Origin of the sequence: Desulfobulbus oralis (assembly GCF_002952055.1) — a bacterium.
Taxonomy (GTDB): Bacteria; Desulfobacterota; Desulfobulbia; order Desulfobulbales; family Desulfobulbaceae; genus Desulfobulbus; species Desulfobulbus oralis.
The window spans coordinates 518,389-630,006 of the sequence record NZ_CP021255.1; the positions used below are offsets into that span (position 1 = coordinate 518,389).

Consider the following 111,618-nt stretch of genomic DNA (forward strand, 5'->3'; position numbering starts at 1 on the left):
TCACTATCTACATCATTATTACACTCTATTTCACCAAGGATATTATAAGGCTTGCTTAAATCACCAGTCGTCACAATAATATTTTTTGTCGGTTCCGGCAGATTACTATATGGAGATCGATATTGTCCTTGTTCAACACAGCCACAAAAGACAAGAGAAATGGAAAAAAATATAAGTATAATGAATATTTTTACTTGTATGCAATCAAGTGAAGGCTTATAAATACACATGATGATTTCCCAACTTTTGAATAATTCCAATATCCCTACTTTCTACCTTTCAAGTTCCTGCTCTTCCTGCTGGGCAGACTCTAAACCCAAGGCATTTGCACATTCCCGTTCATGGGATTTAAGAGCGGCTTTTAACGCTGCCGAACGGGCACGGAAATACCACTCTTCCGGTGGAGTGGCAAACTGGCCGACTGCCCTTGACAATCTTTGGCTCTGGCTTCTGACGAATATATGGAATTCATCTTCAGGAACGGCAGGAACCTTGTCCATATTGTGCGCCCCGACACTCAATGCAAGGTTTTGTTTGTAGCGTTCCGGATCAAGCGGCAAAGTCAGCGTATCTCCGAGGCGAGAAATGGTCTGCAATGCGCGTATGCTGCTTTGTCGTCTATCGGCAGTATTGGCAAAAAAAGCCAAATAAGATTGCTCGCAGTGACGTTCAAGCGCCAGAATTTGGCGTGCATCGCCAACTTCAGCGACCTTCTCAACAATCCTGGAGATACGGTTTAAGGTGTTTCCACGAGAGATGCGAAGTCTGTTGTTTTCACCGGCTTCGTGTTGCCATTGAAAGCCAACAAGTTCCTTGACTATATTAGCTTGTATTCTATTAAATTCTTTACTGCTTAAGGAAGTCTTCGCCATATTCTTGTACCGCATCATACAGGTTGAGATCGGAATCAAGCAATGCTTCCAATCCCATCGTTTCTTTGAGAGATTTCACCAAGCAAGCGGGAATGGGCCTTCTGGCTCTGATCCGATCAAGTTCCTCATCCGAAGCTCCACGGTACAACGCCTCGGTTTCGCGTTCGGTGATCTGTTGAAGTTCTTCCGGGCTTACATACTCACAAATTGCCATAACATGACCTCCAAAAAGGAAAAATTAGTTTCACCACAGTTTTCCGAACCTGGCCGGGTTGGCGGCGGTGTAGAGCACGGTATGCTGGATGCTGCGGTGGCCCAGGTAATCCTGGATCAGTCTGGTGTCCGCGCCCTGGTCGGCCAGGGCGAACCCGCAGGCGTGGCGCAGCATGTGCGGATGGACTTCAAGCTCCAGCCCGGCCATCTTACCATAATTCCGCAGCAATGCCCAAACAGTTCTGCGGTCGAGCGGCTTCCGGCGCTCGCTCAAAAAAAGGGCGTCGCTGTCGGCAGCCATTTCCTTCCGCTTCTGCAACCAGGTCTTGATGATCCGCAGTTCGTCGGGACGAAGCGGATGCGTGGTGGACAGGCCGCGTTTCAGCCGGGCCACATGCAACACCCGACCATCCAGACCAATCTGGGAAAGGCGCATGCCGCAGGCTTCCGAGACCCGCAGGCCATGCCGGAACATAAGCAGCAGGAGGCATCGATCGCGCACGTCGTTGCGGGAGCCTTTTGTCGCCTCGATGAGCCTGGTCACTTCCGCCTGGGTCAGATGTTTTCGTGTCTGTAACATTTTGTCTAATGTTTACGCCAAAGGGAAAAATAACTGGCTGATTTCACGTGCCTGATTTTGGAGCCTGGAAAGAAGATTGGACAAAATGTACCATTTTGTCCAATCTTCCCCGCTTCCGTTGTACGGTTTATTCCAGTGGATAGTAATGTCCTTCAACGGCCCACCACCATTCCGGCGGCAACGCAGGCACAAAACCTTCCCGCTCGGCAACGCGCAGGCATTGAAGCACCGTGACCAGGTCCAGCGAAAACTGGTGTTGCCTGTCCTGCATGGCAAAGATTAAGGGATCGCCGCAGCGTTCACAATCGTTTTCGGAAGCCGCCCTGCCGGCCTGGGTAGCCGCCAGCTGCCGCTTTGGGCTTGTTGTCCTGGCGTGCTCCCGGCTTGCCGTTGTCATCGGCAAAGGTGGCCTTGCAGCCGTCTTTCCAGCCCGAGCAGCCCCAGAAGTCGAAGGCGCGTCCGTTTTTTTCGCCCTGGTGGTGGATGAGCGGCTTGCCGCAGACCTCACATATGAATTCGCTCAATTGCACCTTGGGCCTGTTGTCCTGCCGTTCTCCAGGCGCGCCGTTCTTATCGGCAAAAGTTACCGGGCAGCCGTCGTTGTGGCCGGAACAGCCCCAGAAGTTGTAACCCTTCTGCTCTTTGGAGGCTTTCCTGAAGTGGTGGACAAGCGGCTTGCCGCACTCCGGACATTTGGGCGAAGTCGCCTCGATGTAGGCGCCGGTGTCGCTTTGCAGGGCATTATAGGTGACAGCCACCACAGGTTGGTATTGCTCCCTGCCCTCGGCAATCGCATCCAGTTGTTCCTCCATCCGCTTTGTGAATTCGTAATCAAGGAAACCAAAACTTCCCAGGGCATTCACCACCTTCTCGCCCTGCTCCGTGGGGACAAGGAAGCGCTTCCTGTCCACCTGCAAATACCTGTGTGTCTGGATAATATTCTGGAGAATGGCCGCATAGGTGGACGGACGCCCGATGCCCCGTTTCTCCAGTTCCCTGACCAGGGCGGCTTCGGTGAAGCGCGCCGGTGGTCGGGTCTTTCTGGGAACTACCTTACCCTCCTGGGGTTTGATTTTTGTGCCGGCGGACAGTTTCGGAATCTGGTTCTCCGGTTCCTCCTCGTTTTCATCCGTCTGGTCTCTGGCGACCAGGGCCTTCCAGCCCGGTTTGACCAGGGTGCGGCCTTTGGCCTCGAAGACTGCCTTTTTGCCGTCCACCTCGCCTTCCAGACGCAGGACACGCACGGCATAAACAGCTTCTTCCAGTTGGCTGGCCAGGGCACGCAGCCGGATAAGCCGGTACAGAGCCTGTTCCTCTTCGTTTTCACCCGCGTCTTCCACTTCAAAATGCGTGGGCCGGATGGCCTCGTGGGCCTCCTGCGCCCCTTCCTTGCTTTTCCAGGCACGTGGCCCGGCCGGTACGGGATGATCATGCTCCGCAGCCCAGCTGCGGATGGCCGCTATGGCCTCTTCCGACAGGTTCGGGCTGTCGGTGCGCATATAGGTGATGTGGCCACTCTCATACAGCTTCTGCGCCAGGGCCATGCACCGGGTCGGATTGATTTTCAGAGCCGCCGAGGCGGCCTGCTGCAGGGTGCTGGTCGTAAAGGGCGCAGGCGGCGCTGCCCTGCATTCCGTTTCCGTGCAGGCCTGCACCGTGACCGTCCCGATCCCGGCCACCTGTTCCGCAACCGCCCTGTCCAGCACGTATTCCTGAGTTTCTTCCAGCCAGCTACCTTCTTTCGGCAGCCAGGCGGCTTTCCAGCCATCGCTGACGTGCTCCATCGCCTCAAACACCAGGTCAACACCAAAATGGGCCGTAACCCTGAAGTCCCGGATCGCCCGTTCCCGCTCCACCACCAGGCGCACCGCAGGCGACTGCACCCGGCCGGCGGACAGGGCACAGCCGTTTTGCCGGGACAGGACCGGAGAGACCAGATAGCCTACCAGACGATCCAGCACCCGGCGGGCCTCCTGTGCCGATACCAGACGCCGGTCAATGTCCCTGGTCTGGCGCAGCGCCGCCCTGACTGCCGTTTCCGTGATTTCCGTATAGGTCACGCGCCGGGCGTCCCCAAGATGCAGCGCATCCGCCAGATGCCAGGCAATGGCTTCACCTTCCCGGTCGGGATCAGTGGCCAGATACACAGCTTCAGCATTTTTGACCTTGTACGCCAGGTCCTTCAGCACCTTTGCGCCCCGCTCCGTGGCCTCGTAGCGCGGCACAAAGTCCGGAGGCTCAACGCCGATTGTCCGTTCCGGCAGATCCCGCACATGGCCCACGCTGGCCACCACCTTCCAGGATGGCCCCAGAAAGCCCTGAATCTTTTTCACCTTCCCTGGTGATTCCACGATGAACAGTTTCATCTTTGCCCCCTGTCACTCTTGTAGTCTGAAAAAAATCCTGTGTACTCCTGTCAACAAAAGCATATTATGCAATAGTTGTAAGAGAAAACTGTCCGGATGAAGAATGAGAAAGTGATTTTTCTTCCAGAGATGAACGACTCCAGGAAAAAATGCTTACCACACCGTCTGCGACCATGCCCTGAAAGAAAGCATTTGCCCTTTTTCCGACAGCAAATCCTGAGTGGTCAAATCATTAAGGGCATCAGATGGTGTCGTCATAAAAAAAGTCCGGCAAAAACAGCCGCAAAAAACCAGTTCTTTCAGAAAGGAACGTGCATCTGCCGGAGAAAGAAAGAGTTCGTGATAGCGGAAAAATGGCGTCCAGGCGTCGCTGCCCATGTCATCCATAACCATGGAGGAAAAATCTGTTTCCTTCCTGATTTCTATTTCAAAGAACAGATTACCCTCGGCGCGGTTGTACTCCTCAACCAGTATTCTGCCCCACATCTCATTAAGCGGCGGCGAATAGACACGCAACCTGGCCGACATCATGCCATGTTCACATGAAATTTCGCGAGTAACAAACCTGGCCAGAACCAACCCCCTGTCATGCCCGCCAGCACCGTATTTTTCAAATGCCAGCGTAAGCCGCCCCTGCGGCGTACCGAGTAATTCGCTTTGCCGACGTTCGGCCATGGCCGCTTCCGAGTCGTCCTGCAGGAAATTCTCCACCATCTCTTCCAGTTCCACGTCCATGATCTCCTTCTCCATTACCTGTCAGCTGAACATCCTGCGAAACCAGCCCTTTTGGGCCTGCTTCATGGAGATGTATTCCAGTTCAGGCAGATGTTCCGCCAATTGCATACGATCCCAGGACCACTGTGTCTGCCGCGCACAGTCGCTTATGTGTATCCGCGTTTCATAGAAGTCCCGATTCCAGCCCGGCCCATCTTCGCGCCGGACACCTTCCCTGTGAGCCGCAATCCGCCAGCTTGCCCCTTTCACCACACTGAGACGCAGGAAAAGGTCATAAAACAGCCAGTCCACCACGTTCTCTGCCAGACAAACCCGATGGATATAGGCATGGCCCGTGCTGTAGAGATGGCATTTGCCGATACAGGTGCGGTGATTGCCATCCTCGCCAACAAAGGTTTTGCCATCCCGCCGCAGAAAGTGCATGGACGGCAGACGGCTTGCTTCTGCATCCGTGTAATAGCCCGGATTACGCCGGAAGGCGCCAAGATTGCCTGCCATCCGTCGGCCTTTTGACAAAAAACCTCTCCAGGTCATTCCCCCGTAATCAGGATGCATGGTGCCGCAGACATCCCCCAGATTGACGCTGGCCTGATCAGACCAGTATGACGTGGCAACAAACTGTTGGGCAATGCCGTCAAGGGGCACATATTTTTCTATTTTCTGGTCAACAAAATACGGCACCTGGCCGAACAGCTCCCTGATCGCGTCGTCAGTCATGGCAGTCTCCGCACAAAGACAGGACGCTCTGGCTCCGGATTGTCCGGTATGGTGCGGGTGAAGACGGGCTGCTGGTATGACTGCCGGTACACCACCAGAGTGCCTGCTGCCGGCATTGTGCCGGCAGACCGGTCAAACGCCTGGCTGGTTTCCCCCTCTCCCTCCAGTCCGGGCACGGGCCGGACTGTCGTGCTGCCCTGGGCGGCTTCCGGACTCACTGTCCTGGCGTTTTTTTCTCTTTTGGCGTGGGCCAGTCCCCTGCTGCGCCGGCCTGGCGCGGCAGCAGACAGCTGCTCAGGCCCTCTTTCCAGCGTCCGGCGTACCAGGGCCGCATACTTCCTGCCCCTGACTGCGTCCGGAGAATGGTAGCGGGCAACGGCCGTCCAGGCATCCCCTGCCCGATCCAGTTCCTGCCTGAGTATCCAGGAGCCCAGCAGGATATTGGCTGCCGGATCAAACATGGCCTCCAGCGGGATCCCATAGCGCTTCAACCACCAGTTGTTGATCTGCATGAGACCGCAATCAAAACTCAGCCCTGCCGCATCGGCCCGCCTGGCCGCGGCCAGGGCCTCGTCCCGGCTGGCATGGATGTGGCCCCTGCCGGCGACGTTGAGCGCCCAGGGCGATCCGCCGCTTTCCACGCCGGCAATCGCCTGCGTCAATGCCACCGGAACGCCTGTCTCACGGGCAGCCGCCTGAAAATCCTGCTCGTGATCCGGTGACGCTGATGCCGGGACGGCGGGGTCTGCAAACAGGAGCAGGACACAGAGCAGAAACAGTTTCATCGTTCCTTCTCCGCCTCGACCTCATTGACTTTTGCCATAATGCTGTCCCGGACAGCGCCCAGGCCACGCGCCTGGTGCAGGTCGTTGAAGTCCGTCAGACGCCGCTCTTGCTCGCTTTTGGAGAAGTCGGCCACCACGACCTTCGCGCCCACTGCTGCAGCCGCTTCTTTGGCCTTGAGCACTCCAACATTTCTGTCATCACTGATTCTTGCGTCGTTGTCCGCACAGATGGTGAGCTTGACATGGGGCATCTGGCGCCTGATGGCCAAGGCAGCGTCCTTGATGTTGCCGGCATCAAAGGCCACGGCCACGGGCAGGCCCGTGGCCTGGTGCACGCTGGCCCCGGTGGCGTAGCCCTCCACCATCAAGATCACCTCGCCCTTCAGGGCGTCCTGATCCGGCAGAATTGCCATGGCCCCCTTTTTTGGACAGTCCTTCTCGTACCATTTGGCCCCGTCCTTGTTGATATACTCCAGGGTCTGGAGACGGCCCTGTCCGTCATAGCCAGGCACGAGCAGATTGCCGTGTTTGTCCTGACGCAGGTTGTAGGCTGCTACTCCTTTTCTGGTCAGATACGGATGATCCGGACTGGCCGGCTCCGCGTGCATCCATTTGGCATAGGCCCGCTTCATGGCCCGGGCCTGATCTTCTTTGCGGAGCTCTTCCCGGTCTGCCAGCTTTTCGGCCGACTCCTGGCGGAGTATTGCTTTTGCCTCGCTGGTCAGCAGATGGGCAGTCGCCAGCCATTTTCCCCTCTCACCGCTCCTGTAATTCTGCCACCACCCATTGGGCCGGCCATCCTCGTGACCACTGTATGCCCCGTCTTTCGCTCCAGGCCTGCCTCCTGCAACAGGTACCCGGTGGATTTGGCCGTCCATGACCGGATCGCCCTCGATGACCAGGCCCGCCGCACGCAGAACCTCGCCAAATTCACGGCAGGGATCGAGCACCGCAGGAGACTGGGTTCTGGATTTTTCCGGCACAGACAGCCATGGCTGCAATGGCTGCAAATCCGTTCCCGCCGGCGCATACCAGCGCTTTTCCTTCCCGTCCCACTTCGCCCCTGCTTCCCGCGCCTGGTCTTTTTCCACATACGGCACGTTCAGCCAGGTTTTCTCCCGTGCTGTCATTCGTTCTCCCCGGTGCTGCATGACGCCCTCGGTCGTCGCCATCGATACCGTTCTGTCGCTGGACAGGTGTGGAGCCAGTTTTTCAAAGATCATCCGCGCCTCTTCCGGCGTTGCATCCCCGGCAACCTGGATGTTTTCGCCGGCAGCGCTGTAATGCTCCGCACTCGGCCGCTGCGCACCCCGCTCTGTTGTCTTTTCCTTTTCCAGGCCCATGATGTATCCCCTGATCTGATCTGCATCCCGCGCAGCACGGATGATCTCCAGGGGATCATCCTCCAGAATCCTGATCCACGACTCGATATAGGCGTGATGCTGGCCGGGATCGTGGCCAATGCCCAGTTCCATGCCCAGCATGTAGCTGGCGATTTCGGCCCTGAGCTCCTCCCTGGCATATTCCGCGCTGCCAAAGGGATTGCCCAGGAGTTGCCGGTTCAGCCTGCTCTCATGCCCCGTCCAGTGCCCAAGCTCGTGCAGCGCCGTGGCGTAGTAGCCGTCCGGGCTGCGAAACTGTCCTTTTTCCGGCAGGTGGATCTCATCTGTAACTGGCCTGTAAAAGGCTTGATTCGCCTGATCATGAAAAATGGACGCGCCCGAATTTTCCAGCAGCCGCTCCGCTGCCTGGTGGCGCTCAAAGGCTGCATTCTCTCCGGCCTCCTGTTCCGGCAAGGCCGGCAGCCCATCGATCTGGCTGGCGTGGAATACTACCGCGTGGAAAACTCGAGGCCGTTCAAGGGAAATGATCTCGTAGCGTTTCCCGCCCTGCTCATCCAGAACAGGCCGGCCCTGCTCATCCCTGATCAGTCGGCGCTCTTCCTGTTTCCAGTACTGCACCAGAGTGCCGCGAGCGCCTTTCTTCACCTGAGCGCCCAATTGTTGGGCCTGCTTATACGTGCACCAACGCGGGTCTTTTTTGTCATATCCGTACTGCTGCATGCTGAGCCAGAGCTGATTGACGCCCCGGTACGGTTTGCCGGTCAGCGCATTGACAGGCGGGGAGGGCATCAATCCTGGCTCCCACGGATGCACCCAGGGCGCTGTCCCCCGCTCCAGCGCCTCGATTATTGTGGCCGCCACCTGCTCATGCCAGGGCCTGTGTTCCCTGTCTGCCATTGTTCACTCCTCGCCTGTGGCCACGCCGTTTTCCACGCCCATTTGGCTTTCCAGTGCGTCTTCCTCACTCATGGCGTTATCCGCAAATGCCCCCATATGCTCCGCCACATCCGGATCAACCGGGATCGGCATCCCAGGGTTCTCCATTGCCTCCCGCGCCACTGCTGTTGCCGCTGCATCCAGATAGGTCCATCTGCTCTCGTCCATGCTTTACCTCCTTCTTGTTCATTCAAATATCCAGACCGGCCGCACAACCTGCATGCCGGCCAAGGATGTCAGGCCGAAATAACGGCCGTCAAAACTGCCAGGATTACGCAGGGCCAGGGCCAAGGCCCTGCCCGGCGGTACGATTCCAGCCTGCAGCAGCGGAGCCGGTATGGGCCTGCCCCGGCTGTCCCGCCTCCGGGCCGCGCTGCCGGCAATGACCCGGCCGTTGATGCTGATGCTGCCATCCGCCTCGATGCCGATGTTATCCCCGGGCAGAGCATAGAGCTGTTTGCCTAGGGGCAGGAGTCCACCAGGACAGGGGCTGCCCCACCGGCTGCCTCCCAGATAGCCCCGTTCTTGGGACACACTGACAAAGGGCGCTGACTCCAAGCAGAAAAGAACCGTGTCGCCCAGCTTTGGCTCCACACCTATAAGCTGATACACACCCCGAGGCAGGCTTGGGGTGATATTGAGGCGATAGCCGCCGGCATACATGCCCACGCCCAGCAAGACCACCGTCACCACCAGAGACGGCAACATCAGCCGTGCCAGATCCCTGCCTGTCTTTTTCATGCCGCCTCCGCTATGTTTTCCGGCAGGTCTGACAGGTAGCGCAGATAGGCGCCAGCCGCAGTCTCTGCCGCTTCCGGGCCTGGAGCAGGCGCGACAGTCCCGCCCCTGTCATCATCCAGAACAAAGGGCTTGCCGTCCACAACCGGCAGGTTCCGGGCGCGTTCCAGAAAAACCGGATCAATGAAGTGCAGTATCTGCAGGCCATAGATGGGGCTGTTGCCCGCCGTGAAGATCAGCATCTCCCCTGGCTCGACAGGGCTGAAGCGCTGCCAGTACGAACTCTGCGCCCGGTGAATGCCTGACAGGCGCATACATTCGTCCGGAGTCAGCAGCGGCCGGGCCGTCTCCTGCACGCTGACGGACGAGCCGCTGCCGCCTCTGCCGCTGGACAGACTCTTCTTTCGCTGGACCACAGTGGTCGTGCCGGTGAGTTTGGACAGGTAGTCGGCAGTTTCAACCTGGGTTGGGGCATGAGCTATCCTGATGTGGCAGTTGGCCATCAGAGCGTTGTCCTGTCCATAGGCGGCGGAGAGCTGCCGCAAATCCTGCACGATGAAATAGCCCTTGATGCCGTAGCCCGCCATGTAGGAAATGGCCCGTTCCACGATGGCGAGCCGGCCCAAACTGGTAAACTCGTCCAGCATCAGCAACAGACGATGCCGCCAGGTCTTTTTCGTGCCGCCCTGACTGAACTCCAGCCGCTCAGTCAGCCGGCCCAGCAGCTGACTGACAAAGATCCGCAACAGCGGCCGCAACCGGTCAATGTCTGCCGGCGAAATCACCAGATACAGATTGATGGCCTGCTCACTGTCCATCAGATCGGCAATATGAAAATCACTGGCTCCGATGTTATGGGCCACCACCGGGTCGGTGTAGAGCGACAGATTGACTATGGCGGTGGAGATAGTACTGCCCAGCTCCCTGTCCGGAGTCTTGATCATGCCGCTGGCCGCTGAGGCGCAGTAGTTGTGCATGGATTCAGCCAGGGCTCTGTCCATATGAAACATCTCCAGCAGCATGGCCGTATGATCCGTGCCCGCAATCTGTTTGAACAGCGTCTTCTGGTTCCCCTCCAGGTCCCTGGGATCGCGCATGGTCATTATCACGTCGTACATGGTGGCATGACGCTTTTCCTCGTACAGTTTGACGATCATGCAGTGCAAAATGACCGCGCCGAAGAACGAAAAGGCTGCCTTGTTCCAGTGATCCTTCAAACCCTCGCCATTCGGGTCCAGCACCATGGATGCAATATTCTGAATGTCTGATATGCAACGGCCCGAGTTGATCCTGACCTCCTCCAGCGGATTGTAGCGGGTTGACTGGAAGCTGTCGTCCGCCGGGTCAAAGCGCAGCACCCGGTTGCCCTGACTGGCCAGCCAGCCGCTGGTATGGGCATGATTCTCACCCTTGATGTCCAGAACAACCGTGGAATCCGGCCAGGACAGGAGTGTCGGCAAAATGAGACCTACGCCCTTACCCGAGCGCGTCGGTGCAAAACACAAGATATGCTCCGGCCCGTTGTGCCGCAGGTAAAGCTGTTTTCTGGCTTTCCTGTCCCACCAGCCGCCCACGTACACGCCTTCACCCCCGAAATAGCCCATCTCTTTGATCTCCTGCTTCGTGGCAAACGACGCCGAGCCGTGCAGATCCCTGATCGCGCCCTGATTCCGGCTGGCCGCCATGCAGACAATAAAGAGCAGCAGGGGCACAGCTGCAAAAAAGGTCAGACTGTTTTCCAGCGTCCTGCTCACTGTCTCGTTTTTCCAGACCTCCGGAGGCCAGTTCCAGGCGGCAAACGGTGTGTACACGGCGTATCCATTCAGCGACAGCGGACTGCCCAGAGCCGCGTGCCAGCCGTATGCCTCGCCCACCTGGTGGCTGAACCAGAAGAACACGGCCATCGCCCACAGGCTTCCCAGGACCAGCGCCAGGCTGGGCCAGACCCTGCTGTACTTCTTTTCCCTTTGGTGTCCGTATTGCGGCTGCTTCACCGACCTGTCCTGTAAGGTGTGTAGGGTTCAGCAAAGGCCAGATCCTTTGTCGTGACCACGTTGAACTGATAGCCAGGCCGTATTTCCAGTGTGGGCGCGATCCCCAGGTTGCGCTGCAGAATCGCCATGGCGGCAGAGCCCATCTGGTTCGCCAGGGCGGTGCCCAGCTCATCCTGGAAGGTGGCGTCATCGCTGGAATCCTTGTCCAGTTTGTCCACCGCATAGGCTGTAGTGCCGATGACAGCGCTCATGAGAAAGGCTGTGCCGAAAATACGCACATAGTGGTTGTTCACCTGGTCGTGGAATCCGGAATAGCCGCTCATATCCGCCCCTGGCATGGCCCCCAGAGTCACGCTTGATCCGTCCGGAAAAATGATCCGGTTCCACGCAACCAGGGTGCGTTCCTGGCCGTACACCACGCGACTGTCGTACACTCCGTACAGCTTCGCCCCCTGCGGGATCAGCAGGTGCCTGCCATTGGCCGTGTTGTAGACGTTCTGACTGACCTGGGCGATCAGCACGCCTGGCAGGTCCGAATTGATGCCCGAGATCAGCACCGCCGGAATCACCGTGCCGGTCTTGATCTCCAGAAGACGCCCCTCTTCCCGCGTATAGCGCGACAGCCAGCCCGCATCGCCTGTGTCCGCGCGGGTGAAAAAGCCTTCCTTGTCGATGTTCGCGGCAGGGTCGTAGTTCTCGGAACCCGGAGGCTGCGCCGCCGCCCCGTCCTGTTCCCGGGGCATGCGGACGGCCGCTGCCGCCTGTCTGCCTTCAGCCCTGGCGGCGCCGCCACTCTGTTGCTTCAGCATGGGCGAAGACAGCGCGTTCAACAGCATTTGACGCCGCCTTTTGCGCAGCTCCTCCGCCTCCTTGTCCTCTCCCTCGCCCTGCACCACGACAACCACCGGCTTCTTCTCCACCACTTCCGCAGGCGGCGGCGGAGTCGGCGGCGGCAGAATCACTCCTGCGCCCTGACCCGCCACCAGAGCCCGCTCGTCAACCGTCACCTCAGGCGGCTTCTCCCTCCTCTTCCTTTCACTGTCATCCAGCGCATACATCAGTGCAGCCACGATCAGCAGAACCACGCCAATGCCTATATACATCGGCCGCCTGCTCATCGGGTTCTTCGGCGGCTGCGGCTGCAGGCTGTTCGGGGATTCCTGCATACGGGCACCTCCTATTCCATCCGCCCTTCGGCAAAGCCAGCCCGCGCCACCCCACGGCCGTCATAGACGCGGCTCACAATCCGCCGGACCTGCCGGTCAGCAACCTGCAGCCGCAAATACCAGGATTCCGGCTCATGCGGCTCTGTCGCCAAACGGTCGATCGTCCACGAAACCCGAGGGCTCTCGCCATCAGCCGCCGACACAATCCGGAATCCTGCCTGACGCAGTTCACTCTCAAAAGCATCGATGAATAGACGCGGTTCCGGCACGGCCAGCTGCGCAATCGGGGACTCCGCAGGCTGACCAGACTGACTCTTGCTGCCTTTGCCCTTCCTGCCCTTTGCCGGCGCAGAAACCGGTGTTTGGGCCTGGACCAGGCGCGCCGCCTTTTCCCCGGCCAGCCGCTCCCGGGCTCGCTTCACCTGCTCCGGGCTCAGCACAGGCTTCTGCAGATACAGCGCAGTCCGGCCTGGCGGGTACAGTACAGCCAGTCGCGCCATCGCATCCTTTGCCATAGCCTCCGATACTGCAAAAGGCAGCTGCTCATGAACATAGGATTGCCTTTGTTCCGGCACGCCCTGGCGGTGTGCGGCACAGCCCGAAAGGCCAAAACACAACCCAAAAACAATCAGTGCATATTTCATCGATCCCCCCTGTCGCCGGCGCCTGTGAAATGCCCCGGACTGCGGCGCGCCCCCTTCCGGTAGATGTCAACCCGTTCCTGTTCTTTCCCCACCCCAACCACCAGGGCAACCTGATCAAACACGCCGTCAACCTCCATCGTGTGCCCGCTCCTCACCCGGTAATTAACCAACACTTCCCGTTTCCCCTTCATCACCATCAGGGCCGGCATTTCTCCGCTGCCCGCACCTTCCGGCAACTGCACGTACATCTTCCGGCCGTCGTCATACACCCGCTCCGGCTTCCATCCCGATGCGCCCTCCACGTCGTAGGCGAAATTCAGCTTCGACAGGTCAACGTCATGCTCATCCGTCCGCCAGGTCTGCTGCTTCTTCGCCCGCGCCTTCGCCGCAGCCACCTGCGCCTGCAAATCCGTCTGATACGTAAAACCCACATAGGGCGTAATGTCGCTCGTCCTCGACAGCAGCCGCAGATGGTAGGCCCGCCGGTCTGTTGTGATGACCGCACTGGTCTCAAGCCCTGTGTCCACCGGCTTGATAAAGAGATGCGTGCTCTTCCCGGCTGTGCCAGGCTCGATCTGCCACCGCGCCGTGTCGCCCAGCACGATCTCATTGACCATCTCCCCAGGCTCCAGCTCGACATCCACTACCTGCAGCGGAGCCGCTATGATCGTTGGTATTCCACCCTCCGCTCCATGCACAAATACCAACTTCCCCCCAACCAGCGTGCCGCTGCTGCCCGTGCCCTGGCGTGCCAGCTGCCGTACCTGCTCCACTATCCACCGCTCCCGCTCCCCCAACGTGCCCTCAGGTGACAGCACATCAGCAGGTACGGCCGCCAGCGCCCGTTCCGACAGGAAAAAGGCCAGCAGAACCAGAAGTACAAACGCTTTTTTTTCCATTGATCGCTTCCTTTCAGTTCAGTCTTTTCGCTGTAGACAGATTGGTGATGTACACGCCGCCGGGGTTGGCCAACAGTACCTCCTCAGTCTGTGGAGGTATGAGTTCTATCGTGGCAATCGCTTCGTAATCCTGGCGGGACAGTTCATTGCCCTGCAGATTCCGCACCGTCTCCGTCCACTCCACACGGTAACTGCCCTGGCTCACCGGCAGCGGGATGCCGCGCACTTCTACGTTGACCAGGCGTCCCTGACGCGCCACCTCATAGGGGCTGTACTGCCCATACCATTCCTTCAGCATCCCCCGAGTAGCCCCTGCCACATGCAGGTTCAGACGGTTGATCATCTGCTTCTGTAACTCTTTGTCCACCGTCACCGTCCGCCAGTCCACTATCGTCTGCGCCACCGTCGCCTGCACCACCTTCTCCGGCGTATTCCCCCCCTGGTTCCGGATCTTCTCCGCAACCGCCTTGCCCAGGTCATCCACCGCCACAAAGTAGCGGTCTATCCGGTTGCGCGTCAGCTGGTACACATTGCCGGACAGAGACAGTACCGCCAGCACCAGCGCCAGGATCGCCGCTATCCGCCACTGGGCAGCCTGGGCAATGTAGGTCCCGTGCCGCTCCAGCCATTCCTCTTTCGCGTTCAGAAAGGGGTTGTCGCCCCGGCCGGTTGCCGCCTGCGCCTGTTGAACCTGTTTGATTTTGTTCATCCTGCCTGCCTGGTTTCTTTTTTTGCTGTGCTTTCCAATGAAATCTGGTATAAATTTATCAGAATTTCGGTCGGTTATAGGCTACAGCTCTTTGACATACCCTAGCTCTGCTTCAGCCTGTTTCGCTGGGGCGGCACGCCTGTTCTCCCCCTTGTTCCACCTGATCCGGCCGGCCCGTCCTGTTTCCGCTGTTTCGCAACTTCAGCCTCCGGATTCGTACGCCCTGATCCGGCCTGATTCGACGACTCAGACCTCTCAGCCCCCGCATTGCCGGTTCCGCTGCCTCCCGCCGCGCCCGTCATCACCGGCCCCCGGCCGGCAGCATTGCCCGAAGGACCTTGCGGCGCGTCCGCCGCATACTGGTTGCCCGTGTACCGGTTCGTGCTGTACGGATTGACCGCGCCGGTCTGCGCCTCGTGCATGTCGCGGGCACCCGCATCCATGCGCCGCATCTCGCCAACCGCGCTCGGCCCCATGCCCGCACGCCTTTCATCCTGCCGGGCTTCCTGATAGTTTTTATGCAACTGCCTGACCGTGCCGCCAAACCCGCCATGCCCTTCCAGGGCCGCTATCTTCTGCGCCCGGCTCACGGTGCCAATGCCGGCAGCAAGCGCGCCCGCCGCTCGCACCGGCGCGCCAACCACTGCAGCCGTGTTGGTCACCGTAGCCCTTGCTCCTCCGACCGCAGAGGCCATGCCAACACCGCTGCCTATATGCGCGCCGTTGACCAGGCCTGAGATGGCTTCGGCAAGGGAGTTCATAACAATATAGATGACAAGAGCTGTTATAAAAACAAGCGCCATTGTATGTACCCAGCCTTCTGGATGGGTAATATTGGTCAGACCTTTAATAAAATTCATGCCAACTGCTATAACCAGGTGCATGGCCAATAATTTCAACACCAGTGAGACTACATATTTCATCACTGCCAAAGCATAGTCATGCGCAAAAGATGCCGAACCAAAACCTAGAAGAATAACCCCTATGGACATGGTGAGATGTGTCTCGCAGATAACAACCAGTATTCGTGCAGTCATTATGGCAAGAACACAAAGAATCATCAAGCCGAGAAAGAATATTGCAAATGCTTTTCCACTTAAAAAATCAAAACCCTTGCACTGGTCTAAAGCTTTCCCCCACAAAATAAATGCTGTATCTATAGGCTCAAGGCTCAAACTTTTAATACCCATTGATTTTAATGTAATATTTCGTTCCATATTAATTAAAAATTCGGTCCATACCTCATACTTGATGATAGCTACATAGCAAAAGGTGGCGAAAATGATGGTCAGCAAAAAATCCTTTATCGCCTCACTCATATCTACCCGTCCAAGCGCCACACGCACCCCATGCAGGGCAACACTGATAAGTAAAAACAGTTTGAATATGTCTAATGAAAGTTTTCTGAATGAATCGAGATAGGTAGTGGCGTTATTTTTGAACGTTTGATATACTTCATACAAAATTCCAGTATTCGCTTCATCAGCAAAACAGGAATCAACCTGAACAAAAAATATGCAAATTAGTGCAATAAAGTATATATTTATTTTGCATATTGCGTTATACTTGCAGATGGTACGTTTCATTTATCAATCCTCATATGGAGTGCTGTTATGAAAAATGCGGTTTATTCTTTTATTATCATTTCCTGTTTTTTTCTTGTCTCCTGTCGAGATGCGCAAAAAGACCAAATTTCAAAACTATATGGATATTGGAAATGTGAACAGGAATTTTCTAATATGCTTACTGGCAGTAAATTTGGTTATGATACAATCGCCTTTACAGAAAAAGAAATGGATTATTCTAAAGATAGAAACATTTTAGTTATATATGAATTCAAAGACGGCGTTGTTGTTATCAAGGAGGCTGGAACAGATCGCATCATTGCCACTGCAAATTTTCTTGATAATAACACTGTTTCCATACCAAATAAGGATATCATGTGTGTCAATGGAAAATTTATACGTTCCAATGAGGCTGAATTTGCTCAATTACGCTCAGAATTCGGTAAAGTTAAATCCAGTTCTCCAACATTGGAAGCAGGGTATCCCCAAACAAAATGAAATATCCTTACTGATGGCTGGCAATGATGCTGTACCATTGCCAGCCATCTCTCCTCACCTCTGATACCCTGCCTTAAGTTCCAACTTGTTATTTGAATTGGATGTGATCCCTTCACTGTCAAACAGCACCTCAGCACGCTTACGGGCGTATTCGCTCTGTTCCGCATCCTTCAGCGCTTTCTGCAGAGTGATATTGCTGTTTTGTGCAACTATGCTTTCCAGTGAGCCGCTGATATTGGCCAGACGCATGATGCCCGTCAATGTGGCTAACTTGATATCCTTTTCACTGATTTCATCCTGCGCCAGCATGGTGTTGACATTGTCAGCCCAGTCTATATTGTCTTGCATCAGTGCCCTGGAATTGTCCAACAGTCCGATGCCTTTGTTGATTTCCTCGTAAAAGGTGCTGTGGGCATCATCGTACAGCTTGGATATCTCCTTGTTGATTTTGTTGACCTGGTCAATTGGGGTGCCAGCAGCTTCCTTGAACCATTCTGGTTTATGAAATATAGCAAAAAACATCTGCAGCTTGTTGGCAATGTCTGCAAATTGTGAGAACACACTGTCAACATCTTCCTTGATTGTTCGGATATCAGTAAATTCTTTGTTGGCCCATAATTCTGGATTTATAGCATCATTGAACTCAGTTATTTGTTTGATAATATCAGTATGTTCTTCGATATTCTTGGTATAATGTTTTATTCTCCCCAAATCCATCTTCATGAATACACGAACAGTATTGCCTGATTCTAATTGAGCATGAGTAATTTTATCATCAACAGGTAATCCTGTTGCATATGAAATCTGAAAATATCCCAGCGCTGCTGCCAATAGTGCAATAGAAAGTACATTCCCTGTCTTCATGGGTTTTCTCCCTGATTAATGGTTGGTATCTGCCATTATCGCCTGCATTTACATGGCGTTTCATTGGCCACCTTTCTGAGAGCATCAGTATTATTGCGGTTAAGACCCTGAAATCAGCTTTCAGCCGTTGCTCCATCAGATTCAGCCGGAACCAGTGTCTGGTGCTTTGGGCGAGGTCCGGAGAATGGAGATAAAAGCGCAGGGTATAAGTGCCATCGAACATGCCTTTGACTTCCCAGAACACGCGAAGCCGGGGCAAGTTGGCCATTGAGTCCTCGCGCAGGGCCTTTTCCAGAGCAGCGGCGAACGCAAGAGGCGACTCGAACATGACGTAAGGCGGGCTGCAGGGGCAGACATGTCCCTGGCATGAGGCAATAGTCCGGACGCCGGCCACCGCATTCAGTGCCTCACACAATGGCCTGATATTCGGCTCGATGCAGCCCTTCATATCCCTGATTCTCGCCATTGCTTTCATTTTGCTTTGGAGTTTTTTTCAATTATTTTAATTATTATGCAGCCCCACGTTCTTTAAGCCATTCTTCGCGCCAGGTGTCCGGATATGCAGTCATCAGGGTCTGCAACCGGGCGATGCTGTCCCGGTCAGAGGCCCCCACAAAGGCCAGGGTTTTCGGGCCCAGAGCCAGCTGCACCCGACGCCTGCCGCTGGGCTGGACAAGGTAGTAATCCAGCTTGGGCGTCATCTGTCTGATGATGCCAATCTGCCGGTCGTTCAGCCCCATCTGGCGGTACAGACGCAGCGGCTGCTCATCTTCGGCCGCATGATTGGCCAGATAGTATTTGGTCAGGCAGGACTCCACCAGCATATCCATGATGCCGCTCTTCTCCGCATCTGAAATGCTTTGTGTCGCCATCACCACTGCACAGTTTTTGCGCCTGAAGGTTTTGAGCCACTCCCGAATCCGGTCTCTGAACACCGGATGGCCCAGCATGACCCAGGCTTCGTCCAGAAGCAACAGGGCCGGCTGGCCCTGCAGCATCTTCTCGATCCGGTGGAAGAGATAGAGCAGCACCGGAATCAGGTTGGCCTCGCCCATTTCCATCAGGCTCTCGATCTCGAACACCACAAATCGGGACAGCTCCAGGCTGTCCGTCTGGGCATCGAGGAGGTGGCCCATATCCCCGGCCTGGGTGTAATGCCTGAGCGCCTGGCGCAAATCCTGATTCTGCAGCACATGGCAGAAGTCGGTCAGAGAGCGCATCGTTGGCGGATTGTGCCTGAGCGTATCGAGTGTCTGGTGGATGGCGTTCCGGTGCGCCGGCAGAACCGGCATCTTCTGCAACTCCGCAAGACCTGCGATCCAGTTCGCTGTCCAGGAGAACTCCTCCTCCGACTCGTCAATCCGCTGCAGCGGCGCAAAGGACAAAGCCCCCCGGCCAATGTCGTAGTGATCTCCGCCGGTCCCGTGGGCCAGGGCAAACATGGAAAGTCCCTTATCGAACACAAACACCGACGAATTTTCGTAGGCCCTGAACTGTGCGGCGATGAGCGCCAGCAGGGTGCTCTTGCCGCTGCCTGTGGGGCCCAGAATCAAAGTATGGCCCAGATCGCCCTCATGCAGGTTCATTCTGAACGGCGTGTTGCCGTCCGTGGTCAGCACTGCCAGACATCGGGACTGCGGCGGATAGTAGGGACAGGGATTATGCGGCAATCCCGTCCAGACGCTGGAGAGCGGCAACATATCAGCCAGATTGAGCGTATTGATGATCGGCCGTCTGATGTTGGCATGGCCGTTCCCCGGATGACTGCCCAGCCAGGCTTCCATGGTGTTGATCGTCTCTATCCAGCCTGAAAAGCCCAGGGACATAAACAGACGCCGTACCTCGCGCGACATCTCTTCCAGCGTCTTTTTGTCCTCGTGCATCAGCACCACGCCGGCAGAGAGAAACCCGGCGCGCACCGCCCCCGAACGCACCTCGGTCTCCGCCTGCTCCGCGTCCTCGTGCATGTTCTGCGCATCCCGGTTGATACGCGGATTCTTCCGGCTCAGAAGCTGGTCGATCACTCTGGTCATGCTCTGCTTCCAGCCCTTCCGGTAGCGCTCTATCTCCCTGATGGCGCTCCACTGGTCGAGAAACTGATACCTGATCGAAAAACGGAAGGGCATGGGCAGACTGTCAAACTTGGACAGCATGGCCGGCCATGATTCCGGCGGAAAATTGCCTATGGACACAAAGCTGATGTATCGCTCGCCCAGCCTGGGCGTGGTGCCGTTCAGGGAGAGATCGCCCGCGCCCAATACAGCATCGAGATACATGGGCACAGCCGACACCCGGATGGGCTGCCCCTCGCCGCTCAGACAGAGCTGCAGGTGGCTCAGCAGGTCGGAAGACTGAAAGGTGTCGCCGCCGCTTGTCATCTCGTGCTCCCGCAACCGCTCCATGCGCAGCACGCTGGCCAGCACATCCTCCACCTGCTGCAGGGTGAGCCGGAAGTACTTCAGCGTCTCGTCAGCCAGCGAGGCCTCCGCCTCCGCGCTCCTGGCCTGGCGGGCCAGATGCGCTGCGGCAATGTCCGGCTTGTAGGTCAGGCACATGACCGTATCCGTCGAGTAGCACCAGTCCGCGCCAAAATAGGCCCGGCGCTCGTCATCGATCATCTGCGTGACTGGGTCCGGATACCGGCTGGACTCCTCCGGCGGATAGGCCCGGCTGAATTCCCGGCTGGCAGACATGTGCAGCATCCAGCCATTCCCCAGTACGCGCAGGGCTTCGTTGGCCTTGCCGCTGATCCAGTCCATCTCGCTGTACGTCGAGCTGGCCGTGTCCAGACCCCGTACCCGCCAGCCGGCTACCAGGCTGCCGTCCTTGCACTCCACCACGCCAGGCGCGGCCAGCCGCTGCCAGGGCAGCAGATCCGGCAGGCCCTGCGCGCGCGTTCTGTAGCCCCTCAGACGAATCATTTCCCGTATCCCCTGCGTTGCCAGTACGAGCTGCGGGCCGGGTAGTAACTCTGGTATCTGATAAACCTGAGCCACACCTTGGTCATGCTGGGATCAAACCTGGCCATCTGGCGAAAAATATAAACCACAGCCACATAAAACGAGATGGCCAGCAGCACCGTAGGCCAGGCCGCATCAACCGCGCCAACCAGTCCGGTGATGATGGACAAAAGCGCCGCACACATGACCGGCTCACGTTCACCGCCCATCACCTGCTCCGGACGATGCAGACTGGGGTGAATCGGTATCGATCTCGGTTCATCCGCCATTGCCTCACCTCAATAACCGCACTCTCAGATGACCGCGCTGCTGAAGCTGAACAGGGCGTCAACAATCGTCACCGCAAAAACAATGAAGCAGATGCCGAAAACCACCTGCAGCATGAGCTTGAAGCCATCTGCCATGTCCTGCCGGGCAAAGATGAAAACAATGCCGCAGCAGGCCATGCCGGCAATGCTGATCATTTTGCCCCATTTGCCGGTTATGACCTTGGTGACTGTTTCAAAGACCCCGCCCATGCCAAAGTCGTCGGAGGCCATAGCCAGCTCCGGCATCAACATCGCGATAACACCAAAGAGCACTAAAAAAAGAATCTGAATCCTGTTCGTCTTCATGCCGCTTCCCTCTTGTTGTAGAGATACACTTGTTTTGTGGCATAGCGCTGGTCACGCGCGTTATAACCGGTCACCTGCATGACTTCCGTTATACGCCGGCCGGCGTTGCCGGAAGCCCTTTCGATATGCACAACCAGATCTATAGCCTGACTGATAAGTCGGTTTTTAGGCGCCGATGTCGCCTCGGCCACCAGTTCCTCCAGACGGTACAGCCCGTCTTCCGCTCCATTGGCATGAATCGTGGCCACGCCGCCAGGGTGGCCGGTGTTCCACGATTTCAACAATGCCAACGCCGCGCCGTCCCGCACCTCGCCGATCAGTATACGGTCCGGCCGCACCCGCATGGTCATACGCAACAGTCTGGTCATGTCCACTGTGTCCGACGTCCTGAAAAACTGCGTGTTCGCCGACAGGCTTTGCAGCTCTCTGGTATCCTCCAGAATCACCAGGCGGTCGTCAGGGCACAGCCCGGAAAGTTCCCGGATAAGCGCATTGACAAAGGTGGTTTTGCCCGTGCCCGTGCCCCCAACCACCAGCAGGTTTTTCCGCGCTGCAAGTGCCTCCCTGAAAACAGGAATAAGCGAAGCCGGCATGATCCCGCTCCGCACGTATGCGCCCAGGTCAAAAACCTGACTGGCCCGCTTCCGGATCGCAAACACCGGTGATGTGCATACAGGCGGCAGCACCCCCTCGAAACGGGAACCGTCCAGCGGCAGCTCCCCTTCAACGATTGGATTCTCCGACGTGACCGTGGTTTCCAGGGCGCTGGCTACCAGCGAGACGATCAGCCGGCCCTGTTCGGAGGCCATCGCGCCCGCCTCCGACAGCTTTTCCCCCAGCCGCTCGATCCACAGCCGGCCATCGCTGTTCAGGATGATCTCGATCACCAGGGGATCATGCAGCGCCGCCATCACCACCGGGCCCAGGTTGTACTCGAGATTGGCCAGCAACCGCGTATCTACCATTCCGGACATTTCGCGGTCCTGTTGGTTATGAGGCGTTCCAGCATTCCTCACCTCCCATGTAAAAGAAAGAACACGATCAGAACGATGTTGAGCAGCGCACTGACCGTGGCCACCAGCCCCCACCAGCGGATATTGGCCTGATGCTGCTGCAGCGCGGCATTCTGCCGCTCCATGCCCTGCCTGTGCGCCGCCAGGCCGGCACTCAGCGAATCGACTGCCGATGCGGTCAGGGTTTTGCCCAGATCATCTGTGATCTGTTTGACCGAGTCCACAAAACCGCCGGTCTTCTCGGCCATTACCTGTGCCAGCGCCCTTTTATGCCGTTCCATCAGCCGCCTTTCTTCCTCCAGAAAGGCGTTGCACAGCGGCACCATCATCAGAATCGGATCGTCAGGGCTGACAATGACCCGGCTCTTTTCCGCCAGTCTGCTCGCCAGTTCCTCATAGGACAGCCCCACTCCGTCAGGCAGCGCCGGCATGGCCGGAGGCGTGGCGGAGGAGGATGCCGCAGCGTTTGCGTGTTTGTCGTTCATGACTGCCCGTCGCCACCATCCAGCCGGCGCGCTCCGGCAGCCGGTCCGGACATTCTGCCGTCCGCCTCCTGGGCGCGGCGTTTGATCTCGTTGATGGTCATGGTCTGCGCCAGGTGCTGGTGCAGCATGTTGTAGGCAAGACCCGCAATGCGTTTCGCTTCCCCGCTGGTCGCGCCGATGATGCTCTCCATGCTGACCCCGTATTCCTCCTGCAGGAGTTCGTAGATGTCCCTGTCCCGCGAGTATCTGAACTGGGCGCAGGCCTCCACCAGGCGCCTGATCGCCTCGATCTGCTCCTCCGTGGCCGGCTGCGTGTCCTTGTCGGAATGGATGATTGCCCGCTCCAGAAAGTCGGACAGCTCGCTAAACTGGTGCTGGCCCAGTTCGAGGTCTTCGAGACGGCGCAGCCGGCCCACAGCGCAGACCGCAGATTCAGCCGCCGCAAACGGCATCTCCTCCAGCATCGCCCAGTAGGCGGCCAAAGCCCGCAGCGTTTTCGCGGCCCGCTGATTGCGGATGGCCTCCGCTTCGGTTGGCGGCGTCGGGCAGATATGCTCCAGAGCCTGCGTCAGACCCCCTATCCAGATCTTTTCCTGGAGCAGTGTCTCCTCCATCCGGTTGAAGGCATCGATGTAGGCTTCTTTCCAGATGGCCGCCTTCCTGCCGGTAAATCCCATGCAAAGAAGGCTGAACCCGTCACGGGTCATCTCGTAGTAGGTGAACTCCTGCCCACGATAGGTGAATTTTAGTTGCGCAAAATTGCGCACCTTAAATTCCTGAGAACAGTCAAGCAGATCAATTGCCCGAATTACGTCCCGATGCTGTTTGCCAAATTTCCTGGCAATATCTCTGGATGACGCCGTGACCTTGCCGTCCTGGACGGTCAGAACCGGATCAGAATGCATTGGCTTTTGATTACTCATGGCACGCCTCATTCTGTTTTTTCAGTATTTTCAGCGTATTCCGCATCAGTCAGCCCAGCCAGATCGAGCTCCTGGCACATCTCATGCCACCAGATTTTCAACCGCTGCCGGGTCATGACGGGCAGAACGGGCAGGGTCTCGCCGGCAAGTACTGCGGCAAAGGTCTGGTGCCGCGAAAACAGTTCCTCCAGATCCCTGCCAAAGGTCTGCGCCGATTTCAGCGGCACGTGGATCAGGGCCGCAATCTGGTCCCGGTGCTGCTTATAGGCCTTGAATTCCTCGAATGTTTTATTGTCTGTCGCAATTTCACCGAAATAGCGGTTCAGCCACACCACCAGCCGCACTGTAAAATGACTGGCCAGCGAGACCAGACCATCGGCCGTGTCCTTCATGCCCTGACCCCCGGTGATCACTGTGTGGATCAGTACCCGCATCCCGGAAGATTCCAGAAAATCAACGGTTTGATTCTCCTTGAGATACGAACTCAGTGGGACAAAGGTGGCGGCCCCGTTGTCCACAACTACATCGCCTGATGCGGTCAGAATTTCCTCAATGAGCTGATCGAATCTGCGACGGTCAATATCATCGCCCTGCAGCAGTTGCAGCTCTTTCACCGGCAGGTCTTTGTAGCCAGCCAGAGTGTGATTGATCGGATCGGTATCAAAGGCCGTTATTTCACGGCCACGCTCAATCAGGTACTGGCAGAGCACAGAGGCAGCCAACGACTTGCCAACCCCGCCTTTGCCCTGTAATATCAGATGAATGGTTCGCATCAGATGTTCCTGTCATAAATCAGTGTGCCATGACCCGACACCAAGGGGATTAAGACTAAGACCTAAAACACCTCATCTTCCGGTTTTTTGATGATGCCAAAGCTATCGTCCTGCCCTGTTGATGCAGGCGGTTCTTCTCTTTTTTTACTCGGGAAAAGAGGTTTATTGGTTAATTTCAGAGAAGTTTTTTTAATCTTTGTCTGACATAATTTTTGAAATGTACGCTTTGCCATGGTTATCTTATTGGATTTCTTTAATATCATATACACTCCTGCTGCACTGTATCCTTTATTCAGCATCATTGTTATTTCATCTTTTATGGCAATAAATTCAATTCTCGCTGCTGAATGCGCCAGTCTTACCGGATTTATTTCACCTTTCTTTACCACAACTCCACCACGGCTTGTTTCTCAGCCATTTATGCAGGCATGGTATCCAGCGTCCTGCATCCCTCTGCCAATCTTCTGAAGATTTTTCTTCCTGCACTAACTGCAGCAATTGCTGGATATCCGGCAATTCCCCTCGTCGATGCAACCGTCTGAACGCTCTCCAGGCAAACCAGTTTCCACTCGTCTTACGAGGATAGGTCGACACCAGGACAGCAAACTGCTCTTTCATCGGCAATGACTGTAATACTTTCGCCTGACACTCCGCATTTTTGGCTGCTTCTGCTCGCAGCTCCTTATTTTTCTTCTCCTGGAGTTCCTTAGCCTGTTCTCCAAAAGTGAAAAAGAAGTCTGTTATTCCAGCATGTTTTAATGCATCACTTATTGCATTATTAAAGTGTTCCTGCACCCATGCCATAGCGTATCTGTCAGGACAGTCAAGTTGCAGGCCTTTTTCTGTCTCCATGGCATTAATCGGCCTGATCCATAAATCAAAGTCTTTTTCCGATATCTGTTGCATCAGTAGGACCAGCGCCGCTTGCCAGGGCGCAGGTGTCAGTGCTGCGCAGTTCAGTTCGTTGGCAGAGAAAATTCCGTCCAGGGTTCGGTGTCCCAGTCGTTGAAGACAAGTTGTTCCGCAAGTTCTGCCGTGGGTAGAAGCTGGTACACATACGTCTTGCCGTTTTCCGTCTTTGCCTTTTGAACATGAAGCAGGCCTCTTTTCTTGAGCACTCCCAGTTGACGCTTCACTTCCTCTCTGGTTGCAGCACTTGGCTGTTCTGGCTCTTGAGAGTGGTGGTAAACAAGCATATCCAGCATCTCCTGTTCTTCTGGTTCCAGCTGTTCGCTCTGACTTTTCCGGCGAAGAAAGTTCAACATCTCCCAATCCTTCTGTAACTCCTTGAAGAACATTTGTTCCTGTTGATATTCTTGAAAAATGTATGCCATCACATTGTCCAGCGTTACTGTCGCCTCTCCCTTTTCGACACAAATTTCGACCAATTTCAGATACATACCATCCTGAGCGGCGTTTAGCCTGGCGATAGGAAAGCGCATCCGGCGTTCGCTCAGGCAGAGAAAACCCGCCGCCTCCAACGTTCCCAGATAGTGCAGGATTTCCTGTCGGCTGTAGTCGCAGCAGTACTCGCCCGACGCCATCTGTTCCATGTCCGGCCAACGACCGGTTCGACGGAGATAATCGGTCAGGTCCCAGAAAACTTCCTTGTTCTCCCCCGGCATCTCCCGGTACAGCATCCGGTAGAGCCGCATTGTCTCGCGGTAGCTTTCCAGTCGTGCGGAACTGTCCGTCTTCGGCTGCCGAACCTTTTTGCGTTTGAGTCTGCTCATGTTCTCTCTCCTTCGCCGCGCCAGCGGCGCTCCCCTTTGGGGGGTAGGGGGGAATGCAGATACTTCACTACCTTCCTTATAGTTAGACAGGGGTGACATTTTTGTCGTTTTTTCCGCCATTTTTGACGGCAAAAAACTCCCTGCCACGTCCTTGATAACAACCTGCACAGATCTCTTGAATCTGGCTGTTGTTTCTCTTATCCACTCCAGCAGCGCCGGGTGTGGCAGGATGGCAATACCCCACCGGGCCGTTTTTTTTGTGATGATCGTACCAATCGCGATCACTCCCGCCTCCACCAGCTCATTCTGGTAGCGCTGAACGGTGCGCTCGCTTCTGCCTATCTCTTCCATCAGCCAGCTCTTTTTGGGCCAGGCAAAGCATTTGCCCTGACTTTCGGAAGCGATCAAATCGAACAAAATTCTGGCGCCGTTTGAAATATTCAGCTTCTGCGTCCATGCCTGTTTCCGGTAGGCAAGTGAACTCATTGATATTACTTGCATTTATTTCCTTTCCTCCCCGGCCGGAGAAAACAAAAAAACTCCCTATTTTCTTGACACCCCGTCTTTTTCCGGGTATCCTGTGTAGGCATTTATTTCCTACACAGAAGTCTCAAGACTTCACGGAGGGCCAAGCGGGTGCTACCGCTTGGCCTTTCTGTTTTCTGCAGCTCGAATCTCAGCTACATGGTGTTTGTTCAACCCGGCTGAAATGAATCGTTTGCGGGCTTCAGGGAAGGCGTCCCGATCCGGGACAGATGCTCCTGCAGCCAGCGCCAGAACTGAAAAAGCCCTCCGGAATCAGGTTCCAAGAGGGCTTTTTGTCCGCGCCGGGCAGGGCTGCGCAATCAAGCGGCCTGACAGAGGGGCATAACGGAAAAGCCCCCTCGGAACTTCCGTTCCAAGGAGGCTTTAAACTGGTAGCTGGCGGGGCCGACGAGGCTCGAACTCGCGACCTCTGGCGTGACAGGCCAGCGTTCTAACCAACTGAACTACGACCCCGCATATATCTTCCGTGGTGGGCGAAACAGGGTTCGAACCTGTGACCCTCGGCTTGTAAGGCCGATGCTCTCCCAGCTGAGCTATTCGCCCTTACTGGCAATCTTGTGGTGGTGGGCGAAACAGGGTTCGAACCTGTGACCTTCGGCATGTGAGGCCGACACTCTAACCAGCTGAGCTATTCGCCCCACCGCTGTGTACGAACAGGCGTTTTTCTATCAGGAACACCTGCAGCCGTCAAGTAAAAAGCACATACAGAACACGTACTACACCAAATATTTACCGAGGTCTACAGTGCGACTCCGGTATTGCGGCCACCTCCTGCCAGGCCGTCGTACAGGGGATCCACAGGTGCCTGGGCAAAAAGGCTTTCACCTTCCTGCAGAAGCAAGGCCTTTTCCAGCACTTCATCCACACATTGAACCAGCTCGATCTGCAGATTCTCGACGATGTTTGCCGGCACCTCGCGCAAATTGCGCTCGTTTTCCCGGGGAACGAGCACCCGGGTGATATTGCCTCTCCGGGCGGCCAAAAGCTTTTCCGTAAGGCCGCCAATGGGCAGGACCCGGCCGCGCAGCGTAATTTCTCCGGTCATGGCCAGATTGCAGCGCACCGGTATCTTCAGCAGTGCCGAAGTGATGGCCGTGGCTATGGTGACGCCGGCCGAAGGCCCGTCCTTGGGCACCGCTCCTTCGGGTACATGCACGTGGATATCGAGTTTCTGGTAGCCTGCTGGATCGAGGCCGAGCTGAACCGAATGGGAGCGCACCCAGGACAGGGCTGCCTGGGCCGATTCCTGCATCACATCTCCCAGCTTGCCGGTGATGGTCAGTTTGCCGGTGCCGGGCATGACAGTCGCCTCGATCTGCAGGAGTTCGCCGCCCACTTCCGTCCATGCCATGCCTGTTACCAAACCGATCCGGTCCTGCTCTTCGGCCAGAGCAAAACGGTATTTGGCCACCCCCAGATAGCTTTCCAGATCGGCTGGAGCAATGGTGAAGCGCTCCTTGGCCTGTCCGGATTTCAGGCGCCTGTGGGCCACCTTGCGGCATACCTTGGCAATGGCGCGCTCCAGACCGCGCACGCCGGCCTCCCGGGTGTAGGAGCGGATGATGCCCAACAGGGTCTCCCTGGACAGGCTTATGTCTCCTGCAGCAAAGCCGTTCGCCTTGAGCTGGGCGGGCACGAGAAAGTCGGTGGCGATGTGGAGCTTTTCTTCCTCGGTGTAGCCGCGCAGTTCGATAATCTCCATGCGATCCTGCAGCGGGGCGGGAATGCCGTGCAGGTGATTGGCCGTGGTGATGAACATCACCTGCGAGAGGTCGTAGTCCAGATCCAGATAATGGTCGTTAAAGGTGCTGTTCTGCTCCGGATCCAGCACTTCCAACAGGGCCGAAGCCGGATCGCCCCGGTAGTCTCCTGCCAGCTTGTCCACCTCATCCAGACAAAAGACGGGATTGATCGCATCGGCCCGCTGCATGGCCTGGATGATCTTGCCCGGCATGGCGCCGATATAGGTGCGGCGGTGACCACGAATTTCGGCCTCGTCGTGCACACCGCCCAGAGAAATGCGGACAAAGGCCCGCCTGGTGGCGCGTGCGATGGACCTGCTCACCGATGTTTTGCCCACGCCCGGGGGCCCGACCAGGCACAAAATCGGCCCTTTCATTTTTTTGACCTGCGCCTGCACCGCCAGATATTCGAGAATGCGCTCCTTGGGCTTCTCCAGGCCAAAGTGGTCTTCGTTCAGGATAGCTTCCGCGCGCCCGATATCGATGCGGTCGCGGGTCTTTCTGCGCCAGGGCAGTCCCAGAATGACATCCAGGTAGTTGCGCACCACCGTGGCTTCCGCAGACATGGGCGACATTTGTTTGAGTTTTTTGAGCTCCTTTTCCGCCTTTTTCCGGGCACTCTCGGGCAGATGTTTTTTTGCGATGGCCGCCTCCAGCTCGGCCATTTCCTCGGCGTCGCCCTGGCCCATTTCTTCCTGAATGGCACGCATCTTCTCGGTCAGATAGAAGTTACGCTGCGCATCGTTCATCTTCTTTTTGACCTTGGCATTGATATCCTGCTCAAGGTTCAACAGCTCGATTTCGCGGTGCAAAAGCTCCAGGGTAGCGCCCATCCGGCGGGGCAGGGAGAGGTGTTCCAGGAGGGCCTGCTTTTCATGGGTGGCAAGGGGCAGATGGGCACAGATGCTGTCCACCATAACGGATGGATTGTCCTGCTCCAGGATGGCCTGCAACACCTCTCGTGGAATCTTGCGGCTGATCTGGCAGAAACTCTCAAAGGCCTTGCGCAGCTCCCGCACAAAGGCGGGAATCTGGGCTGCATCCGTGTCCGTCTCCTGGGCGGCGGCCAGCCGGGCATAGACAAAACCCGCGCCGCCGACTGTGGGAGCGATCACATCCGCCAATCGCGCCCGACCCTGGCCTTTGACCAGCGTCCTGACTGTGCCTTCCGGCAGACGCAGGAGCTGGACGACCTTGCCCAGGATCCCGACACTGTATAAATCGTTCAGGCCCGGATCCTCTACGGCTGCATTGCGCTGGGTCACCAGAAAGATGAGGGAGGCTTCCTGCATGGCGCGTTCCAGGGCCTGCACGGACTTTTCCCGGCCCACTGCCAGGGGTGCGACCATGCCCGGAAAGAGCACCACGTCGCGAAGGGGCAAAAGCGGATACAAAGCGGCGTCGTTTTCCTGCATGGCAGTTTACCCGTGGGTTCCGTTTTCTGCCGCTTCGGCCTTTTCGTACAGCAGTACGGGTTTTTCGTCGTTCGCTATGACCTGCTCGTTGATGACGCATTCGCTGACACCTTCGATCGAGGGCAGATCAAACATCACATCCAGCATCCGTTCCTCCATGACCGAGCGCAGACCGCGAGCACCGGATTTGCGCGCAATGGCCTTGCGCGCAATGGCCTTGTAGGCGCTTTCGGTAAAGTGCAGTTGGACGTCTTCCAGGGCAAAGAGGTACTGGTACTGTTTGCTGAGCGCATTCTTCGGCTCCTTCAGAATGCGGACCAGTTCGTCTTCAGAGAGTTCCTGCAGGGGAGCGATAACCGGGAGCCGCCCCACCAGCTCGGGAATCAGGCCAAATTTAAGCAGATCCTCTGGCTGGATGGCGTCCAGGAGTTCGCTGTAGCTGCGCGCTTTCTGGCTGACTACATTGGCGCCAAAGCCCATGGCCTTTTCGCCGGTGCGCTGGCGGATGATATCCTCAAGCCCCACGAAGGCGCCGCCCACAATGAAGAGGATATTGCTGGTGTCGATACGCACCAGCTCTTCCTTGGGGTGCTTGCGCCCACCCTGCTTGGAAACCGAGGCTACAGTGCCCTCGATCATCTTCAGCAGGGCCTGCTGCACACCCTCGCCGGAGACGTCACGGGTGATGGAGGGCGAGTCGGACTTCCTGGCTATCTTGTCGATCTCGTCAATGTAGATGATGCCGTGCTCCGCCTTTTTCACATCATAGTCTACGCTCAACAGGAGGCTGGACAGGATGCTGTCCACATCCTCGCCCACATAGCCGGCTTCGGTGAGCATGGTGGCGTCGGCAATGGCAAAGGGCACGTTCAGCAGTCGCGCCAGGGTCTGGGCCAGAAGCGTCTTGCCGCTGCCCGTGGGGCCAATCAGCACGACGTTGGACTTCTGCAGCTCCACACTGCCACTGGCATCCTTTTTGGCGTTGATGCGTTTGTAGTGATTGTAGACCGCGACCGAGAGCACCCGTTTCGCACGCTCCTGGCCGATGACGTAGGAGTCCAGATACTCCTTGATCTGCTGGGGCTTCAATCGGCTTTCTTCCTGGGCCTCCGACGCGGATGCCGCGGCATCCCGGTCTTCCAGCACAATGGCATTGCAGGCTTGCACGCATTCGTCGCAGATGTACACCGGAGTGCCGGCATAGGCATCCGGCCCTGCAATGAGATGCTTCACCTGACCCTGACCCTTGCCGCAAAAAGAACAAACCTGCTGCCGGCCACGCTTCTGGGTGCTTTTGTCCATTATGCTTTCCGCGCTCCTTCGGCCTGTTCCCGATTGCTGAGCACCTTGTCGATCAAGCCGTATTCACAGGCCTGGGCAGCACTCATGAAGTTGTCCCGTTCCGTGTCGGCCTGGATTTTTTTCAGGGTTTTGCCGCTATGCGCCGAGAGAATCCTGTTCAGGTCTTCCCGGATGCGCAGGATCTCCCTGGCATGGATGTCGATGTCTGTGGCCTGTCCCTGAAAACCGCCCAGGGGCTGGTGGATCATGATGCGGGCATGGGGCAGGGCATAGCGTTTGCCCTTGGCACCGCTGGCCAGCAACAGCGCACCCATGGATGCGGCCTGCCCCATGCAGAGCGTGGCCACGTCGCAACGGATGTACTGCATGGTGTCATAGATGGCGAGTCCGGCGCTGACCACGCCCCCGGGCGAGTTGATGTAGAAGGTGATGTCCTTGTCAGGGTCCTCGGCTTCCAGAAAGAGAAGCTGGGCCACGATGAGGCTGGCCACATCGTCGTTCACCGGCGTACCCAGAAACACGATACGCTCCTTCAAAAGCCTCGAGTAAATATCATAGGCGCGCTCGCCTCTGGGGCTTTGCTCCACCACCATGGGAACCAGATTCATATTCGCCTCCATTGAAAGGCCATCCTTATTCGGCCCCGGATGCTTCAGGGGCCGCTTCGGGTGCCTTGTCGATGACCTTCGTCTGCTCGCGCAGGAAGTTCAGCACCTTCTCGTTGTGCAGCTCGTGCATCATGGGCAGCAGCTCTTCCCGACGCTTGAAGTAACTCTTCACCTCCTCGATGCCCATGTTGTACTGGTCAGCAATGCGCTGGTAGCCGCGCTCCAGATCTTCGTTTCCCAACTTGATGCCTTCCACTTCGGCAATCCGTTTCAGGATGAAATCGCCCTTGACCCGCTGTTCGGCAAAACCCCGGTTACGTTCAACCAGCTCATTCAAATCGAGGCCTGCGGTTTCGATACTGAGGCCGCTGAGTTTCAGATCAGCCTCCATCTGTTTGAGGATCTCCTGGAGCTCATAGTTCACCAGGCGTTTGGGAACGCTGAAACTGCTCTGCTCAACCAGCCGGCTCATGATTTTATCGTCCAGATCGCCCTGCCTGGCCACCTCGCGGGCCTTGGTCAGATCCGCTCTGATGGCGTTTTTCAGGTCGTCCAGGCTCTTGTAGTTCTCGTCCACATCCTTGGCCAGCTCGTCGTCCAGATCGGGCATGACGCGCACCTTGACTTCCTTCACATCCACCTTGAACTCGACCTTCCTGCCCGCCAGAAGCGGATTCGGATATTTGGCCGGGAAATCAACCTCGTAAAGCGTCTTCTCACCCTGGTGGAGACCCAACAGTTTCTTTTCAAAGTCTTCACCAAGGCGATTGGTGCCCATATCGACCAAATAATTTTCACTGTGCACGGCCTTCATGGCCTTGCCGTCGTGGAAACCCTGAAAGTCCACAGTGACCAGATCATCCATGGCAATGGCATGCCCCTCCGGCGCAGACTGCACCGCAGCCTGCCTGCGGCGGATGCGCTGCAGTTCCAGATCAATCTCCAGGTCGCTGACGGAGAGTGGCGGCAGTTCGATCTCCAAACCCTTGTACTGCCCCAGCTCGAAGACGGGTTTGACATCCACCATGGCCACATAGGTGAAGCTGCCGTCCTCATTGAAGCGCTGCTCGTGGATTTCGGGATGCACCACGGTGTCCAACTTTTCCTGCTCTGTCGCGTTGAAATAGCTTTCCTGTACCAGTTGTTCGCCGACTTCATTTTCGATCTGCGGGCCGAAATGCTGCTGCAGCACCTGGCGGGGAATCCTGCCCCGGCGGAAGCCCTTCAGGCTCAACTCCCTGTTGGCCTTGGCATAGGCCTTGTCCAGGTTGGGTTTGACCACCTCGGGCGGCAGGGTGATAGTCAGTTTACGGGTGAGATCGGCGACCTGTTCAACGGCAATATCCATGGATAATCCTTACATTGCTTTCGGGCCGCAAAGCGCGGCTGGTTGACGGAAAGGCAGCGCCCTTGGGTGCACTTACTTGGGTGCATGCCGGCTCTGGTGCGAGAGGGGGGACTTGAACCCCCAAGGTGTGTACCGCCAGATCCTAAGTCTGGTGCGTCTGCCAATTCCGCCACTCTCGCGCAGGTCTTCAGTTAATAACCAGTCAGGGCTGTGGCGTCAAGCCAGGACAGTGCAAGGCCGGGCAGTTACGGATTTTCTCCCCATGCCCCGACCAGGCCTTGCCTGCGGATTTCTTGGCGCGCCAATTCGGGGTGTGTAGAGCTGGTTTTGCACCTCAACAGGTTGTTCACCTCTCGAAAAATGAATGATTCCATGCAGCCATACGATTGAGACCATGTTTGGCAGGATCAAGGACTGGCGGAGAAGAGCCGTGCGTTATGACCGCTGCGCGCGCACCTTCTTTTCAGCTCCATGGCTCGCGGCTTCCGCCATATGCCATCTCGATTAATAAGGCCTGGGCCCAAATCAAGCGCGGGGCGACAATGCCTCATATGGCATGCACCATAAGGCAAAAGGGGTTACGACTGCTCGCCGTAACCCCTTGCATGTATTGGTGCCCGGAGCGGGAATCGAACCCGCATGGCCTTGCGGCCGAGGGATTTTAAGTCCCTTGTGTCTACCTGTTTCACCATCCAGGCCAATGGGCGTGATGATAACCGCCCGAATTTTTCCTGTCAAAGACTTGATGCCGAAGACCAGAGGCAAGTCACAAAAGCCCTCAATCCTTCTGGAGGACAGTTGGGGCCGCAGCCTGCCGCATAAGCTCCAGCATCTCGCGTACAGCCCGTTCCAAACCTACCAGCACGGCGCGGGCCATGATGGCATGCCCGATGCTCAGGTCTTCGATGCCGGCGATGCCGGCAATGCGGCCGGTGTTACGGTAATCCAGCCCGTGGCCGGCCTTGGCGCGCAGGCCCAGCTCAGCGGCCATGGCCACGGCACGGCGGATGTGCACATATTCGCGCTCCTGCCCGGATTCGCTGTCGGCATTGCTGTAGTGGCCGGTGTGCAGCTCCACATGGGTCGCCCCCACTGCCGTGGCGGCCTGCAACTGCTCCGGCTCGGGATCCACAAAGAGCGACACCCGAATGCCGGCCTCCTTCAGCGCGGCGATCCGGCCCGAGAGCTTTTTCTTCTGCCCGGCCACATCCAGACCGCCCTCGGTGGTCAGCTCCTGCCGTTTTTCCGGCACAAGCGTTACCATGTCGGGCTTCAGGTCCGCGGCAAAGGCCACCAGTTCCCTGGTGGCCGCCATCTCGAGATTCAGATGGGTCTTCACCGTCTGCCTGAGTACACGCACATCCCGCTCCTGAATGTGGCGCCGATCTTCCCTGAGGTGGACGACAATGCCGCTGGCGCCAGCCAGCTCACAGATCCCGGCGGCCAGTACCGGATCCGGCTCGAGTCCGCCCCGGGCCTGACGCAGAGTGGCAATGTGATCGACGTTGACGCTCAGTTGTGGCATGGCAGTTCTCCTCGCTTCAGCTTGAGTCAAAAGTTCCCGTTCCCGATCCCACATGACCAGCGCCTCGGTTTCGGAGCGTTCGTGGTCATAGCCGGCCAGATGCAGGATGCCGTGCAGCAGCAGTTCCTGCAGACGCTGCATGAGTGGCGCCTGTTTTTCGTGTGCCTCGCGCGCGGCCGTTGCAACGGCAATCAGCACGTCACCCAGATCGGCGCGCAGCTCTGCGGGCGTTGCCGGCGGGAAAAGGGCCGGAAAGGACAGCACATTGGTGGGGCCCGCCTTATTGCGGTAACGCTGGTTGTATTCGGCCATGCGGTCATCGTCCAGCAAAACGACGCTGACTGCGTTGTGTGCCAGCCCGGCAGCAGTCAGCAGCCGCAGGCAGATCCGGCGCAGCGAGCCGGTATCCACCTCCGGCGTCTTCTGTGCACGCTCATCCAGCACCTGTACCGGCATTACGCCTGCCTCCCCGCCGCTTCCGGGCTGCTGCCCGGCTGCTCATGGCCATGCTGCTCGTAGGCCTGAATGATTTCCTGCACCAGCCGGTGCCGCACCACGTCGCCCTTGTCAAAGCTGCAGAAGGCAATGCCCCGGATATGGGACAGGAGGTCCCGGGCCTGAATCAGGCCGGATTTTTGCGTGCCAGGCAGGTCAATCTGGGTGACGTCGCCGGTGATGACCGCATGGGACTCGAAGCCAATGCGGGTCAGAAACATCTTCATCTGCTCGCGGGTGGTGTTCTGGGCCTCGTCCAGGATGATGAAGGCATTGTTCAGGGTGCGGCCACGCATGAAGGCCAGGGGTGCGATCTCGATCACGCCCCTGGCCACCAGCTCCGTGGCCCGTTCCTGGCCCATCATTTCATTCAGGGCATCGGTCAGGGGGCGCAGATACGGATCTATTTTCTGAGCCATGTCACCGGGCAGAAAGCCCAGCTTTTCACCGGCCTCCACCGCGGGTCTGGTCAGGATAATCCTGCTCACCTGTTCATGGGCCAGGGCCGAAACCGCCATGGCCACGGCCAGCCAGGTTTTGCCTGTCCCGGCCGGGCCGATGCCGAAGACGATGTCGCTGCTGCGGATGGCCTCGATGTAGCGTTTCTGGTTGATGGTCTTGGGCGTGATCACCTTTTTTCGGGCCGTGATGCACACCTTGTCCAGAAAAAAATCCTCCAGTCTGGCTGCCGGCGCGGCGGCCAGAATATTGACCGCAAAGGCCACGTCCTGGCTGAAAACCGGATAGCCCTTGGCAATGAGCCCGGCCAGTTGGGTCAGCGTGCTGGCGGCCAGATCCACCGCATGGGCCCTGCCGCTGATGTGCAGCGTACTGCCGCGCACGGCAATCTCCGTGCCCGTGGCCCCGGCCACCTGCTGCAGGTTGCGGTTCAGCTCGCCGTATAAAAGCGGCGCGACGCCGGCCTCGCAGTCCAGATCGCGGCTGATCTGGCGGTTCAGTTCACCGGATGCCATGCGTTGCCGTTACTGCTGCTCCGCTGAAGCCGTTTCCTTGGCCTTCCTGAGAGCCTCCTCGATCATGGCGTTCATGAGTTCCGGCGTGCGCTCGGATACCGGTGTCCCATTGATGAACAGGGATGGCGTGCCGTTGACATCGGCGTTTTGCGCATCCATGATATCCTTGGCGAGCGCCATTCGGGTCTCCTCGCTGTTCCAGTCGGCGGTGAAGCGGCGCATGTCGAGGCCTATTTTTTTGGCGGTCGTCTGGATGATGTCATCCGCACCCCAGCCGTCTTCGCCCAGGGCAAAGAGCGCGTCGTGCATCTCCCAGAACTTGCCCTGTTTCTGGGCGGCAATGGCGGCCCGGGCCGCCGCTTCGGCCTGCGGGTGCAGGCGGGTCAGCGGGAAGTGCTTGAAGACCAGGCGCACGGTGTCCGGATGTGCGGCCAGAACCTTTTCCACCACCGGTGCAGTCGGGATGCAGAAGGGGCATTGGAAGTCGGAGAACTCGACAATGGTCACCGGTGCATCAAGCTTGCCCCGCACGGGCGCACCCGTCACATCAATCGTCTGGTTGATGCTGATGTTCATGGCGGTGTAGCGGTTGTCGCGTGTGTTGAGCAGGTAGAGCATCTCACCCCGGGGCGCGATGTCGATGGCCGTAACCCCGGCGGCAACCGGCACGGCGCCCAGCTCTTTGCCCTCGGCCGTAAAAATCCGCACCTTGCTGTCCTCGGTCAGCACATAGACCCGTTTTTCGTCAAGGGTCTGGGCAAAAGCCAGGGCTCCGGCCGGGATGTTCCAGGTCTTTTTCACCTTCCAGTTGACTGAGCCGCTGCTGCCCTGTGGATCCTGCTCGGAGGCGGTGGACAGGGGCGTGGCGGTGGCGCCGGATTTTTGCCCTTCCTGGGGCGGCACGGCAGCGAGCAGCGGGGCAGCGGGTGCAAGCAGCAAGGCACAGCAGAGCAGTTTCTTCAGCATGAAATATATCCTTTTGAGCGATTTTTCGGGTTCAGAGCCGCGGCAGTCTGGTGCCGCGGCGCAAGTGTTCGCAAGTATAACGAGGCTGTGTCCATAAGGCAAGATGGGGACGTGCCCGCCCGGCATACCATGTGCCGGAAAAGGCCACCCTGGTGCTTGCCGCGCCGCCCGGACCAGGCCGGCAAGGCCTTTTACGGCTGGGGCTGCCGGGGATCCTCCTCCGGTGGAGCCGTCTGTTCTTTGGACAGACGGGCTGTTTTAGGGAGGATCGTGTGAATGTTGATGCTCGCGCGACCGGGCAGGGACACTGCCTCCACCCGAATGGGCACCTGGCCGTGTTGGTCCGCCTCGGCCGCGTTGACCGAGGCGTGAAAGAGTGTGTCCAAGTCCGGCGTGTCCTTTATGACGCTGACCGGAATGTCGGCGTCCACGCTGACGGTTTGGGGCAGGACTGCCCTGCCTTTGCCCGCCGGCCTCAGAGTGATGGGAATATGCTGCACCGTGCGGCGTTTCACCGGCTCCCGGATGAGGATTCTGGCCTCGACCATGGGTTCGCCTATCAGCTTGCGCAGGGGCCCGTTCAAAACCAGGGGCACCTGCACTGTGCCGCTCTGTGTCAAACCTTCCACGTCAATGGTGGCCGTATCGATGGACTGTACCTTGCCAATCAGACTGAAGGGGCCACTCACTGTGATGACATCTGGCTTCAGTTGCAGCTCCTCCAGGGTAAAGCCTCTGGCCGGCTGACCGGTAGTCCGGGCCTGCAGGCGGATATGGCGTTCCACCAACTGATCCACTACCAGAAGGACATTGGCGGGTTGCACCCGCTGTACCGTGACCCCACGTGGAAAACTGAAGGAATCCGGTGTGTTTTCTACCAGGCGAGGGCCTGGCCTGGCAGAGGCCAGATTGACCGGCCGGGAGAGCTGCTGTTGCCGGAGCTCCTGTAAAAGCCGCTTGGGCCCGCGTACCGAGACATCCACTTCCTTCTGGTACTGGTTGGCAATGATCATGCTGGCCGGCAGGTTGCGCAGTTCGAGCGGTACGGTCAGCACGGTGTCCACCTGATCTTCCACGGCAATGCCGTACCAGAGCGCCACGCCAATGAAAAGGGCCAGCACCTTGAGGGGCCAGTGGCGAAAGGGCAGGCTGAGGATCTCTTTTGTCATGACTGGGCATCCGGGGCATCTGCCTTGGGCCGTTCCGCCGCGCCGCGGGCCGCCGGTTTTTTGAGGTTGAAGATGTCCCGCAGGATGGCGAACAGTTGGGTTTCGTCCGGAACCGGGTTGATGCGGCCGTTGCGGGCTATGGAAATGGTCTGGGTTTCTTCGGAAACCACCACCACGATGGCATCGGTTTCTTCCGACAGGCCCAGCGCCGCACGGTGGCGGGTGCCGTAGCGCTTGTCGATGTTCAGATTCTGGGAGAGCGGCAGGAGGCAGCCGGAGGAATGGATGCGGTGCTTGTGGATGATGACGCCGCCGTCGTGCATGGGTGAGGAGGTATGAAAAATGGCCAGCAGCAGCTCGGCCTGAATGCGGGCGTCCAGCCGGAAGCCGCCTTCCAGAAAGTCACGCAGCCCGTTGTCCCGCTCCAGCACGATGAGGGCTCCCAGATGTCGCCTGGCCAGGAGCGAGGCTGCCCGGGCCACCTCTGCCAGATCGCTGGCTTCCGTCTGCCGGCCGTGGAAAAAACGGGGCAGAACCATATGGGCGAGCCCGCGCCGGATCTCGCTCTGAAACAGGATGACAATCACCACCAGGAGCGAGCCCAGGAAGGTTTTGAGCAGGACGCGCAGGGCCTGGAGCTCGAAGAAGGCGGAGAGGAAGTACAGCATCAGAATCGAGGCGATGCCCAGCACCATCTGCACGGCGCGCGTTCCCCGGATCAGCAGCAGAATGCGGTAGATCAGATAGGAGACGATCAGGATATCGACAATATCCCGCAGTCGTATGGAGGGAATGGTATCCAGCATGGCCCCGGTCGATGAAAAAGGTTGCAGTCGTATGGAGGGAATGGTATCCAGCATGGCCCCGGTCGATGAAAAAGGTTGACTTCACTCCTGTATGTATCATTTCATACAGGGGAATGCCAAAACAATAACGACCAGCAGCGCGAAATTGCGGCGCCGTTACGGAGAAGAGGCTGCAAGCGGATGCAGACCAGGCCGGCGTCTGGCCTTTGGCCGGGACATGCTCCGCTTTCTGTGGTCTGCCAGGCTCTGTCTGGGAGGCGGGGCGCCCGGGGCAGATAATTTTCAGGAGAACAGGAAATGGCAACGGAACAGCACAAAACAGACAGGCTCAGAAGGATTCGCGCCCTGCACCGGGACATCGGTTTTTTTGTCGTGGGACTCACCGTGGTGTATGCGCTGAGCGGCCTTGTATTGACCTATCGGGACACGGGCCTGCTGAAGCGTGAGCAGCAGGTGGAAAAGACCCTGGCCCGCGGTCTCGGTTCATGCGAGCTGGCAAGGGCCCTGCATCTTCGGGATCTGGAGGTCATCGACGAAGACGCAGGCATGATCCGTTTCCGAAAGGGCACGTACAACCGGGAAAACGGGCAGGTTCGCTATCGCGCCATGGAACTGCCAGTACCGCTCAAGGCCATGGTCCGCCTGCATAAAACGCCCAGCCGCTCGGGCAAGCACTACTTTGCCCTGCTCTACAGCGCTTGCCTGCTCTTCCTGGCCCTCTCCTCCTTCTGGATGTTCCCCAGGGCAAGCGGCAAGCGCGGGCGTGGTTTCAAAATGGCCGGGGCCGGGCTGGTGCTGGCCCTCTTGCTGCTGATTTTCTGAGGCCCCGAACTGGGGCACGGGGCCCTATCGCTGCAGCCATGCGGCAGGCTGTTCTTGCTCGAGCCGCCGCAGAATCTCCAGGCCATCCGGCGTGACCTTTTCTGCCGGCCCCAGAGCGAAAATTTCCTCAAGGCCCATGAAACGGCCGCAGTCGATTTCTTCTTTTTGCAGGGAAAAGGGCCCTTCGTGGCGACAGCCGTATATCCGGCCCCAGACTCTGGTCTCGGGGCCGTCGTAAAAGTGGTCGAACAGCAGGCTCAGGCCGGCCGCGATGCCCAGCTCTTCCATGAGTTCCCTCTGGGCGGATTCCTCATAGTTTTCACCGGCCTGAACCACGCCGCCCGCGGCCGGATCCCAGTAGCCGGGGAAGACATCCTTGCTGCCTGAGCGTTTCTGGACAAAAAGCTCGCCCGCCTGGTTGCGGACAAGGATATAGGAGGCGCGGTGGATCAGCCTCTGGCTTCGCATGGTGCTGCGGGCCACCACGCCCAGTGCCCGATTGTCCCGATCCACAATGGTGACCAGTTCGGGATGAGGTGCAGGAGCTGGTATGCTTTCCCGCTTCATGGCGACCCCTGGCCGGCGCCTGTTGCCTGACCGTTGGCCGGGCCGCTGTGCCGCTCCTGCCAAAGCTGCCAGAGGCGTCCCAGCGCTTCGCGGCTGCTTTGGTCGGCAATGGCCTGAAAGCTTGACGGCAAAGGCCGGGCGGGCGCCGCTTGCTGCCCAGGGGCCGGCCCGGTGGCCGCAAACCACGAAGGCTCGACCACACAGCGGAAGCCGGCAATGCTGCGGTCTGCCGCCAGCGGCCGGATCCGTCGGAGCAGCTCCCGCTGCCGGAACAGGAGTTCCTGCGCCCAGATGGCGTGGCTGACATAGAGCCAGAGCGTTTGGCCACGCAGGGCTACGGGCCGGCTGTGACGCGCCGCTTCCTCGCCGGCGATGTGCGGCCATTTGCTGTACAGGCCCTGCACCTGCCACGCATCCTGCCACTGCCGCTCCCGAAAAAGGGTCGGCAGAATATGGCGCAATGTGGTGAATTTCTTCATCCTATCGTACAGATCCGGCCTCAGGGCCTCTGTTCCGGGCGCTTATCCTCTGCCGGCTGGCGACGGCGAGCCTTTTGGGTATCCGGCTCCGGCCAGCGATAGCCGGTGAGCATGGCCGTCCCGTCTTTGCCGAGCGCCACCTCCATTTCCAGGCGGCCCTTGCCTTCCGGCGCCTGCTCCAGCGCACGCCCCCGGCCCTGTTCCACGAAAAAGGCGTCGATCCCGTAGGCCACTCCGGTCAGGGGCTCGGAGCACATGGCCCGTTTTCGGATCCGGCCCTTGATGAAGGGGCCGCTCGCGGGCGGGGCCAGATCAGCCTGAGCGACCGTCATCACGCCGCCATCGCCTGGCCGGAGCGCCGTGAAGATAACCAGTTCCTGCCCCGATTCGCCGCTCCCTTTCTCTTCCGCCCTGATGGCGGCTATCCTGTCCCGCAGCGCCGGACCGAATTTTTCCGCCTCTATGGCGGCGATGTCATAGCGGAGGGTCACATAGTCCCCCGGAACAGATCCCTGGGATCCAGAGGCGCGGTGCGCAGCCAGATTCTGGGCGCGGTGCGCAGAATCCATTCGCGTTGACCGGCCATCCAGGCCAGAACCAGTACCTGAACGAGGATGGCGGTGATGATTGCAGCTTTTCTCATGGCATCCTCTCCGCTCTGGGTGGCTTTTGCCCTTTGCGCTGGTACTCGAAGGCAACGTAAAAGAGGAACGCCGCCATGAGGAGAAAGACCATGCCCCGTGCCAGCAGGCTCTCGAACAGATCGGTGAAGCGCGCGAAGGCCAGGGCTGCCAGCAGGAGCGAGCCGAATGCGACCAGTCCTGCCCGTGTTTCGCTGCAGCCACGCCACAGTTCACTTAAAGCATGATGTAAAAAAAACAGATTGGCTGCAATCGATATGATGGCGATCGAGCCTTCCGTATAGTCCGGCAGATAGTGCTTCGGCCGGCAGCAGGCCAGGAAAACTGCCAGCATTGCAGCCGGTGCGAGCAGGGAGAGGCGCTCGCCGGCCCCGCATGCCTCCTGCTCCCGCATGCTCTGGATTATGGCCCATGCGTTCAGAATAAAAGCCGCGGACAGGAGCGGCATCGCAATCAGCCAGCGGCTCAGGTCCCCGTTAAAGCAGCTTGTTCGGGAAAAGGCGTTGACCGCGTCTGGAAAGCTCAAGACGAAGAGCAGGGGCAGATAGAGCAGCAGGCCCGAACGGCGGAAGACGGTCGGGGCCTGGGGCAGGGCAGCATGCCGCGCGGTCAGCCGGGAAAGGGCCAAGTAGAGGGCGCTGACACCCAGCAGGCTCAGGAAAAAGCTCTTCTGGTTCGTCGTCAGAACTGCGGTGACGACAAGGGCAAAGGCAAGCGTCGAGGCGCCAAGCAGTACCGGAGAACGAAGGCGCCAAGCCGGCAGGCCCAGGCCCAAGAGGACAAGGAGCGGCGCGATGGCCGGCCCTGTGTTGTAGTCGATGGCCTCGGTGCAGGCCCAGATGCCCAGCAGCACGGCAGCCAGCAGCCCCTGCGGGATGGAGGGCAGCGCCCAGGTCAGCAGCAGGGCGCCGCCGGCCCAGATCAGAAAGGCGTCCGGATAGTGGGCGGAGATATGGTAGATCTGCGCTATCAGAAAGATGCCTGCGCCAAAGAGCATGCTGCCCAGCAGGTGGGCGGCTTCGACCACCCCGTCCGGACAGCGCCGTTGCCGCAGCCACAGGCCCCCGCCGTGGGCCAGCAACAGGGCGCCGAAGATGACCCCCAGTTTGGCAAACTTGTGCATGTCCTGCCAGTTGTAGGCAAAGAGCAGGATCACCCCCAGGCCCAGGGCCACTGCCCCGAAGCCGGCAAAAATCAGGAGGCCCCAGCCAGGGCCCTTTTTTCGCCCTTCTTCATAGGCTGCGATGGCCGTGGCCTGTTCGCGGGCGATCAGGCCGGATGCCACCCAGCCTTCCAGTTTGGCGCAAAGTTTCTTGCTGTTCATGGCGGGATAAACTGAAGCGTATTGGCAGGGCCGCACCGCAGCCACTCGTGCTGAGAGTCGGTGCACCGTTTTTGGGCCCCGGCTCGTGGCGATGGGCTATTGTCTGATATGCACCCGGCCCCCGAAATCGTAGCCATTGGTGGAGAGATCATAGGTCATGCTGCCCGCATTCAGGTGAAAATCCTGGGTGATGATCTCCACGTCGCCCGGGCAGACCGCCATCTTGGTGGCGTCGTAGTAGTGCAGCAGATCGGTGCGCAGCTCTTCTTTTTGCGTGGGTTTACTGATGCGCACATTGTCCATGAGCACCAGTTCCCGGGCTGCCACCAGATAGCGGCCGCGTTTGCTTTCGATGTTGGTGGGGGGCCGCTGTTTGCCAATGTACATGGCATTGACCCCAATCAGCTCGATCTCGTTGTCCTGCGCGCCGGTATAGGCCTGCCGGGCGTCGATCTGCCATTCTTCCTGGCCCTTGCTGGTCAGGGTGATGGACACTTCATCCATGATGAAGTTCTGGATGGGCGAGGACTTGACCGGTTCGGCAAAGCGTGGGTCATAGCCGCCGCGCGGGGCCAGAAAACGGTTGACCGAGGGCAGCCACAGGGGCGTGCCGAGGAGGAGGAGCAGCGGCAGCAGCCACAGGGCGTTGCGGGGCGAGCGCAGCATGTTTAGCGGTCGAATTGAGCCAGACATTGTTCGCGCAGACCTTGGGCTTCCAGCAGCAGGTCGCAGACCTCCCGGACCGCACCCTGACCACCCGCCCGGGTGCTGACGAAATGGGCCCGGGACCGCACCTCCGGCACCGCGTTGGCCGGCGCCAGCGCCAGGCCCACCCGGTTGAGCAGCGGCAGGTCTATCCAGTCGTCGCCCATGTAGGCGCACTCGGTGGCGGCCAGTTTGTCATGCTCCAGAATTGCCTCGAAAGAGGCCAGTTTATCCCTGCAGTTTTCCACAACATGCCGCATATGCAGTTCGGCAGCCCGGCAGCGTACCGCTTTCGAAGTTCGGGCCGTGATGATGCCGGTGGCAATGCCATGGTCCGCCAGCAGCCTGAGACCCAGCCCGTCCTGACAGTGGAAGGCCTTGTGCTCCAGACCCTCGCTGTCGTAGATGATGCGGCCATCGCTCATCACGCCGTCTACATCCAGAAGGAGCAGCCGGATCTGCCGGCCGCGCGCAAGCGCGTTTTCCCGTGTGGCCGGGGGGCTCATGGCCTCAGCGCCTCGCGAATGCGCAAAAGGCGCTGCAAAAGCGGCTCCAGATCTTTCAGGGGCAGGGAATTGGGACCGTCACAGAGCGCACGGTCAGGGTCGGGATGCACCTCGAGAAAGAGACCGTCGATGCCGGCCGCCATGGCCGCCCGGGCGAGAGGGGCAATGAACTCCCGCTGCCCGCCCGAGCAGGAACCCGCGCCGCCGGGCAACTGCACCGAGTGGGTGCCGTCGAAGATCACCGGGCAGCCGAAGCCTTGCATGATCTGAAAGGAGCGCATGTCCACCACCAGATTGTTGTAGCCAAAGCTGGCGCCGCGCTCGGTGAGGAGAATGCTCCTGCAGCCGCCGTCCCGAAGCTTGCCCACCGCATGCTGCATGTCCTGGGGCGAGACAAACTGCCCCTTTTTCACGTTGACCACCTTGCCGGTCTTGGCTGCGGCCAGCAGCAGGTCGGTCTGGCGGCAGAGAAAGGCCGGAATCTGGATGAGGTCGAGCACCTCGCCGGCCGGCCGGGCCTGGGCGGCTTCGTGGATGTCCGACACCACGGGCACCTGCACATCGTTCCTGATCCGGGCAAGCATCCCCAGGCCCTTGTGCAGGCCCGGGCCGCGGAAGGAGCGGATGGAGGTGCGGTTGGCCTTGTCGAAGGACGCCTTGAACACGTACTGGATGCCCAGCCGGCTGCAGATGGCCCTGACCTCGGTGGCGATTTCCCGGGCCAGCGCCTCACTTTCCAAAACGCAGGGGCCGGCCAGGAGCAGGAGCGGCTGCTCAGGACCAATACGCAGACTTTTGCCCTCAAAGGGCGTGAAAACAACGGGTTCGATGGCTGCAGAGCTCATGGGCGCCAGTGTGTTGACCTCTTGTGATCATGGATTTTCCTGCATTTTTTTCCAGGTACTGACCGGAGAACCGCCGCACTCAGTACCGTCCAGGTCGTTGTGGCCGGCAGTAACCGGAGCGGGCGTGGCCAGAATGTTGCTATGGTCGACCCAGTCTTCGTTTTCGCAGACCCAGGATGCCATGGCATCCGCATCCAGGGCGAAAACAAGGCTGCTTTTTTTGTGCCGGGCATAGACGATATAACTGTCCGCCTCGGCCGATGTATCGGCCCGTACAGAAAGGTCAGCGCCCACTCCTGCAAGACCCAGGCCGGTTTTCTCGCCGTTGCTGTCCACCGAGGTGAGCAGCGCAGGCCGGACATGCCCTCATCCCTTTTGCCGGAGTGCGGCCCGGATGAAATCCCGAAAGAGAGGATGGGGCTGCATGGGCTTGGAGCGGAACTCCGGGTGGAACTGGCAGCCCAGAAACCAGGGATGTCCGGCCAGTTCGATGATTTCCACCAGCTTGCCATCCGGAGAGGCCCCGGAGACGATCAATCCCGCCTGCTCCAGACGTGCGCGGTAGGCGTTGTTGAATTCGTAGCGGTGGCGGTGGCGTTCACTGATTTCAGTTTTTCCATAGGCCGCAGCAGCCAGGCTGCCTGCCTTCAGGACGCAGGGACAGGCGCCCAGCCGCATGGTGCCGCCCAGGTCGGAATGCTGATCCCGGTGCTCGGTTTTTCCGGTACGGCTGTCGATCCATTCGGTCATCAGGTAGATGACCGGATCAACGGTATTGGCGTTGAATTCCACCGAATGTGCGCCTGTGATGCCGGCCAGATTGCGGGCGATTTCCACCACCGCGAGCTGCATGCCCAGGCAGATGCCGAAAAAGGGCAGACCCTGTTCACGGGCATAGGTCACGGCATGAATCTTGCCCTCCATGCCGCGGCTGCCGAAACCGCCGGGTGCGAGAATCCCGTGGCAGCCTTCGAGCCGGGCCAGCCCCTCGTCGCTGTCCAGGTCTTCGGCGCTGATATAGCGCAGGTCCACCCTGGCGTCGTTGGCGATGCCGCCGTGGATCAGGGCTTCGTGCAGGCTCTTGTAGGATTCCCTGAGATCCACATACTTGCCGGTGACGGCGATGCTCACCTCTGCTTTCGGATGCCTGATGGTGTGCACCAGTCGCTGCCAGGGCTGGAGATTGGGCGCACCGGTCCAGATGCCCAGCTTTTCCAGAATGCGGTCATCCACCCCTTCCTCGCGGAAGGAAAGCGGCAGTTCGTAGATGCTCTCCACGTCCCGGGCCGCAATGACGTCCTGGGCGGCCACGTTGCAGAACAGGGCGATTTTCTGCTTGAGTTCACCGGCAAGCGGCACCTCGGTGCGGCACACGAGAATGTCGGGCTGGATGCCTGAGGCCAGGAGTTCCTTGACCGAATGCTGGGTCGGCTTGGTCTTGACCTCGCCAGCGCTGCGGATGTAGGGCACAAGCGTCAGGTGGATGAAGAGCGAGTATTCGCGGCCCAGCTCGATGCGCAACTGGCGGATGGCCTCGATAAAGGGCAGGCCCTCGATGTCGCCGACCGTGCCGCCGATTTCCACCAGCGCGATGTCGGCCGAACCGTCGAGCTGCAGGACCGCCTCCTTTATGGCGTCGGTGATATGCGGGATCACCTGCACCGTGCCGCCCAGATATTCGCCCCGGCGCTCCTTCATGATGACGCTGTAGTAGATGCGGCCCGAGGTGTAGTTGTTCCTTTTTCCCATGACCGCGTTGGTGAAGCGCTCGTAGTGCCCCATGTCCAGGTCGGTCTCGGCGCCGTCATCCGTGACATACACCTCGCCATGCTGGAAAGGGTTCATGGTGCCGGGGTCGACGTTGATATAGGGATCGAGCTTCTGGAAGGTGACGGTCAGGCCGCGCGCCTCCAGGAGAGCGCCGATGGAAGCGGCGGACAGCCCCTTGCCCAGAGAGGAGAGCACGCCGCCGGTGATAAAAATGAATTTGGTTTTCCTGCTGCACGATACCTTCATGGCATGCCTCTCAGCGTCATGGCGAAGAAAGAACTGGCGGAACTATACACGATGCACCCCCTGGGCACAAGCGGAGGGGCCCTCACTGGCGCCAGATCCGGCGGCAGAGGCGCGCCAGCTCCGCCTGTTGGGCGGCGCTCAGATCGGTGAAGGGCGAATTGTCGTAGGTGGTGTCGCGGTTTTCGACCACCAGCACCCTGGCATCAGGGCTCAGGACATGGTTGTGCCACACGCCCCGGCGCACGTTGTACACCAGGCCTGCCTGCAGATCTTCGGCGTGGATCCGGGTCGCGCACTCCTCGCCTTCCGCAGTCAGGAGCAGGCAGCGGCCGGCGAGCAGCACGAAGACTTCGTCGGTTTCGTTGTGGCGCTGCAGCCTTTTGATGTTTTCGACCCGCAGATCCTGGGAGAAGTTCAGGATGGCGACCCGCCAGGAGGCAAAATCCACCAGCGGCCGGTAGCCTGGTTCCTGATGGCGGTACACGCCCAGCAGATGGGCGGGGGTGAGCGGAGCGGGATTCGGAGCGTCCATGACAGGCGGCCGTGGCAGAGGGGGGACGGAGGCGGTGCCACGTCTCTACCATTGCGATTATGGCCGCGCAAGAAAAACCTGCCTTCCCGCTTCGGGCGTCGCGCTGCGCCGGCTGTCCGCGTTTTCCCGGCGAAAACCGCCCTTTCGCTTGACCTTTTTCCGCATAAAACGCTATATAGCCTTGTCAGCTTCCCTGTTTATGAGGTCAACTATGACGTATGCCAGAATGCTTCCCCGTCTCGTGCTCCCTGTTCTTGTCGCCTGCACGCTGATCCTGCCGGCCTGCAAGTCCAAACAGGTCAGCCCCTATACGCCCAGCGGCAAGGCCCGCCCCGACGGCGGCCTGTCGGGGGGCTTTCCCGAAGGCCATATTACCGAAGAATTCCAGCCCGGTACGGGGGGCAATGCCATGTCCGGCAACCCCTATGGCCCGGCCAATGAGGGTCTGGATGCCACTGGCGGCGGCCGGGGCACAGGCAGTCTGTACAGCAACGCCGATTCCCAGAGCGACGCCTGGAAGCGGCAGCACGGCCGCTCCTCGCCCGAAATGCAGCCGGTGTTTTTCGATTTCGACTCCGCGCTCATCCGCTCCGATCAGGTGCCGGCTATCGAGCACAACGGCGCCTGGCTGAACGCCAATCCGTCCCGTCAGGTGGTGGTCGAGGGCAATACCGATTACCACGGCACCCAGGAATACAATATGGCTTTGGGCGAGCGCCGCGCGGCCAGCGCCAAGAATTATCTGATCGAGCTGGGTGTGGCGGCGCAGCGCATCCGCACCATCAGTTACGGCGAAGAGCGGCCGCTCTTTCTGGGCGGCACGGAGAGTGATGAGGCGGGCAATCGCCGGGCCGATTTTGTGCTGGAATAGCTGAAAACCCAACAGTCCGCATCATCGGGCGCTTTGCCGTTCCACCCCGGCGAGGCGCCTTTTTCGTGAGTCGAAGCCATGGAAAAAGAACGCTGCCCCTGGTGTCTCCAGGGGACGGAGCAGATGCTCCGCTATCACGACGAGGAATGGGGCAGGCCCTGTTACGAGGATCGGGGGCAGTTTGAATTCCTGGTGCTGGAGTCGGCCCAGGCCGGCCTGTCCTGGCGCACGATTCTGAGCCGGCGGGCAGGCTACCGCCGGGCCTTTGCCGGTTTTGACCCGGAAAAGGTGGCGCTCTTTACCGAAAAGGACGTGGCACGGCTGATGACCGACACGGGCATCATCAGAAACCGGAAGAAGATCGAGAGCGCGGTGCAGAATGCCCGGGTCTTTCTGGAACTGGCCGCCAAACACGGCAGTTTTTGCCGCTGGTTCTGGAATTTCACCGACGGCTGGAGCATCCAGAATGCATGGCAGCGCGTGGATGAGGTGCCGGCCACCACGCCGCTCTCCGACCGCATTGCCAGGGAGATGAAGGGGCTTGGCTTCAGGTTTCTGGGCAGTACGGTCATCTATGCCCACATGCAGGCCACTGGCATGGTGAACGACCACCTCATCAACTGCTTTCGCTATGAGGAGCTCCGCAACTGGCCGCGATTCGAGGCAGGGCTGGGCAAGGGGTGACACTCCCGGGTGCGGGGCTGGAGTCTCTTACCAGTTTGCATCCGGCTCCCCCTCTACCTCTTCCGTTCCGGCGACCATCTCTCCGCCGAAAAGTCTGTGCAGGCCCTCTTGCTCCAGATGCTCGCCGATAATGACCATTTGCCCTTCGTCCATCGCCGGCGCCGAGCTGATCTCGTAGATGCCGTCCACCACGTCGAATCTGACCCAATCGCCAAAGGCGGTCTGAAAGAAGCCCTTGGCGCGTACAACCCGTCCGAACACTGTGGAAACAAGCAAATCGAGGCGCGGAATCAGCGAGGCGGGCGAGGCAAAGGCCACGCCGCGCAGCGCCATGTGGCTGAGCGCCCTTGCCGGCGCTCTGGCCGGGTGCGGGATCGGCGCCTGTCCCGTATCGGGCAGGCGTCTTGCAAGCAGCTCAAGCCATCGCCTTTTGGGCCACTTGCCGTAGTGCTCGTGGGGAAAGGCCACGCCAGGGCCCAAGGCGAGTTCCCGCTCGAGCTGTGCGAACTCGTCCTCGGTCATCCTCTCGGACTTTGAAAGCACGACCCAGCCGGCAGCGGCGAGCTGGTCGCTGAAGTAGTCCGGATAGTCGCGGCGGGCGGCCCTGAAGTGCCCCGCATCGACAATGGTCACCGGGGCGAGCAGGCCGATATGCTCGTAGCTGATCTTCTTCAGCCCCCTGATGATGCGTCCCGGCAGGGCGACGCCGCTGGGCTCCACCAGGAGATAGTCGGGTCGGAGCGTGTTGGCGATGGTCACCACGGAGAGGGAGAAGTCCTGGTTCATGGAACAGCAGATACAGCCCTCTGTCAGCTCCCAGATCTGCATCTGGGGCTTTTCCTCCCCGGCAAGCCCGGCCCCCTTCTGCAGGAGGGTACCGTCCAGGTTCAGCTCGCCAAACTCGTTCTCCAGCACCACGAACTGCCGTCCCGTGGCCCGCGTCATGGCCTTGATGAAGCTTGTCTTGCCAGCGCCCAGGAAGCCGCTGACGAGCAAAATGTCCACGCGTACCTCCCCCTTTTGCATGCAGTTGGTCTACTGAAAAGGGGCGCTCTTAAAGAGATGAGCGCCCCAAGACGGGTCAGGCCGTGCCAGGCGGGTCTTGCCGGCACGGCGGCATAGAGAGCGGTGAACTTACAGAACGACAACCGGTTTGATGAGATCAGCCGGTTTGTCCTTCATCAGCATCAGGGCTTCCTCGACGTGTTCAAAGCCCTGGAAGCGATGCGTGATGAGCTTTTTGACGTCCAGCTTGCCGAGGGCGATGAGGCTGCCCAGTTTTTCCAGACGCAGGCGTCCCCCGGGCATCAGACCGCCGGAGATGACCTTGTTGGCCATGCCGCAGCCCCACTCGACCCGGGGAATCGTGATGTAGTCGCCGCTGCCCAGGTAATTGACGTTGCCGATGCGGCCGCCGGCTTTCAGACATTTGACGGCCGGCTCGAAGGTCTGTACGCCGCCGCCGGCAATGATCACCTTGTCCACGCCTTTGCCATCCGTCAGCCTGAGCACCTGCTCGTCAATGCTGCCTTCCTTGTAGCCGATAAAATCCGTGGCGCCGTAGGCAGCGGCAGCCTCGCGGCAGACCTTGCGGGTGCCAACGCAGATGATGCGGCCTGCGCCGTGCAGATTCGCGCCGGCAACGGCCATCAGGCCGACCGGGCCAATGCCGATGACCAGCACCGTATCGCCGAACTGGACGTCTGCCTGTTCCACGCCGTGAAAGCCTGTGGGCACCATGTCGGAGAGCATGCAGGCCTCTTCCGGCGAAATTTTGTCCGGCATGTGGGCCAGATTGCCGTCGGCGTCGTTGACGTGGAAGTATTCGCCGAAGACGCCATCCTTGAAGTTGGAGAATTTCCAGCCCGCCAGCATGCCGCCGGAGTGGGCGCAAAAACCGGCCTGGGCCTCCAGGGAACTCCAGTCCGGCGTGATGGCGGCCACCATGACGCGGTCGCCCTTTTTGAAGTCTTTCACCAGAGAACCGACTTCATCCACGACCCCACAGCCCTCGTGCCCCAGGATCATGTTGTGCCTGTCGCCCAGAGCCCCTTCCCATACCGTGTGCACATCGCTGGTGCACGGGGACAGCGCCAGGGGCCTGACGATGGCGTCCAGGGGCCCGCAGACGGGACGCTCCTTTTCGATCCAGCCGGTAGCGCCGATTCTGAGCATTGCATAACCTTTCATAGCGGTACCTCCTTGTGGAATTTTGGTGTATGACCCGTCATTGGGGAATTTTATAATATACGGCAGGCCCTTGCCCGTAAACAACAATATTGGCCAATGGCATGGCTCCCCGGAAGCGGGGGGATCTGCCGAGGGCGCGAGGCCGCTCCTTGCCCCGCCTGGAGGACTGAGCTGAGCCGGAGCCGTGCCGGCCTCCTTTCCGGCTCCTCTTATGATGTCCTGGCCCGCGTCACCACGCCATAAACACCTGCCGTCGGGCAGCGGCGGAGCGACGTAAAAGCGGCACGGCAGCGTCCACGTAATCCACGATCACGGCCTTTTTGCCCGCAGCCGGTCGTACCACACGGCCTGCCACCTGCAGGAGCCGGCCCTCGAATTTAATGGGCGTGGCCAGCACCAGGGTGCTCAGTCCGGGGCAGTCGAAACCCTCGCCAATGAGCTGCACGGTGGCCACCAGAACCTGTACCCTGCCGGCCCGCACGCTGCTCACCACCCGTTCGCGCTCCTCTTTCGGCGTCTGACCGGTGAGGAGGGCCGCGGCAATGCCCAATCCGGCCAGTCTGTCGGCGAAGAATTCACAGTGACTCCTCCGGTCGGACACCAAAAGTACGGTGCCCCGGCTTTGGCGGGCCAGACGCACCGTATCGTCCAGAATCTGCGCGTTGCGCTCCACGTTTTCAGTCAGCGCTTTCAGGAGCTTCGCGTAATCCCCCATGAAGCCATAGCGGAACCTCGTATTTTTCTGAATCAGCTCGGGATGCAGCACCGCCCCGCTGGCCTCGAGCACACTGCTGTTCACCCGGTGGGCGCGCTCCCCCATGTAGATGTAGATGAGCCGAGTCATGCCGTCGTCGCGACGGAAGGCCGTGGCCGAGAGCCCCAGCATGTAGCGGCAGTCGAAGGCTGCCACGGTTTCGGTGAAGAGGCTGGCCGGCACCCGGTGGCACTCGTCCACCACCAGATGCCCGAAGCGGGGCACGAGTTCATCCAGATGTTTGCGCGCCGTGTTGACAATGGCCACGGTCAGCGGGCGGATATTCCTCCTGCCGTCGCCCAGCTGCCCGGCCTCTGTTCCCAGAAACTGGCCGATGCGCGCCTGCCACTGATTCAGGAGTTCCTTGGTATGCACCAGAATCAGGGCCGGCTGGCTGCGGCGGGCGATCACGGCGAGCGCCATGACCGTTTTGCCGCTGCCCGTGGCCGCCTCCAGAACCCCAAGGGAATGGGCCAGCGTGGCGGCAACCGCCTCTTCCTGATAGGGCCGGAGCGTGCCGGAAAACTGCAGCCGCAACGGCTCCAGCGTGCGGCGCTCGTCCACCAGCTCCGGGGTTTCACCGGCAAGCTGGCGGCAGAGGCGTACCGCATCGTTGCCAAAACCGCGCGGGAAATAGAGCTCACTGCCTTCCTTGCGGAAAAAGAAGAGCCTGGGCTGCAGTTTTTTGCCAATCCAGCGGCCATAGCGCAGGGCGTCTTCGTAGCGCGGGTTTTCCAGAGTGAGCGCTCGCTCCACGGCTTTTACAAGCAACGGCGGCGCGCCGCTCAGACAACATTCGGCACGGACAGTGAGTTTCATCATGCAAAAAAAAGAAAATTCTGTTGCCCCGCATCGGGCGGAAAAGGTACATTCCGGCATTTCCTATTTCCTCTACCTTGCCGGTCTTCCATGAACAAGAGACTTTTTACCGTGCTGGCGCTGCTCATGCTGTGCCTTTTTGGGAACCCGCTGCCGGGCAGTGCTGCAGCCGGAGGTCGCGATGTGGTCCTGAGCGTACCGGCCGAGACCGTGCTGGCAGCCGTGCAGAAGGCCCTGCCCCTCCGCATTCCCACCCAGAGCGGCAACGTGAGCGGCGACCTGATCCTGGAATCCCTGGACCGGCTCAGCATCAATGGCAATGTCATTGCCGTGCATGGCGTGCTGAGCGGCAAAAACATGGCCTTGAACGCCCATGTGGCGGGCAATCCCCTGCACGTGCAGCTGGGCGAGGTGCAGTTACCCGTGAGTTGCGATCTGGTGACCCGCTTCGACCGTCAGACGGGCCGGCTGTTTGTGAGCCCGCGTTTCAGCGGCCAGGGCAATGCCCAGGATGGCGACCTGGCCGGCCTGATGGCCGGCCTGAGCGGCCGGGAATACCCGCTGGATCTGGGCGCCCTGAAAACACTGGATCTGGATGTGGGCGGGCGCACCATTCACCTGGCCATGCGGCCCACCAATATCGTGGGCCGCGACAACGCCCTCGTTTTTTTCCTGCAACCGCAGGTCAGACGCTGAATCAGGGAGGAATCATGGCAAACGACTGCCTCTTCTGCAAAATCATTGCCGGGACCATTCCCTGCAACAAGGTCTATGAGGATGACGAGGTTCTGGCCTTTCGGGACATTGCGCCCCAGGCCCCGACCCATGTGCTCGTGATACCGAAAAAACACCTCACAGGGCCAGCCGCTGTAACCGAGGAAGACGACAGCCTGATGGGCAGGCTGCTGCGGGCGGCCAGACAGGTTGCGGACAGGGAGGGGCTGAGCGACTACCGGCTGGTCTGCAACAACGGGGCCGGCGTGGGCCAGAGCGTTTTTCACCTGCACCTGCACATCCTGGGCGGCAGGCCCATGGGCTGGCCGCCAGGCTGATCCTTGCCGGCTGGCTCCGCTTCCCGGCCGGATAGTTCGCACAACCCAGGTTTGCACAGGCCATATTCGATCGCCTGTCGCTGGATGTGCCTCGAGCAAGGCGATCGCCTCCGGACAAGTGCAGAATCGCGGAAGAAAACCCAGGCCTGCTAGTGTGGGTGAGCGGATTGATGCGGCACAAAGCGGCCCGGCGCGTATTGCGCCGGGTCTTTTTTTGCGCTCCGGCGGGACGCTCAGGCTGTCACAGCGCCACCCTTTCTGCCGGCGTGAACTTCGGCTGCCCGAATTTTTCGTCGCGGCTCAGGCGCATCTGGAGCACGTTGTCCAAGGGCGAATTCGGGTCGATGCCGCAGCCGGGGCAGAGGAAATCCGTGCCCGCTGCCAGCGCGGCCATGGCCTCTGCTCTGCACTCCTCAGGCGTGCCCGAGAACAGCGTGGCAGCCGTGGCCACGTTGCCAAAAACCTTAACACCCATGGCGTGCGCGATACGGACGGCGCTCTGCATATCCATCTTTTCCTCGATGCTGATGCCCGCGACCCCCGTGCCGCACATGGATCTGATGATGGGCGCTGTCTGGCCACAGATGTGCAGCACCACCGGGCAGGGCACGGACTCGGCGATTTTCCGGATATACGGCCCCACGAAGCGATCCCAGTATTTGGGGCTGAGCAGTGCTGGGGTGGAACTCGGTTCGGCCAGGCAGTAATAGTCCGCGCCTTCGCCGGCCGCGAATCGGATCATGCGGATGAGGGTTTCCGTTGTGACCGCCATGACCTTTTCCACCTTCCCGGGAGCCTCGATGGCGGCTTTCATGAGCGGGGCGGCGTCCATCAGGTTGGCCGCACAGGTAAAGGGGCCTTCGGAGGCGCCGTAGATGGCGAGATCCTTGCCGAACTTGGCCTTCAGAATCCTGAACTGCTCCCTGTAGGCAGGCATGCGGCCGCGCGAGAGCAGGTCGTCCGGGCAGTCCAGCCTGTCCACATCCCCGTGCTCACAAGGATGGGAGGCGATGGCGTACGGCGCATCCGGGGCGGGTGAGTGCACCTTGCAGCCCAGAAGCTCGCTGGCCGCCGTGATGTCCGAACCCATGGCCCTGATCCAGTCAAAGCCGCCCACTGTGTGCCCGGCAATGGCCATGAGGGCCAGCGCCTGCGGGTCGCTGTCCACTTCCGGGCGGGTGACGCCGCAGCGTTTCATAAAGGCGACACAGCCATAGGTGGTGGTGGAACCCACGGGCGTCATGTCCACTTCCTGGCCGTTCAGACGGCGCAAAACACGTTCTTTCAGCTTCATGTCTGTCTCCCTGAAAACCGGTGCCGGTTTCCGCTTGTGGTGGCATCCCGAGAGCAAACCTGCGGCGCTCCCGGCCTCTGCTTTGTCTGATATGGCAACCTTGTTCACAGCTTCCGGCCGTGCCTGGTCTCTTTCCCGCCGCCCCAGAGGCTCTCCGTGGCGCAGGGATGCCTGCCTGTCTTTGCTCACGTAGCGTATGCCTGCTCTTGGCTCCGCTTCCTCAGGAGGGCTGGGCTTTTTCCCGGACAGAGGCCAGACCCGGGCCGGTGTACAGCACTTCCTGGGCTGCATCCGTGCCCAGGAGTTCCGGAATGCGCTGGATGAGTTCGCCTGCCTGGGTTTCCGGCGTGGGCCCGCACAGCGCGGCCAGAAGCCGGGCCAGCCGGGCAGCGGCGATACAGGCAGGGGCGCTTGGCTGGCCGGCAGCGAGGAGCGCTGTCGCCAGGCCTGTTACAATGTCGCCCGTGCCGCCGATGCATTCCATGGCCGGGACACTCGGACTGGCCACCGTGGCCAGAATCTCCGCGCCGCGCGCGATAACATCCTTCGCGCCTTTGACGATGAGATGCCGCGCGCAGTTGCCCCCATCCGCCGCGCGCCGCAGCAGTTCCGGAACCTGCCGCGCTTCGGCCAGCAGAAAACCGCGGGTGTAGAAGGGATGCGGCGCTTTTTCGTCGGCCAGAAAGGCCATTTCGCCTGCATCCGGCGTGAACAGTTCGTACTCGCCCGCATAGCCGCTCATTTTGGCCACGTACTGAAGCCCGCGTCGGCCACGAGCAGGGGCCGCCGTGGCAGCGCCAGCGCGGCCTGAGCACGCGGTTGTGCCAGTCCACATCCGGAAAGAGGTAGTGAAAGGTCAGACCCTGCGGGGCCAGCCGCTCCAGATGGGCGCACAACCAGACGTAGAGCCTGCGGCTGCCGTCGCCGCGGCCGGTGTCGCCGACCAGCAGCAGCTCGGGTGCTTCGAGGCCCAGGGCCGTGCAGAATGTCCAGACGGTGGCGGCCAGCGCGGGCGTGCCGCGCGCCACGGGAACGCGGCGCTCGTCCGGCAAAACAAGGTTGCTCTCAGTCACGCGAATTGCGCCTTGCACGGGCGCCGCATCGCTGGGCACGGTCCCGACTATCAGCCACATAGCACGCGTTTCGCCTCCTCAAAGGCCTTCTGCAGACTGTAGCAGCACAGTGTCTGGCCGAGTCTGCGGGGTTCGGGCGCGCTGTCGAGCGCCTGACCCTTCAGCTCCGCCGCCAGATAGGGCACGTCCGGGCAGCCGCCGCCGGAGATATTGACGATGCGGCGGTCGGCCTTGCGGATGGTGATTTTCAGATTGGCCGCGCGAACCATGAGCCAGTCGCCCAGATCCACGGTGCTGAAGAGCGCCACCGGTTCAAGCAGCGCCTCGTCCGCTGTGGCGATGCGCTCCGGCCGCAGTCCGGCCCCGGCCAGGATCTCCAGCGCCGCCGGCTCCAGCATGAGCGGAAAAACCACAACCATGTCGCAGCCGGTGCGCAGTGCCGGCGGCGGCCCCTGGACGCTCACCGGGAGCCCCGCTGCGCGCAGCAGGGCTTCGGCGCGGATGACCTCGCCGGTGTGGGCGAAGACCAGCAGGCCCTGGCCTTGCCGGCCGGGCGAAGCCCTGTGCTTCGCGCCTCTGTACAGGCGCTGGATGAGGCCAGGCAGGAACATGAACAGGCTCTCGGCTCTTTGCGGGCTGCTGGGCAGGCCCTTGCCCAGGACGTTATTTTTTGGTTGCGAGAATGCGCGCCTCGCTGCCCGTTGTATTTTCGACCTGGACCGCAAAGCCTTTGGCCGTGGCGGCGCGGCTGACGTTTTCCAGACTGACTTCATTATCGACCAGGATTTCAAAGGGCCCCTCTTCCCCGGCCTTGACCCGGTTCAGGAAGAGCAGGACAGGTTGCGGGCAGGACAGGCCGCGCGCATCGATGGCGGTGGGCATTTCAGTTCCCTCGTCTGCAGTTGAAGAAGCCAATGAGCAGGCAGATAAGCAGTCCGACCAGCGCTGCGGCGCCGCCGTGGGGGCCGATGCCGCCGGGGCTGCTGGCCATGCCGAAATTGTGGGCCAGCGCCGCGCCGACAATCAGACCAAAGACAAAGATGGCAGCGTCGTTGTCGCCTTCGCCCGCCATGAAGAGCTGGCGACCGGGACAGCCGCCTGCCAGTGCGAAGGCCAGTCCGGCTGTGACCATGCCCATGAAGTTCCACAGATGATCGCTGTGGGCGATGGGTTGCTCTGTCCAGCCGAACCTGGCGAAACCAAAGACCTGACACATGAGCGCCGCTGCCGCGAACATGGCGAGCAGGCCCAGGGCCAGATGCCACTGTCTGAACAGCAGGAGGTCACGGATGGCGCCCATGGTGCAGAAGCGGCTGCGCTGGGCCACGAAACCGATGACCAGACTCGCGCCCAGGGAAATGAGCAGCGGTGCGTGGGCCGCTCCCGGGCCTTTCAGCGAGTAGAACAGCACGCCGCTCTGGTTCTGGCCGGGTATCTGCGGATTGGCCAGATACAGCGCCAGCAGGCCCAGCATGACAAGCGGCATGATCCAGCCCGAGGCGGGCGGCTGCGCAACGCTGCGGCCCAGGGAGTAGCCGCCCCGAAAGAAGAGCGTGCCCAGGCCCACGCCTGCGATGAGCCCGGCCAGACCGACGATGGCGTTCAGGTCGCCCCCTGCCAGCCGCAGCACGGCGCGCCAGGGACAGCCCAGAAAAACCAGCGCGCCCATGGCCGCAAGCACTCCCAGCACAAAGCGGGTGATGGGCGAGGAGCCGCCACGCGCACGGAAATCGCCGAAAGCCACGGCCGCGAGCAGCGAGCCCAGAACCATGCCCATGATTTCCGGGCGCAGGTACTGCACGACCGCCGCTCGGTGCAGGCCGACGGCGCCGGCCAGATCGCGGTTGAAGCAAACCACGCAGATGCCCATGTTGCCGGGATTGCCTGCCTTTTGCAACAGGATGGCCAGCACGCCGATCAGCGCGCCCACGCCGACAATGCCTGCCGTGCTGGCCAGGGGATTGAAATGGCTTTTCATAGCGTTCTCCCAGGAAAGTTTATGCCGCCTGGCGGCGTGTCAGGCATGGCCAAAAGGGGCACAGTCCATGCAGCCCCGGGCATAGGGCACCACAGATACCGGTGCACAGGGGCCTGTCTCTGGGGGTGGAGCGAGCGCTAGAACAAGCGGAGAAAACAAAGAAATCGGGCTGCGCTCATGTCGCGCGGGATCTCCAGCCCCACAGCGGCAGTGCCTCAGGTGAAGCCGGTCTTGCGGACTGAAAGGATGTGACGGGTCAAAGAAAACATGGGGGCCTCTTCCTCGATGCCTGCCACTCTACCTGCTGCGGGCAGCGGCGTCAATCGTTCGCGCTGCTCGCATGGGGCATCCGCGGCGTTTCCGGAAAAGGCCTGCGGAGCGCTGCGGCTATGCGTTCAGGACAAGCTCCCGGAACAGGCCGTTTTTGATACGGTAGTCGATGTTCTTGATGCACATCTGAGCGGCGAGCCCGACTTTGCCGATCATGGCGATGCAGGCCTCGCCGTAGCGCATCCCGGGTTCAGGGAGCGGCACTTCCCTGATGGTCGCCCGCCCCGTGCCCTGAAGCGCCAGGGCACTTTTCGGGCAGAGCAGGATCATCGTCCCGCTATCGGCCAATCCTGCCATCCTGCTGGCAAAGCCTGCGGTAAAGTCTTCGACGCCGTGGAGCGCGAGTCTGGGACCCAGAATATTCACCCCGCCTGTGGGGTCGGCATAGGCCAGCAGATCAACGCCGTATGCCTTGGCCTTTTCCATGTAGCAAAAGATATTGTCGCCCATCCTGGCGTACACCTTTTGCATCAGGGCCCGATTTTTAAGTGCGGTCCTGACCACAACCGTGATGTCCACCAGCGTGGCGAGGATGGTGATGGGGCCCGATACATTCAGGACCACGTGTTCGCCCGCCTCGTGCAGTCGCCGGCAGGCCAGCAGGGTCTCGTGGATGCGGCCCCTGCTGAAGTCGATGTCCGGCAGCGCGAGCACCTCTTCCAGGGACCGGTACGCAAATTCCCGCACACGGGGGCCGGTTGCGGCGTCACCGTAGACAACCTTTGCGCCCATGGCGTCGCCTTCGGTGGTGTGGCAGTACGGCAGACAGCAGAAGGCCGCGTTCAGGTGCCTTTTCACGGCCTGGGCGAGCCGGGCCATGGGCTCGCTCTGCACATAGGCGTCCGGAAACTGCAGGTCAAGCCCGCGCACGATATCTGCGCTGATGCCGGTGAAATTGTCGTAGCCGCAGTGAAAGTCCTTGATCATACCCACCGTCATGTCAGTCCTCCCTGTTTGGCCCCTGCCTTTACCCGCCTCTATGGCCGGCCTTGTCCAGGGGCATGCCGTCCGGCGTACATGAGGCTGCCTGGATCACGCCATCCGCATCCATGGCAAGCGTTTGGCCCGGCGCCAGATGCAGAAATTTTTCCGGGTCTTTCCCGCCGGCCAAAAGCTCTGCCAGATAGCCGGTGGCGCCCTCGGTCTCCGAGTAATGCAGGGCGAGATAGTCGGCAATTTTCTTCGCGTCCGCTGCGCGGGAAGGCAGCAAATCTGTCCAGCGGATATAGCACAGCTCCGTGTAGTTCTCGAACAGGCGCCTTTCCGCCTGCAAAAGCCGGGCGGCCTTGAGCGGACCGAATTTTGTTTCATATTCGGCGCGGCGCTCGTCAATGTTGAGCAGGGAGCGGGTCAGCCTGTCCTGCATCCCGGCGGAGATCCAGAGCCTTGGCCCGGGCACGCGCACAAGCGCCTCCCTGGGCGTGATGCCCAGAAAGAGCGGCACGCAGTCGTGCAGGCGGGGAATGACGAGTGTGGCCCGGCCGGCATGCACGCCGCACAGGCCGCGTCCGCACAGGGTGTAGCCGCAGAGAATGGTGAGTTCGCCCTTGTTTTCGCGCTCCACGGTGTCCACCGCATTCTGCAGGGCGGCCCGCAGCCTGTCCGGCACGTCGTGCAAACCGACTTCCAGATAGCTTATAGCCGGAGGCGCTGCCATCCGGGCGCAGAGCATTTCCAGCTCGGGGCGCAGCATCCCGCAGGCCAGCATGAGCGTGGTCATGGCGCTGCTCTCCTGCTCTTTTCTGGCAGAGGCACCACGGAGCGCCTGGGACAGGCCACTGCAATCACCAGGCCGTCCGCGTCCATGTCGGCGCTTTCGCCCGGGGCCAGATGCAGAAATTTTTCCGGGTCTTTCCCGCCGGCCAGAAATTCCGCCATGTAGCGGGATCGGCCGGGGCGTTCCGCATAGGGCAGATTGGCGAGCCCGGCTATCCTTTGCGCTTCCTCAACCCAGTCCTCCCCCATTTCCGGCCAGCGGATATGACAAAAGGTCTTGTATGCGGAGAGCAGTGCGTTTTCCGCCCTGACCATCCTGGCTGCCTTGATCGGCCCGGCCTTTTGGGCATAGAGTTCAAAGCGCCTGTGCGATTCCGCATAAAAGGGAATCAGCAGGTACTTCAGCCAGCCGGGGCTTATCCAGAAGGTCGCTCCCTCCCGTGATGAAGCGTTGGTTGCCGCCTGACTCTCGCCCAGCAGAAGCGGAATGCAGTCGTGCAGGCGGGGAAGAATCAGGACTGCCCGGCCCGTGCTCACCCCGCACAGACCGCGGCCGCACAGGCCATAACCACAGAGGATGGCCAGGTCGCCTGTGTGCGCCTGTTCCAGGGCATCGATGGCAGCCTGCACACGAAGGCGCAGTTGCTCGGGATAGTCGTGCAGGCGCTGCTCCAGAAAATGCATTTCAGGCGGATCGGCCATCTTGGCCGCCAGCATTTCCAGTTCGGGCCGCAGCACTTCGCAGGCAAGAAGCACGGTATGCATAGACGCTCCGCACGCTCGGGATGTTCAGGGGATGCCGCCCAGCTCAAACAGCATTGTTTGCACAGGGCCATTCCAGCTCGCAAAGACCAGGTGCGGGCGGCGGACGCTTCAACAACAGGGCAAGGCCCTCTGAATATGGGGACAGGTGCTGCAAAGCGGCCAGCTCCTCCTCTTGTGGCCAGAGCTTTCGTTTTCAGGCTGCCGGCTTCGGAAAGGCCATGGCTTGTATCCAGAGTGCGTTGAAATCCGCACGGGCCGAAAGCTCGACAGGCGTCACAAACATGGAGATGCGGTCAGCCATCTTCCTTTGCCCAAGGGAAAGCAGGCAGAGGCCCGCACCTTCTGCAGCCGCATTGCCGATGGGGATGATTTTGTCCGCCGCAATACCGGGGAAAAGCCCCAGGGCTACGGCCTTTTCCCGGTCCAGATAGTTGCCGAAAGCGCCTGCCAGATACAAACGGTCAATGACGGGTTCCCCGGCAAGAATGTTTTTGACTTCGCTCTGCAACACCTGGATACCCGCCGCAATGGCAGCCTTGGCCAGTTGCAGCTCGCGGATGTCTTTCTGGGTGAGCACCAGATCGTTTTCGTTGCCCAGCTCGCCTGCATAGGCCAGCACAAATTCGCCGATGCCCCTGGCGCCTACGCGCACCCGTTTGGCCAGGGGGGAGTCCGGTGCATTTTGTACCAGCTTGCCCCTCTCGTCGAGCAGGCCCACGCGCAGCAGCTCGGCAACCGCGTCGATGAGGCCCGAGCCGCAGATGCCCTGCGGAGGAGCGCTGCCGATGACGCCCAGTTCGACCTTGTCGTCATCGAGGCGCACCTTTTCGATCGCGCCTTCGCCCGCCCGCATGCCCTGCTGGATATGTGCGCCCTCAAAGGCGGGGCCTGCGGCCGTCGAGCAGGCCAGAACCCGGCCCTTGAAGCCCAGAATGATCTCGCCGTTCGTGCCAATGTCCACGGCAATGGAAACGCCTTTCTGCTCCCAGAATTTCGTGGCCATGGCCACGCCAACCGTATCCGAACCTACGTATCCGGAGATGTTGGGCAGCACGTGCACCGCAGCTTCGGGATGCATGGGCAGGCCGATTGCTTTGGCCTTGAGCTGCACGCGCGAGCGGTGGCAGGGGATAAAAGGGGCGACCGCCAGATTGGCCGGATCCACGCCCAAAAACAGGTGGCTCATGGTGGTGTTGCCCACGACCGTGGCGATGTAGGCGTGTTCTGCCCTGAGGTCGCGCTTCCGCATGAGCCGCTGCATGGCCTCGGCAATGCCGTCAACGGTGAGCTTCTGAATTTTTCTGCGGCTCTCGGGCGTGGCGGCCGCCGTGATCCGGGTGAGCACGTCGGAGCCGAAAATTCGCTGGGGATTGGCCAGACCCTCAGCCTCCAGTACCGCGCCCGAATTCAAATCGACCAGATAAACGGCAATGGTTGTCGTCCCGATGTCAACAATAAAGCCGTAGCACTGGTCTCGGGTGTCGCCAGGCTCTACGGCGATCAGCTCGTCTTCCATGAGCACTGCCGTCACCGCGAATCGGGCCTGGCGCAGCACGCCCGGCAGTTCCGGCAGCAGGGAGTGGGAAAATTTTCTGTTCTTGCCCACCTTGGCCAGGATGCGTTCCAGGTCGGAAAGCTGATCGCGCAGCGTTGGCTCCGCCAATGTCACAAACTGCTTCTGCACCGGGCCATCTTCGGGCCTGCCCTTTTTGCACAGCTCAAACAGGCCGACTTTCCGTTTGACATCATCCTGCCCCGAGGCGATCTCGACCACGGCGTCACCCGCCACCCGGACCCTGCAGGAAAGCACTTTGCCGTCGGGTAAGACCGCCTGGGTTTCGTCGATCGGCTCCAGCTCGCCGGAAAGCACCTTGACGGCGCATTTGCCGCATACTCCCTGACCGCCGCACTCCGTGCCTTCCATGAGACCGGCGTCGAGCAGACAGCCGGAGAGCATGGCGCCCGCCTGAGCCTGAAGACAGTGGCGTTTGCCGCCTGCTATGACTTCAATATGCATGGCCTTCAATCCTCCTTAAGGGTGCGCCTTTTCAGGTCTTCACAGGATAAAACGGGCAGCCCTCTTTCCGACACGCCTTGTTGCTTTCGTTGCGCCGGCATGCCGGCTTGGAAAATACACCGACACCGACTCCCAGCCGCTCCGGTGCGAGACGTGCGGCCTTGTCCAGCGCGAGATAGGAAGTCCGCTTGCAACAGCGCGGGCCGCCCACCGAGGCGACATGCGCCAGACAGGCTGCAGTAAAGAGATTGACAGTGCCCCAGTGTTGTTCCTGGTGCGGATTGGCCTCAAGCCAGACCGAGGCGAAAATGCCGCAGCCCAGCGCCGCACCGCAGCAAGCCCACAAACCACAAAAGCCAGGTAATACTTTTTCCGCCCGCTGCGAGGCAGTATGCAGTTTTTGCTCCAGGATTTCAGCCGCAAGCCCGCTCTGTTTTGCGGCAGCGGTGAGCAGCGCGGCTGGCACAATAAAATGATGCACCGGTCCATGCATGGGCACGCCTTCCAGGTCCATGAGACATTCCAGCGTGTCCAGAAGTGCGGTCTTGCCCTCCGCGCAGCGCTGCATGCAGGTCTGGATGATGGTCCTGTGGAGGGGGGTTACAGTGGGTAGAGCTTGCAGTAATGCCGCCATGGAACTCACTCCTCTTGGCCGTTACAGATGGTGCCCTTTCAAGGCAGGAGGTTTGATACGCTCCGGGCTGTCATGCCGGACCTCCTCGCCTCTTGCCCTGATGAGTGGCGCCGTGATATGGCGCCGTTTTTTTAACTGACAAAAGCCTGCGTTCGGCACTGCGCCTTCCAAGCCTCAGCCACATCCGTTTCGGAAAGTGCTGCTTCCGCCCTGGGAATGACCACGATCTTGGATTCCGTGCCCAAGGCGCGTATGGGCCGTGTCGCCACCCGCTCGTTGACGCCATCCACATAAAAGGCACCCTCCTGGCACAGGACAATACCCTTGACGCGCAGCGCACGGGGTAAAATGGCCCGCATGAAGGCCTGGACCTCGTCCAGATCCACAGGGTCCCGGGCCACGATGACATACTGGCCCGGCCTTGGATACTGACCTTTGGCCTGGCGATGGACCATGGGCGCAAGGCCGAAACCCGTTGTCTGGGGCGGTGGCGGAGCGTTGTCAAAAAAGCTGTCAATCCGCGCCTGTGTGGTCTCAACAATTTGGGCTTTGGGATTCAGCTTTTTGATCCGGTCCCTGATGGGAGGCAGAGATTCGGGCGGGGCCAGATCGATCTTGTTGATGATGACCCGTTCGCTGGCGATAATCTGCTCTTCCACTGCGTTGATGACACCGGCCAGCTCCAGAAAATTCTCCGGATCGATCAGGGCGGTCATGCCCTGGTAGACATACTGGCTACCGGTGACCTGCTGCAAATCGGCCAGGAGATGCTTCAGAGGGAAGGGGTTGGCCATGCCGGAGGTTTCCACGACCACGGCGTCCAAGGGCCGTTCGGCGAGCAGGGCCAGCGCCTTGACAAAGTCGCTGGCCAGACAGCTGCAGAAAACCTGCCCGTCGTTTAGTTCCCTGATTTCGATGTCCCTGGCGGGAATGAGGCCGGCATCAATATTGACTCGGCCCCATTCGTTGATGATAACGCCAAGCTTTTTCCCCCTTGCCGCCGCCTCGTCCAGAACATGGTTCAAAAGCGTCGTCTTCCCAGACCCGAGAAAGCCGGTTATGAAGTACAGGGCGATAGGCTGGCTTGCGTTCATTACATCACTTCCTCGATCTGTTTGATCAGATCGTCCAGATTGGGAATTATGGAGGAGTACTTCAGCTCACCGTTCAGATACAGACTGGGCAGCTGTTTCACGCCCACCTTTTTCATACGCGCGATGTTTTCCGGTGTGTTGTAGCGGTATTCCACTACGTCGATCCTGTCGCCGAAGTGCTTCTTGGCGTCGCCGGCAACCGCCCACATATAGGTGCAGGCAGCACAGGCGGTCGGATCGAGCAGCATGGCTTCCAGCAGTGGTTTTTTCAGATTTTTGTAGTCCGGCAGTTCGATGTCGATATCGAAGGAACTCATTTCATAGTTGGCCACCATGTTGCGCGCCTTGTCGATGTTGTGTACAGCGTAAGACACGGCAATGGTATTTTCCACCGGAGTCGAGTAGGGCATGTCGCATCCGGGGGCCAGAATGAAATTCTTGGGCGACTTGATGCTGTCGAGGATATCGACACCCATCTTCATGTTATCCTGTTGATTGCCCAGGAGCATACAGGTGGTCAGCGGCACGTTGCCCTGTAAAACGACGTTGTGGTCGTCGCACACCTTTTGTCCGGCAACGATATCAACATTTTCGTCAACCGCGATGCAGTCGGGATCGGTCAGGCACATATGGGGCAGCAAATGCGTGACGTTGCCGCACACGAAGAAGGCGGAATAGCCTTTGCGTTTGCGGATATGCTCAAAAATTTTCTTATAGGGCCCGGCCACGAAGGTATTGAAATGGTCGGGTGAAATCTGGGAAACGACCGGATCGGTCGGCACAATGACGTCCACCCACTCGTCCAGATAGATATCGCACATCTGGATGGCGATGTCGGTCACATAGTCCATGAGTTTGTGCACGTAATCCGGATTGCGGCGCATGTCGCGGAAGAAATTCGTGCCGCGCAGGTGCGAACAGAGCGTGTAGGGGCCGCAGAACAGACCGTAAAGCGCGGTGGTGTCACCCACCAGTTTTTTCATACGGCGGGCCGTCTCGATGACCAGCGGGATGCGACCCGCAGCTTTGGTGATTTTCGTCGAGGGCATCTCATCCGTCTTTTCCAGCGGGTGTGAGCGCACACTTGGCGGACTGTCCGGCTCCCACTTGATGGTGCAGCCCAGAATTTCAGCTTCCAGCTGCAGATCGAAAAGCAGGATCAGGCCGTCGGGTTCATAGAGCTTGTGAGCTTCTGTCAGCGATTCAACCAGCTTGTCTACATCCAGATAGACCTCGTCGGCACGGTAGCCCTTGATGAAACCGGCATGCACGCCGGCCATGGGGATCCAGGGACGGCGCGGGGTAGTTTCGTGGTGCAGGCATTTGAACAGCAGTTCTTTTCCAGTCATGGCCTTTGCTCTCCTCTGATACGTGTTGATAAGGGAAAGTCTCTAGGGCAAACAAAAGCCCTGCTAACAGCCCGTTGAAAAAGCCGCTGCAATGCTCATGGCGAGTAAAAAACCTCGTAAGGCTGAAGAGCAACTTGCTGATCCTGCGCCATTTAAAATTTGCAATTCTTGTAGTCTGGAACCTGAAATATAGTTTTTCAACGGGCTGCTAAGTCTTTTTTGCGTTTCCTACCGGCATTCCGTCAAAAAATAACCCATCGCCTCGCAAAATCAGCGAAGACAATGGGCTGTTCGTTTTTTTATGCCTGCGCAGCGTGGTCGCAGGAGGCCCGGTACATGGCCTGTATGTTTTCGGTTGGCGTCATACCGCCCAGATCGCAGCCCGGCATCATGATATAGCCGCCCTGCAAACCGGCGATCCTGGCGTTGGCCATAGCCGCCTTGTACACGTCTTCAGGCCTGCCCATGCGCAGGACCTCGATCGGGTGGATGTTGCCCATCATGGTCAGAGTGGGGCCGGCCTGTTCCAGGGAATCCTTCAGTTCGACCGGGGCGTCCACGGAATACCCGTCAAAGCCCAGATCACGGATCATGGGGATCCGCATCCCCGCCTTGCCGCAGATGTGCACCATGGTACGGTCATGGCCCTTGAACTGGCTCTTCATCCGTTGCAGGGAGGGAACCACCAACTGATCGAACATCCTGGGGCTGATCATGTCGCCGGAGGTGCAGGGATCACAGGTCTGCACGATGTCCGCCCCGTTTTCGCAGTACATGTTGCCCAGTTCGGCGTAGAAGTCGGCCAGATAGTCCAAAAGCGGCTTGATGTACGGACTCTTTTTGGCGCAAAGGATCATGAATGCCTTCACATCCACCATCATGCTTGCGCCCGAGAAGGGCCCCTGCATCTGGCCACAGACATATTTGCTTTCGCCCACGGCCTTTTTGAGCCGCCTTGTCTGCTCCATTATCTTCTGGATAATTTCGCTTTCTTCCAGACAGGCACGAATTTTTGTGTGATCCAGTGCGGCAACGTATTTTTCCAGATCGGTGATGCAGGGTTTGGTTTCAATGGGCGCACCCACATCGGTGTTCTTTATGGGGCATCCCAGAGCTTCCAGAACACCGGTCCAGCAGCCCAGACCAGAGGTCACGGAATCGCTGTGTATTTCCTCGTAGATGCTGACAATCAGGTCAACGCCCAGGTCGCCGAGTTCCCGCATTTGCTTGAAAGACAGCTTTTCCCGGTCGATGAGCCAGGATTCGCCCAGGAGGATCATCACGGGAATGCGATCCACGGGTTGATGCGCAAAAGCGGCCTGAACCCGTTGTTTAGAGGTCATAGCAGGCATACACGTTCTCCTTATGGTGCATAATCATGAGAGCATGCTTCTTGTTCCCTTTTGCGGGAGGTATACTCCGAAGGTCATCCAGGTGCATTTGAATACCTTTGTTTCATGGACAGGTTTGCTCGCATTTTCCTGCAGTGAAGCAAAAAGATCATGTCAGCCGTTCGGAAGATCTCAATGCAAAAGGGCAAGAAGCAATAGGTATCGCCTATCGGAAAAAAGCCCATTGCCTCGCCAATTCAGCGAAGACAGTGGGCTTACTGAAACAAGACCGCTTACTGTAGCATCGCTACAGCCTGATTAATCGGTGACATAGTAGTCAGACATATCCAGGCCCATCCTGGTCAGGTCTTTCTTCGCCTGATCCGCCAGTTTGACATACCAGGGCAGCGGCTCGCCGGTCTTCATGTTGTAGCATTCGCGGAAATCGCCGCCCAGCTTGTGCGCTGTATGGTCGTCAATGGTCGGCTGATACCTGGCCTGCAACTGGCAGACGAGGTCGTTTGCCTGGACGCGGGTCAGTTTCGCCCTGGCGACAGCCTTGGCCACGTCGGCGGAGAACTTCACGCCGTAGCCGCCCTGCTGGTTGATCATGCCGCTCTGGCCGCCCGTGCCGGCGGAAACGCCATGACCCAGAGGCACCGCGCTGATTGCGCCAGCCGCATGCTCGTAGAAGTAACGGATGTCGCCCAGACCGTGGCACATCTGCCAGCCGCCGCCAACCAGCGGTTCGCAGTGGGTGTTTTTGCTCACGGCCGCGTTCTGCCAGTTGTTGCACCACAGAGCGGTTTTGCTCGTGTTGCTGAAGTACATGGCGTCTACAGACCAGGAGCCGTTGATCGGGATGTCGAACAGCAGTTTGCCCAGAATCCATTCGGCAACGCCGACCACCGCGGACTGCGCAGGACCGCCGGAGAGGCCGCCCGGATAGGAGGACATGATGCCGTAGAACGGCGCCCCGTAGGTATGCCAGACCATGGCGCGGGACAGGTGCTTGTACTCGACCTTGTTGTGGGGCAGGAACAGGCAGCAGCGATGATCGCCTTCGCTCATGCCCCAGCTCTTGTCCATGGCGGCCTGCATGGCGTGCAGGGAGATGCAGCGAATGCCGCCGTCGGAGATGCCGGGACGGCAGACCTGACGGCAGGCGTCTTTAATCTGGGCGACCATCCACAGTTCGGACATGACCTCCCAGGGAGACTCGGGGGTAATGGGCATGCCGTGCCACTCGAGCAGGTTGTTCTGGAAATGGCAGAGATCCATTTCCGGAACGCGGGCGTAGCTCATGGCGATGGGCCAGTAGCAGTCGGCATCGGCCGGGCCAAGAATGCGGCCAAGCAGGACAACCGGGTTCTTCTCGTGACCGTAATCCTCAAAGCCGCGATGGTAGCAGGTCATCTGGTCGCGACCCCTGCCAAAGGTCAGGCTGGATCCGACGTTGTCAACCACGTCCCTGATTTCCTTTTTGGAAAATTCGATGATTCTGCGGGTATCGGTGCAGAGGCAGCCCACCTCGGCGACCAGATCGACGCCGGCCTGCCACAGACGGTCCAACTGATCGTCGTCTTCCCTGGTGGCCGGAACCTGTTTCATCGGATCGTATTTGATCTCGTAGCGTTTGGTGATTTCTTTCAGCTTGGGCCAGAAGATCTTTTTGTCGAAATTGTCGACAAAGGCGATGGGGCCGGATTCAGCACGCTGCCAGAAATCGAACATTCTTCCGCGGGCGCCAACTAACATATCGCTATCCTCCGTAGTAAGGGTATGCCATTCGTAGTGGGTTGCTTGTCTTTCTTCCCATCAAACCGCGTTACTTGGTGAGATTCTGTGCCAGGGTGACCGCCCCCACCGCGTCCTTGGAATAGCCGTCAGCACCAATCTGCTCGGCCCACTGCGGGGTGGTGGAGCCACCGCCTACCATGACCTTGTACTTGTTCCGGATGCCCTTGGCCTTCAGGAATTCGATAACCTCCTTCTGGTGCGGAATGGTGGTGGACATCAGGGCGGACAGCCCAATGATGTCCGCGCCATACTCCTCGGCAGCGTCGCAAATGAACTCGCTGTCCACGTCAGCCCCCAGATTCTTCACCTGAAAACCGGCGACGGTGAGCATGGTGGCGACCAGATCCTTGCCAACAGCGTGTACGTCGCCCTTGACAGTGGCGATAACCACTTTTTTGCCAGCGCCTGCATCGCCGCCGCTGGCCTTCTTCAGTTCGGGCTCCAGAATGGCAAGCGCACCCTTGAAGGCGTCGGTAGCCAAAAGCACTTCAGGCAGGAAGACCTCCATCCTCTGGAACTGATCTCCCAACTCTTTGAGGGCATCTCCCATTGCATTGACCGCATCAAGGGCATTGACTCCTTCTTTTACACACTTTTGCGCAGCACTGACTGCTGCGTCTTCATCATACTCCAGGACTGCCTTTTTCAATTCATCAATTGTAGCCATGCGAAAACCTCCTGAAAAAAGAGTGATGGAGAAAGACCACCGGTCATGCCTTGTCAATGCAAAGGGCATGCCAGGAAGTTGCCGCATCAGTTGCAGCGGATAACCATCAAACATTCAATAATTTCAATAGACTCTTGTAGAAATGGCAAATGGCTCCCGGAGCGGCCCGAAAAGTGGCCGTTTTTGAAACACCATGATACAAATTGTTCCATGAATGAATCATCCCGATACATTGTCCCGTGACTGCCATCTAGGCTCAGGCCTCATTAATCGAGATAGAATATGACGGAAGCCGCGAGGCATAGAGCTGAAAAGAAGGTATGCGCGCAGCAGTCATAACGCATGGCTCTTCTCCGCCAGTCTTTGATCCTGCCAAACATAACCTCGATCTTGTGCCGCTGTTTATACAGATCTTGATCGTACGAGCAGGGTCTCTTCCGGCTCCGTCTGGGAGGGATGCAGGGTGTAATGCCTCTGGCGCGCAGGGCATCACGGAACCAGCCCGCGTCATAAGCACGGTCTGCCAGCAGCTCCCTGGTCTCGGGCAAAGCATCTATGGCATCCATAACAGCCCGTTGAAAAAGTCTTCAGGCAAGGCATAATGGTGCACAGGCGATCAAATTGTGTTGAGGAGGCGTCATGAGTCTTGGCCGGAGGCAGGCAGAGCAGAAGAGCATGTGGCTGATCTATGATCAGCTGCCCCAGAGTCAGGGGCATGTCTTTTACGAGCGGCTGCAGAAGCTCCTGCACCAGAAAGCATTTGACGCCTTCCTCGAAAAGCTCTGTGCGCCCTTCTACGCCGAAAAGCTCGGCCGCAGGTCCATCCCGCCTGGCCGTTATTTCCGCATGCTTTTGATCGGCTACTTCGAGGGCATCGATTCCGAGCGCGGCATCTGTTGGCGCTGTGCCGACTCCCTTTCTCTGCGCGAATTCCTCGGGCTCGGCCCCACCGAATCCGTGCCCGACCATTCCTCCCTGTGCCGCATCCGGGGGCGCCTGCCGCTTGAGGTGCATCACGAAATGTTTGTCTTCGTGCTGCGGATTTTGGAGCAAGCCAAGCTGCTCAACGGGAAATACCTGGGGATCGACGCTTCTAGCATGGAGGCCAATGCTGCCATGAAGAGCATTGTCCGTCGGGATACGGGCGAAACGTATCAGGAAATGCTTGAACGCCTGGCTGAAGAGAGCGGCATCAGGACGCCGAGCAGGGCGGAGTTGATCGCCTTTGACCGCAAGCGCCAGGGCAGCAAGACCTCCAACAAGGACTGGCAATCGAGCACCGATGAGGATGCGCGCATAGCCAAACTCAAGGATGGCCGTACGCATATGGCGTACAAGCCCGAGCATGTGGTTGACTTGGAATCCGGGGCCATTGTTTCGGCTGTGGTGCATCCTGCGGATCGGGGCGACACGACAACACTTGCCACCACACTCGAGGATGCCCAGGCCAAGCTGTGCGCGGTCAGGGACAAAGAAGACGCGCCCGGCATTGACGAGCCCTTTGCCCTGGTGGCGGACAAGGGCTATCACAGCCGGAAGGTGCTGAAGGATTTGCCGGATTCTTGCACAAGCCGGATCAGTGAAGCGGCGCACAAGGGGCGATTGCGCTGGAAAGGCGACATGGATGCCCGGGATGCGGTGTACGGGAACAGGAAGCGGATCAGTTCCAGTACGGGCAAGGCGCTGATGCGGGCGCGGGGCGAGCGGGTGGAGCGCAGTTTTGCCCACTGCCTTGAGCGGGGCGGCATGCGACGGGTGCATCTTCGCGGGCTAACCAATGTGGAGAAGCGCTACATTATCCATGTTGCGGGGTTCAATTTGGGGATTCTGTTGCGGGCCTTGTTTGGTTTTGGCACCCCCAGGGGCTGGGCCGATGCTGGAGCCGGGCTGATTTTTGTCCGAATCGGCAACCTGAACCTGCTCATATTGGTCGTTTGGCTGCCGAATACGGCTGATGCTTCGGATTGTGTCATGATGGTCATTTCGAGATGGCACAGCTGACTCGCAGGGGCACAATCGCCCTCTTTGCAAACCGGTCGGGAAAAACAAGTTTCTTCAACGGGCTGATAAGCAGGGCGGCTCCTTTGTAGTCGCTTACCTGGCCTGCCGTGAGCTTCATGGCCAGGGGCCTGCCGTGGCCGTCGCAAAGGGCATGGAGTTTGGAGTTCAGCCCGCCCTTTGTGCGGCCGATGCAGCGGGAAAGAGCCCTTTTTTGAGCAAACTGGCGGCGGTACGATGCGCCTTGAGGTGGGTCGCATCGATCATCACCTGGCCATCCTGTCCCGCTGTTTTTGCCAATTCGGTAAAAATGTTGTTGAAGATGCCCATCTGGCTCCAGCGCAAAAAACGATTGTAGAGCGTCTTGTACGGGCCATACTCGCGCGGCGCATCTTTCCACTGCAGGCCATGCTTGATGACATAAATGATGCCGCTGATGACTTTCCGGTCATCGACCCGCGGAATACCATGTGAACGTGGGAAGAAGGGCTTGATACGTTCGAGTTGTTCGGCAGAAAGGTAGAAAAGTTGGCTCATGGCGTCCTCCTTGAGCACAACTAACCAGATTTGCTGCTTTTTGGCAATTAATGAGGCCTGAGCCTAGATAGTGTCGTCAAACTATGAATAATGTGGTAACACCTCTTCATGTCATTCATAACGGGAGGGGCTATGTACGCACATCGACGACATGATATTTCTGACAGGGTTTGGGAAAACATACAGGCGCATCTCCCCGGCAAAAAGGGGAGCGTTGGTCGCCCGGCCGGAGACAACAGGCTGTTTATCAACGCGGTGTTCTGGATATTGCGGACAGGAGCGCCATGGCGCGATCTGCCTCCTGACCTTGGGGACTGGAAAAATACCCATCGCCGGTTTTGCCGTTGGCGTGACCGGGGTGTTTGGGAAAAACTCCTTGAAGTGCTCATGGTTGAGCCTGACTATGAGTGGCTGATGATTGATGCGAGCCATTGCAAAGTGCATCCCCATGCTGCCGGAGCGGTTGGCGGCAACCAGGCGATGAGCCGCACAAAAGGGGGCTCAACACCAAAATACATCTGGCCGTGGATGCGCATGGTATGCCGCTCAGAGTTGTTGTTACAGAAGGTACCAGAGCTGATTGCAAGGAAGCGTGCGCATTGATTGACGGTTTGAGTGCGGAGGCGCTTTTGGCTGACCGTGGATATGACAGCAATGAGCTTATAGACAAGGTTGTTGAGTCCGGCTGCCAGCCCGTCATCCCACCCAGAAAAAATCGCAAGGAACAGCGCGATTACGACAAAGAACTGTACCGTGTACGGCACCTGGTCGAGAACGCCTTTCTTCACCTCAAGAGATGGCGTGGCATCGCCACGCGTTATGCAAAACGAAGCCTCTCCTTCCTTGCCGCCGTGCAAATCAGATGTATCTCATTGTGGGCAGAAATAATTTGACGGCACCATCTAGGATCCAACAAACAAAAGGAGGCGCCCCCTGGCGGGAGCGCCTCCTGAAGGCTGTTCGTCTTGTTTTTCGTCTGCTCTCTGTCTGCTCTCGTCTGCCCTGCTCTTTGAAAACCCCCAAAGGGATCCATTTTGCGTACAGGGGGAACAGCCTGGCCAGTGCCCCGGATACCAGGCCTGCCGAATAAGTCCCGCTTCATCTGCCCGCGGGGGGTACAGCAAAGGTGCTTTCGGCGAAAGCGATAAAAAGTCCGGCCCCAAAGGTCCGGGCGGCATCAGCAAAAGCGCACGCCGGCTTGAGGGTCAGCGAGCGGTCGCCGACTGCATGCTTTCCCGGCTCACATCAGTCGGCCAGTTCATCCGGCATGCCAACAGAGACCTTGACGGCCTCGGCCTCCTCCCTGGTCAGCATGAATGTGCTCTCTGGCAGGCGCACAACCACGGAATCCGGCTCCGCACCGGGGCCGACAACCGTCACCGGCACAGCAGCGGCAATGCCCCTTCTGATAACGCGCTCCACCGCCTGCGGATCGCCAGTGACTTCATGAACGATAGCGGACTGGCTGTGTTGCACTTCTCTGAGAGAAACAATTTCAACCATGTATTACTCCTCGATCTGTATCCCACGGCGCCCAGGCAGACCAGAGTGGCGGCCGGCAATCGTATGCTCGCAGGCGATTCGCCTTGTGCCAAGGGCGGTACTCAGGGCCTATTTCCAGTTTTTCGTCCACAGACCGCGCCTGCTGCTGCAGGCGCGCATGGACACCACATGCTTCCGCCATCGCCATCTCCTCCTGTGGTGAGAGACGGGGCTTCCCCGTGAAAAACGGAAACCGCCTTGTCCGATACCAGGTCTTCCAGCCGTGACCCGGATGCACGCCAACCGCAGGCAAGGTGCTCGTGCAGCCGCTTCGTGGTTTATTTTCCCTTGCGAAAATCGGGCCAGGAAACGGACAGGCTGCGGCGCTTCCCTGCCTGTGACCGTAGGCATTCATTCGTCCGGGGTAGTGTCGCTCCTGGCCCTGGAGGGATTTTGCAGGCCCCAGCGCGCCAACTGAAACAAAATCGGAATCAGTTGGCGGCCCTTCTCTTCAATGGTGTATTCGACCCGCAAAGGCATTTCCATGTATTGCCTCCGACGAATCAGGCCGTCGCGCTCCAGTGCTTTCAGCGAGCTGGCCAGCATGGTGTTGGTAATGCCCTGCACCTTGCCCCGGAGCGCGTTGTAGCGCACCTTGCCGTCCTGGCTGAGCGCACACAAGATCGGTATCTTCCATTTGCCGCCGATGAGAGACAGCGCATTTTGCAAGGGACAAAAATCGTTGCACGGGCACTTTGACGGGCATCCCAGTCCGTTTTCCTGCGTTTCGCTCATATCTTCCTGACCTGCTCATAAAATTCTGCGTTCTTGCGCGATGGCCGTTGCCGAGTATATGCTCTTACCAGGTAAGAAAAACGGAGTAAAGGATTTCCAGCGCATGCCGCACTGGAATGAACCGGTCCTGCCGGAAAGCCCGGCGGGACACAACAGCACAGGAGGGCAGTATGAACATTCTGGTATTGAACGGCAGCCCGCATCCGGATGGCAATACGAGCGCCATGGCGCAGGCCTTTGCAGAAGGCGCCAAAGAAGCCGGCAACGGCGTGACCGTGCTCAAGATCGGCACCAAAAAGATAGCCGCGTGTCAGGCCTGCGAGTTCTGCCACACCAGGGGCAACGGCGAGTGCGTGCAGCAAGACGACATGCAGGAGGTGTATCCGGCGCTGAAAGAGGCGGAGATGCTCGTTCTGGCCTCGCCTGTTCATTACTTTGGCATGAGCGGGCAGATGCAGTGCGCCATTTCGCGCATCTATGCCCTCAAGGCGCCGCCGAAAATGAAAAAGGTTGCGCTGTTGCTCAGCTCCAGCTCGCCTGGCGTGTACGGCGCCGCCACCCAGCAGTACAGAGACGCGTTCGTCAACTTCATGAAGGGACAGGACATGGGGATTATCACGGCGAACGGGGCGGAAAACAAATCCGCCGCCAAACTGGCCGAGTGCAGGCATTTCGGCCAAAATCTCAAGTAACCGGTGACAGGGCCGCATGTAAAAAGGGCAGCGCCATACTGCCCTTTTTGCGTTCACGCGGCCCTCCGGCGGAGTGTCGGTGCAACAGGTTGTATTCGTCGCAATCCGGCCCCTAAAAAATGTCTGGCGGCGACAGCCTGGGTTAAATTCCGCCGCACGCAGGCGGAATCCTCTTCCGCGTTTGACACCAATCCGGGGACAACGTATGGTAAAACGGCATAAAGTTTTCCCCGTGTTAACGAGAGAATCGTATGGAGCATGCAGGCAATCAGCTCTTTGCCTCCCTGGAAGAACTGGCGGACAGCCGCTATACGGAAATTTTTGAGCTTTTGCATACGGGCATCGCGCTCCTCTCCGACCAGGGCGTTTTTCTCTATGCCAACCGCGCTTTTATGGAACTGTTCGGCTTTGCAGAAGACATCCGCGGGCATCACGTCTCCCAACTGTTCCTGACCTCGGAGCAGGGGGTCATGGAGGCGATCCGCACCAGGGAAATGACCGTCTGCTCCAGCATAACCGCCAATAATTCGCAGGGCGTTTCCTTCCGTTATCCGCTTCTGGATGCCGAGGGCGATCTGCTTGGCATTATCATCGAAGCCGTTCCCACCAATATCGACAGGGACAAACTGGGCAATCTTTTAAGCACCATCAAAAATCTTGAAGAAAAGGCGAATTACCTTGAGCACAAGCTCCTGAAAAAAAGCGGCATGCTCTACTCCTTTGACAGCATCGTGGGCGAGAGCGCCGTCATGCTGGAGATGAAGAGGCTGGGCCGCCGTTTTGCCAAAAATACGGAACCTGTCCTGCTGTCCGGTGAAAGCGGCACGGGCAAGGAATTGGCCGCGCAGGCCCTGCACATGGCCAGCCCCCGTTCCACCGGCCCCTTTGTCGCGGTGAATTGCGCCGCTCTGCCGCACGAGCTCGTGGAGTCGGAACTGTTCGGTTATGCGGGCGGCGCCTTCACGGGCGCGAAGAGTTCGGGCATGAAGGGGAAGTTTGAGCTGGCGGACACGGGCACCATTTTTCTCGATGAAATCGCTGAATTGCCCCTGACCGTACAGGCCAAGCTCCTGCGCGTGCTGGAAAGCGGCGAAATTCAGAAGATAGGCCAGTCGGGCACCTTGCACATGGATTTCCGCCTGATCGCGGCCACGAACCGGAACCTGCTCAGTCTGGTGGACGAGGGCGTCTTTCGCGAAGACCTCTATCACCGCCTGAACATTCTGGAGCTGACGATCCCGCCTCTGCGCGAGCGTACGAGCGACATTCCGCTTCTGGTCAGATATTTTGTCGAGGCGACCATGGGAGCCAGGGCTGCGCAGGAGATCAGCATTTCGAACGAGGTGTACCGCCTGTTCAGTTGCTATCCGTGGCGGGGCAATGTGCGGGAATTGCGCAACGTGCTGACCTCGGCCCTGTACAGCATGGAGGCGGACGAAAAGGTCGTATCGGCGCAGCATTTGCCGGGGCGCTTTTTCAAAGACATGGCAGATGCTCCCGAGGAACGGGAGGCGGGCTGGAGCGGGCAGAAACTCTCCCAGGCCAGTGCCCAGGCCGAACGCAAGGCAGTCTTGTCCGCCCTGGCGAGCGCCAAAAACAACAAGAGCAAGGCGGCCAAACTGCTGGGTATTTCGCGCAACAACCTGTACAAGAAATTGCGGGTGCTGGGCCTGAGGCCCAACGAGTAGGTGCAGCAGCAAGGAAAGAGAGACGTCGCTTTCATAAGGTGTGGCGATGTCGCGCCATCTCTTGAGCTGAAAAAAGGCGCTCTCGATCAGGCGTCGTGCACGGCATGGCATTCCCTTGAATAAATATTGATCCATCCTGACATGTAAATATCTGAAAGCACAAATAAGGCGTTTTTCGATGTGATCTCTGTATGAGCTGTGCATGGCCCCAGATGGAAAGAGAGATAAATACAGTATGAAGCAGGAAGAAAGGCTTGATTTTCTCGTAGAACGATTCAAAGCGGACTCGGATCCATATCAGGATGTGGAAATACCGAAAGATACTGTGGGAAAGCAGCGTCTTCTCCGTTCGCTCATGAATATCCGTATGCCGATGGCGGTTCGGGAGGATGTCTTGCAAGTTCAGGATGAATATTTGGCTGAGCGTGCGGCAGCAAGGGGTATTGTTCAGCCTTCAGATATTCCTGTCATAAGAAATGGTATATCCGTATGGCAGGGCGACATCACAAGACTTGCCGTTGATGCCATCGTGAATGCTGCCAACGCACAGATGCTGGGCTGCTTTGTACCGATGCATAACTGCATTGACAACTGCATACATACCTTTGCCGGAGTCCAATTGAGAGCCGAGTGCGATAGGCAGATGAAGGAACTGCGTATCTGTTATGGAAAAGATTATGAACAGCCAACAGCGGTTCCTATGCTGACAGATGCCTATAATCTTCCGGCAAAGAAGGTGATCCACATCGTGGGACCGATAGTTCAAGGCAAAGTGACTCCGAATCTGGAAAAAGACCTCGCTGACTGTTACCGGAACACTCTGGATATGTGTGTAGACAATACCTTAACGAGCGTGGCTTTTTGCTGTATCTCCACAGGGGTTTTCCGTTTCCCGAACAAAAGAGCTGCCGAGATTGCTGTTCATACCGTGAATTCATGGATGAATAAACATGAAGGAATGATGAAAAAGGTGATCTTTAATGTTTTTAAAGACGATGACAGAAGAATATACGAAGAAATTCTATCGTGATATGCCAAACGGCTACCAGGAAAGCATCCAAAAGGGACTACTTGCTGTCAGGAATTTCAGCCGGCATATGTCATATGACAAAGGTACAGAGAAGGAAAACATTCGCCGTCTGGCTGATGAAATAGAGACTGCCGATATGATTCTGATCGGTGCTGGATCAGGACTTTCCACCTCTGCCGATTTTACTTACAGCGGCGAGCGATTTGAACGGTATTTTTTTGATTTTATAGAGAAATATGGCATCAGTGATATCTATTCCGGCGGATTTTATCCCTTCCCTGATAAGGAAATATACTGGGCATGGTGGGCAAGGAATATTTATTATAATCGTTACATCAAGCCTTCAAGACCGGTTTATACCGATTTGCTGCATCTTGTTGAGGATAAGGACTATTTTGTGATCACCACGAATGTTGATCATATGTTTCAGATTACGGGATTTGATAAGAAACGGCTATTTTATACACAGGGTGATTACGGTCTGTTCCAGAGTGTGAATGCTGAAAATTTCAAGACCTACGACAATCAGGAATGGACTATGAAGGCTATGGAGTCGCAGGGCTTTGTGAAAGATGCGGGTGCGAGTATTAGGTAGCCAAATCTCATCTCCTTTTTCATCCGCCTTCGTTAATCTGGTAGAGGGTGAAGCGATGTTCTTGCATCATATGTTACAGTCTCCCGATTGCCACAGCTTTTTATATCCTGTTATTGGACTTTTCTGCCCTTGTTTTTGCCCATACAAGCTGCTTGGATCTCATTGAAACAGCGTAACCTTCAATCAGGGAATTCGGTGGCAGATTGCAAAAAGATCATTTGTTTTCAATAGGTTCAGATGCTTGCATTAGAGCGTTTTAACTTTGAAAATTACTATACCCACATGAAGCGAACCAGCCTTTGGCATCGCTTGCGGTGACCTTGTCCAGGGCCTGGCCAATGGCGGTAAAAAGCTCGTCTGTGTTCCATGCTTTGAAGCCTCGCAAAAGCTGTTTCACCTTGCTCCACATCTTTTCTATCGGGTTCAAATCCGGGCTGTACGCAGGCAGGAAAAGCACTCGTGCTCCGCGCGCTGCAATCGCCTGCTGCGCTGTCGGAGATTTATGCGCACGCAAATTGTCCATCACAACCACATCACCCTCTTTCAGCGCAGGCGCAAGACTCTCCTTTACGTATGCTTCAAAGGTGCGCCTGTCCAACGCGCCAGCAAACACCAGACATTCCGTGGTGCCATCAAGGCGAATGGAGGACAGCATGGTCACCGTTTTCCAGCGACCATCCGGCGCATGGTCGAAGCACCGCTCGCCCAGAGGCGCACGACCGTACAGGCGCGTCATATTCGTTTTTGCGCCGCTTTCGTCCAGAAACACCAGATGCTCGCACGGCGTTTCATCCTGCACCCTGCGCCACTCTTCACGGGCCTGGACAATGTCTGCCCGTTCCACCTGTTCACTGGCCTTTAACGTCTTTTTTTAAACGTGAGCCCCAGTCTGGCCAGCGTATTGGACACCGTGGGCAGAGAACAGTTTTTGCCAAAATGCGTCCTGATTTCTTCAAGGGTCATATCGGGCTGTTTCCGCACAAGCTCCCGTAACTGCTGTTGCTCCCCGGCTGTGAACGCCGGCGCTCTGTGGCCTCGCGGCAACGACGTGATCCGGCCTTCCTTTTTGAAGGTCCGCATCCAGTTACCAATGGTGGTCGTGGTGTAGCCAAACATTTTGGCCACTTCTTCCCGCGTGAACTCCCCTGACTGATACACTGCCACCGCACGCTGGCGAAAATCTTTACCGGCTATTTTCATAAGCTCTGTGCCGTTGAAATAATATGGTAAAAGTCATTGTTAAAATGCTCTAAATCCCTATAAGCGCTGGTGCATGCCTGAGATTTTGGAAAATGCAAATTTCAGTTTTCCTGAAAGCGCCGCAGATAGGTGGCAAAACGCGGCAAGCCTTTGGCGGTGAAGCCCCGGTAGCGGTAGGTGATGACCGCGCCTATGGCCGGTGGATTGCGGCGGTCACTGTCTTTCCAGCCCGAACCGATACGGAAGCGGCCGTGCCGGTTTTCGCAGGTGACCGCACCCAGCAGGCCGGTATATTTGCCCTTGCCCGGATGATGGGCCACAACCGTGCATTCCTCGTCAAAGCGGCTTTTCCATTTGAGAAAGCCGTCGCTGCGGCCAGCGCTGTAGGGCAGCTCCGGATTGCGAAACACCAGCCCCTCGCCGCCCAGCGCCTCGACTTCCTTTAGAAAACGCCTGGCCTGCTCCATGCTCTGGACAGGCCGCTGCTCAATGACCGTGAAATTGCAGGCCGGATGCCTGGCCAGCCAGTCCCTGGCCTCTTGCAGCCGCTCGTAGAGACTGCCGCTGGCCTCGGGCACGTCGAAGACGTGGAGCTTGATGCCCTGCCAATCGCTGCCGCCGGTTTGCAGGGCAGCCGCGGTCTGCTCAAAGGTGCCGCGACCGCCGAAGAGTTCGCCATCCAGGGCAAAGGGCGGGAAGTCTTTGGTAAAGCCCGGCGGCGGGGCAAAGGCGTGGCCGCCCCGGCTGATGAGCTGTCTGCCGTCCCAGAGGCCGCGCACGCCGTCCAGCTTTTCGCTCATGGCCCAGCCGACAATGTTCTGGCCGTGGAATTCCTTGGCCAGCATGAGGTCCCGGGCGCTTGCCTCGGGTGAGGCGGCCAGGGCATTGGCGGCCATGCCCAGGCCAAGGAACAGGAAGAGGAAACAGCGCATCATGGATTGCCTCCCTGGTTCAGCGACGAAAAAGCCCCGCCGGTTTCCCGGCAGGGCCTCGTTTTTTCAGGTGACGGCAGCATGCCGTTTATTCGGTCTCAAGCGCCTTGGCCCAGCCTTTGAGCAGTTTCCAGTTGCGATCCACGTCTTCCTGGGACTTCTGCATCAGTTCTGCCGCATGCTCGGCGTTGCTCATCTTGAGACGGCGATAGCGGTTTTCGTTCATGGCGTATTCGGCAAAGCTGATGGTCGGCTCCTTGGAGTCTATGATCATCGGGTTCTTGCCGGCCTTTTCCAGATCCGGGTTATAGCGGAAGAGCGACCAGTGGCCGCACTCGACCGCCTTCTTCTGCTGCTCCAGACCCTTGGCCATGTCGATGCCATGGTTGATGCAGTGCGCGTAGCAGATGACGAGCGATGGCCCGTCGTAGGCCTCGGCCTCCTTGATGGCGCGTACCGCCTGGGTTGGGTTGGCGCCGATGGAGATCCGGGCCACATACACGGTGCCAAAGGTGGAGAAGATCATGCCCATGTTCTTCTTCGGCATGGTCTTGCCGCTGGATGCAAACTGGGCGACCGCCGCGCGCGGGGTGGACTTGGACATCTGGCCGCCGGTGTTGGAATACACCTCGGTGTCCAGCAGCAGGACGTTCACGTTTTTGCCAGAGGCCAGCACGTGGTCCAGGCCGCCGTAACCGATGTCATAGCCCCAACCGTCGCCGCCGATGATCCAGACAGACTTTTTGACCAGATAATCGGCCACATGGTAGAGCCGTTTGGCGATGATGTCCCTGGATTGCTCCAGAACCTTTTTCAGCTCGTCGATGCGGGCGCGCTGGGCTTCGATGGCCATCTGGGTATCCTGCCTGGCATCCAGGATGGAGTCGGCCAGTTCCTTGGCGACGATTTGCGCTTCGACGGCCTTCTCCAGCAGTTCGCCGGCCTGCATGCCCAGCTTGTCCACAGCGTCGCGCATGCCCAGGCCGTGCTCGGCATTGTCCTCGAAGAGCGAGTTGGACCAGGCCGGGCCGCGGCCGTCGGCGCGCTTCGCGTAAGGCGTGGTGGGCAGGTTGCCGGAATAGATGGAGGAGCAGCCGGTGGCGTTGGAGGCCAGCATCCGGTCGCCGAAGAGCTGGGTGACCAGCTTGACGTACGGGGTTTCGCCGCAGCCGGCGCAGGCGCCGGAGAACTCGAAGAGCGGCCGCTTGAACTGACTGCCCTTGATGGTGCCCACGTCGATGAGCTGCTCGTCCACTTCCGGCAGGGCCATGAAGGTCTTCCAGTGCGGGGCTTCCTGCCTGTACAGCTCTTCGGTGTTCAGCACCATGGCAAGTGCCGGTTCATCGGTGCGCTTGCCGTTCGCATCCTTTTTGCGGCCGGGGCAGGTGCTGACGCAGAGCGTGCAGCCGCAGCAGTCGGCGGTGGAGATCTGGATCGTGAATTTCATGCCCGCAAACTCTTTGCCCATGGCGTCTGCGGTTTTGAAGCTTTCGTCCGCGCCTGCGGCCTGCAGGGCCTCCGGAGTGGCCACCTTCATGCGAATGCTGGCATGGGGGCACACCAGGGAGCAGCGGCCGCACTGGATGCAGGCTTCCGGATCCCAGGAGGAAACCTTGACAGCGATATTGCGCTTCTCCCACTGGGTGGTGGCCGTCGGCCAGCGACCGTCGGCAGGCATCTGGGAAACCTTGATGCTCTCGCCGCGGCCAGCCATCATCCGGGCGGTGACTTCCCTGACAAAAGCCGGCGCCTCCTCCGGCACGGTTGGCGGCATTTCGTGGCCATTGACGCTCTCCGGAACAGTGACCTCGAAGATGTTGGCAATCGCGCCGTCCACCGCGCTGTAGTTCATCTGCACAACCTTGTCGCCCTTGGAGCCGTAGGTCTTCTTGATGGCCTTCTTGATGGCGTCAATGGCTTCCTGTTCGGGCAGGATGCCGGAGATCTTGAAGAAGGCGGTCTGCATGATCATGTTGATGCGGGCGCCCAGGCCCAGAGCCAGGCCCAGCTTGACCGCGTCGATGATGTAGAATCTGGCCTTTTTCTCGATGAGCTGCTTCTGCACCAGGGCCGGCAGATGCTGCCAGATCTCGTCCTTGTCGTAGGTGCTGGTGAGCAGGAAGGTGCCGCCCTCGTGCAGGTTGGCCAGCATGTCATAGCTGTTCAGGAAGGCAAAGTTGTGGCAGGCAATGAAGTTGGCCTTGGTGATCAGGTAGGGCGCGACCACCTGCTTCTTGCCGAAGCGCAGATGGGACACGGTCATGGACCCGGACTTCTTGGAGTCATAGACAAAGTAGCCCTGCGTGGAGTTGTCGGTTTCCGTGCCGATGATTTTGATGGTGTTCTTGTTGGCGCCGACCGTTCCGTCGGAGCCCAGGCCATAGAACATGGCGCGGTACACGTCCTCCCCTTCGATGTTGAAGTGCGGATCGTAGTTCAGGCTGGTGAAGGTCACGTCGTCGTGCGGGCCGACGCAGAAATGCTTCTTGGGGGCAAAGGAGGCCATATTGTCCAGGATGGCCTTGACCATGGCCGGGCTGAATTCGGCGGAGCCCAGACCGAAACGGCCACCGTAAACCGCAGGCATGCACATGGTGGGATTGCGCTCCAGCGCCTCGGTCAGAGCGGTGCACACGTCTTCATAGAGCGGCTCGCCGATGGCGCCCGGTTCCTTGGTGCGATCCATGACCGTGATGCGCTCGACCGTGGACGGCAGGGCGTTGACCATGGCAGCCGCGTCAAAGGGCCGGAACAGGCGCACGATGACCAGACCCGCCTTGCGGTCTTCCCGGGCGATCAGGTGCTCGATGGTGGCAGCCACGGTCAGCGCGCCCGAACCCATGATGACGATGACGTCTGTTGCGTCGGGAGCGCCCACATAGTCGAAAAGATGGTATTGCCGGCCGGTCAGTTCGGCGAACTTGTTCATCGTCTCCTGAACGATGCCCGGGGTTGCGTCGTAGTACTTGTTGACCGTTTCGCGGCCGGTGAAGTTGACATCCGGATTCTGGGCCGTGCCGGCGAGCGACGGCCGATCCGGGGTCAGGGCGCGTTTGCGGTGCTCGATGACCAGATCCTCGTCGATCATGAAACGGATGTCGTCCATGCTCAGATCTTCGATTTTCATGACCTCGTGGGAGGTGCGGAAGCCGTCGAAGAAGTGGATGAAGGGCACCCTGGAGGCCAGGGTGCTCTGGGTGGCGATCAGGGCCAGATCCTGGGCTTCCTGCACGTCCTGGGAGCAGAGCATGGCCCAGCCGACCTGGCGGGCAGCCATGACGTCGCCGTGGTCGCCGAAAATGGACAGCCCCTGGCAGGCCAGCGCGCGGGCGGTGATGTGGAACACCGTTGGGGTCAGTTCGCCCGCGATCTTGTACATATTGGGGATCATGAGCAACAGGCCCTGGGATGCGGTGAAGGTGGTGCACATCGCACCCGCGCCCAGGGAGCCGTGAACCGCGCCCGCCACGCCCGCTTCCGACTGCATCTGGGAAACGACCGGGACAGAACCCCAGATGTTTTCCTGTTTGGCCGTTGCCTTGGCGTCCGCTATATCCGCCATCGGCGACGAGGGCGTGATGGGATAGATGGTGATGACCTCGCTGGTGGCATACGCAATATTCGCGCAGGCCGTATTGCCGTCAATGGTGACCATTTTCCGGGACATAGCTCATTCTCCTACAATGCAGTTTGGGTGTTGACTCGCAGCCTGCGCCGCGAAGGACGAGAGACAGGAACGCTCGACAGCAATGGAAAGGCAGGAAAAACGGGCGGAAAACACCCCGCGGGACTGCATGTGCAGGCCCTGACCAGGCCTTTCACTCCCCTTGAGGAACTAACAAAACATCACTTATCCCTTTGAAAAATACACGAATTGTTCTGATTATGCAATTGCAAAGCCCGGAGGCGGGCTGCCGGTTCAGGCTTTGGGGCCGGTCTTGTCCCGCTCCGCCAACATGCGGTCGTGCTCGGCCTTGAGTTCCCGGTATTCCCGTTCGGCCCGCCTGACAGCCTCTTCCTGATTTTTTTTCAGCTCGGCCGCCTTGCTCGCCACCTTTTCCTGGCGGATCGTAAGATCCGGCGTGCCAAAGAGCGTGCTGGCCAGATATTTGAAGGAGAACAGCATGAGTTCGGTATCGTCCGTTCTGAGGCGCTCAACGGTCTCCGGATCCACTTCGTAGGTGTCCAGAAAGGAACTTTCGAACACGAATTTGCGGAAGGTGTCCAGATCCGTGGAGGCCATGAAGAACATACGCTTGGCGGCTTCACTCAGCGAGGCCTGCAGGCCGAAGGATTTCCGCCGCATGACCAGCCGGAGCCATTCCCGGTTCATGGCATCCCGTTTGTCCACGCCCTGATCGGCGCGCCATGCGCCGATGGTCCAGTGTTTGGGTTCCTCGTGGCCCTTGCAGTGCGGCTCCCTGACCAGAAAGAAAAACTGTTCGGTGGAGCCTGCGCCCTCGTTCCGGCCCTCGTGGAAATCGGCCATGCCCACCGGGTAGTAGCGGCAGGCGGAAGGCCGGTCGGCATAAACCGTGCAGCCTGCGGGCGTGACAAAGGGACAGGCCTGGTTGTCGCCCACCAGCTTGAGGATCAGGCCCGGCATGTCGGTTTTTTCCAGATAGACCGGCTCGGTGTATCGGGTTATGAATTCGTCTGCCGGCAGGTTCAGGCGCTTTCTGAGCATCAGGATGTCGTAGGGCGTCAGCATGATCCTGATGGCATGGCAGCAGGCGGTAAAGCAACTGACGCCGGGATGGCAGCGAAACTGCAGCGGTGAGTGCAGCGTGAGTTTTTGCGGCAGTATATTGGAAGGATTGGTGTTTTTTGCAGAAAAGATGCTTTCCGGATCGGGTTGCCCTGTATGAGCCATGATTGCCTCGTTTGGCAGAATGCAATGAGTGACGGCCTTTTGCCATGTTAAAAAAATGATGTCTACCACAGCAGGCGTTTTTTAGCTGCCAAATTTTGGCAGGCTGCTTATGATATGGGCGTCGACGGCTGCGACGGCGACCTGAGTGACAGCGTCCAGCCCCTTTCCCCTCCTCCCTCCTTTTGCAGGCAATGCTTCCCATGAAAGAAGGCCCCATGCTAACGCGTTTGTTCAACCAGCCTGTTGACATGAGCAAGGTCAGCACCCTGGTGTATCATCTGCCGGACGGCCCGGCCGTGTCGGTGCAGGTGGACGGGAACGAGCTGCTGTTTGATCCTGACATGGAACTGGGCGATATTTGCGACACCACGGATATCGATGGGGTTCTCCACTTTTTCCCCAAGGGAAATGCGTGATGCCCGTGTGACCTGAAACCGCGCCAGTCCCGACACCGCTGCCCCAGCCCGGAGCCGCGGTGTTTCTGTTATCCCGCCTTGCAGACAGAACATGAATCCAGTTCGGAATCCCCTTATCGACATCAGCCACGATGGCCATGTGCACACCCTGCTCTGCGGTCACGCTGTGGGCCGGATGGAAGAATACGTGCAGGCTGCCCTCGCAAGGGGGCTCTCTGGCATGTGTTTTCTGGAACACCTGGAAGTGGGCATTGTCTATTGCAAACGTAACTGGCTGGAGGCCAGTCATTTTGCCGAGTATTTCCGGGAGGGCGAACGTCTGCAAAAGGCCTATAAGGGCAGAATGGCCATTCAGCTCGGTGCGGAGCTGGGCTACAACCCGGCGGCCGTGGATGAACTGCGGGCCAGACTCAGGCAGTACCCCTTCGAGCGGGTGGGCCTGTCCTGCCACTATTACTGGCACGGAGACCGGCACTGGAACCTCCTCGGTCTGCACCCGGACAGCCTGAACCGCTTCAGGGCGATCGGTGCGGATACGGTGCTGACCCGGTATTTCGACAACCTGATGCACGCGGCGGCAGAACTGGACTGCAGCGTCCTCTGCCATCTGGACGCGGGCCTGCGGCACCTGCCCGACCTGCAGTATCAGGACAGCCATCGGGCACAGATCAGGAGGCTTTTGGCGACCGTGAAAGCGCGCGGCATGATGCTGGAAATCAACACATCAGGCTTTGCCAGGCGCGGCTATCCCTACCCGACGGACTGGATCATCCGCGAAGCCATCGGCATGGGCATTCCCCTGACCCCGGGCTCGGATGCCCATGATCCGGAAGAAGTCGGCCGCTATTTCGAGCAACTGCCTGCCTATCTGGCAGCTCTTCGTCCGTAGTCCCTCCTGAACGCGCCAGCTCGCGCTCATGCGGGCGACAGGGTTCAGCCCGCAGCAGAAGCCGCATGTTTTTCACCACGCTGCCGGCAGGCCTTTGCGCTCGCCCGAATGGATGGCCCGTCCCGGTCGGGTGCGGCTCACTGCAGGGGCAAGGCCAGTTGAAAGGGCCTGGCCGCTCCAGCCCCGCGGTAGCGGCCGGAGAGACTCAGCAGGACAGCACCCCGGCCCTCGTTGAGCAGGAAGCCCTGGCCCTGGGCCCAGAAGTCCGGGCCATGGATGCTGAATTCCGGCAGATCCCAGGAGGCCGAGCTCTGTCCGTCGCCAGCGGTTTCGAAATGGGCGAAGAGGTTGAGGTCCTGCTTTGCAAGGAGCAGCTCGTGTTCCTGCCCGAAACCGGCCCAGCCGAGTCTGGCGGCGATTTCGGCCGTGGCTGGGGCATGGCCGGGAGCAGCGTACGTGCAGGCAAGACGGGCCGGCCCCTTGAGACGTACACCGTTGGGCATGCGACCGGCGGCGCGCAGCAAAGTCTCCAGAGCTTGCCCCTGCAGATCACCTTCCAGCCGCAGCGCGCGGCTTTCGTCCTGCTGACCCCAATTCGTGAATCTGAGTTCGCCGTCCAGCCGGAGGGCATCGGAGACAAGCACGAGCGGTTGCAGGTGCAGGCTTTTTGTCAGGGGATCGAAGCAGGCAGGCGGAGCGTCCTGCGGGGCTGCCGGCGGGGCAGGAGTTCCGGCCAACTGCAGGGCGGAAAGCTGCAGGGCCTGTGGCGCGGGCCGCCCCTTTCTACCCCTGCCGGTCCTGACCGCTTTGGGCTGGACCTTCTGTGCCGGTGGGCGCATGCTGGCCGCGGCCTCGCCGCTTGCCAGGGCCGTTCGCGCGGCGGCAAAAGACCAGGGTGGGTTCTGGCTGCTGCCCGTCATTTCCGCCTGGGTGAGCACGGCCTCTGCACTCCTGATTTCGTGCCTGCCGTCCTGGATATGCGCCTTCAGATCCAACTGCAGGGCGCCCGTCATGTCCAGTTCGGACAGCCCGGTCAGAACATGCCGGATGAGCGGCTGTATCCGGGCCAGCGCCAGGGTGCTGCCCACAGTGTATGTGCCCCGCTGTTCGCGGCCCTGGCCCGCAATGTCCTGCCAGCGGGCTTCAAGGGTCCCCGGCCACCCGGATACCTGCAGTTGCCCGGAAAAGGGACCCTGCTCAGACTGGCGGCTGCCATGCATTTTCACGGTCAGCGGATGTGTGGGCAAAAGCCTTTCCCGGGTACGGCCGTTTTCCAGGGAAAATTTTTGGAGTTCCAGGTCCAGCTCGTCCTGGTAGCCTGTGTCCGAAGGGCTGCTGCCGGCCTTAAGCTGCATCGTGCCGCCGGCCGTGAGCGGCAACTGCATGATCCGGCCCGTTTCCCGGCTGAGGGCGCCCAGTTCGCCACTGGCCTCCAGGGTAAAAGCTCTGCTGGCATCGTCCCGCTTCGCCCTGAGGGCGCAAAGGGCGCCTTTGCCCTCTATCTGCTGCAGGTGTGGCCGGCCGGCTGTCATGAGCCACTTCGCATGCAGGGTCAGGGGATTGGCCCAGACGATGTCGGTGCCGCCCCGTTCAGCGTGGATATCCGAAATCCGGCAGTCCAGCGCCATGGGCAATCTCTCACCCGGCCCTCTTGCCTGCATGCTGCACTGCAGCCGGCCATCCGTGATTTTGGCGTCGGGATAGAGGGCCAGCCGGACTCTGAGTCCCTCGCTGAGCAGCGGCAGGGCGAGCGCGGCCTTGGCGGTGAAATCGCTTTCCCCGGGTTGGAGGGCACCGTGCAGGTCGAGGTTCGCCAGCGGTGATTCCAGACGCAGTTGCCGCACCTGCCAGGCCGCTGCCCCCTGGCGGCTGAGATTGAAGAGGAGGCTTGTACGGTCAAGAGTCAGGCGCTGGTCGTGGGGCGAGAAGGCGGGCAGGCGCAGATCGTGCAGGAACAGCGCGCCCTCGCCCTGTACGCTGCCGTCCGCGCTGTGCACAAAGCGGCAATTGCCCGTGGCCCTGCCTGCACTGGCGGAGAAAAAGCCGGGAGCAAAGGGCAGGGGCGGCAGCTTCGCGACCGGCACCTCTTCCAGGAGAATGGTGCCGGTGCTCAGCAGGTGCTGGGTCTTGCTGCCCTCGGGCGGGGCATTCACATAGCCTCCTGCCTGCACGTTATAGTCCTCCCCCTGTCCGGCGCTGGCCTTGAGCGCGTAGCGGAGCGAGCCGTTTTCCAGCGCGGCTTCGAAATCGCCGCGGCTGATGAGCGGATAGCTTTTGCCGTTCCGCTCGAGCCGCAGGCTGCTGCCCGTGGCCCGCAACTGGAAGGAGCCCCGATTCCACCAGCGAAGCAGCCAGCTCGGCAGCTCCGGACGAAGCGAATCGTCGGGTGCTGTGGTGGCCGTCCTGTCCCCGCTCAGGGTCAGCACCGGAGCCTGGAGATACAGTTCGCCCAGGGAGCCCGGGGCCAGGAGCAGCGGCAGCAGGCCGCGCCTGCTGCGCAGTTCGGCGCTTTCCAGGGCAAGCGGCACGCTCTGGCCCTGATAGCGGAAGTCCTGACAGCGCAGGCCGGAAAACCAGCCCAGGGAGCAAGTGCCAGAGGATATGGTGCCGGAAAGAGGGCCGCCCAGGCGGGACAGCATGGCCTGCCGTACAGGCTCTACGCGCACGAGCCAGGGCAGAGGCAGGATCAACAGGCACAGGCAAAGTATGACAAAAAGCAGATGGCGTTTGTTCATGGAAAGGGGTGACCGGCTGGCACGAAACGACAGAACGGCGACACCGCGACCGGAGCGGCGGATTCAGCAGTAGCGGCGGACCGGATCCGGCAAGGGCAGATCAACCGGATCGCCGCCCCAGTGGAGTTTGGTTCGCAGGATTTTGAAATAGCTCTTCCATGGGGAACTCACGATCAACAGAGGTCGTGCCGCCTGCTGGACCAGCAAATAGTCGTCTTCCGCCATGCGCCAGTGCAGCTCGCCGTCGATGATCACCCCGACCTGGCTGGCCGGGGCCAGCGGATGAACGGTGACGAGGGTTTCGCTGGACAGCAGCACCGGCCGTGAACTCAGCATGAAGGGACAGACCGGGGTCAGGATCAGGCTCTTCTGTTCGGCATGCACCAGGGGGCCGCCGGCAGAGAGATTGTAGGCGGTGGAGCCGGTGGGGGAGGCAATGATGAGGCCATCGGCGCTGTAGGTGGTGATGTATTCCTGATTGGCCCAACAGCCCAGCCGGATCAGAGCGGAGGCGCTGTCCTTGACGATAAGCACCTCATTCAGTGCCCGTACCGCTTCGCTGATGGCGCCGGTCGTGCCGTTGACGACGGCGGCGCTGAGCATGATCCGCCGTTCGAGGCGGTACTCGCCGGCCAACAGCATGGTGATGGTTTTGTAGAGTTCGTCCACGGTTATTTCCGTGAGAAAGCCCAGGTTGCCCATGTGGACGCCCAGGATCGGTATGCCGTACCGGCTGGCCAGATCGGCCGCGTGCAGCAGCGTGCCGTCTCCGCCCAGCACTATCAGCAGATCCATCGATGGTTCCGCTGCATTCAGGTCGCCTGTGGCAATGCCCTGCCGTTGCAGCCATGCTGCCAGTTCGATGCCTTTCCGCTCGGCATCCGGGCTGTCTGGCCGGACGTGGATGCCGACGAATTTCAGGTTCATCGGCCCAGCTCCCGGGAGCGGCGGCTGGCCTCACGCACGGCCGCCATCACCAGAGCACGAAAAGCCCCCTGCTCCAGGGTCTGAATGCCCTCGATGGTCGTGCCGCCCGGCGACGTGACCCGGCCTTTCAGCGTGGCAGCGGTTTCGCCGCTTTCCAGTGCCAGTTTGGCGCTGCCGTACAGGGTCTGCAGGGCGAGCTGCTCTGCCTGCTCCCGGGGCAGGCCGGCCAGAATGCCGCCGTCGATCAGGGCCTCGAGGAAGACAAAGACATAGCCTGGCCCGCTGCCGCTCAGGCCGGTGACCCCATCAAGCAGTTTTTCCGGTACTTCCAGGCTGGTGCCCACCGCGTCAAAAACCGTTTTGGCGAGCTTCCGGTCCGCCTCCGTGGCCGAGTCGTCGGGGCTGAAGGCCGTGGCCCCGGCCAGTACCAAAGCCGGGGTGTTGGGCATGGCCCGGATCAGACGCGGCTGGGGGCCGGCAAAGCGGCGCAGGCCAGACAGGGACACGCCGGCCATGATGGAGAGCAGCAGATGCTCTTCCGTCAGATAGGGCCTGTAGCCAGCGAGCACCGTGGCGGCCAGTTGCGGCTTTATGGCGGCCAGCAACGTGGCGCAGTGAGCGCAGAGATCGGCCTCGTCCCGCGCAGGCTGAATGTGGTAGCGGTTCCGCAGCAGGTCAAGCCGTTCCCCGCTGGGTTCCACCACGTACAGGGCTTCCGGCGCCACCAACTGCGCGCTCAAAAGGCCGCGGATCAGGGCTTCCGCCATCTGGCCGCCGCCGATGCAGCCGAGCGTTCCAACGATGGTCGTCATGCGTTGCGTTCCTTGAACCAACAAAGCGCCGGTGAGGGCTTCGCGCTCAGTATGAAGTTTCGACTATGGGAATCCGCGATTCCCCGTGCGGGCGGCCCGGGGCGGCATCCTCCCTGCGCACTATGACGGGATGTCCGCATTTCTGGCAGGTAAAACGAGCCCGGTCCCCCCTCATCTGGCGCTCGTCGACTTTGTATTTCTGTGCACATTCCTCGCAAATGACCAACATGGCTCTCAACCCCGGACGAGTCCCGTCCTGCTGATTGTTGTGCCTGCTCCCCCAGGCAGATGATGGTTGATCGGCGCCCATACGCCGCATAAGACGCGCCTTGTAAAAAGCGTATCCTCACTGTTGTATAGGATATGATTGGCGGAAGCAAACAAAAAGAAGAGGCCTTTCGTATCCTGTCTATTGGCCGATGATTTTGACGGGCACCCCCTTGGGCCGCCGGCCGTCGAACCCGCCGGAGCAGATACATGTCCAGGGGGCGAAATGGAGCTGAGCCCCGGTTCGGGCCGCCGCCGCTGCCCGGCCCATGAGCCGCCGCTTCGGGTGGGTATCGGCATTGTCCGACCTGGCCTTGCACAGGGCCGGCCCTTTTTGCATGTCGCTTGCCGGAGGAGATGCCGACAGGAGCCGTACGGGTGGGCGTATTGAATGTCAGTTCCCTGACACAGCTCTTCCCGATCCTCCTGGATCTGAAGGCCTTCACTCGGCATAGTCGCAGGCGATGGCATGAAATTCATGCTGAACCTGCACAAGCGTGTTCAGGAGAATCGGGTCAAAGGCGGCCTGGTTGTCGCGCGTCATGATCTCCATGGCCACTTCGTGGGACAGGGCGGGTTTGTATATCCGTTTGCAGACCAGGGCGTCATAGATGTCGGCAATGGTCATCAGCCGGCCGGACAGCGGGATCGCCTCGCCCTTCAGGCCGCGGGGGTAACCGCTGCCGTCGAAGCGTTCGTGGTGCGAGCCGCTGATCTCCTTGGCGCAGCGGAGAAAAGCCGTGTTCTGCCCCGCCATCTGTTCGAGGTTGCTGATGATCGTCTCGCCGTAGAGGGTGTGCTTCTGCATGAGGGTGAATTCCTCTGGCGTGAGCCGGCCGGGCTTCAGCAGAATGCGGTCCGGGACGCCCACCTTGCCGATATCGTGGAGTGGCGCACTCTTGTACAGGATGCCGATGTATTCCCGGGTGAGCTGCTCGGTGTAATGGCCGTTCAGGGCGGTGGCTTCGGCCAGCAGCCGCACGTACTCCATGGTGCGGCGAATGTGGCTGCCGGTTTCCTGGTCGCGGTACTCGGCCATTTCGCCCATGGCCTCGATGACCACGTCCTGCAGTTGCTCGATCGCATAGGTGCGTTTTTCCACCAGGGCAGCCAGCTCGGTGCGGTAGCTGTAGAGTTCCAGGTGGTTGCGCACCCGGGCGCGCAGCTCCATGCCGTTGAAGGGCTTGGTGATGTAGTCCACGCCGCCCAGGTCAAAGCCGCGCACCACATCCTCGACACTGGTGCGGGCGGTCAGGAAAATGACCGGGATGCTGCCGGCATGGCGGTCTTTTTTTAACTGGACCACGGTTTGGAAGCCGTCCATGCCCGGCATCATGACATCCATGAGGATGAGCTGCGGCTTGGCGATGGGGATGCGGGCCAGGGCCTGCTCGCCGGAGAGGGCGTAGGCAAAATTGCAGCCCAGCTCCTGCAGGTGCGAGATGGCGATCTGGATGTTTTCCGCCACATCGTCAACGATGAAGACAAGCGAGCTGGACGAGTTCACGGTTTGTGCCCCTCGAGGAGTGGTGTCAACTGGCTGACAATGGCGTCGATGCCGGCAATGTCGGGGGCCGTGGCGCAGTGCAGCAACTGCCGGCCCGCATCCCGCATGGGGGGACAGTTCCGCTCCTCGCCCCTGGTTTCCAGGAGTTGTCCCAGTTCAATGGTGAGCGGCAGACTGCCGGTATAAACGATGGCGGTCAAAAGCCGGCCCATTTCCGCTTCCCAGAAAGGCCGGACAGTCCGGGCGAGGCTGGGGCCGGCCGGGCCCTGGCCGGAGGCCAGTCTGGCCTGCCAGGTCGCCACCGTGGCACGCAACTGCGCGAGCTGAAAGGGTTTTTGCAGCAGATCGTCGAAGAGCGGACGAAAGCTGTCCGGCGCCAGGGTCTGGCCGGTCATGAGCACCAGCGGAATGCGGGCGCTTGCCGGGTTGCCGCGCAGGTTCCGGGCGATCTGCCAGCCATCGCTGTCGGAGAGGTGCAGGTCGAGAAAGATAAGATCCGGCTGGCCAGTGACGGCGCATTCCAGCCCGGAAGCGCCGTCCGCCGCGGTCTGGACGCTGTAGTGCCCTTCGCTGAAGATATCCGTGAACAGATCGCGGATCAAAGGCGAATCCTCGATCACCAGAATGCGAAAGGGCTCGGTACCCGGGGCGCTCATGGCGGCAGCCCTGCCGGTCGCTGCACCTGCTGGCTTGATTCCCCTGCCTTTTTTGTCTCTGGCCTGGACGAGCCAGCCGTCCAGGATGTCCACCAGAGCCAGACCGCTCTTGACGATATTGTCGGCATAGTGCCGCTGCCTGTCGTCCAGCGCCGTCTTCTGCAGCATCTCCGCGTAGCCGATGATGGCGTTGAGCGGCGTGCGAATTTCGTGGCTGATCTGGTCCGGAAATGCCGGCTGCCCGGCCGATAGCTCTGTGGTCCGGGGCGACGTTTCCGGCCTGTTCGGAACGGTCATGGGCAAAAGTTCTCCTTATGCAAACAGCACGGGCCCTGAAAACAGCCGCAGGCTGCCCTGCTCAGTAGAGGGAGCTGCGCTGCTTGCGGCCGCTGGAGAAGCGGCCGATCAGCCAGCCCAGAAAAAGGGCCCCGGCGCCCGCCAGAAACCACATGATGGACTGGTTCATCTTGAGGGCCTTGTAGTCGATCTGCAACTGGGCCAGTTGTTCTTCCTGCTCCCGCAGGCGGGCCCGGGTCTCTTCCAGGGTGGTTTTGGTGTGTATGATGCTGTCCGGGTCCTGGGTCATGGTATCGTACTTGTCCTGGATGGTGCCCAGATCGGTCGTGCAGGAGGCCAGATCCTGCTTCAGCTTGTCGTTGGCCGTGCTCAGCTCCTTGAAGACATTGCCCGAATCGATGAGCACCTGACCGCTGCCGGAGCCGGGCTGGAAATAGTCTTCCGGCACCACGGGCGCGGTGCCCAGATACTTGGCCGCGACCCAGCCCGTTGTTCCGGACTGGCTCTTGACCTGTACCCAGTCGCCGACTTCCTTCAGCACCTCCAGCGGCTCGGAAAGATTGATGTTGGCCACAATCTTGCTTTTGGGCGCGGCCTGCTCCCGGATGGAGATATGCAGCAGCGGCCTGGCATAGCGGATATCGGTCGCCTGTGCCGGGGCCGGAACGAGGGGCAGGGCGAGACCCGCGGCCAGCAGGACCAGCAGCAGGAGGGAGCAGAGCGTTCGTTTGGGACAAAGAAAAGATTTCTGTATCATATCGTGTTCTCTGGTTGCTGCGGATTGATGTTTCCGCCTCTTTTTGGGGTATCGGGGCAGGATACCATAAAAACCTCCTTTGCCAAAACCGCTTTCACGGTTTGGGCTCAAGGGGCCGTCATTTCTTCCAGCGGGTGTTTTTCCAGCGTCGTGCCAGATCCTGCATGTTGCGGGCCGTGTCGGACTCGTCCACGATCTCGCGGCCCAGAATTTCTTCCAGAATATCCTCCATGCTGATCACGCCGGTGACGCTGCCGTATTCATCCACGACCACAAAGAGGTGCTGGCGTTTTTCGAAGAAGTCGAGAAAGATGCGGTCCACCGGGGCGCTTTCCGGCACAAAATGCACCGGCCGCATAAGGGTTTTCAGTGTTTTCTCGAAGTGCTGTTCGGCAGCGGCCATGAGGACGTCCTGGCTGAGCACGATGCCCACCACATTGTCCGGCTCGCCATCGTAGACCGGCACCCGGCTGTGCCGCCGCCACGGGTCTTCCATGTCGGCGGCTTCCCTGATGGTGAGCTTCACGGGGGCGGTAAAGGTCACGGTGCGGGGCGTCATGATGTCCCGGGCGGTGATCTGGCCCAGTTGCAGGACATTGGCGATCACCTTTTCCTGCTCTGCCTGAATGACGCCGGATTTGCGGCTCAGACTGGCGATGGTTTTCAGCTCCTCTGCGGAAAAGCGGTGCTGGACCTGGCCGCCGGGCACGAGCCGGGTCATCAGTTGCGCCACGATGACAAGCGGCTTCAGCACGAAGATCATGAGCCGGAGCGGCAGCACCATGTGCAGGCCTATCTGCTGGGCGAAATTGACGCCAATGGTCTTGGGCAGAATCTCCGTGAACAGCAGGATCGCCAGGGTAAAACAGAGGGAGAACCAGAGCAGCCCGTTCTGGCCGAAGAGCGCGGCAGCGGCCGCGCCGGCCACCGAGGCGCCAATGGTGTGGGCCAGGGTGTTCAGGGTGAGGATCGCGGTAATCGGCTGGTTGATGCTGGCCTTCATGGCCCTGAGCTGGCCGCCTCTGCCCGGATTTTTTTCCGCGAGCAATTCGACCTGCGTTGCCGACAGCGACAGCAGGGCTGCCTCGAACAGGGAGCAGAAGCCGGATGTGATCAGCGCACAGGACACGGCGGCAATGAAGACGAAGAGCAAGGTGACCTCCTTGTGAAGGCTTTGGCGTTTTCGGGCGGATGAAGCGGATTGCGGATTGTGGTTCCCCATGGATTGGGGTAAGAAAAGCACCTGAAAAAGTGCAAAAATCTTAAACGCTTCCTTGGCTTTTGAAAAGTCCTGTTCTCTGTCAACCTGGCTGGGAGGCCGGAACTGCCGTATGATGTTCGCTTTTGAAGTCGATGACGCGGCCCCGCGCGATTTCGCGGGCGCCGCTTTGGTTGTGGTGCTGAGCCGCGAAAAGGGCGCACGCAGCGATCTGGGCTGTGACCTGGGCAAGACGCTGCCGGCGGCCATTGCCCATGTGGCGGCATGCGGCGATCTGCTGAGCCGGCCGGACCAGCTGCTGTGGCTGTATCCGGCCCTGATGAACTGGCGCCGGGAAACGCCGTACCAGGCTGGCCGCATTCTTGTGGCTGCCCTGGCAGGCGATGATGCCGACCCGGACCTGCTGGCCGAAAGGCTCCGGCTCTGCGGCGGTCTCATCGCTGCCCAGCTCAAGCAGGTCCAGGCCAGAGAGGCGCTGCTGCTCTGGCCCCGGGATCTGAATCTGCAGCCAGCCGGGGCGCTGCGCGCGCTGGTGGAAGGACTGGCTCTGGGCAGCTACACCTTTGCCGGCTATAGGAGCGTTGCGGACAAGGACGGCGAAGCGCGGCGGACTTGCCGTTTCCGGCTTTACGGCGGTGATGGGGCCCAGGATCTGCAGGCGGCGGTGCACGAGGCCAGCGTGGCTGCCAGCGCCGTGGTGCGGGCCCGGGACATGGCCAACACGCCGGCCAACTACTGGACACCTGCGGAATTTGCGGCCACGGCGGCCAGATTGGGCAGGGGCAAAAGGCTGAAGGCCACGGTGCTGGACAAGGACGAACTGGAAAAGCAGGGCCTGAATGCAATTCTGGCCGTGGGCAGCGGCTCGGCCCGGCCGCCCACCTTATCGGTCGTGGAATACCATACGCGGAAAAAAGATCCGACCCTGATGCTGGTGGGCAAGGGGCTGACCTTCGATTCCGGGGGACTGTGCCTGAAACCGCCGGCAGGCATGGACGAGATGAAGTATGACATGTGCGGCGGCGCGGCGGTCATGGCCGTCATGCAGGCCCTCCCGGAGCTGGGCCTGTCCGGCTTGAATGTCGTGGGCCTGGTGCCGGCCGCGGAAAATCTTTCCGGCTCTGCGGCACTCAAGCCCGGCGATGTGCTGCAACATTTCGGCGGCCGTTACAGCGAGGTGGTCAACACCGACGCCGAAGGCCGGCTGGTGCTGGCCGATGCCATTGCCTACGGCATTGCCACGTTCAGACCGCAGGTGGTGATCGATGTGGCCACGCTCACCGGTGCGGCCGTGGTGGGGCTGGGGCATCACTACAGCGGCCTTTTGAGCAACAACGACGAGCTGGCCAGCCGCCTGGTGGCTGCGGGCCGGGTCACGGGCGAGCCGGTCTGGCGGCTGCCCCTGGGCGCGGAGTACCGCAGACAGCTCGATTCCACGGTGGCGGACCTCAAAAATGCGGCCGACCGCAGTGGCGGCACCATTACCGCGGCCTGTTATCTGCAGGAATTTGTGGGCGAGACGCCGTGGGCCCACCTGGATATTGCAGGAACTGCCTGGAATTTCACGGAAAAATCCTATGTGCCCAAAGGAGCTTCGGGCGTGGGCGTACGCACGTTGTTGCGGTTTTTGCTGGATTGGGGCAAAAATGTAGAGGCAGGCTGCCCACAAAACCCCCTTGCAAAGCGGGAAGGGCGCCGCAATCTCTGAACACGCAAGTCTGCCCCGTGCGCGGGCTTGCCCTCTCATGTCACGATGGAGGACGCCATGGCTTTGGTCAAACGGAAAGGCATTACCATCAGCCGCCAGCTTATGGACGAGCAGCGGATGTTTCCCGAGGCGACAGGCGCGCTGACCGCGTTGATGGCCGATCTGGTGGTTGCGGGCAAGATTATCAGCGCTGAGGTGAACATGGCGGGACTGGCCGATATCCTAGGGCAGTCCGGCCGCACCAACATCCAGGGCGAAGAGGTGCAGAAGCTGGATGTCTTTGCCAACAAGACCTTCAAACGCCGCATGGAACAGTGCGGCCATATCTGTGTGATGGCCTCGGAAGAGGAGGAAGACCCGGTGCCGGCCCTGCCGGGCTACGAGGGCAACTACACGATCGCCTTCGATCCCCTGGACGGTTCCTCGAATGTGGACGTGAACGTCAGCGTGGGCACCATTTTTTCCATCCATCGCCGCCTTTCCCCCCCGGGCGGGCCGGGTACCGAGGCCGATCTGCTGCAGCCGGGCTCCAGGCAGGTGGTGGCAGGCTATATTGTCTACGGCTCTTCCACCATGATCGTGTACACGAGCGGATCCGGCGTGCATGGCTTTACGCTGGATCCGAGTGTGGGAGAATTTTTCCTCTCTCACCCGAATATCCAGATCCCCGAGCTGGCCAGGTATTACAGCGTGAATGAGGCCTACTGGCCCTACTGGAACGACAATATCCGGGACTTTGTCGACTATCTGCGCGGCAGCGACAAGGGGCACGTGCCCTGCAGCGCCCGCTACATCGGCTCCCTGGTTTCCGACTTCCACCGCAATCTGGTGAAAGGCGGCATCTATATGTACCCGCGCGACACCAGAAGCGCGGATAAAACGGCAGGCAAACTGCGCCTGCTGTACGAGGCAGCACCCCTGGCCATGATTGTGGAACAGGCCGGCGGCTCCGCGGTGACCGACGACGGCCGGCGCATTCTGGACATCGTGCCGGAACGGCTGCACCAGCGGGTGCCGCTCATTATCGGGAGCAAACAGGATGTGGCCGTGGCGCTGCGTTTCCTGAAGGGCGAGCGGCCATAAACGGTAGCCGGGGCTGGCCCGGGTTGCGGAGGACTTTGGCATGACAGCACAGGAGAGGAAAAACATGAACGGCATGAAGGGGATGGACGAGCAGCGCGAGACTGTCCGTCTGGAGCATGCGCAGGCGGCCCGCATGTACAATGTGGACAGGATCGACGCCTGCATCAGTACCGGGCAGAGTCGCTATGAGGGCCCGCTGCTGGACCTGAGCGCGGGCGGCATGGCCATGCTGGCGCCCCTTTCCCTGCCGCTCAACCTGCCGGTTGATCTGGATCTCAATGTGGGCCAACACCGGATGCATGCCCAGGGCCTGATCAAAAACCGGAACAGGCTGGGCAGCCAGTACCGACTTGGGGTGCAGTTCACCAAGCTCGGCCCCGAGGACGAAGCCTTTTTACAACTGCTGTACGGGCCGGGCGGCACCTACGAGGAAGTGGACGGCCTGGCCGGCGAGTAGCTGCGCTGCCACTGCCAAAAAAGCCCCTGACCGAAGCAGCGGCCAGGGGCTTTTTGTCTGCGCTCAAATCTGTGCTCAGGGGCGCTCGCTGATCTCGACCAGCACGCCGCCCGTGGCCTTGGGATGAATGAAGGCGATCCTGCAGCCGCCTGCGCCCAGGCGCGGTTGTTCGTCGATCAGTTTGATCCCCTTGGCCTTCAGCTCGGCCAGGGCCTCTTCGATATTGGCAACCCGGAAGGCCACATGCTGGAAACCGCCCCGGCCGCCGTTTTTCTCGATGAACTTGGCAATCGGGCTGTCCGGCTGGGTGGCGACCAGCAGCTCCACCTCGGCCTCGCCGACCGGGCAGAATGCGGTCGTGACCTTCTGTTCGGCCACGGTTTCGGTGCCGGCCATTTTCAAGCCCATGATGTCGCACCAGAAGGCCTGACCTTCTTCCAGGCTATTGACGGCAATGCCCAGATGGTCGATCTGCAAAATGTTCATGCTCCTGTCTCCTTTGTGGGATGTTTTCTGATGACTGCCACAGGCAGCGTGGAGATGCTCGCAATATAGAGTGTCTGTTCCATGAATGGGCCGGCCCGCAGGATCAGGCGCTTTTCACGAACACGCCTGTCGGGTCGATCTCTTCGCGGATGAGCCGGATCTCTTCCTCGGTCGGGGCTGGAAATTCCGACAGCCTGTCCGACACCAGCAGCTCGAAGCCGGTGTTGTCCTGAATGCTCTCGACCGTCTCTCCCGGGAAGGTCTGGAGGAGGCGCATCCGGTGGCTTTTTTCCTCGAAGTCGAAGAGGCCGCGGGTGGTGATGACCCGGTAGGGCCCTTTGCCCTGCATGCCGGCCCTGAAGCGGGCCTCCGGGCTCCCGTCGAGAAAACCGGGGCTGGTGACGTAGGCGAGCTTCTGGCTGAACTTTTTCTTGTCGTGGGGCACGATGAGGATGGTCCGTTCGCAGGAGGCCGCCATGTCGGAAGCGCCGCCGCTGCCGGGCAGCCGGACTTTTGGCTTGCGGTAGGACTCCGGAAACTGGCCTATCATGGTGGAGTTGAGGTTGCCGTACATGTCCACCTCGGCGCCGCCGATAAAGCCGTAGTCCGCAAAGCCGCGCTGGGTCAGCTCGAAGGCGCTGCACAGGCCCTTGAGGTAGGAAGCGCCGGTGAAGGTTTTGGAATCGCCCACCGAAACCGGCAGGCCGCACTGCAGGGGCGGACCGACCGCGCCGGCCTCGAAGACCGGCAGCAGGCCCGGCGCGTGGGTGCGGATGGCCAGGAGTGCGGCCACCATGGGCAGACCTGTGCCCACGAACACGATTTTTTTGTCTTCCAGCGCCTTTGCGCCTGCCACGACGATGATTTCCTGGGCAGTATAGTCTCTTGCAGCAGTCATGATCGCTCCCTGTGGTTTCAGGCAAAGGCCTCGTAGTTTTCCCTTTCGGCGAGCTGCGCTTTCAGGAGTTCGGCAGAGGGCAGTTTGGCGAGATATTCCTCAAAGCTGTTCACGCCAAAGACATACTCGTCGTACCAGGCTTTCAGGGCTTCAGTGGATCCGCCCCTGATGATGGGCGTGACCAGGTTCGTGAACTCGTGGATGTATCGTTCGCTGAAGTAGTAGTGGCGGTGGCAGGCTCCCGGATAGGCGCCGAAGGGCACCTGCACCACCGCGTCCACGGCGGCAAAGGGGATGACGATGTCGTTCGGGCGTGTGGCCATCAGCTCGTGGGAAACCAGTTGCTCGCAGGTGATGATGGTGTGCTCCGAGGCCATGGCGATTTCCGGATCTGTGCCCTCGCTGCCGCGGATGACGCAGTTGCCGAACTTGTCCGCCGCCTGCACATGCAAGAGCGCCACATTCGGATGACTGGCCGGCACCAGCGAGATTTTGCGGCCTGTAAAGGGGCAGTCGATGACCTTGGTGCGGCTGGTTTTCAGAATATCGCTGCCCATGGGGCCGCGGCAGGGCATGAAGGGGATGCCCAGAGCGCCGGCCTTGAAGCGGGCCGACATATTGTAGTTGCTCCAGTCTTCGAACTCGATCAGCGCCTGTTCCGCCATGACGCGGCAGACCGGCGAAAGGCCGTAGCCCTCGTGCGCCCAGTAGGCGAGTTCCACCCGCCTGATGCTGCAGTGATCCGGCCGCGCGATCATGGCCCCGGCCAGCACGTCCGGGCCCATGCCCGCCGACTGAAAGGACAGGGTCAGATCCCGGAAGCCGTGGCGGATCAGCTCGTGGGCGCTGGCAATGGCCTGGCGAATGTCCACAAAGCCGCCGAAGGCCACATTGGCGCCTGGTTTGACAAACCGGTCAATGGCCTCTTTCAGGCTCATGCGTTTGTCGCGCATGGATTTGTCTTTTTTGACCAGTGCCGCTCTGGCCTCATCGGGCGACAGGCCAGTCCAGAACATCTTTTCTGAATTTTCCAATGCGCTACCTCACTTGAATCAGGTGGTTCCTGTTACGCCGGTGCGGGAGCGCCGGCTGCCTCGTACAAAAAAAGACCGGTGGCAAGGGGGCCTTGCCAGTCGGTCTTCGTGCCTGTTCTCCGTCCAGGGGAGCTCTGCTCCATGATGCCGTTGCGGATGATCGGGTCAATAAGACGCAGTGGAACTGCGCGCACGGGTCTTTGCTGCACTTACTCCAGAAGGTGATGCCGGGCTTGAAAAACGAAATGCCGTCGCATGGGCCGGAAAACAGGGTGACTGCGGTCCACACAGCTCCTGTACCTATAAAAAAAACGGCCGGATTTTGTCAACGGGAAAGAGCCGGAGGGCAAGGCCGGGCTTGTACGCCCACCCCTTTTCAGGTAAAGGAAGGAAGGGTTCCGCGCTCTCCTTTTGCCCGGGGCCAGCCATCATACAAGCAGCGGGGAGGCAGCATGAAAGTCTATACCGGCACCGGCGACCAGGGGCAGACCAATCTGTTTTCCGGCGAGCGGGTGGCCAAGCACAACGTGCGCATTGACGCCTACGGCGATCTGGACGAGCTGAATTCACTGGTGGGCGCGATCGCCGCACTCAGCCCGCAGAACGAGGCGGCGCTGGCGCAAGACCTGGCCGGCATCCAGCGCCGGCTCTTTGCCGCAGGCGCGTGGCTCGCCACCACGCCCGGCTCGTCCGCGGAACAACATCTGACGCCCTTTCCACCGGCAGCGGCGCGTGAACTGGAGGAGCGCATCGACGCCCTGAGCGCCCATCTGCCGGAGCTGCGCTCCTTCATCCTGCCGGGCGGCGTGCCGGTGGCGGCCTGGGCGCATGTGGGCCGCACGGTCTGCCGCCGGGCGGAGCGCAAACTGACTCTCTTGATGGCAAGCGAAGCGGGCTCGCAGCACGAAGGGCTCATTGCCATTCAGGTCTATCTGAACAGGCTGTCGGATTATCTGTTCACCGCCGCCCGCTATCTGAACCAGCAGCTCGGCCAGGGCGATGTGCCCGTGAAGTAAGGCGCACGGAGCTGGCCCTCGGCTTCTGCGGCAGGAAGCGCCAGGCCGGCCCGCCGCCTGGCGGGCTGGGGACTTGTGCCCCCGTTCCGGCCCCGCGACAATCCGTTCGCAGCACACAAAAAAGTGCAGGCAAAGCACTGCCTGCCTCCCTTTTCGCCCCCTTTCCGAAGCCGTTTCCTAGTGCGCCATCTGGCTGCATGTGACGTAGTCCCAGCAGTCCGGATTGGCAAAGAGCTTGCGCAGAAAGGCCTGATGCAGGCTGTGGCCGGAGCAGGTGGCGGTGATATGCCCCAGAATGGGCGCGCCGGCCAGGGCCGCATCGCCGATGAGATCCAGTATCTTGTGACGAACGAACTCGTCCTGGTAGCGCAGCCCGCCCTCGTTCAGCACGCTGCGGCGGTTCCAGTGGATGGCCACCACGTTGTCCAGTGAGCCGCCCAGCGCCAGCCCGTTTTGCCACAGTTCCTCCACCTGTTCCACATAGCCGAAGGTACGGGCCTTGGCGATGTTGTCGATGAAATTCCTGCGGTTGACCGTGGCGTCGTAGTGCTGCGTTTTGATCAGGTCAGCCTCGAAGTCGATGGTGCAACTGATATTGAAGTCGTCGTCCGGCTCCACCCTCATGCTCTTGCCCTTTTCCCGGTATTCCAGGGGCTTGGTGATGCGCAGATAGCGCCGTTCCGCATCCTGACGGCTGCGGCCCGCCTGCTGCAGAGCCTCCACAAAGGGCCAGGCGCTGCCGTCCATGATGGGCACCTCGCGATTGTCCACGGTCACGCGGGCGTTGTCGATGCCCAGGCCGCGCAGGGTAGCCATCAGGTGTTCCACCGTGGAGACCTGCGTCTGCCCTTCGCTCAGCCGGGTGGCCAGCATGGTCGCGCCCACCAGATCATAGCGGGCCGGAATGACCGGCTGTCTGGACAGATCGGTGCGGACAAAGCTGATGCCGCTGTCCACTGGCGCAGGATAGATGCCAATACGTACCTTCTGGCCGGAATGCAGCCCGATACCGGTGCAGAATGCGGGTTGGCGCAGAGTATATTGATGCTGTTCCAAAGTTGTTTCCATGTATGTGCTCGTTGGTTTGGCGTAACGAAGGCTGGTGATGCCTGTGTACGGGAGCAGAGCAAAAAACACGCCAAAGCAGACTGGCCCTAATTTTTTTTGGATTTGTACCGTATTGCCAAGGATATTGATAGGTTGCATAAAAAGGGCCAAGATGCGTGCCCAGTTTTTTACAGGGTGAATCTGTGGCAAAAAAGGCACAATCCCTCTTTGTCGGCAGCGCCGTGTTTTTTTTGCCACAGGTGGGGCCTGTTCGAGCAGTCACGAGCGGCTGACAGCGGCGAGGATGAGGGCGTCGAAGGCCGCGTCCAGACCGACCTGCATGCGCAGGCAGTACAGCGGCAGTTCGAGGGTATGGACAAGGGGGGCCAGCTTGACCAGATCCTTTTCGGTGGTGACGAGCGCCTGGGCCCCGCATCGCCGGGCCTTGGCGCACAGGAGCGGCAGGTGGGCGGCCCTGTAGGCGTGGTGATCGTCCAGGGCGCAGACCCCCTTGAGCGGCACCTGGAGCGAGGCGAGGCTCTGGAAAAAGGCCCCTGGTTCGGCAATGCCGCAGAAGGCAAAGAGGCCTGTGGCCATTTGCGCCTGGGCAACAGCCAGGGGGAGGCAGTCGCAATCGCCGCCGGGATTCAGGCGGATGGCGCCTGCCGCCGTGTAAGCGGCCAGGAAGACCGGCCTGTCCGGAAAGCGCCGCGTGAGGGCCTCGCCAAAGGCCGTGGCTCCGGCCCGGTTGCCCTCGCCCACCGTGGTCAGGACAAAAGCCGTGGCCCGCTTCAGGGCAGAGAGGGGCTCGCGCAGTTCGCCGCCGGGAAAGACCCGGCCATTGCCGCTCAGCCGGTCGGCATTGAAGAGCGCCAGATTCACATCCCGATCCACGGCCAGATGCTGGAAACCGTCGTCCAGAATGAGGACCTCTGCGCCCATCCTGATCGCTGCCGCAGCAGGCAGATGGCGTTTTTTGCCGGTCAGCACCGGAACGCCCGGCAGGGTATCGGCCAGCCATCGGGGCTCGTCTCCAGCCTCCTGCGCGGACAGCAGCGCCCCCCTGCCCTCCGACACCACGTTGACCGGCCCTCTGGCCCTGCCGCCGTAGCCCCGGCTGATGATGGCCGGCTTGTGGCCATGAGCCAGCAAAAGCCGCGCCACATACTGCACCAGGGGGCTTTTGCCGGTGCCGCCCATGGACAGATTGCCCACGCTCACGACCGGCGCCGGCATCCTGCGTACGCGCATGAGACCGTGGGCATAGGCCTGGGCTCTGGCCTGCATGGCCAGAGCGTAGAGCGGGCCGAAGGGACGGCCCAGGGTAAAGGCAAGCGCCCGCAGGTCCATGTCAGTTGGCACTCTTTTTGCGCTGGATATGATATTTTTTCATCTTGTACTGCAGGAGGCTCTTGGACAGGCCCAGCTTTTCCGCCGCCCTGGCCTGCACATCGTCGGCCTCTTCCAGGGCCCGGCGTACCAGTCGTTCCTCGATGCCGTCCATGATTTCGTTCAGGGTCAGATTGTCCGGTATGAACTGGCCCAGATCCAGGGTCTCGCTCCACTGGCGGTTGCCGCGCCGGCAGCCGCCGTCCGGCTGCACGTCTTCCGGCCTGATGGTGTTGTCCTCGCAGAGGATGGCTGCGCGCTCGATGGTGTTTTCCAGTTCCCGGACATTGCCTTCCCAGGGCAGGCTGATCAGCAGCCGGAGCGCCTCCACCGAGAGGTCCAGTTGCTTGCCGAGGTTTTTGCCGCTTTTGCCGATAAAATGGGTCACCAGGGGCGGAATGTCGTCGCGCCGCTCCCGAAGCGGGGCCAGATGGATGTGGATGACGTTCAGGCGGTAGTACAGATCTTCCCGGAAGGTGCCGCGTTCGATTTCATCCTTCAGATCCTTGTTGGTGGCGGCCAGAATGCGCACATCCGCGTGCAGGGTCTGGTTGCCGCCCACCCGCTCAAAAACCTTTTCCTGCAGGACGCGCAGGAGTTTGGCCTGGAGCCGCGGGGCCATTTCACCGATTTCGTCCAGAAAGAGTGTGCCGCCGTCGGCCAGTTCGAAGCGGCCCTTGCGCATGGAAATGGCATCGGTAAAGGCCCCTTTTTCGTGGCCGAAGAGTTCGCTTTCCAGCAGCGTTTCGGAGAGTGCCGCGCAGTTGACCGAAATGAACGGCGCATCCTTGCGGTCGCTGAGGAAGTGGATGGCCCGGGCCACCAGTTCCTTGCCAGTGCCGGATTCGCCGGTGATGAGCACGGAGGAGCCGGTGGGCGCGACCTTTTCAATCAACTGGTACACCGTCTGCATGGACGGGCTTTTGCCGATCATGCCGGCAAAGCCGGCGCGGGGGCTGGCTTCCTGCTTGAGCCGCCGGACCTCCAGCGCCAGACTGTAGTGCTCGATGGCCTTGGCGGCATTGGCCAGCAGCTGCCGGTTGGAAAAGGGTTTGGCCAGATAGGTGAAGGCGCCCAGATGCATGGCCTCGACAGCACGCTCCACCTCGGCATAGGCGGTGATGAGAATGACCGGCAGTTCGGGGTCGAATTCCTTGATTTTTTTCAGGAATTCGATGCCGTCCATGCCGGGCATCTTCATGTCTGTGAGCACCAGATCCAAATCTGTCGTGCGCAGCAGCGGCAGTGCCGCCTCGGCGCTGTCCGCGGTAAAGACCTCGTAGCCCTCGTCCTTCAGCAGTTCGGAAAGCACGATCTGGTAATTCGGTTCATCGTCGACAACAAGAATACTGTGCATGACACGGGTGCGTTCTTGGGAAAGGGGAAACCCGTTTCGGGTGAACGGAGCTTACAATCCGAGCGCGGCCAGGAGCGGCGGCAGCAGTCTGCAGGGCGGGCAGAAATTGCTTTTCCAGCCGGCCATGGGACGGTTGGAGCGGACCGCGCCGTGGAAGTCGCTACCGCCGGTAACCAGAAGTCCATGGTTTTGGGCAAATTCCAGGAGTGCGCGGCGGAGCTGCCTGCCGTGGGACGGATACCAGACCTCGATGCCGTCGATGCCCGCCTCGACCAGTTCCGCGCTCAGCCTCAGCATCACTTCGTGGTCTGGCGAGAGCACGCCCGGGTGGGCCAGCACAGCCTTGCCGCCGCTCTGGTGAATGATGTCGATGGTCTCAGCCGCCGTGTAGCTGAATCGCGGGACCCAGGCCGCCTTGCCGTGGCCCAGATACTGATCGAAGGCCGCATCCACCGAGGGCACGACGCCCCGGGCCACGAGAAGCTGGGCGAAGTGGGGCCGACCGGTCTGACCGTGTCTGGAAATGTCCTGGAGTTCCTCTGCGCTGATGTGAATGCCCAGGTCGTCCAGTTTGGCCAGAATGGCCCGGTTCCGCTCGCTGCGGCCATGCTGCACGGGTTTGAGCTTCGTGTGCAGTTCGGAGTGGTGCGGGTCTATGCCATAGCCCAGAATATGCACCGTGTGCTCCCGGAGCGTGGTGCTGATTTCCACGCCGCTTATCACCGTGAGCCCGGCTTCCTGGCCGTATCGCAGCAGTTCGGGCACGCCGGCCACGGTATCGTGGTCGGTCAGGGCCAGAGCTTTCAGCCGCCTGGCCAGCGCCATGGCCACCAGCTCTTTGGGGGAGAGGTTGCCGTCCGAATAGGATGAATGGGTATGCAGATCTATGCACATGGCGGAAAAACCGGGTTAAAGGTGGCAAGGAGAGTACCCTGCCCGCCGGGTGGTGTCAATCCGATGTTCCCGGGCCACGGCCTGCCGGAGCGGCGCCGGCTCTGGAAATGCATTGCAAAGCCTCAGGCCTGTTCAGGGGCACGGCACGCTTCTTTTGCTGTCGGGGAAAAATACAAGGAGTAAACAGGATGGGCAGTCTGCCCATGTGCAGGGGCGGTTGAACGCAGAAAAAGGCCTGTTTTGGGAGGCAAAGCCATGGCCTTTTTGAATGGGTACATCTCGGAAGAGGACCTTCAAAAGTACAAGCTGCGGGAGCGTTTTAAAGCGGAGATTCGCCGTTTCCCCAGAGAACCTGAATGGGTGCGCGTCCTGGGCGGGATATCTTTCTGAGCCACCTGAGGGGGAGATCCTGCGATGCAAGTTACCAAGTGGGATATTTTACCGGTAGCTTCTCATTGCCAATGCACCGCTCGGTCAGGGAAAGAAAAGCTTAAAAGGACAGGGCGGGATGCTGGGAGAGTTGACAGCGGCAAATCCGGCTGTCGTGCCCGGACTGCTGATTGCCGGGCCCGAAAAAAACGAAAGATGCCGAGCCGCTACCGCTGCATGGGCCGCTCCGACCTGGTCGCCTGGCAATGGGCAGCTCCGTAGCGACCGGTCTCCCGAGCACATTGCAGGGCCTATTCGCCTGGACTATCCAGAGGATCAAATCATGCGCATCAGTGGGAGACCATCTCCCGCTGAAGTTTTTAACCTTGCCCTCACCGCTGCACTTGCAACTTGCATGCATCGGGGAGATCACTCCATGGTCTTGCCGGTATCCGCCTCAATAGTGCTCGCGTCTGGTGGAACGGCAGCATCTGCCCTGTCGCTTTCACTTGCCGGCTTGCCCTCGAGCTCCTGCAACATGCGCTGGGCTTTGGGCGCCAGATCGGATTCCGGATAGCTGCTCAGCAGATACTGCAAGCGCTGTTTGGCTGCGCCTTCCTTGCCGGTGCGCCTGTAAAATTCCGCCACCCGATACTCATGATGCGCCAGGAATTCCTGCGCGTCCTTGATCTTTCGGGTCGCCTCCTGGGAATAGGGTGAGTTGGGCGCGGCGTTCAGCAGGCGGGTGAAGGACTCAACGGCCAGCCGCATGCTTCCGGGATCACGATCGACACGGTCGGCCCGCGAATAGTCGCACATGCCATACTGAAAGAGGACATAGGGGATGGCCTCGTTGGTCGGATGCCTGCTCTCAAAGGCCTGGTAATGCTTTTTGGCCTCGTCGTACTTGCCGTCGTAATAGTAGGCATCGGCCAGCTTCAGCTCCGCCAGCATGGCCTCCTGACTGAAGGGATGCTCTTCCAGAAGCTTGGAGAAGGCTTTGGCGGCAGTCTTGTAATGACCCACCTCATAGGCTGTCATGCCTTCCTGCAGCCGGGTTTCCGGCGGTACGCCCTTCAGGACTTCCTCTTCCTCGCCGACCGTTACATTGCTGAACATCCCGTCAAAGACGGAACAGCCGCTCAAAAGAGGCAAACAGGCGACCAGGCACGCAAGCACAATACGGGTGCAGGTCAGGACCTGTGGGGTACGCAAACGCTGTCTTTTCATGAATTCACTCTTGTGGGGCATTTTCCTGTTCGAGATACTGTTCGGCCGAAAGCGCTGCCACCGCCCCTTCGCTGGTGGCATTGACAATCTGACGGAAGCGCTTGCTACGGATATCGCCGGCGGCGAACACGCCGGGGAGCGTGGTGGCCATAGTCTCGTCGGTCAGGAGAAAACCCGAGCGGTCGTGCTGCAGTTTGTCCAGCGGCAGGCCCTCGTTGTTCGGCTGAATCCCGATGAACATGAACACGCCGGTCACGGCAAGCCGCTGTTCCCGGCCGGCATTGTCGGTTGCAATCAGCGCCTCCACGCCACCTTGGCCGCCCTGGATGGCGCTGACTCGGGAGTTCCAGAGGAATTCGATCTTGGGCTCGGCAAAGGCCCGTTCCTGCAGCACCTTGGTGGCACGCAGCTCGTCGCGGCGATGGATGATCGTGACTTTGCTGGCAAACCTGGTCAGATGCAGCGCCTCCTGAACGGCAGTGTTGCCGCCGCCCACCACGGCAATCTCCTGATTCCGGTAAAAGGGGCCGTCGCAGGTGGCACAGTAGGAAACGCCCCGCCCGGCGAATTCGCGCTCGCCCGGAATATCCAGTTTGCGCGCCCGTGCGCCATTGCAGAGGATGATGGCATCGGCGGTGATCACCTCGCCGTTTTCCAGAGTGCAGCGTTTTTCCCGGCCTTCCAGGGCAAAGGATGCAATGGCGGCCAGTTTCTTTTCCAGCCCGAAGCGATCGGCGTGGGCAGCCATCTTGTCCATCAGATCGTAGCCGGAAATGCTGTCCGCAAAACCGGGGTAGTTTTCCACCCGGTCGGTAATCAGCACCTGCCCGCCCAAGGCCGCTTTCTCGATGAGCAGGGTCGTGATGCGCGCCCGTGCGGCGTAGAGACCAGCGGTCAGCCCTGCGGGGCCGCCGCCGACAATCAGCAGTTGATAGTGCGATGCAGTCATAGGAGAGACTCCCAACATAAAAAAAGCACGCGCCCGCTTGCAGTGCGGAGGCGTGCTTTCTCGGGCATAAAAAAACCGAATCAGAGAATCTTGTCGATCATGGCCTTTAACTGGGCCTTGCCGACAGCGCCGGTCACCTGATCCACCGCTTCGCCGTTTTTAAACACGATGAGCGTAGGAATGGCGCGGATGCCAAACTTGCCGGGTGTGGTCGGGTTGTCGTCAACGTTCATCTTGGCGATCACGGCCCTGCCGTCATACTCTGCCGCCAGCTCCTCGACCACTGGACCGATACTTTTGCATGGCCCGCACCAGGGCGCCCAGAAATCCACCAGACAGGGCAATTGGCTCGCCAACACCTTGTTTTCAAATTCGCTGTCCGATACGTGCACTACCTTGTCGTTTGCCATGTTTTCACTCCCTGAAGCGCTTGAACCCAAGTATCGTTATGCAGGCGGTGCAGCACACCGCAACAGTTGTATGCCTGTGGTGAACGAGGCGGGATTTGAACCCGCGACCTTTGGCTTCGGAGGCCAACGCTCTATCCAGCTGAGCTACCCGTCCACAGATCTGATTGCCGTTTTCATACCACAGGCCAGCAGCCATGACCAGCTTTTTGTAGGCGGCTCAGGCTGTGTCCGCCATCATAAGCACGATTGCCGTGGTGGCAAGCGGCACCCCATGCATCCGTCCAATTCCGGGCTTCCGCTTGTCAGGCACACGGGACCCATTCACAGCTCCTGCCAGCAGGGGGCCTTGCCGCTGCCTGGCCTCAGGGTAATCAGCGCAACTTCCGCTGGCACTCCCATCCGCACCGGAAAACCCGCCCACAGACCGGCGCCGCTGGTCACATAGAGCGCCATGTCTGCGACCTGGTACCAACCCCGGACAAAGCCCCTGTTCGCCTGCTGCACGATCCTGTCCATGCCGATGCACTGGCCGCCATGCGTGTGGCCGGAGAGCTGCAGGTCGATGCCGGCCCGGGCATTGCGACGGGCGCGTCTGGGACCATGATCCAGCAGAACGCGGACTGCACCCTCGGCTCTGCCCGGGAGGCCGGCAAACACCTGTTCCACCCCGAGCGGCTGCCGGCCTATGCGCCGGGCCGCGCGGTCGTCCAGACCGGCCAGCACCAGCCTGGCCCGGCCATGCTTCAGGACCAGACCCTCGTTGTGCAAAACCCGGATGCCCACCTTGTGGTACAGCTGCATCCAGCCCGCATAATCGCTGTAATATTCGTGGTTGCCGGTACAGGCAAAGACCCCGTGTTTCGCTGTCAGGCCCGCATACTCCAAAGCCGCCTGGATGCGGTTGCCGCCCCTGGCCACCCGGTATTCCCAGCGGCCGTCCGCCAGATCGCCGCTCAGGGCGATCACATCCGGGGCCGTGGCATTGGTTATCTCCACAATCGTCCGCACCCAGTTGATGCTGGTCAGCGGTCCCACGTGGATGTCGGCCAGATGCGCGATTTTGAAACCGTCGAGTTCCGACGGCAGGTCTGGCAGAAAAAGCACCATCCGG

Annotated in this window: 110 protein-coding genes, 6 tRNA genes and 5 pseudogenes (2 of these 121 cut by a window edge); 20 read left to right on the forward strand and 101 right to left on the reverse strand. The window is 59.8% G+C overall.

Features of this window, described 5'->3' with window-relative positions; genetic code table 11:
- From CAY53_RS12440 to CAY53_RS02180, 17 genes are all read right to left on the reverse strand, one after another.
- Positions 1–230, reverse strand: partial view of a hypothetical protein gene (locus tag CAY53_RS12440; RefSeq protein ID WP_146106369.1) — the 5' portion only. Its footprint begins 184 nt before the window's first position; the window shows 230 of its 414 coding nt (coding positions 1–230); its start codon is at positions 228–230; its stop codon lies beyond the left edge, outside the window.
- A 42-nt stretch (positions 231–272) separates the two neighbouring features.
- Positions 273–872, reverse strand: a complete 600-nt coding sequence (locus CAY53_RS12445; protein ID WP_146106370.1) for a hypothetical protein — start codon at positions 870–872, stop codon at positions 273–275.
- On the reverse strand, positions 847–1,086 hold the full coding sequence (locus CAY53_RS02105) for a hypothetical protein (protein ID WP_017866015.1): 240 nt from the start codon (positions 1,084–1,086) through the stop codon (positions 847–849). Before CAY53_RS02105 ends, CAY53_RS12445 begins: the two co-directional genes overlap by 26 nt.
- A gap of 30 nt (positions 1,087–1,116) precedes the next feature.
- On the reverse strand, positions 1,117–1,665 hold the full coding sequence (locus CAY53_RS02110) for a tyrosine-type recombinase/integrase (RefSeq protein ID WP_104935728.1): 549 nt from the start codon (positions 1,663–1,665) through the stop codon (positions 1,117–1,119).
- Between the two features lie 299 nt (positions 1,666–1,964).
- A complete protein-coding gene (topA, locus tag CAY53_RS02120; protein ID WP_104935729.1) occupies positions 1,965–4,031 on the reverse strand; it encodes a type I DNA topoisomerase in 2,067 nt (688 codons plus the stop codon).
- Between the two features lie 153 nt (positions 4,032–4,184).
- Positions 4,185–4,766, reverse strand: a complete 582-nt coding sequence (locus tag CAY53_RS02125; RefSeq protein WP_146106371.1) for a hypothetical protein — start codon at positions 4,764–4,766, stop codon at positions 4,185–4,187.
- Positions 4,767–4,787: 21 nt separating this feature from the next.
- A complete protein-coding gene (locus CAY53_RS02130; protein ID WP_017866028.1) occupies positions 4,788–5,483 on the reverse strand; it encodes a hypothetical protein in 696 nt (231 codons plus the stop codon).
- The gene (locus CAY53_RS02135; RefSeq protein ID WP_104935731.1) at positions 5,480–6,268 is read right to left on the reverse strand and encodes a lytic transglycosylase domain-containing protein; all 789 of its coding nucleotides are present in this window, start codon (positions 6,266–6,268) and stop codon (positions 5,480–5,482) included. Before CAY53_RS02135 ends, CAY53_RS02130 begins: the two co-directional genes overlap by 4 nt.
- Positions 6,265–8,508, reverse strand: a complete 2,244-nt coding sequence (locus CAY53_RS02140) for a zincin-like metallopeptidase domain-containing protein (RefSeq protein ID WP_104935732.1) — start codon at positions 8,506–8,508, stop codon at positions 6,265–6,267. The genes CAY53_RS02135 and CAY53_RS02140 overlap by 4 nt, the downstream gene beginning before the upstream one ends.
- A 3-nt stretch (positions 8,509–8,511) precedes the next feature.
- On the reverse strand, positions 8,512–8,715 hold the full coding sequence (locus CAY53_RS02145; RefSeq protein ID WP_104935733.1) for a hypothetical protein: 204 nt from the start codon (positions 8,713–8,715) through the stop codon (positions 8,512–8,514).
- 18 nt (positions 8,716–8,733) lie between these two features.
- Entirely contained in the window at positions 8,734–9,288 is a 555-nt protein-coding gene (gene traF, locus CAY53_RS02150) for a conjugative transfer signal peptidase TraF (protein ID WP_104935734.1), read from the reverse strand.
- Entirely contained in the window at positions 9,285–11,279 is a 1,995-nt protein-coding gene (locus CAY53_RS02155; protein ID WP_104935735.1) for a type IV secretory system conjugative DNA transfer family protein, read from the reverse strand. The genes traF and CAY53_RS02155 overlap by 4 nt, the downstream gene beginning before the upstream one ends.
- Positions 11,276–12,445, reverse strand: a complete 1,170-nt coding sequence (locus tag CAY53_RS02160; protein WP_219842707.1) for a TrbI/VirB10 family protein — start codon at positions 12,443–12,445, stop codon at positions 11,276–11,278. Before CAY53_RS02160 ends, CAY53_RS02155 begins: the two co-directional genes overlap by 4 nt.
- Positions 12,446–12,456: 11 nt before the next feature.
- Positions 12,457–12,960 (reverse strand): hypothetical protein, encoded by a 504-nt coding sequence (locus tag CAY53_RS02165; protein ID WP_146106372.1) that lies wholly within the window; start codon positions 12,958–12,960, stop codon positions 12,457–12,459.
- 125 nt (positions 12,961–13,085) lie between these two features.
- Entirely contained in the window at positions 13,086–13,988 is a 903-nt protein-coding gene (gene trbG, locus CAY53_RS02170) for a P-type conjugative transfer protein TrbG (protein ID WP_104935737.1), read from the reverse strand.
- 13 nt (positions 13,989–14,001) lie between these two features.
- Entirely contained in the window at positions 14,002–14,697 is a 696-nt protein-coding gene (locus tag CAY53_RS02175) for a VirB8 family type IV secretion system protein (RefSeq protein WP_104935738.1), read from the reverse strand.
- A gap of 101 nt (positions 14,698–14,798) precedes the next feature.
- Positions 14,799–16,283 (reverse strand): type IV secretion system protein, encoded by a 1,485-nt coding sequence (locus tag CAY53_RS02180; RefSeq protein WP_104935739.1) that lies wholly within the window; start codon positions 16,281–16,283, stop codon positions 14,799–14,801.
- Positions 16,284–16,310: 27 nt separating this feature from the next.
- Between CAY53_RS02180 and CAY53_RS12450 the strand changes: the two genes are divergently transcribed.
- The gene (locus tag CAY53_RS12450; protein WP_146106373.1) at positions 16,311–16,760 is read left to right on the forward strand and encodes a hypothetical protein; all 450 of its coding nucleotides are present in this window, start codon (positions 16,311–16,313) and stop codon (positions 16,758–16,760) included.
- Positions 16,761–16,814: 54 nt separating this feature from the next.
- On the opposite strand, the gene CAY53_RS02185 is transcribed toward CAY53_RS12450, so the two are convergent.
- The 20 genes from CAY53_RS02185 to CAY53_RS02275 all read right to left on the reverse strand — a co-directional run bounded on the left by CAY53_RS02185 (position 16,815) and on the right by CAY53_RS02275 (position 33,265).
- Positions 16,815–17,624: a hypothetical protein gene (locus CAY53_RS02185; RefSeq protein WP_146106374.1), complete on the reverse strand. Its 810-nt coding sequence runs from the start codon at positions 17,622–17,624 to the stop codon at positions 16,815–16,817.
- A gap of 509 nt (positions 17,625–18,133) precedes the next feature.
- A complete protein-coding gene (locus tag CAY53_RS02195; RefSeq protein WP_104935742.1) occupies positions 18,134–20,545 on the reverse strand; it encodes a VirB4 family type IV secretion/conjugal transfer ATPase in 2,412 nt (803 codons plus the stop codon).
- Complete coding sequence (gene trbD / locus CAY53_RS02200) at positions 20,542–20,853, reverse strand: conjugal transfer protein TrbD (protein WP_104935743.1); 312 nt, start codon at positions 20,851–20,853, stop codon at positions 20,542–20,544. The genes CAY53_RS02195 and trbD overlap by 4 nt, the downstream gene beginning before the upstream one ends.
- 24 nt (positions 20,854–20,877) lie before the next feature.
- On the reverse strand, positions 20,878–21,198 hold the full coding sequence (locus CAY53_RS02205; protein ID WP_017865411.1) for a TrbC/VirB2 family type IV secretion system protein: 321 nt from the start codon (positions 21,196–21,198) through the stop codon (positions 20,878–20,880).
- Positions 21,195–22,172: a P-type conjugative transfer ATPase TrbB gene (gene trbB / locus CAY53_RS02210; RefSeq protein WP_219842708.1), complete on the reverse strand. Its 978-nt coding sequence runs from the start codon at positions 22,170–22,172 to the stop codon at positions 21,195–21,197. Before trbB ends, CAY53_RS02205 begins: the two co-directional genes overlap by 4 nt.
- 38 nt (positions 22,173–22,210) lie before the next feature.
- On the reverse strand, positions 22,211–22,696 hold the full coding sequence (locus tag CAY53_RS02215) for a hypothetical protein (RefSeq protein WP_104935744.1): 486 nt from the start codon (positions 22,694–22,696) through the stop codon (positions 22,211–22,213).
- Positions 22,693–23,631 (reverse strand): Rha family transcriptional regulator, encoded by a 939-nt coding sequence (locus tag CAY53_RS02220; protein WP_342752456.1) that lies wholly within the window; start codon positions 23,629–23,631, stop codon positions 22,693–22,695. The genes CAY53_RS02215 and CAY53_RS02220 overlap by 4 nt, the downstream gene beginning before the upstream one ends.
- Positions 23,628–24,392 carry a nucleotide-binding protein gene (locus tag CAY53_RS02225; protein ID WP_245874847.1) on the reverse strand — a complete coding sequence of 255 codons (765 nt, stop codon included), beginning with the start codon at positions 24,390–24,392 and terminating at the stop codon, positions 23,628–23,630. Before CAY53_RS02225 ends, CAY53_RS02220 begins: the two co-directional genes overlap by 4 nt.
- Positions 24,393–24,454: 62 nt before the next feature.
- Positions 24,455–24,781, reverse strand: a complete 327-nt coding sequence (locus CAY53_RS12455; protein ID WP_146106375.1) for a TraK family protein — start codon at positions 24,779–24,781, stop codon at positions 24,455–24,457.
- Positions 24,765–25,394 carry a DnaA N-terminal domain-containing protein gene (locus tag CAY53_RS02230; RefSeq protein ID WP_281261048.1) on the reverse strand — a complete coding sequence of 210 codons (630 nt, stop codon included), beginning with the start codon at positions 25,392–25,394 and terminating at the stop codon, positions 24,765–24,767. The genes CAY53_RS12455 and CAY53_RS02230 overlap by 17 nt, the downstream gene beginning before the upstream one ends.
- On the reverse strand, positions 25,349–26,125 hold the full coding sequence (locus tag CAY53_RS13860) for a hypothetical protein (protein ID WP_342752457.1): 777 nt from the start codon (positions 26,123–26,125) through the stop codon (positions 25,349–25,351). Before CAY53_RS13860 ends, CAY53_RS02230 begins: the two co-directional genes overlap by 46 nt.
- 301 nt (positions 26,126–26,426) lie before the next feature.
- Complete coding sequence (locus CAY53_RS13865; protein ID WP_342752458.1) at positions 26,427–26,582, reverse strand: hypothetical protein; 156 nt, start codon at positions 26,580–26,582, stop codon at positions 26,427–26,429.
- A 465-nt stretch (positions 26,583–27,047) separates the two neighbouring features.
- Positions 27,048–27,124 (reverse strand) — tRNA-Asp (locus tag CAY53_RS02240).
- A 14-nt stretch (positions 27,125–27,138) separates the two neighbouring features.
- A tRNA-Val gene (locus tag CAY53_RS02245) sits at positions 27,139–27,214 on the reverse strand.
- An 18-nt stretch (positions 27,215–27,232) separates the two neighbouring features.
- A tRNA-Val gene (locus CAY53_RS02250) sits at positions 27,233–27,309 on the reverse strand.
- Positions 27,310–27,410: 101 nt separating this feature from the next.
- Entirely contained in the window at positions 27,411–29,828 is a 2,418-nt protein-coding gene (gene lon, locus CAY53_RS02255; RefSeq protein WP_104935748.1) for an endopeptidase La, read from the reverse strand.
- A gap of 6 nt (positions 29,829–29,834) precedes the next feature.
- Complete coding sequence (gene clpX, locus CAY53_RS02260; RefSeq protein WP_104935749.1) at positions 29,835–31,130, reverse strand: ATP-dependent Clp protease ATP-binding subunit ClpX; 1,296 nt, start codon at positions 31,128–31,130, stop codon at positions 29,835–29,837.
- The gene (clpP, locus tag CAY53_RS02265) at positions 31,130–31,738 is read right to left on the reverse strand and encodes an ATP-dependent Clp endopeptidase proteolytic subunit ClpP (RefSeq protein ID WP_181040367.1); all 609 of its coding nucleotides are present in this window, start codon (positions 31,736–31,738) and stop codon (positions 31,130–31,132) included. The genes clpX and clpP overlap by 1 nt, the downstream gene beginning before the upstream one ends.
- Positions 31,739–31,763: 25 nt before the next feature.
- Positions 31,764–33,086: a trigger factor gene (gene tig, locus CAY53_RS02270; protein WP_104935751.1), complete on the reverse strand. Its 1,323-nt coding sequence runs from the start codon at positions 33,084–33,086 to the stop codon at positions 31,764–31,766.
- A 94-nt stretch (positions 33,087–33,180) separates the two neighbouring features.
- Positions 33,181–33,265: transfer RNA gene (locus CAY53_RS02275), tRNA-Leu, on the reverse strand.
- A gap of 206 nt (positions 33,266–33,471) precedes the next feature.
- On the opposite strand from CAY53_RS02275, the pseudogene CAY53_RS13355 reads away from it, so the two are divergent.
- Positions 33,472–33,594, forward strand: a pseudogene (locus CAY53_RS13355) (IS5/IS1182 family transposase); the annotation flags it as partial.
- A gap of 103 nt (positions 33,595–33,697) precedes the next feature.
- On the opposite strand, the gene CAY53_RS02280 reads toward CAY53_RS13355, so the two are convergent.
- The 6 genes from CAY53_RS02280 to cdaA all read right to left on the reverse strand — a co-directional run bounded on the left by CAY53_RS02280 (position 33,698) and on the right by cdaA (position 39,075).
- Positions 33,698–33,784, reverse strand: a tRNA-Leu gene (locus tag CAY53_RS02280).
- Positions 33,785–33,864: 80 nt separating this feature from the next.
- Positions 33,865–35,067: a pyridoxine 5'-phosphate synthase gene (locus tag CAY53_RS02285; protein ID WP_104935752.1), complete on the reverse strand. Its 1,203-nt coding sequence runs from the start codon at positions 35,065–35,067 to the stop codon at positions 33,865–33,867.
- On the reverse strand, positions 35,067–36,080 hold the full coding sequence (locus CAY53_RS02290; protein WP_104935753.1) for a PhoH family protein: 1,014 nt from the start codon (positions 36,078–36,080) through the stop codon (positions 35,067–35,069). Before CAY53_RS02290 ends, CAY53_RS02285 begins: the two co-directional genes overlap by 1 nt.
- 9 nt (positions 36,081–36,089) lie before the next feature.
- Complete coding sequence (locus CAY53_RS02295) at positions 36,090–37,046, reverse strand: thioredoxin domain-containing protein (protein WP_104935754.1); 957 nt, start codon at positions 37,044–37,046, stop codon at positions 36,090–36,092.
- Positions 37,047–37,237: 191 nt separating this feature from the next.
- Positions 37,238–38,215 (reverse strand): CdaR family protein, encoded by a 978-nt coding sequence (locus CAY53_RS02300; RefSeq protein ID WP_104935755.1) that lies wholly within the window; start codon positions 38,213–38,215, stop codon positions 37,238–37,240.
- Entirely contained in the window at positions 38,212–39,075 is an 864-nt protein-coding gene (gene cdaA, locus CAY53_RS02305; protein WP_245874848.1) for a diadenylate cyclase CdaA, read from the reverse strand. Before cdaA ends, CAY53_RS02300 begins: the two co-directional genes overlap by 4 nt.
- Before the next feature lie 243 nt (positions 39,076–39,318).
- Here cdaA and CAY53_RS02310 point away from each other — a divergent pair, with 243 nt between their 5' ends.
- A complete protein-coding gene (locus CAY53_RS02310; protein WP_104935756.1) occupies positions 39,319–39,843 on the forward strand; it encodes a hypothetical protein in 525 nt (174 codons plus the stop codon).
- A gap of 24 nt (positions 39,844–39,867) precedes the next feature.
- On the opposite strand, the gene CAY53_RS02315 is transcribed toward CAY53_RS02310, so the two are convergent.
- From CAY53_RS02315 to CAY53_RS02365, 10 genes and pseudogenes are all read right to left on the reverse strand, one after another.
- Positions 39,868–40,410 carry an NUDIX hydrolase gene (locus tag CAY53_RS02315; RefSeq protein WP_104935757.1) on the reverse strand — a complete coding sequence of 181 codons (543 nt, stop codon included), beginning with the start codon at positions 40,408–40,410 and terminating at the stop codon, positions 39,868–39,870.
- Positions 40,407–40,889, reverse strand: a complete 483-nt coding sequence (locus CAY53_RS02320) for a DciA family protein (protein ID WP_104935758.1) — start codon at positions 40,887–40,889, stop codon at positions 40,407–40,409. Before CAY53_RS02320 ends, CAY53_RS02315 begins: the two co-directional genes overlap by 4 nt.
- Before the next feature lie 20 nt (positions 40,890–40,909).
- Positions 40,910–41,532 (reverse strand): annotated as a pseudogene (locus CAY53_RS02325) (GDYXXLXY domain-containing protein).
- Positions 41,529–42,854, reverse strand: a complete 1,326-nt coding sequence (locus CAY53_RS02335; protein ID WP_104935761.1) for a DUF2157 domain-containing protein — start codon at positions 42,852–42,854, stop codon at positions 41,529–41,531. The pseudogene CAY53_RS02325 and the gene CAY53_RS02335 overlap by 4 nt, the downstream one beginning before the upstream one ends.
- A gap of 96 nt (positions 42,855–42,950) precedes the next feature.
- Positions 42,951–43,520 carry an LPS export ABC transporter periplasmic protein LptC gene (gene lptC, locus CAY53_RS02340; protein WP_181040370.1) on the reverse strand — a complete coding sequence of 190 codons (570 nt, stop codon included), beginning with the start codon at positions 43,518–43,520 and terminating at the stop codon, positions 42,951–42,953.
- 2 nt (positions 43,521–43,522) lie between these two features.
- Positions 43,523–44,065: a KdsC family phosphatase gene (locus CAY53_RS02345; protein WP_104935763.1), complete on the reverse strand. Its 543-nt coding sequence runs from the start codon at positions 44,063–44,065 to the stop codon at positions 43,523–43,525.
- Positions 44,062–44,910 (reverse strand): 3-deoxy-8-phosphooctulonate synthase, encoded by an 849-nt coding sequence (gene kdsA / locus CAY53_RS02350; RefSeq protein WP_104935764.1) that lies wholly within the window; start codon positions 44,908–44,910, stop codon positions 44,062–44,064. The genes CAY53_RS02345 and kdsA overlap by 4 nt, the downstream gene beginning before the upstream one ends.
- Positions 44,911–44,937: 27 nt before the next feature.
- Positions 44,938–45,246 (reverse strand): hypothetical protein, encoded by a 309-nt coding sequence (locus tag CAY53_RS02355; protein ID WP_104935765.1) that lies wholly within the window; start codon positions 45,244–45,246, stop codon positions 44,938–44,940.
- A 30-nt stretch (positions 45,247–45,276) separates the two neighbouring features.
- The gene (locus CAY53_RS02360) at positions 45,277–46,926 is read right to left on the reverse strand and encodes a CTP synthase (RefSeq protein WP_104935766.1); all 1,650 of its coding nucleotides are present in this window, start codon (positions 46,924–46,926) and stop codon (positions 45,277–45,279) included.
- Positions 46,927–47,008: 82 nt separating this feature from the next.
- On the reverse strand, positions 47,009–47,458 hold the full coding sequence (locus CAY53_RS02365; RefSeq protein ID WP_104935767.1) for a cupin domain-containing protein: 450 nt from the start codon (positions 47,456–47,458) through the stop codon (positions 47,009–47,011).
- A gap of 211 nt (positions 47,459–47,669) precedes the next feature.
- Here CAY53_RS02365 and CAY53_RS02370 point away from each other — a divergent pair, with 211 nt between their 5' ends.
- Positions 47,670–48,329: an OmpA family protein gene (locus CAY53_RS02370; protein WP_245874849.1), complete on the forward strand. Its 660-nt coding sequence runs from the start codon at positions 47,670–47,672 to the stop codon at positions 48,327–48,329.
- Positions 48,330–48,407: 78 nt separating this feature from the next.
- Positions 48,408–49,013: a DNA-3-methyladenine glycosylase I gene (locus CAY53_RS02375; protein WP_104935768.1), complete on the forward strand. Its 606-nt coding sequence runs from the start codon at positions 48,408–48,410 to the stop codon at positions 49,011–49,013.
- 27 nt (positions 49,014–49,040) lie between these two features.
- Here CAY53_RS02375 and CAY53_RS02380 read toward each other — a convergent pair whose 3' ends face one another.
- From CAY53_RS02380 to CAY53_RS02390, 3 genes are all read right to left on the reverse strand, one after another.
- Complete coding sequence (locus CAY53_RS02380) at positions 49,041–50,018, reverse strand: CobW family GTP-binding protein (protein WP_181040371.1); 978 nt, start codon at positions 50,016–50,018, stop codon at positions 49,041–49,043.
- Positions 50,019–50,147: 129 nt separating this feature from the next.
- The gene (locus CAY53_RS02385) at positions 50,148–51,203 is read right to left on the reverse strand and encodes an NAD(P)-dependent alcohol dehydrogenase (RefSeq protein WP_104935770.1); all 1,056 of its coding nucleotides are present in this window, start codon (positions 51,201–51,203) and stop codon (positions 50,148–50,150) included.
- 229 nt (positions 51,204–51,432) lie between these two features.
- The gene (locus CAY53_RS02390) at positions 51,433–52,779 is read right to left on the reverse strand and encodes a DEAD/DEAH box helicase (RefSeq protein WP_104935771.1); all 1,347 of its coding nucleotides are present in this window, start codon (positions 52,777–52,779) and stop codon (positions 51,433–51,435) included.
- An 87-nt stretch (positions 52,780–52,866) separates the two neighbouring features.
- Between CAY53_RS02390 and CAY53_RS02395 the strand changes: the two genes are divergently transcribed.
- Both CAY53_RS02395 and CAY53_RS02400 read left to right on the forward strand, forming a co-directional pair.
- Positions 52,867–53,472: a hypothetical protein gene (locus CAY53_RS02395; protein ID WP_104935772.1), complete on the forward strand. Its 606-nt coding sequence runs from the start codon at positions 52,867–52,869 to the stop codon at positions 53,470–53,472.
- Positions 53,473–53,486: 14 nt separating this feature from the next.
- Positions 53,487–53,828, forward strand: a complete 342-nt coding sequence (locus CAY53_RS02400) for a histidine triad nucleotide-binding protein (RefSeq protein WP_104935773.1) — start codon at positions 53,487–53,489, stop codon at positions 53,826–53,828.
- 241 nt (positions 53,829–54,069) lie between these two features.
- Here the strand turns inward: CAY53_RS02400 and CAY53_RS02405 are convergent, their stop codons facing one another.
- The 16 genes and pseudogenes from CAY53_RS02405 to CAY53_RS02480 all read right to left on the reverse strand — a co-directional run.
- Positions 54,070–55,122, reverse strand: coding sequence for a uroporphyrinogen decarboxylase family protein (locus CAY53_RS02405; RefSeq protein WP_245874850.1), 1,053 nt, complete (start codon positions 55,120–55,122; stop codon positions 54,070–54,072).
- Positions 55,123–55,342: 220 nt separating this feature from the next.
- On the reverse strand, positions 55,343–55,864 hold the full coding sequence (locus CAY53_RS13680) for an NAD(P)H-hydrate dehydratase (RefSeq protein ID WP_281261040.1): 522 nt from the start codon (positions 55,862–55,864) through the stop codon (positions 55,343–55,345).
- A gap of 381 nt (positions 55,865–56,245) precedes the next feature.
- The gene (locus CAY53_RS02415; protein ID WP_104935775.1) at positions 56,246–56,806 is read right to left on the reverse strand and encodes a putative Se/S carrier protein; all 561 of its coding nucleotides are present in this window, start codon (positions 56,804–56,806) and stop codon (positions 56,246–56,248) included.
- Between the two features lie 52 nt (positions 56,807–56,858).
- Positions 56,859–57,077 (reverse strand): sulfurtransferase TusA family protein, encoded by a 219-nt coding sequence (locus CAY53_RS02420; RefSeq protein ID WP_017865486.1) that lies wholly within the window; start codon positions 57,075–57,077, stop codon positions 56,859–56,861.
- Position 57,078: 1 nt separating this feature from the next.
- The gene (gene yedE, locus CAY53_RS02425) at positions 57,079–58,173 is read right to left on the reverse strand and encodes a YedE family putative selenium transporter (protein WP_104935776.1); all 1,095 of its coding nucleotides are present in this window, start codon (positions 58,171–58,173) and stop codon (positions 57,079–57,081) included.
- A gap of 387 nt (positions 58,174–58,560) precedes the next feature.
- Positions 58,561–59,442 (reverse strand): uroporphyrinogen decarboxylase family protein, encoded by an 882-nt coding sequence (locus CAY53_RS02430; protein WP_245874851.1) that lies wholly within the window; start codon positions 59,440–59,442, stop codon positions 58,561–58,563.
- A gap of 28 nt (positions 59,443–59,470) precedes the next feature.
- Positions 59,471–60,223 (reverse strand): DUF1638 domain-containing protein, encoded by a 753-nt coding sequence (locus CAY53_RS02435; RefSeq protein WP_104935778.1) that lies wholly within the window; start codon positions 60,221–60,223, stop codon positions 59,471–59,473.
- The gene (locus CAY53_RS02440; protein ID WP_104935779.1) at positions 60,220–60,984 is read right to left on the reverse strand and encodes a DUF1638 domain-containing protein; all 765 of its coding nucleotides are present in this window, start codon (positions 60,982–60,984) and stop codon (positions 60,220–60,222) included. Before CAY53_RS02440 ends, CAY53_RS02435 begins: the two co-directional genes overlap by 4 nt.
- Before the next feature lie 193 nt (positions 60,985–61,177).
- Positions 61,178–63,001: an ASKHA domain-containing protein gene (locus CAY53_RS02445; protein ID WP_245874852.1), complete on the reverse strand. Its 1,824-nt coding sequence runs from the start codon at positions 62,999–63,001 to the stop codon at positions 61,178–61,180.
- A 31-nt stretch (positions 63,002–63,032) separates the two neighbouring features.
- Positions 63,033–63,635: a DUF5714 domain-containing protein gene (locus tag CAY53_RS02450; protein WP_181040373.1), complete on the reverse strand. Its 603-nt coding sequence runs from the start codon at positions 63,633–63,635 to the stop codon at positions 63,033–63,035.
- A gap of 131 nt (positions 63,636–63,766) precedes the next feature.
- Positions 63,767–64,729 (reverse strand): CobW family GTP-binding protein, encoded by a 963-nt coding sequence (locus tag CAY53_RS02455; protein WP_104935782.1) that lies wholly within the window; start codon positions 64,727–64,729, stop codon positions 63,767–63,769.
- Complete coding sequence (locus tag CAY53_RS02460) at positions 64,729–66,078, reverse strand: uroporphyrinogen decarboxylase family protein (protein WP_104935783.1); 1,350 nt, start codon at positions 66,076–66,078, stop codon at positions 64,729–64,731. The genes CAY53_RS02455 and CAY53_RS02460 overlap by 1 nt, the downstream gene beginning before the upstream one ends.
- Positions 66,079–66,377: 299 nt before the next feature.
- Positions 66,378–67,430, reverse strand: coding sequence for a uroporphyrinogen decarboxylase family protein (locus CAY53_RS02465; RefSeq protein WP_104935784.1), 1,053 nt, complete (start codon positions 67,428–67,430; stop codon positions 66,378–66,380).
- Positions 67,431–67,727: 297 nt separating this feature from the next.
- Positions 67,728–69,167 (reverse strand): monomethylamine:corrinoid methyltransferase, encoded by a 1,440-nt coding sequence (locus CAY53_RS02470; RefSeq protein ID WP_104935785.1) that lies wholly within the window; start codon positions 69,165–69,167, stop codon positions 67,728–67,730.
- 70 nt (positions 69,168–69,237) lie between these two features.
- A complete protein-coding gene (locus CAY53_RS02475; protein ID WP_245874853.1) occupies positions 69,238–69,876 on the reverse strand; it encodes a cobalamin B12-binding domain-containing protein in 639 nt (212 codons plus the stop codon).
- 266 nt (positions 69,877–70,142) lie between these two features.
- Positions 70,143–70,433: pseudogene (locus CAY53_RS02480) on the reverse strand (transposase); the annotation flags it as partial.
- A gap of 82 nt (positions 70,434–70,515) precedes the next feature.
- Here CAY53_RS02480 and CAY53_RS02485 point away from each other — a divergent pair.
- Positions 70,516–71,877, forward strand: a complete 1,362-nt coding sequence (locus tag CAY53_RS02485) for a transposase (RefSeq protein ID WP_219842709.1) — start codon at positions 70,516–70,518, stop codon at positions 71,875–71,877.
- 49 nt (positions 71,878–71,926) lie between these two features.
- Here CAY53_RS02485 and CAY53_RS02490 read toward each other — a convergent pair.
- A pseudogene (locus tag CAY53_RS02490) lies at positions 71,927–72,411 on the reverse strand (IS5 family transposase); the annotation flags it as partial.
- 132 nt (positions 72,412–72,543) lie between these two features.
- Here CAY53_RS02490 and CAY53_RS02495 point away from each other — a divergent pair.
- A protein-coding gene (locus CAY53_RS02495; protein ID WP_219842626.1) for an IS5 family transposase occupies positions 72,544–73,304 on the forward strand; the annotation gives its coding sequence in 2 pieces (ribosomal slippage) (positions 72,544–72,901 and positions 72,901–73,304; 762 coding nt in all).
- A 352-nt stretch (positions 73,305–73,656) separates the two neighbouring features.
- Here CAY53_RS02495 and CAY53_RS02500 read toward each other — a convergent pair.
- Both CAY53_RS02500 and CAY53_RS02505 read right to left on the reverse strand, forming a co-directional pair.
- The gene (locus CAY53_RS02500; protein ID WP_104935790.1) at positions 73,657–73,914 is read right to left on the reverse strand and encodes a FeoA family protein; all 258 of its coding nucleotides are present in this window, start codon (positions 73,912–73,914) and stop codon (positions 73,657–73,659) included.
- 390 nt (positions 73,915–74,304) lie between these two features.
- Complete coding sequence (locus CAY53_RS02505) at positions 74,305–74,688, reverse strand: winged helix-turn-helix transcriptional regulator (RefSeq protein WP_017866561.1); 384 nt, start codon at positions 74,686–74,688, stop codon at positions 74,305–74,307.
- A 170-nt stretch (positions 74,689–74,858) separates the two neighbouring features.
- Between CAY53_RS02505 and CAY53_RS02510 the strand changes: the two genes are divergently transcribed.
- The 4 genes and pseudogenes from CAY53_RS02510 to CAY53_RS02525 all read left to right on the forward strand — a co-directional run.
- Positions 74,859–75,380 carry a flavodoxin family protein gene (locus tag CAY53_RS02510; RefSeq protein WP_104935791.1) on the forward strand — a complete coding sequence of 174 codons (522 nt, stop codon included), beginning with the start codon at positions 74,859–74,861 and terminating at the stop codon, positions 75,378–75,380.
- Between the two features lie 251 nt (positions 75,381–75,631).
- A complete protein-coding gene (locus CAY53_RS02515) occupies positions 75,632–77,068 on the forward strand; it encodes a sigma-54 interaction domain-containing protein (RefSeq protein ID WP_104935792.1) in 1,437 nt (478 codons plus the stop codon).
- 235 nt (positions 77,069–77,303) lie between these two features.
- The gene (locus CAY53_RS02520) at positions 77,304–78,098 is read left to right on the forward strand and encodes a protein-ADP-ribose hydrolase (protein WP_104937402.1); all 795 of its coding nucleotides are present in this window, start codon (positions 77,304–77,306) and stop codon (positions 78,096–78,098) included.
- A 1-nt stretch (position 78,099) separates the two neighbouring features.
- Positions 78,100–78,672, forward strand: a pseudogene (locus CAY53_RS02525) (SIR2 family NAD-dependent protein deacylase); the annotation flags it as partial.
- Positions 78,673–78,949: 277 nt separating this feature from the next.
- Here CAY53_RS02525 and CAY53_RS02530 read toward each other — a convergent pair.
- The 5 genes from CAY53_RS02530 to CAY53_RS02550 all read right to left on the reverse strand — a co-directional run bounded on the left by CAY53_RS02530 (position 78,950) and on the right by CAY53_RS02550 (position 85,698).
- Entirely contained in the window at positions 78,950–79,537 is a 588-nt protein-coding gene (locus CAY53_RS02530) for an IS630 family transposase (protein WP_104935552.1), read from the reverse strand.
- 14 nt (positions 79,538–79,551) lie between these two features.
- Entirely contained in the window at positions 79,552–79,893 is a 342-nt protein-coding gene (locus CAY53_RS02535) for a helix-turn-helix domain-containing protein (protein ID WP_104935551.1), read from the reverse strand.
- Positions 79,894–79,994: 101 nt separating this feature from the next.
- Positions 79,995–80,828, reverse strand: a complete 834-nt coding sequence (locus tag CAY53_RS02540; protein ID WP_104935793.1) for a DNA ligase — start codon at positions 80,826–80,828, stop codon at positions 79,995–79,997.
- An 85-nt stretch (positions 80,829–80,913) separates the two neighbouring features.
- Positions 80,914–84,492, reverse strand: a complete 3,579-nt coding sequence (gene nifJ, locus CAY53_RS02545) for a pyruvate:ferredoxin (flavodoxin) oxidoreductase (RefSeq protein WP_104935794.1) — start codon at positions 84,490–84,492, stop codon at positions 80,914–80,916.
- A 252-nt stretch (positions 84,493–84,744) separates the two neighbouring features.
- Entirely contained in the window at positions 84,745–85,698 is a 954-nt protein-coding gene (locus CAY53_RS02550; protein WP_104937403.1) for a YkgJ family cysteine cluster protein, read from the reverse strand.
- A gap of 215 nt (positions 85,699–85,913) precedes the next feature.
- On the opposite strand from CAY53_RS02550, the gene CAY53_RS02555 reads away from it, so the two are divergent.
- The gene (locus CAY53_RS02555) at positions 85,914–86,114 is read left to right on the forward strand and encodes a hypothetical protein (RefSeq protein WP_104937404.1); all 201 of its coding nucleotides are present in this window, start codon (positions 85,914–85,916) and stop codon (positions 86,112–86,114) included.
- 91 nt (positions 86,115–86,205) lie between these two features.
- Positions 86,206–87,003 (forward strand): histidinol-phosphatase, encoded by a 798-nt coding sequence (locus tag CAY53_RS02560; protein WP_104935795.1) that lies wholly within the window; start codon positions 86,206–86,208, stop codon positions 87,001–87,003.
- A gap of 137 nt (positions 87,004–87,140) precedes the next feature.
- Here CAY53_RS02560 and CAY53_RS02565 read toward each other — a convergent pair whose 3' ends face one another.
- From CAY53_RS02565 to CAY53_RS02605, 9 genes are all read right to left on the reverse strand, one after another.
- Positions 87,141–89,738: a hypothetical protein gene (locus CAY53_RS02565; RefSeq protein WP_104935796.1), complete on the reverse strand. Its 2,598-nt coding sequence runs from the start codon at positions 89,736–89,738 to the stop codon at positions 87,141–87,143.
- Positions 89,739–89,801: 63 nt separating this feature from the next.
- A complete protein-coding gene (locus CAY53_RS02570) occupies positions 89,802–90,665 on the reverse strand; it encodes an NAD(+)/NADH kinase (protein WP_104935797.1) in 864 nt (287 codons plus the stop codon).
- On the reverse strand, positions 90,662–91,477 hold the full coding sequence (gene proC, locus CAY53_RS02575) for a pyrroline-5-carboxylate reductase (RefSeq protein ID WP_104935798.1): 816 nt from the start codon (positions 91,475–91,477) through the stop codon (positions 90,662–90,664). Before proC ends, CAY53_RS02570 begins: the two co-directional genes overlap by 4 nt.
- Before the next feature lie 46 nt (positions 91,478–91,523).
- Positions 91,524–91,796 carry a zinc-ribbon domain-containing protein gene (locus tag CAY53_RS14045; RefSeq protein WP_104935799.1) on the reverse strand — a complete coding sequence of 91 codons (273 nt, stop codon included), beginning with the start codon at positions 91,794–91,796 and terminating at the stop codon, positions 91,524–91,526.
- Between the two features lie 90 nt (positions 91,797–91,886).
- A complete protein-coding gene (locus tag CAY53_RS02585) occupies positions 91,887–92,084 on the reverse strand; it encodes a hypothetical protein (RefSeq protein ID WP_104935800.1) in 198 nt (65 codons plus the stop codon).
- Positions 92,085–92,186: 102 nt separating this feature from the next.
- On the reverse strand, positions 92,187–93,251 hold the full coding sequence (locus tag CAY53_RS02590) for a response regulator (protein ID WP_104935801.1): 1,065 nt from the start codon (positions 93,249–93,251) through the stop codon (positions 92,187–92,189).
- Positions 93,248–94,204, reverse strand: coding sequence for a response regulator (locus CAY53_RS02595; RefSeq protein WP_104935802.1), 957 nt, complete (start codon positions 94,202–94,204; stop codon positions 93,248–93,250). Before CAY53_RS02595 ends, CAY53_RS02590 begins: the two co-directional genes overlap by 4 nt.
- Positions 94,205–94,265: 61 nt before the next feature.
- Complete coding sequence (locus CAY53_RS02600) at positions 94,266–94,961, reverse strand: TIGR04211 family SH3 domain-containing protein (protein WP_104935803.1); 696 nt, start codon at positions 94,959–94,961, stop codon at positions 94,266–94,268.
- A gap of 118 nt (positions 94,962–95,079) precedes the next feature.
- A complete protein-coding gene (locus tag CAY53_RS02605) occupies positions 95,080–96,114 on the reverse strand; it encodes a hemolysin family protein (RefSeq protein ID WP_104935804.1) in 1,035 nt (344 codons plus the stop codon).
- A 178-nt stretch (positions 96,115–96,292) separates the two neighbouring features.
- Between CAY53_RS02605 and CAY53_RS02610 the strand changes: the two genes are divergently transcribed.
- The 3 genes from CAY53_RS02610 to CAY53_RS02620 all read left to right on the forward strand — a co-directional run bounded on the left by CAY53_RS02610 (position 96,293) and on the right by CAY53_RS02620 (position 99,428).
- On the forward strand, positions 96,293–97,888 hold the full coding sequence (locus tag CAY53_RS02610; RefSeq protein ID WP_104935805.1) for a leucyl aminopeptidase: 1,596 nt from the start codon (positions 96,293–96,295) through the stop codon (positions 97,886–97,888).
- 57 nt (positions 97,889–97,945) lie between these two features.
- Complete coding sequence (gene fbp, locus CAY53_RS02615; RefSeq protein WP_104935806.1) at positions 97,946–98,971, forward strand: class 1 fructose-bisphosphatase; 1,026 nt, start codon at positions 97,946–97,948, stop codon at positions 98,969–98,971.
- A 64-nt stretch (positions 98,972–99,035) separates the two neighbouring features.
- Positions 99,036–99,428, forward strand: a complete 393-nt coding sequence (locus CAY53_RS02620) for a PilZ domain-containing protein (RefSeq protein WP_181040376.1) — start codon at positions 99,036–99,038, stop codon at positions 99,426–99,428.
- 75 nt (positions 99,429–99,503) lie between these two features.
- On the opposite strand, the gene mce is transcribed toward CAY53_RS02620, so the two are convergent.
- The 3 genes from mce to CAY53_RS02635 all read right to left on the reverse strand — a co-directional run bounded on the left by mce (position 99,504) and on the right by CAY53_RS02635 (position 101,828).
- Positions 99,504–99,914, reverse strand: a complete 411-nt coding sequence (mce, locus tag CAY53_RS02625) for a methylmalonyl-CoA epimerase (RefSeq protein WP_104935808.1) — start codon at positions 99,912–99,914, stop codon at positions 99,504–99,506.
- Positions 99,915–100,017: 103 nt separating this feature from the next.
- Positions 100,018–100,812, reverse strand: a complete 795-nt coding sequence (locus CAY53_RS02630) for a CoA-transferase subunit beta (protein WP_104935809.1) — start codon at positions 100,810–100,812, stop codon at positions 100,018–100,020.
- 17 nt (positions 100,813–100,829) lie between these two features.
- Positions 100,830–101,828, reverse strand: coding sequence for a CoA transferase subunit A (locus tag CAY53_RS02635; protein WP_181040378.1), 999 nt, complete (start codon positions 101,826–101,828; stop codon positions 100,830–100,832).
- Between the two features lie 470 nt (positions 101,829–102,298).
- Between CAY53_RS02635 and CAY53_RS02640 the strand changes: the two genes are divergently transcribed.
- Positions 102,299–102,862: a cob(I)yrinic acid a,c-diamide adenosyltransferase gene (locus CAY53_RS02640; RefSeq protein WP_104935811.1), complete on the forward strand. Its 564-nt coding sequence runs from the start codon at positions 102,299–102,301 to the stop codon at positions 102,860–102,862.
- Between the two features lie 177 nt (positions 102,863–103,039).
- Here CAY53_RS02640 and lpxC read toward each other — a convergent pair whose 3' ends face one another.
- From lpxC to CAY53_RS02660, 4 genes are all read right to left on the reverse strand, one after another.
- Positions 103,040–103,930, reverse strand: a complete 891-nt coding sequence (gene lpxC, locus CAY53_RS02645; RefSeq protein ID WP_104935812.1) for a UDP-3-O-acyl-N-acetylglucosamine deacetylase — start codon at positions 103,928–103,930, stop codon at positions 103,040–103,042.
- Positions 103,931–104,188: 258 nt separating this feature from the next.
- The gene (gene lpxK / locus CAY53_RS02650; RefSeq protein ID WP_181040379.1) at positions 104,189–105,271 is read right to left on the reverse strand and encodes a tetraacyldisaccharide 4'-kinase; all 1,083 of its coding nucleotides are present in this window, start codon (positions 105,269–105,271) and stop codon (positions 104,189–104,191) included.
- Positions 105,261–106,655 (reverse strand): sigma-54-dependent transcriptional regulator, encoded by a 1,395-nt coding sequence (locus CAY53_RS02655; RefSeq protein ID WP_104935814.1) that lies wholly within the window; start codon positions 106,653–106,655, stop codon positions 105,261–105,263. The genes lpxK and CAY53_RS02655 overlap by 11 nt, the downstream gene beginning before the upstream one ends.
- A gap of 51 nt (positions 106,656–106,706) precedes the next feature.
- Entirely contained in the window at positions 106,707–107,549 is an 843-nt protein-coding gene (locus CAY53_RS02660) for a PHP domain-containing protein (RefSeq protein ID WP_104935815.1), read from the reverse strand.
- A 255-nt stretch (positions 107,550–107,804) separates the two neighbouring features.
- On the opposite strand from CAY53_RS02660, the gene CAY53_RS13685 reads away from it, so the two are divergent.
- Entirely contained in the window at positions 107,805–107,939 is a 135-nt protein-coding gene (locus CAY53_RS13685) for a hypothetical protein (protein ID WP_281261041.1), read from the forward strand.
- A 408-nt stretch (positions 107,940–108,347) separates the two neighbouring features.
- Here CAY53_RS13685 and CAY53_RS02665 read toward each other — a convergent pair whose 3' ends face one another.
- From CAY53_RS02665 to CAY53_RS02685, 5 genes are all read right to left on the reverse strand, one after another.
- Positions 108,348–109,148, reverse strand: a complete 801-nt coding sequence (locus CAY53_RS02665) for an outer membrane protein assembly factor BamD (protein ID WP_181040381.1) — start codon at positions 109,146–109,148, stop codon at positions 108,348–108,350.
- A 4-nt stretch (positions 109,149–109,152) separates the two neighbouring features.
- The gene (trxB, locus tag CAY53_RS02670) at positions 109,153–110,097 is read right to left on the reverse strand and encodes a thioredoxin-disulfide reductase (RefSeq protein ID WP_104935817.1); all 945 of its coding nucleotides are present in this window, start codon (positions 110,095–110,097) and stop codon (positions 109,153–109,155) included.
- An 80-nt stretch (positions 110,098–110,177) separates the two neighbouring features.
- A complete protein-coding gene (trxA, locus tag CAY53_RS02675) occupies positions 110,178–110,507 on the reverse strand; it encodes a thioredoxin (RefSeq protein ID WP_104935818.1) in 330 nt (109 codons plus the stop codon).
- Between the two features lie 77 nt (positions 110,508–110,584).
- Positions 110,585–110,661, reverse strand: a tRNA-Arg gene (locus tag CAY53_RS02680).
- A gap of 167 nt (positions 110,662–110,828) precedes the next feature.
- Positions 110,829–111,618 carry the 3' portion of a metallophosphoesterase gene (locus CAY53_RS02685; RefSeq protein WP_104935819.1) on the reverse strand. 446 nt of this gene lie beyond the right edge of the window, so 790 of the gene's 1,236 nt are visible here — the last part of the coding sequence; its start codon lies beyond the right edge, outside the window; its stop codon occupies positions 110,829–110,831.

Excerpts from the sequence above, each read along its gene's own strand:
- CAY53_RS02560 (WP_104935795.1), top strand. The coding sequence starts at position 86,206 with ATGAATCCAGTTCGGAATCCCCTTATCGACATCAGCCACGATGGCCAT.
- CAY53_RS02105 (WP_017866015.1), bottom strand. The coding sequence starts at position 1,086 with ATGGCAATTTGTGAGTATGTAAGCCCGGAAGAACTTCAACAGATCACC.
- CAY53_RS13865 (WP_342752458.1), bottom strand. The coding sequence starts at position 26,582 with ATGGACGCAGAAGCTGAATATTTCAAACGGCGCCAGAATTTTGTTCGA.
- mce (WP_104935808.1), bottom strand. The coding sequence starts at position 99,914 with ATGAACATTTTGCAGATCGACCATCTGGGCATTGCCGTCAATAGCCTG.
- CAY53_RS02565 (WP_104935796.1), bottom strand. The coding sequence starts at position 89,738 with ATGAACAAACGCCATCTGCTTTTTGTCATACTTTGCCTGTGCCTGTTG.
- CAY53_RS02165 (WP_146106372.1), bottom strand. The coding sequence starts at position 12,960 with ATGGCAAAGGATGCGATGGCGCGACTGGCTGTACTGTACCCGCCAGGC.
- CAY53_RS02415 (WP_104935775.1), bottom strand. The coding sequence starts at position 56,806 with ATGTTCCTGCCTGGCCTCATCCAGCGCCTGTACAGAGGCGCGAAGCAC.
- CAY53_RS02505 (WP_017866561.1), bottom strand. The coding sequence starts at position 74,688 with ATGAGCGAAACGCAGGAAAACGGACTGGGATGCCCGTCAAAGTGCCCG.
- CAY53_RS02385 (WP_104935770.1), bottom strand. The coding sequence starts at position 51,203 with ATGAAAGGTTATGCAATGCTCAGAATCGGCGCTACCGGCTGGATCGAA.
- CAY53_RS02365 (WP_104935767.1), bottom strand. The coding sequence starts at position 47,458 with ATGGACGCTCCGAATCCCGCTCCGCTCACCCCCGCCCATCTGCTGGGC.
- trxA (WP_104935818.1), bottom strand. The coding sequence starts at position 110,507 with ATGGCAAACGACAAGGTAGTGCACGTATCGGACAGCGAATTTGAAAAC.
- CAY53_RS02295 (WP_104935754.1), bottom strand. The coding sequence starts at position 37,046 with ATGCTGAAGAAACTGCTCTGCTGTGCCTTGCTGCTTGCACCCGCTGCC.
- CAY53_RS02665 (WP_181040381.1), bottom strand. The coding sequence starts at position 109,148 with ATGAAAAGACAGCGTTTGCGTACCCCACAGGTCCTGACCTGCACCCGT.
- CAY53_RS12450 (WP_146106373.1), top strand. The coding sequence starts at position 16,311 with ATGAAAAATGCGGTTTATTCTTTTATTATCATTTCCTGTTTTTTTCTT.
- CAY53_RS02225 (WP_245874847.1), bottom strand. The coding sequence starts at position 24,392 with ATGCGAACCATTCATCTGATATTACAGGGCAAAGGCGGGGTTGGCAAG.
- traF (WP_104935734.1), bottom strand. The coding sequence starts at position 9,288 with ATGAAAAAGACAGGCAGGGATCTGGCACGGCTGATGTTGCCGTCTCTG.
- CAY53_RS13680 (WP_281261040.1), bottom strand. The coding sequence starts at position 55,864 with ATGAGCGGCTATGCGGGCGAGTACGAACTGTTCACGCCGGATGCAGGC.
- CAY53_RS02345 (WP_104935763.1), bottom strand. The coding sequence starts at position 44,065 with ATGAGCCCCCCGGCCACACGGGAAAACGCGCTTGCGCGCGGCCGGCAG.
- CAY53_RS02400 (WP_104935773.1), top strand. The coding sequence starts at position 53,487 with ATGGCAAACGACTGCCTCTTCTGCAAAATCATTGCCGGGACCATTCCC.
- CAY53_RS02180 (WP_104935739.1), bottom strand. The coding sequence starts at position 16,283 with ATGAAACGTACCATCTGCAAGTATAACGCAATATGCAAAATAAATATA.
- CAY53_RS02610 (WP_104935805.1), top strand. The coding sequence starts at position 96,293 with ATGATGTTCGCTTTTGAAGTCGATGACGCGGCCCCGCGCGATTTCGCG.
- yedE (WP_104935776.1), bottom strand. The coding sequence starts at position 58,173 with ATGAAAAGCCATTTCAATCCCCTGGCCAGCACGGCAGGCATTGTCGGC.
- CAY53_RS02550 (WP_104937403.1), bottom strand. The coding sequence starts at position 85,698 with ATGGCTCATACAGGGCAACCCGATCCGGAAAGCATCTTTTCTGCAAAA.
- CAY53_RS02635 (WP_181040378.1), bottom strand. The coding sequence starts at position 101,828 with ATGTTCTGGACTGGCCTGTCGCCCGATGAGGCCAGAGCGGCACTGGTC.
- kdsA (WP_104935764.1), bottom strand. The coding sequence starts at position 44,910 with ATGAGCTCTGCAGCCATCGAACCCGTTGTTTTCACGCCCTTTGAGGGC.
- CAY53_RS02585 (WP_104935800.1), bottom strand. The coding sequence starts at position 92,084 with ATGCAAAAAGGGCCGGCCCTGTGCAAGGCCAGGTCGGACAATGCCGAT.
- CAY53_RS02465 (WP_104935784.1), bottom strand. The coding sequence starts at position 67,430 with ATGCCTGCTATGACCTCTAAACAACGGGTTCAGGCCGCTTTTGCGCAT.
- CAY53_RS02135 (WP_104935731.1), bottom strand. The coding sequence starts at position 6,268 with ATGAAACTGTTTCTGCTCTGTGTCCTGCTCCTGTTTGCAGACCCCGCC.
- CAY53_RS02195 (WP_104935742.1), bottom strand. The coding sequence starts at position 20,545 with ATGATTCGTCTGAGGGGCTACAGAACGCGCGCGCAGGGCCTGCCGGAT.
- CAY53_RS02175 (WP_104935738.1), bottom strand. The coding sequence starts at position 14,697 with ATGAACAAAATCAAACAGGTTCAACAGGCGCAGGCGGCAACCGGCCGG.
- trbG (WP_104935737.1), bottom strand. The coding sequence starts at position 13,988 with ATGGAAAAAAAAGCGTTTGTACTTCTGGTTCTGCTGGCCTTTTTCCTG.
- CAY53_RS02390 (WP_104935771.1), bottom strand. The coding sequence starts at position 52,779 with ATGATGAAACTCACTGTCCGTGCCGAATGTTGTCTGAGCGGCGCGCCG.
- CAY53_RS02440 (WP_104935779.1), bottom strand. The coding sequence starts at position 60,984 with ATGCATACCGTGCTTCTTGCCTGCGAAGTGCTGCGGCCCGAACTGGAA.
- CAY53_RS12445 (WP_146106370.1), bottom strand. The coding sequence starts at position 872 with ATGGCGAAGACTTCCTTAAGCAGTAAAGAATTTAATAGAATACAAGCT.
- trbB (WP_219842708.1), bottom strand. The coding sequence starts at position 22,172 with ATGTCCGGAATGGTAGATACGCGGTTGCTGGCCAATCTCGAGTACAAC.
- CAY53_RS02160 (WP_219842707.1), bottom strand. The coding sequence starts at position 12,445 with ATGCAGGAATCCCCGAACAGCCTGCAGCCGCAGCCGCCGAAGAACCCG.
- CAY53_RS02405 (WP_245874850.1), bottom strand. The coding sequence starts at position 55,122 with ATGAAGCTGAAAGAACGTGTTTTGCGCCGTCTGAACGGCCAGGAAGTG.
- CAY53_RS02125 (WP_146106371.1), bottom strand. The coding sequence starts at position 4,766 with ATGGACGTGGAACTGGAAGAGATGGTGGAGAATTTCCTGCAGGACGAC.
- CAY53_RS02395 (WP_104935772.1), top strand. The coding sequence starts at position 52,867 with ATGAACAAGAGACTTTTTACCGTGCTGGCGCTGCTCATGCTGTGCCTT.
- CAY53_RS02430 (WP_245874851.1), bottom strand. The coding sequence starts at position 59,442 with ATGACGGTGGGTATGATCAAGGACTTTCACTGCGGCTACGACAATTTC.
- CAY53_RS02375 (WP_104935768.1), top strand. The coding sequence starts at position 48,408 with ATGGAAAAAGAACGCTGCCCCTGGTGTCTCCAGGGGACGGAGCAGATG.
- CAY53_RS02620 (WP_181040376.1), top strand. The coding sequence starts at position 99,036 with ATGAACGGCATGAAGGGGATGGACGAGCAGCGCGAGACTGTCCGTCTG.
- CAY53_RS02140 (WP_104935732.1), bottom strand. The coding sequence starts at position 8,508 with ATGGCAGACAGGGAACACAGGCCCTGGCATGAGCAGGTGGCGGCCACA.
- CAY53_RS02205 (WP_017865411.1), bottom strand. The coding sequence starts at position 21,198 with ATGAAGACGAACAGGATTCAGATTCTTTTTTTAGTGCTCTTTGGTGTT.
- CAY53_RS02535 (WP_104935551.1), bottom strand. The coding sequence starts at position 79,893 with ATGAAAATAGCCGGTAAAGATTTTCGCCAGCGTGCGGTGGCAGTGTAT.
- topA (WP_104935729.1), bottom strand. The coding sequence starts at position 4,031 with ATGAAACTGTTCATCGTGGAATCACCAGGGAAGGTGAAAAAGATTCAG.
- CAY53_RS02435 (WP_104935778.1), bottom strand. The coding sequence starts at position 60,223 with ATGACCACGCTCATGCTGGCCTGCGGGATGCTGCGCCCCGAGCTGGAA.
- CAY53_RS02520 (WP_104937402.1), top strand. The coding sequence starts at position 77,304 with ATGAAGCAGGAAGAAAGGCTTGATTTTCTCGTAGAACGATTCAAAGCG.
- CAY53_RS14045 (WP_104935799.1), bottom strand. The coding sequence starts at position 91,796 with ATGCGGCGTATGGGCGCCGATCAACCATCATCTGCCTGGGGGAGCAGG.
- CAY53_RS02420 (WP_017865486.1), bottom strand. The coding sequence starts at position 57,077 with ATGCCCACCGCCATCGATGCGCGCGGCCTGTCCTGCCCGCAACCTGTC.
- trbD (WP_104935743.1), bottom strand. The coding sequence starts at position 20,853 with ATGGCGGATGAACCGAGATCGATACCGATTCACCCCAGTCTGCATCGT.
- CAY53_RS02215 (WP_104935744.1), bottom strand. The coding sequence starts at position 22,696 with ATGAACGACAAACACGCAAACGCTGCGGCATCCTCCTCCGCCACGCCT.
- proC (WP_104935798.1), bottom strand. The coding sequence starts at position 91,477 with ATGACGACCATCGTTGGAACGCTCGGCTGCATCGGCGGCGGCCAGATG.
- clpX (WP_104935749.1), bottom strand. The coding sequence starts at position 31,130 with ATGGACAAAAGCACCCAGAAGCGTGGCCGGCAGCAGGTTTGTTCTTTT.
- CAY53_RS02540 (WP_104935793.1), bottom strand. The coding sequence starts at position 80,828 with ATGATGCGCTGTTTCCTCTTCCTGTTCCTTGGCCTGGGCATGGCCGCC.
- CAY53_RS02130 (WP_017866028.1), bottom strand. The coding sequence starts at position 5,483 with ATGACTGACGACGCGATCAGGGAGCTGTTCGGCCAGGTGCCGTATTTT.
- CAY53_RS02515 (WP_104935792.1), top strand. The coding sequence starts at position 75,632 with ATGGAGCATGCAGGCAATCAGCTCTTTGCCTCCCTGGAAGAACTGGCG.
- CAY53_RS02370 (WP_245874849.1), top strand. The coding sequence starts at position 47,670 with ATGACGTATGCCAGAATGCTTCCCCGTCTCGTGCTCCCTGTTCTTGTC.
- cdaA (WP_245874848.1), bottom strand. The coding sequence starts at position 39,075 with ATGCTGGATACCATTCCCTCCATACGACTGCAACCTTTTTCATCGACC.
- CAY53_RS13685 (WP_281261041.1), top strand. The coding sequence starts at position 107,805 with ATGGCCTTTTTGAATGGGTACATCTCGGAAGAGGACCTTCAAAAGTAC.
- lon (WP_104935748.1), bottom strand. The coding sequence starts at position 29,828 with ATGCAGGAAAACGACGCCGCTTTGTATCCGCTTTTGCCCCTTCGCGAC.
- CAY53_RS02445 (WP_245874852.1), bottom strand. The coding sequence starts at position 63,001 with ATGCATATTGAAGTCATAGCAGGCGGCAAACGCCACTGTCTTCAGGCT.
- CAY53_RS02455 (WP_104935782.1), bottom strand. The coding sequence starts at position 64,729 with ATGAACGCAAGCCAGCCTATCGCCCTGTACTTCATAACCGGCTTTCTC.
- CAY53_RS02500 (WP_104935790.1), bottom strand. The coding sequence starts at position 73,914 with ATGGTTGAAATTGTTTCTCTCAGAGAAGTGCAACACAGCCAGTCCGCT.
- CAY53_RS02185 (WP_146106374.1), bottom strand. The coding sequence starts at position 17,624 with ATGAAGACAGGGAATGTACTTTCTATTGCACTATTGGCAGCAGCGCTG.
- clpP (WP_181040367.1), bottom strand. The coding sequence starts at position 31,738 with ATGAATCTGGTTCCCATGGTGGTGGAGCAAAGCCCCAGAGGCGAGCGC.
- CAY53_RS13860 (WP_342752457.1), bottom strand. The coding sequence starts at position 26,125 with ATGAGCAGACTCAAACGCAAAAAGGTTCGGCAGCCGAAGACGGACAGT.
- CAY53_RS02335 (WP_104935761.1), bottom strand. The coding sequence starts at position 42,854 with ATGAACAGCAAGAAACTTTGCGCCAAACTGGAAGGCTGGGTGGCATCC.
- CAY53_RS02360 (WP_104935766.1), bottom strand. The coding sequence starts at position 46,926 with ATGAAGGTATCGTGCAGCAGGAAAACCAAATTCATTTTTATCACCGGC.
- lptC (WP_181040370.1), bottom strand. The coding sequence starts at position 43,520 with ATGCTGCGCTCGCCCCGCAACGCCCTGTGGCTGCTGCCGCTGCTCCTC.
- CAY53_RS02470 (WP_104935785.1), bottom strand. The coding sequence starts at position 69,167 with ATGTTAGTTGGCGCCCGCGGAAGAATGTTCGATTTCTGGCAGCGTGCT.
- CAY53_RS02660 (WP_104935815.1), bottom strand. The coding sequence starts at position 107,549 with ATGTGCATAGATCTGCATACCCATTCATCCTATTCGGACGGCAACCTC.
- CAY53_RS02110 (WP_104935728.1), bottom strand. The coding sequence starts at position 1,665 with ATGTTACAGACACGAAAACATCTGACCCAGGCGGAAGTGACCAGGCTC.
- CAY53_RS02570 (WP_104935797.1), bottom strand. The coding sequence starts at position 90,665 with ATGAACCTGAAATTCGTCGGCATCCACGTCCGGCCAGACAGCCCGGAT.
- CAY53_RS02290 (WP_104935753.1), bottom strand. The coding sequence starts at position 36,080 with ATGGCATCCGGTGAACTGAACCGCCAGATCAGCCGCGATCTGGACTGC.
- CAY53_RS02450 (WP_181040373.1), bottom strand. The coding sequence starts at position 63,635 with ATGGCGGCATTACTGCAAGCTCTACCCACTGTAACCCCCCTCCACAGG.
- CAY53_RS02285 (WP_104935752.1), bottom strand. The coding sequence starts at position 35,067 with ATGCCGGTACAGGTGCTGGATGAGCGTGCACAGAAGACGCCGGAGGTG.
- trxB (WP_104935817.1), bottom strand. The coding sequence starts at position 110,097 with ATGACTGCATCGCACTATCAACTGCTGATTGTCGGCGGCGGCCCCGCA.
- nifJ (WP_104935794.1), bottom strand. The coding sequence starts at position 84,492 with ATGTCCCGGAAAATGGTCACCATTGACGGCAATACGGCCTGCGCGAAT.
- CAY53_RS02630 (WP_104935809.1), bottom strand. The coding sequence starts at position 100,812 with ATGACTGCTGCAAGAGACTATACTGCCCAGGAAATCATCGTCGTGGCA.
- tig (WP_104935751.1), bottom strand. The coding sequence starts at position 33,086 with ATGGATATTGCCGTTGAACAGGTCGCCGATCTCACCCGTAAACTGACT.
- fbp (WP_104935806.1), top strand. The coding sequence starts at position 97,946 with ATGGCTTTGGTCAAACGGAAAGGCATTACCATCAGCCGCCAGCTTATG.
- CAY53_RS02220 (WP_342752456.1), bottom strand. The coding sequence starts at position 23,631 with ATGAGGCGTGCCATGAGTAATCAAAAGCCAATGCATTCTGATCCGGTT.
- CAY53_RS02145 (WP_104935733.1), bottom strand. The coding sequence starts at position 8,715 with ATGGACGAGAGCAGATGGACCTATCTGGATGCAGCGGCAACAGCAGTG.
- CAY53_RS02600 (WP_104935803.1), bottom strand. The coding sequence starts at position 94,961 with ATGATACAGAAATCTTTTCTTTGTCCCAAACGAACGCTCTGCTCCCTC.
- CAY53_RS02510 (WP_104935791.1), top strand. The coding sequence starts at position 74,859 with ATGAACATTCTGGTATTGAACGGCAGCCCGCATCCGGATGGCAATACG.
- CAY53_RS02315 (WP_104935757.1), bottom strand. The coding sequence starts at position 40,410 with ATGAAGCGGGAAAGCATACCAGCTCCTGCACCTCATCCCGAACTGGTC.
- CAY53_RS02640 (WP_104935811.1), top strand. The coding sequence starts at position 102,299 with ATGAAAGTCTATACCGGCACCGGCGACCAGGGGCAGACCAATCTGTTT.
- CAY53_RS02475 (WP_245874853.1), bottom strand. The coding sequence starts at position 69,876 with ATGGCTACAATTGATGAATTGAAAAAGGCAGTCCTGGAGTATGATGAA.
- CAY53_RS02320 (WP_104935758.1), bottom strand. The coding sequence starts at position 40,889 with ATGAAGAAATTCACCACATTGCGCCATATTCTGCCGACCCTTTTTCGG.
- lpxC (WP_104935812.1), bottom strand. The coding sequence starts at position 103,930 with ATGGAAACAACTTTGGAACAGCATCAATATACTCTGCGCCAACCCGCA.
- CAY53_RS02655 (WP_104935814.1), bottom strand. The coding sequence starts at position 106,655 with ATGCACAGTATTCTTGTTGTCGACGATGAACCGAATTACCAGATCGTG.
- CAY53_RS02310 (WP_104935756.1), top strand. The coding sequence starts at position 39,319 with ATGGCAACGGAACAGCACAAAACAGACAGGCTCAGAAGGATTCGCGCC.
- CAY53_RS02595 (WP_104935802.1), bottom strand. The coding sequence starts at position 94,204 with ATGACCGTTCCGAACAGGCCGGAAACGTCGCCCCGGACCACAGAGCTA.
- CAY53_RS02485 (WP_219842709.1), top strand. The coding sequence starts at position 70,516 with ATGAGTCTTGGCCGGAGGCAGGCAGAGCAGAAGAGCATGTGGCTGATC.
- CAY53_RS02460 (WP_104935783.1), bottom strand. The coding sequence starts at position 66,078 with ATGACTGGAAAAGAACTGCTGTTCAAATGCCTGCACCACGAAACTACC.
- CAY53_RS02555 (WP_104937404.1), top strand. The coding sequence starts at position 85,914 with ATGCTAACGCGTTTGTTCAACCAGCCTGTTGACATGAGCAAGGTCAGC.
- CAY53_RS02300 (WP_104935755.1), bottom strand. The coding sequence starts at position 38,215 with ATGACAAAAGAGATCCTCAGCCTGCCCTTTCGCCACTGGCCCCTCAAG.